Source organism: Cytobacillus oceanisediminis, assembly GCF_003182355.1.
Lineage (GTDB): Bacteria > Bacillota > Bacilli > Bacillales > Cytobacillaceae > Cytobacillus > Cytobacillus oceanisediminis_A.
On the sequence record NZ_QGTW01000002.1, the window covers coordinates 57,672 to 173,014 of the forward strand.

Here is a 115,343-nt window from a genome sequence, read left to right on the forward strand (position 1 = left end):
AAGCCTTTGTAAATGATTTCTCCATTCTGTACGACTGTGATTGCCTTATTATTAACGAGCCTTCTAATGGCTGGCCATTTTAAAATACTGAATAAACTAGCAAGGTATAGTACAACCAATACGGTGGTTGTCACAACAGAACCTTTTAGTCCTAGTTCCTCGTCGGACAATGGATGGGCAATAATGTTTCCAATTACTAAAGCCATAACAAAATCAAGGAGCCTTAATTGGGAAATAGCCCGCTGTCCCAGGATTCTAGCAACGATCACTAAAAAGAAATAAGCGACGACAGCTCTTAGACCCCACTCCATGGCAGTGAGTGTTTGCTGCCCTTGAAAAAAGTCCATCTATGACACATCCTTTAATCCACAGTTCCAAATCAATTAAAGGAACCGATTTATAATAAGATATTTGCCTTGCAGCCTTTTAAGAGTTTTTTCTCAGACTAATACAATTATTCAAAAGAATAATCCATAAAAATTACATATAGCGCTTATTGATGGAAAAACTAAGTAAAAAGGAGGCTTACAAAAAATGAAAAAGTTCTTTTTGATGTTTTTCCTATCCCTTTCCTTCTTAACGTTAACGGGCTGTGGAAATGATGAACAGCCTGAAGAAGGCGAACAAGTTGAAGATGTTGAAGAAGAGGATGAAATTGGTGATGGCGAGATAGATGATGAGTAAGGGCATTTAAAGGTCAGAGTGCTTTCTCACTAAAAAAGGAGTGCAGATTAAAGGCACTCCTTTTTTGTTTGGGATATTAATGCCGAATTATATACATTAGTTAAATAACCTAAGGAAGGTACACTAAAAGGATGAAAAGAGCTGCGTGAAAAGGCTTGCTCTTTTGATTCATGGTTTTTCTTTATTCGGGAAACATAATGGCATCTTATTCAAATTGTAAAATAGGGAGTTGGCAGCATTGAAAAAGGTAACAAGTGTATTTTGGATTTCGCTCGTTATTGCGAGTATCTTTGTTATTTGGGGCATGGTTGCACCTGTTCAGTTAGGTGAAGTTATGAATGGAACTAAAGCCTACTTTCTGGATTCGTTTGGCTGGTTTTATCAGTTATCAGCTACCTTTTTTCTTATATTTGCCTTGTTTTTGATTTTTAGCAAGTATGGAAAAATCAAATTAGGTGCAAATGATGATAAGCCCGATTTTAGACGCAGTACTTGGTTTGCCATGCTATTTAGTGCTGGAATGGGCATAGGTTTGTTGTTTTTTGGAGTATCTGAACCAATTTCCCACTTTACGAGCCCGCCAATAGGCGAAGGAGGTACCCCAGAGGCTGCAAGAGTTGCTTTAAGGTATACTTATTTGCATTGGGGTTTTCATGCATGGGCGATTTATTCTGTTATAGCGCTTGTTCTTGCTTATTATAAATTTAGAAAGAAACAGCCGGGATTAATGAGTATTACACTTACACCACTTTTAGGAGATCGGGCTAAAGGAATCATTGGCATCATTGTCGATAGTGTAGCCGTATTTGCAACGATTTTTGGGGTAGCCGCCTCCCTTGGACTGGGAGCAGCCCAAATTAACGGCGGCCTTAATTATGTGGCAGGAGTGCCCAACAATTTTACTGTGCAGCTTGTGATTATAGCAATCGTAACGGTCTTATTTATCCTATCAGCAAGTACAGGCCTTCAAAGAGGGATAAAATATTTAAGTAATGCCAATCTGGTACTGGCTGTTATTCTGCTTTTTACCTTCTTAATCTTAGCGCCAACAGGGTTTGTGCTTGATCTTTTTACAACTACACTGGGGAGCTACGTGCAAAATTTGCCGAGCATGGGATTAAGGCTGGCTCCTTTTAATGAAGAGCAAGCAACTTGGATACAGGATTGGACCATTTTTTATTGGGCATGGTGGATTGCATGGGCTCCGTTTGTCGGGACTTTTATAGCCCGTGTATCCAAGGGAAGAACCGTAAGAGAGTTCATGATTGCCGTTCTCGTCATTCCTACGATTGTGTGTGCTTTTTGGTTTAGCGTGTTTGGAGGGACGGCCATTTATTTTGAGTTTTTTGAAGGTGCAAATATCGCTGGCCAAAGCCTTGAGACAGCATTATTTTTTGTATATGACCGTTTGGCATTCTCAGGGGCTCTTGTTATCGTAACATTATTGCTTATAACTACTTTCTTTGTAACCTCTGCTGATTCTGCAACCTTCGTATTGGGGATGCAAACAACCAATGGCGACCTTAATCCCCCTAACTTTGTAAAAATCGTCTGGGGATTGTTTTTATCTGCCTCAGCAGTTGTATTGATGCTCTCAGGAGGGCTGAGTGCCATGCAGACAGCCATTATTGTCAGTGCATTCCCACTGACGTTTGTATTAATCGCCATGTCATTTGCCATTTTAAAAGAGTTTAGAAAGGAAGTTCCTGCAAAAAGCGCGGCAAAGAAAAAAGCCAAAAAGGTGAAATCGGGGGATGAACCTGATCCGGGCCTCGTCTAATAAATTAATTGCCTAATTAAATAATAATTTTTTAAAAAACCATGACTATAGTCATGGTTTTTTTCGTTCTATATTAAAAATTTCAGGATAAAAGCATCATTTTCAAAATAATCGGAAAATTATCAAGGAACACTGCCCTCCCTAACAGAAATGTATATTGTATTTATTTAGCAATATTAGCAATAAGGAGGGGTTTTTTATTGAAATTTCTTAAGGGCTTTAAAAAGTTAACCTGGATCTCGCTGGCTCTTATCATGATATTTAGTGCTGCTATGCCGATTGAAGCGAGGGTAATCAATGACGATCGGGCAACATCAGTCAATCAAGAAGACACCAACTATGCATTTATACAATTTGGTGATTCACCGATCGCTTCCTATGATGGATCGATCAGCGGCTATGAATCGACAAAACCCTTAAAAGGACAAAAGGTAAATCTCAATACCCCAGCAGCAAATAAGTATGGCAAAAGACTTCAAGCACAACGTGAGAATTATATAAAATGGCTGGCAAAACAGTTTCCGCAAGTTGAAGTGTTAACAGAATATGCCGTGACGTTTAATGGTCTTGGATTAAAACTTAATGGAGTTTCCCTTAAGGAAGTAAGCCGTGGACCAGGCGTTTTAAAAACAGGCTATAGTGGAACCTATCAAAAAGCAATGAGTGAAAGTACCTCCTTAATCAATGCTGAACCAGTGTGGAACGCCCTTGGGGGCCAGGCTGGTGCCGGCGAAGGAATGAAAGTGGGGGTAATTGATTCTGGAATTGACCATGCTCACCCTTTCCTGCAGCCAAATGAAGGTATGGAGATGCCAGCTGGTTATCCTAAAGGAGATAACGAATTTGCAAGTGAGAAAGTAATTGTAGCAAAGGTATTCCATCAGGAGCCTTGGCAGACTCCAGAAGCGGTTGACAGCCATGGAACACATGTTGCTGGCACTATTGCCGGGAAAGCCGGCACAGAGCCAGAACTAGGCGATAAAACCCTTAGCGGAGTAGCACCTGGTGCATACTTAGGAAATTATAATGTTTTCCCAGGCAATGTGGAAAACGCAAAGAGTTTATTTATCGCAAAAGCCGTAGAAGAGGCTGTTAAAGATGGCATGGATGTGCTAAACCTAAGTTTGGGCGGTACGCCTCATAAAGGTGCTGATCTCCTTGACATGACTGTTAACGCAGCAGTTGATGCTGGAGTTGTTGTGGCCATTTCTGCAGGTAACGAAGGACCAGGAAACTATACAGTAGGATCCCCGGGTACAGCAGATAAGGTAATCACTGTGGCCGCTACAACAAATAGCCGTTCGTTTGCGATGTTCCTAGAATCTGCCGCCCTATCAGGAGGCAAAACAGTAGCGACTACAGGCACGGATGGAGGAAAAGTTACAAAAGAGTTTTCTGGTGAATTCTCACTTTGGGCCGATCATGCCGGAGGAGATAAGCTTGCTTGTTCTCCAATAAACGGAAAACCTCTTGAAGGAAAGCTTGCCCTTATTCAGAGGGGCAGCTGCACATTTGCAGAAAAGATTAACAATGCTGCAGCAGCAGGAGCTGTTGGGGCCATTATTTATCAGTTGGATGGTGTGGAAGAACCCATTCCAATGTCATCTGATGGAGCATTAATACCAGCGGTTATGATTGGAAATAGTGCAGGTAATGAGCTAATTGATAGTCCTGAAAACAATAGTGTAACGATCACCTATCCATTAACAGAGGTAGAGGCAGACCCTAACTTACTGGCAAACTTCAGTTCATGGGGCCCAACACCAAATTATCAATTAAAGCCTGATATAGCAGCACCAGGGGTAAATATTTACTCTTCGGTTGTCGGCGGCGGCTATGAGCTTTATCAGGGTACGTCAATGGCCAGTCCTCATGTGGCCGGTGCGGCAGCTATTCTATTGGCTAACAGCAAGAAGATAGGATTAGGATGGGGCCCAGCGGAAGTTAAGGCTGCCTTAATGGGTACAGCAAATGACTTGGAGGGCAGTGTGATTCCGAATATAGATGTATCAGATCCACTAAAAGCGGGCTCTGGCCTTATCGACCTTGGACAAGCGATGGATCCGGCTGCCATGGCATTTCCATCTTCATTGAGTTTTGGGCTTGTGCGTCCTGCAGGGGAGCAAACCTATCATTTGGCCTTTGCTTTGGTTAATTCTACTGACCAAGAGCAGACATATACCATCAATAGTGATGAAAACTTAAGTATAAATACGAGTAAAGTAACTCTTAAGCCAAAGGAAAGCAAAGAAGTTACGGTAACGGTTCGAAACCGCGGCAGCCAGGGATCAGGACAGCACGGAAATCCTGAATTTATGAGCGGATATATCAATGTAACCTCAACTGAAGGTGATATCCGTATTCCATACCTATATGTTATTGATTATAACCGCTAGAAAAAAAGGGATTGCCATTGGCAGTCCCTTTTTGTATCTCTATCCAAAGACTCCTTCATAAATCCTCTGAAAATCTATCCGAAGTTTCTCTATCGGGACAAATCGGGCCTCTCTTAAAGCCTCTCTTCCATCCAGGTATAAAACAATTACAGGTACTGTGAAAGCCATAAGAAAACCGGCTATTTCCGTTACCTTGCCCGCATTAACGAGGCCAGCTTCTATGCGGGGATATTCTCTTAATACTTCCTCAACCTGAGGAAGCAAACCATGGCAGACACTTCAGCTGTCAGTTAACACATAAATAAAGCTCAGTTCATGGTTCAGAATGAATTGCTGCACTTCTTCCATGGATGTCAGCTCTTTCATGGGACTCCTCCCTTTTTCAGTAAAGACTTTTTTCTATTATACAATAGGATTTCCTTAAATCTTTCTAGAATATCTTATTGGGTTATTCTAATGCATTTAAAGGCTACAATAGGGTTCAGATAATCAGAATAGGAGTGATTGGATGGCAAATCTATGGGAAGAGAAATTTGGGGCTGAGGGTTATTTGTATGGCGAAGAGCCAAATGAGTTTATAAGAGAACAGGCGTACCGGCTTGAGGGAAGAAAAAAAATTATTGCTTTTGCAGAGGGGGAAGGACGCAATGCTGTTTTTCTTGCCAGGAAAGGCCATGAAGTAACAGCCTGGGATTATACGCAAAACGGATTAAAGAAGACTGAAAAATTGGCTGAGCGCCATAACGTCAGAGTAGAAACAGGCCAGAAGGATTTAATCCATGATCCTGTGCCTTCCGAGGAGTATGATGCATCCATAATGGTTTTTGGTCACTTTTTTAAAAAGGATCAAAAAACGGTATTTGATAAGCTGCTTTCAGTAGTAAAGCCCGGAGGCATCGTAATGGTGGAGGTTTACTCAGAGGATCAGCTTCGGTATCAAACAGGCGGCCCTAAAAGGGTTGATATGGTATATGATCCTGCAGACCTGCTGGAATGGATTCGGGGCTATAGGGTGCTTCATTTCTTTTATGGGGAACAAGAGAGAGTGGAAGGCACAGGACATACTGGTACTGGCCATGTTGTACAGATAATATTGCAAAAAGCAAAAATCTAGATTAAAAGGGAGGCTGAATGGCCTCCCTTTTGCTTTTTAGGAGATAACAGTGTGGCTGTTGCTGGCTTTTGCGGAGTATATTCGATATAAGACAAATGCAATAGCTGAAAGCAGGATCCCTGAGATGTAAGGAAAACCAATGCTGATGCTAAATAGCAGACCGCCGAGCGGAGGACCGATAATTCTGCCCAGAGAATCAAACGATGATAATAGTCCTGTCGTACTGCCGTGCCCGGTTTGCGAGGTTTTTGTCAGCAGTGAGGAAACGCTTGGACGGATAAAACCGTTCCCTACACCAAATACGGTTAAATAAATGGCAGCTGTTGCAAAGCTATCAATCAATAATATAAGAGCAAATCCGAGAGCAGACACAGCAATGCCTATCTGAATAACAGAGCCTTCTCCGTATTTTTTCGTCAACCTTCCTACTAATCCGCCCTGTACAAGGGCACCTGCAAATCCCATAATCATAAAGATATAGCCAAGCTCAACAGTACCCAGACCTGCCTTTTCAGCAGCAAAATAAGCAAACGTAGCTTCAAGGCCTGCCAAGGACAAAGAGACAAACAGCTGCAGGGTAAATAGAATGCTAACAGGTCCGTTCAATGCTTTTAGCAATCCCGGCCGTTTAGCAGACCGATTGCTGCGCTGTTCCGGTGAAAGAGATTCTTTCAGAACGAACATGACGAGAAAGAATGTAAGCAAGGAAGAGACTCCCGCCAGGTAAAAAGGTACATTCAGACTTTCCCGGGAAAAGACGCCGCCAATTGCAGGCCCAAAGATAAACCCTAAACCGACAGCGGCACCGATAATCCCCATTCCTTTCCCGCGGTCTTCTTCAGAAGTTATATCTGCTACATAAGCCATAACAGTCGGCATATTTGCAGATGATAAAAAGCCTCCAATGATCCGCGCGGCAAACAGCATCCAAAGTTCGGTGGATAAAGCCATAAGGAAAAAGGACAAGCCAAGTCCGAAAATCCCAATCATGATGATTGGTTTTCGGCCGATTTTGTCGGAAATTCGTCCCCACATCGGGGCAAAGAGGAGCTGCATTAAGGAATATACGGCCATTAGCAGGCCTAATTCCATAGGCGTGGCACCTAGTTCCTCAGCATAAAAGGGAATAACAGGAATAATAATTCCAAACCCTACCATAACGAGAAACATAACTGCGAATAAAAGAGGCAGTGCTTTTTTTGAATTCAAAGTATTCACTCCAGTAAATATCAAATTCCATCTAAGTAATATGATTATATCAAAAACAACTCCATACTTTCACCTTAGGAAGCATGCAGTAAATAAGATCTATTTATCCATAAAGTATTCCAAATATATTGAAATGTAAAAATAATATAAATTATGATGGGCTTGGATGTTACTCATCAAAATGAGGGGGGATTTTAGTGGAAAAGAAATTAGAAAAGAAGGTGCTGATCGCGAGTTTGATTGGAAGTTCCATTGAATGGTTTGATTACTTTTTATATGGAACGGTTGCTGCACTTGTTTTTAATCAAATGTTTTTTCAAAGTGATGATCCGGCGGTCGGTTTGATGCTGGCGTACGCTTCCTTCGCCCTAGCTTTTTTCATCCGTCCGCTTGGCGGCGTTATTTTCAGCCATATCGGAGACCGGATCGGCAGAAAGAAAACACTTGTCTTGACATTGTCACTTATGGGAGGAGCTACAGTCCTGATGGGCTTTCTGCCCACCTATGACAATATTGGAGCAGCTGCTCCGATTCTCCTTATTGTATTGCGCTTGATACAGGGAATTGGGCTTGGCGGAGAATGGGGAGGCGCGCTTCTGCTCGCTGTTGAATATGCCCCAAAGGAAAGAAGGGGATTCTTCGGAAGTATTCCACAAATGGGTGTAACCATTGGTATGCTGCTTGGAACCCTTGCATTATCCATTATGACTCTGCTGCCTGAAGAGGCATTCCTGTCATGGGGCTGGCGTGTGCCATTCATTTTAAGTGCCCTGCTTGTCATCTTTGGCTTATGGATCCGCAAAGGCATTGATGAAACACCATCCTTCAAAAAGGCACAGGAAAAAGGTGAGATTGCCAAGATTCCTTTCGTTGAAACGATGCGCAGCCATTGGAAGGAAGTATTGATTGCAGTAGGCGCGAAAGTAGTAGAAACAGCGCCGTTCTATATTTTCGGAACCTTTATCGTTTCATATGCTACCACACAGCTTGGATTCTCTCGTACGGTTACGTTAAATGCGGTAACCATTGCAACGATTGTTACTACCATTTTGATTCCGATTATGGGAAAATTATCGGATAAAATCGGCCGCAAGAAGCTATATGTGGGAGGTACAGTACTCATGATGCTCTATGCATTCCCTTACTTCTGGCTTCTGCATCAAAACTCAGCTCTATTGCTTATTTTGGCGACAGTACTCGGCCTAGGCATCATTTGGGCTCCGATTACAGCCGTCCTTGGCACGATGTTTTCAGAGATTTTTAAATCAAATGTCCGTTATACCGGCATCACGCTTGGCTATCAAATCGGGGCTGCTTTAGCAGGAGGAACTGCTCCGCTGGTTGCAACAGCCTTGCTGAATGCCTATGACAATTCCTATGTACCTGTAGCCCTGTATATCATGCTTGCAGCAGCCATCTCCTTGATTGCAATCGCATCAGTACGTGATCGAAGAAATCAGGACTTAGATTCTGAAACAGGCGGAAATACCTCTTTACATACAGGTTTGGGACAAAATCATACTGATCAAAAAGCTTAAAAAAGGTAAAGAAGAAAGGTAGATTATATGCTTGTTTTATCTGAAAAACAAATCCAGTCGATTTATTCGATGGAATCAGCTATTAAGGACATGGAGCAGGCTTTATCTCACTACATGGAGGGAAAAATCCAGAACCCTCATCGGACGGTTTTGGATTTCCCGGATAAAAAGGCCTCTGCACTTTATATGCCGAGCGCTATGGCGCCTATCGGAAAAACGGCTGTAAAGGTGGTCACCATTTTTCCTGGCAATCCAGCTTTAGGGAAGAAAACAACACAGGGAGTTATTTTATTAAGTGATACGGGTAATGGTGAGCATTTAGCATGCATTAATGCATCTTATTTAACAAGGATACGGACAGGAGCAGCAAGCGGAATTGCCACTAAGCATCTAGCGAAAAAGTCGGCAGGGTCAGTAGCAGTTATTGGCTGCGGGGCGATGGCAGAATTGCAGCTTCAAGCCGTATTGGAGGTCCGTAAAATAGACGAAATAATGCTTTATAACCGGACTGTTTCCAAAGCACATGACTTTGCTGAAAAAATTAAGGGGTTTAAAGGCAAAGTAGATATTTTTGAAAATGCAGATGAAGCAGTTTCCATAGCCGATATTGTTATTTGCAGCACTCGTTCTGAAAAACCGGTTTTCTCAGGCCAGACTCTCCAGCCTGGTACACATATTAACGGAGTAGGCTCTTATCGCCCCCATATGCAGGAAGTAGATGCAGAAACGCTCTTGAGAAGCTCTAAAATAGTGGCAGATACGATTGAGGGCGTAAAGGATGAAGCGGGTGATTTTATCATTCCTGCCAATGAAGGAAAATGGAGCTTTTCAGAGCTTCACGGTGAACTGGGGGAACTGGCAGCTGGGAAGATTGCAGGCAGAGAAAATGACGAAGAGATAACCTTTTTCAAATCAGTTGGAATCGCCTATTTTGACCTCGCAGTGGCTGCAGCCGTGTATGAAAAAGCAATCCGTGAAGGAGTTGGGACGAAGGTAGAATTATAAAAGGATGAATAGTGCCGGGAGCTTTGGAAAATCTATATCTATATTCCGAATAAAGGAGAGATATGGAATGGCAAAGCAGCCGAATAAAGTTACAGAAGAACAACAGGTAGTAGCCGCTCAAAACCAGGCTGAACAATTTAAAAAGGCTATGGATACTGAGTTTGCCCTGGAGGAAAACGTACAGGATGCTGCAGCAAAAAGCCAGCAATACCAGGTCAAAAACCAGCAGCCGACATATGAACCGAATAAGCCTTTTTGAGGAACTGTATGATGGGTTTTTAAGCCCATCATGCAGTTTTTTTATCGCCATAAGTAGTGCTTATAAAGGTCTGAATCTTCAAAATTAGGTATTATTTACCAAATTTAAATTGGTAAAAATGGTATAAATGACTGTTATTTAGCTAAAATTCACTATGTTATGTTAATTCTAACAAATTAAGTGAGAGGAGCTAGATTAGTGAAAAAGAAGAAGCTATTATCTATTCTATCAACGGGAGCTCTTGCGCTATCGTTATTATCGCCGCTGGCATCAAACGCTTCTACAGCGGAAGCAGCTACAGTTCCGAAATGGGACGCAGAAAGATACGGAGACCGTGTTGACATCGATGGCAAGCTAAACGCGCAGTCCGAGGACTCGTCATTTTTGAAGCAGGCTGAGAAGAAAATAGAGGAACAGGCTGCACAGATTAATTTTGACGAAGTTAATAAAGAGGAAAGTAAAACTGCTGATAGCACTTTTACATATAACGGTGGAACTAAGTACTTTTTAGACAGGGAGCTAGCTTTTAAGCAGTTTACTCTACGCAGTGTTGGTGAAAATGTAGAAATCTGGGTGGCAAATGATCTTTCTTTCCCTGATGATCGCCCAGCCCATGTTGTGACACAGGAGCAGGTTGATAAGCTAAGAGATGAGTTTGACCGTAATATTTATCCTAAGGCTACTTCTTTCTATGGAACACCTGACACCCACGATGGATCAAAATCCCCACTTGCGGGAAGAAATGTTCCTAAAGGTTATTACGAGGGAAGCGACAAAGTTATTATGCTAGTGGACAATATCAAAGATGATGGATATTACGATCCATCTTACCCATTCTTTGTCGCCGGCTTCTTCTGGCAAACTCTAGAAAACTATATGGATAGAAACATTATTACAATCGATACCAACAGCTGGGAAACTCGCTTGGAATCTACTTTCTTTGGAACTACTATTCATGAACTGCAGCATTTAATCCATGCTGACAATGATGGTGCTGAAGAAACTTGGATTAACGAAGGTATGTCCACTTTCTCTGAGTATCTTGGAGGATATGGCCATGATGCAGGCTCGATTAACTTCTATTTAGATCATCCGGAAAATTCATTAGTAAACTGGGATGATCACAGAACGGCAGAGACTGGCCCTGAAACCATTGCCGATTATGGACAAGTTTATCTATTTACTTTGTATATGAACGATAAGTTTGGCCAGGAATTTATCCGTGATTTAGCATTGAATGAAACGCAAGGCATCGATAGCGTTAATCAGGTCTTAAAGGCACATGGCTCAACCATGGACTTCACTCAGTTATATCAGAACTTTATTACAGCTCTAACGTTAGATTCAAATAAAATAGGCGAAGGAATTTACGATTTTAATAGCATTAACCTTCGCGGCCTTTTAGTTGATAAAGAAGGTACAAAGCGTGGTATGACAGTTAACTTTGAAAAGGCTTTAGAATTTGAAAAAGATGGCGTTCCTGCTTGGGGCGGAGATTTCAAGGAACTGGATTTCCAGGATAAAATTAATGGAATCTCATTTGATGGAGTAGACTTCCTGCCTATTCCGTGGGAATCCGCAGCTGATCCGTTGAATTCTGGCAACCAGGTTCTATGGGGCAATAAAGGAGACGAAGCAGATAATGCATTAATCTTTGAAGCAGATCTTTCTGGTGTTGAAACTGCCACATTGAAATTTGATAACTTTATAGATATCGAAGAGCAATGGGATTTTGGTGTAGTTCAAGTGTCAACTGATGGAGGAAACACATGGAAGAGTCTTTCCAATGAAAATACTCGCAGTGATGTAGTTGAAGAAGGTTATCCGAAAATTAAAGAAAATGTACCAGGGTTCACTGGACATTATGAGGAATGGCAGGAAGAAACTTTTGATTTAAGCGAGTATGCGGGCCAGAAGGTACTAGTATCTTTCCGCTATTTGACAGACTGGGGATACAATGACTCTGGCTGGTTCATTGACAATATTGAAATTCCGGAAATCGGCTATAGCCATGACGGATCTTCTACTGAAGGATTCAAGTCAATGAATGAAATTTTAGGCAAGTATGTAAACTACACAGTTACTTTTGTTAATGAAAGAGAAGTTGGAAATAAAAAAGGAAAGCAAAATACCTATAAGGTTGTAACTGTTGATCCTTTTAATGTTACAGAAGAAAATGCATTGCAATTGAGGCAGCTTTTCCAAGACGGAAAGAACTATATGATTACTTCATATGCAGCACCTGCAGATAATAAAAATGCTGTGGATTTTACTTATGAAGTTGAACTGAAGGAAGATAAGAAAAAATAAATACTTTGGACCCATCACATAGCGATGGGTCTTTCTTTTGAACTAGTATAGATAGAAAGTATGAGGGTTCTTTGAGTCTTCCTGATAACTCCTGTAAAATAGGTGCATAATTAATATCTATAAAAGGAGTTACTATGAAAAAATATGTGGTTATAGGTGCAGGAATCCTTGGGGCGTCCGCAGGCTATCACTTGGCAAAAGAAGGTGCAAAGGTTACGGTCATTGACCGCAAAGACCCAGGTCAGGCGACGGATGCAGCAGCCGGTATAATATGCCCTTGGCTCTCCCAGCGGCGGAATAAGGCTTGGTATGCACTAGCCAAAGGAGGAGCGGCATATTATCAGTCGCTTATTAAAGAGCTTGAGAAGGATGGCGAGACGGATACAGGTTATCAGAAAGTAGGAGCAGTAAGCCTTCATACAGATCCTGTTAAACTTGAAAAAATGGAAGAAAGAGCGATTAAAAGGCGTGAGGATGCCCCTGAGGTTGGAGATATTGTGGAGATGTCCCCAGAGCAGACTTCTGAACTGTTTCCCCCTTTAGCAAAAGAATATGCTTCTGTTCATGTTAGCGGTGCGGCCCGCGTTAACGGACGGGAATTAAGGGATGCACTTCTGAGAGCGGCTGAAAAACACGGAGCTGATCTAGTGCAGGGCTCTGCTGAGCTTGTTTGTAATGGAGATGCAGCCACTGGGGTTAAGGCTGATGAAAAGTATTATGAGGCAGATAGAGTGATTGTAGCAGCTGGAGCATGGGCTGGTGAGCTTTTTAAACCATTGGGAATCCATTTGGATGTGAAGCCACAAAAAGCGCAAATAGTCCATCTGCAGCTTGAAGGTGAGAATACAGGCAAATGGCCAGTTGTCATGCCTCCAAACAATCAGTATATTTTAGCTTTTGACGGCGGCCGGGTGGTCGTGGGTGCTACCCATGAAGATGAAATGGGATATGATTTAAGGGTAACTGCAGGCGGTTTGCAAGAAATTTTCGATAAGGCTTTGTCAATTGCACCTGGTCTGGCTGATGGAACGTTTGCTGAAGCACGTGTAGGATTCCGCCCTTATACACCTGGTTTCTTGCCTATTATAGGGGAAGTTCCTGGCTTTAAAGGCCTTTACCTATCAAATGGACTTGGCGCTTCAGGATTGACCGCAGGGCCGTTTCTCGGCGCCCAGCTGGCAAAGCTTGCTCTCGGGGAAGAAGTGGATATTGATTTAGAGCTCTATGATCCTGCCGGAGTAATAGAGAAAATGTGACTTTTAAAGGTGTCTGTCCAGCGAACAGGCACCTTATTTTTATTTTCTACATGTGAAATGGAGATTTGTCCTAAGAATATTGACTGCGGGTTAATAAATCACTTGTTTTCGGGTATACACTAATGAAATCAATTAATAATAGTTACTTTCATTAGGAGGATAAATCATGCGATGGAAAGGAAGAAGAGCGAGTTCTAATGTAGAAGATCGAAGAGGCATGGGCGGCGGGGGGAAAACGCTCGTTGGCGGCGGCCTTGGAGGGATCATTATATTATTGATATTTACCTTTCTTGGAGGCAATCCAGGAGAGCTTTTAGGCAATATGGCAGGAATGGACTCAGGTACATCAGTTCCATACGAGGAGACAGAGCAGGAAAAAGAGCTTGCACAGTTTGTCTCCGTCGTTCTTGCTGATACAGAAGAAGTTTGGTCTCAAATTTTTGAAGAACAAGGATTAGTTTATAAAGAGCCAACCCTTGTATTGTATTCGGGGAGTGTCCAGTCTGCTTGCGGGGCAGCATCCTCAGCTGTAGGCCCCTTTTATTGCCCGGGTGATCAAAAGCTTTATATTGATTTAAGCTTTTATGAGGAACTGCATAGGAAATTCCAAGCTCCAGGGGACTTTGCGATGGCTTATGTAATTGCCCATGAGGTGGGCCACCATGTACAAACCCTTTTAGGAACAACTGAAGAAATTATGCCTCTTCGCCAGCGCATGAGCGAAGAGAAGTTTAATCAATATCTAGTTCGTTTTGAATTGCAGGCTGATTATTATTCCGGTGTATGGGCTCACCATGCCCAGGGAATGGGTTATCTTGAAGAGGGCGACCTGGAAGAAGCATTGAATGCTGCAACCGCTGTCGGAGATGACACCCTTCAAAAAAGAGCACAAGGTCATGTAGTTCCTGAAAGCTTTACCCATGGTACTTCAGAACAAAGGAAATCATGGTTTTATAAGGGATTCCAAAATGGAACGATTAAAGGCGGAAACACTTTTGAGAACAGTAATCTAAACAGAAGCTGGTGATATAAGCCGGGAAAGGAGCGGAATACCTTGTGAACCAACAAGTACAAACATTTATGCTAAAAGATGATGGACGAATACCAAATAACCCGACATTGCCTGTCATCGTTTATAAAGGTGCGTTCAAGGATCATCCGGATGATATTGAACCCACATTTAACCGCTATAATTGGACCGGGAGCTGGACTGGCGGAGTGTATGATTATCATCATTATCACACTAATACACATGAGGTTTTAGGCGTAAAAGCAGGAAATGCAACGGTTCTTATTGGAGGCGATGAGGGAGAGCGTTTTGAACTGCATATGGGCGATGTGATTGTGCTTCCGGCAGGGACAGGCCATAAGAAGCTAGAAAGCAGTGCTGATTTCGTAGTTGTGGGTGCCTATCCGGATGGAAGAGGCCCGAATATGAAGGAAAAAGACCATGCAGAACGTGAACAGGCTTTGGCAGAAATTGAGAGTGTTTCGGTCCCTGATAAGGATCCTGTTTATGGTGACGAGGGGCCTTTGCTGGAGAAGTGGAAAACGTAAAGTGAATTGTCCGATTCCTTTTTAAATATTTGGCTCTGTTAAATTTGCCTGTTGATTTCCGCTTCAGGTACTCAGCTAAACGTGGGCGGTCCGACGTTCCTCGGTGCATTCGCACCTGTGGGGTCTCCCGTTGACACGCTTCTCCCGCAGGACATTGAATAAGCTTCCTCCGAATAAACAACGCACGAAGGAAATGTGTCAGCATTTCCGAGGATTTCGCACCTTCCACTCCACTCAACAGGGTGCTAAAATCAACAAAAAAGCCAGAAGAGCAACACCTCTTCTGGCTTTTGCATTTCTACCTATTAACGTACACCCTTCATATATCCCTGAATCTTTGGACTCAATAGGAATAAGATGATAGACAGTACGATTGCAGATGCACCGATTACACCGAAATAGGTCATTTCAGTTTCCGGGGTATAGAATTTAACGATTTGTGCATTGATAGCCTGTGCCGCAGCATTTGACAGGAACCAGAGGCTCATAGTTTGTGCTGAGAAGGCTGCAGGCGCTAATTTTGTTGTTGCTGAAAGTCCTACAGGTGATAACAATAGTTCACCAAGTACGACGATGAAGTAGCTGAGCACTAGCCATAATGGGTTTACCAGAGAATCGGTTCCGCCCATGTAAGCAGGTACCAGGATCACGATGAATGATAGACCGGCAAATAATAGTCCCAATGAGAACTTTTGTGGAACTGAAGGCTGGCGTTCGCCCATCTTCACCCACATCCATGCAAACACTGGCGCTAAGAAAATGATAAATAATGGGTTAAGCGATTGGAACCATGCTGGTGATATATGAATTCCCATGAAGTCCAGCTGTGTACGCTTATCAGCATAGTTAGCCAAGATTGTTGAACCTTGTTCCTGAATCGCCCAGAACATAACAGATGCGATAAACAGCGGAATGTACGCAATGATTCGTGAACGTTCCACATCCGTTGTCTTAGGGCTGCGATACATAACGGTAAAGTATGCAATTGGGATTGTGATCCCTAAAATACCAACAAGCGCGATAAAAGTATCTACTGTTAAAAGTCCTGTAGGAATACCAATTGCAACTAAAATCGCAATAATTAAGGCTCCCAATCCAATACGTGTGTAAACTTTTTTCTTTTCATCACCTGTTAATGGGTTGGCAACAAATGTTCCAGCCAATCCTAGGTTCTTCTTCTTTGTAAAGATAAATACCAGTAATCCAAAGAACATACCTACTGCAGCAATACCGAAACCTAAGTGAAAATTATACTTCATTCCAACTGTTCCGACAATTAAAGGTGCAAGAAATCCGCCAAGGTTAATACCCATGTAGAAAATACTGAAGCCGGCATCACGGCGCGTGTCTTGCGGACTGTAAATTTCCCCGACAACGCTGGATACGTTAGGCTTTAGAAGTCCCGTACCAAGGACGATGAGCACCATGGATACAAAGAACATTGCAAGGCTTCCAGGAATAGCAAGAGCGATATGACCAAGCATGATTAAAACTCCGCCGTAGAAAACAGCCTTTGAAGTTCCGAAGATTCTATCTGCCAGCCAGCCTCCAATAATCCCGGACATATAAACTAATGATCCGTAGATAGACATGATGGCAAGTGCAGTTGTTTCATCAAGGCCTAATCCGCCTTTTGAAACCTCATAATACATATAAAATACAAGGATTGCTCTCATTCCATAGTAAGAGAAACGTTCCCAAAACTCAGTGAAGAAAAGTGTGAACAAGCCCTTAGGATGGCCAAAGAAGCCTTTTTGAGGCACACTTTCAACAATTTTCTGCCTATTATTATCTGTCATGTATAATCCTCCTTTAGCTATTCTATAATATCTTTCATAGTTTCAAATTGTCAAAAAAAGTTTTATGTAGCCATGGTTATTATTGACTTTAATAATAAATAATTGAATTATCCTGTAAATTTATCTAGAATTTTATTTTTTCAGAATAATTATTGTTTTCATGCTTTTTAAAAACAAGCTTATTATTCCCATAAAAAAAGCCACCCAAACCGGCGGCATTTTTTCATATTCTATTAAACCTCAGCAAGTACTGTATTTTTATTACTAAATGGCTTATCATGAGCGTTACTGCTTGATAGCCTGTTTTTGCCCAAATCCTTTGATTGCAGCAGCAACTGGTCTGCATAAACATATGCTTTTTCGATTGAAAGCTGCTCATTTATTTTATAGAAAAACAGTCCAAATGACGCAGTATAGGATAGTGAAATGTTTTCTTCCTTAAATTCGGCTTCAAAAGTGCTGTCTTCAATTCCCTTGCGAATTTTTTCCGCCAATAAAACGCTCTCCTGGTAGTTGCGATTTCTGAGAAAAATCGTGAACTCTTCTCCGCCGCTGCGAAATAAGCAATCTTCTTTTGAAAGATAGCTTTTTAGCGTATTGGCAAAATGCCTGATCGCCTGGTCGCCAACAGCATGGTTGTAACTATCGTTTATTCTTTTGAACTTATCTATATCCGCCACTATAATGCCGATATATTCATCCTTCCTGTTCAGCTCAGTCATTTTTTTATCCATATAGGCCCGGTTGTATACACCTGTTAAAAAGTCTGTATAGGCCATCTGTTCAAATTTATCCCGTTCTATCTTATTTTGCAGCATTTGAGATTTTGAAAGAAATGAACGGCTTACAAGATAATTCAGGACAAATAAACTAATAAGCATTTCCCATTTGCCTTCTTGAAGGAATAGCAGCAAAAGACCATTGGTGAAGGCTATTTTCCCCATATCCAGGACACTTCTTGTTTTAATAAAATCTATTGCTTCCCTTTTGGTTTTAATATCTCCCATTAAAGAGAAAATGGTGATTAAGAAAGCATCTGAAAGCAGGGATGTGACGGTTATAAGGATAAGCATAATTATCCAAAAACCAAACGGTACTGGCTGCAAGAGGGGATAGAGAAAATTAAACAGATAAAAAGCAATCGAGTTACTGAGCACGAAGGAACCGATATTGTAAAAGGTATGGACAAATTCATCCGGATCAGCTGTTTTCGTACGCTTTTTATTGAAATAAACGGTAAATCGATAGATACCTTCAAAAATAAATAAACCTAAAGGCCCGGTAAATATCCCGATCGATAGGCTGTAATTGATGCCATAATCCATACTGGTGCTGCCGTTTTTACTGATAATGCGTAAATGATGGTACAAGCTTGAAAAGAACCAATAAATAAACAGCGCTTTTAAATATGCAGGACTCTCGACAATGATCCCCTTTGAGGAAAAAGCAATGGCCATAGCAATAAAAAATAGCGATAACATGAAGATTCTTGAGCCATGCATAGAGCTGTTCTCCCTTCCATTGTATGTATATCTCTATTTTAAAGGAATTTTTTTCTATAAAATAGTTTAATCTAAAATATTTTCATAATTTTATAACATTTAATTTCTTTTTACAGATATTCCGTAAGCCTCCCATCAGTAACTGAGCACAGCATCAGGACTGTACGTGATTTTCGGGGAAAGTTACAGCGCAAGCAGTCTCTGCCCCTTTAACAAGCTCTTGTCCATCTGCCACTTTGAACATTCATCTGACATCCACATAAGAGAATCCCAATATTGACAGCCATCTTGACTAAATGTAGTGGATTCGGCCATTGATGAAAATCTTGAATTTTATTTATCCTGATAAACAGGTTCCAATTCAATGGATCTTGAGTGAAGCTTAAATAACCGATTTATTTATGCATTTTTAAATTCTACTTTTCAAGGGATGTCTGGTTAATAGTCAACCAGACGTCCTTTTCCTTTCTTTAATTTAGTCCTTGAAAGCAAAGAAAAAAATATATGGACAAAGAGGAAGCTTTAATAGGATAAAAGCGCACTTTTATTTGCTGAAAACAAAAGTGTATGCAAGTATACAATAAAGTTTACAAATGTGTACAAAAACGTAAACAAGTATTCAATCTTGTATTCTTATTGATGTAGAGGCATGTGTACTCATATGTATACATGCATACATATGAGTATATAGGCTTGCCAAATGAATATCTTCTGGTGATATACCTAAGCCTTTAAAGGTGACGCGAGAATTGTCTCCCTGCCTTTTTTCGATATTATGTTCAGCGCATATACTATGCTGATTTATGACAGGAGGCTATATGGACAAAAGACATTGGTATTGATCCCTTGCTTTCATATCCTTTAAAACTAAATCATATTATTCTCCTACTATTAAATGAAGAGCATAATATATTGAAGGCAATGAGTAAAAAGAAGATAAAGAAGCGATCGAACGAGCAACGCAGCGTATGCTATGAGGAGTGACGAAACTGACGCCAGATCGCCGCTCATCATTTACTGGAAGTGTTTATTTAACCCCCCTTCCCCTCTTTTTATATTTAAAAAAATGCTTTTATAGGTAAAATTGTTTTTTGGCTTCATTAATGAGAAAGGGACGGTTTGACTGTGTCCAGTTTCAAATCTTACGCTTCCGACTGTGATTCAAATAACCCAGCTTAGCGAAATCATTTTATCCTGGTAGGGGAGACTTATGCCGGGGGTTCCGTTCGTAAATCAAGCAGCATATGTCCAATGGATAAAAAAACCTCATGTTCAGCGAAAAGGTATTAAGTACCTGGGTTTGATACAGAGGACAGTAATGTTGGGGTTTCGTCATTTTACGCCCTGCTCGGTTTTGCCGTTGGAAAGAGCGAACATAAATATGGAATAGACATTTGAAAATAGATGATAACTTTAGATTAGTGTATTCGGCTAAGCTGGAAGAGGAAAAATCAGCTTTAAAGTACTCAATCCAGGAATTTAATCATCCACTTAAAAAAATGGAAAATAAAATTTGCCCTAAAATAATAAGGGGGGGATTGGTTTTGTTAAATTTTCCATCCTTTGCACTCCGCTAATTGGAAAAATAGTTAATATTTATTAGCTTCATATAGGAAGTGAGTTAGGATAAAAAAGAACAAATTATGAATGTACACAAAAATGCAAACAAGTATACAAAATGACTGCAAATGTGCGCAATAATGTAAACATGTATACAAAAGAGTGTGCATACTGAAATATTAAGATGTGTGCAGTCGTGTATACATGTAGTCGAAAAGTGTAAACAAAGATGATCAAGTTTACACTTTGTTTACGTCTTTACGCTTTCATTACTTTTTATCTCCTCTCATTGTAAAATCTAGTAATCTCGATTACTCTTAAATAAACACCTCTATTTAAGAGAATGAAAGGATTGAAGTGAATTGAGTAATTCAAGAATTGCAGCAGTTGATGTAGGGAACGATTCTATTAAAGCGATATTTGGAAAAATGGATGCAGAATTAAACATCCCAAATGTAATTGCAAGAGATGTTGAAGATAGACCGGTTATTGGAATTGAAGAGCTGGACAGCAAGGATCCGCTTGAAGGTATACATATTAGAGTCCACTCCCCTGCCCTGAAAGAAAATAATGCGATTTATCGTGTTGGCCACTTGGCGACAAAGAGTGACAATGCCACTGAGCTTGATCCTGGAAGCAGCAAGTCTGAAGAAGATCAGACATTAGTAATGCTTTTTGCCACATTGGCATTGGATGCTGTTCAGAGGGATGGTTCAACAGGTTTTAAGAAATCAGGAAATGTCATTGATTCAAACTATACGCTTGGGACAGGCCTTCCCCTTCGTGAAGTAAAAGAAGGAAAGGATGCCGGTTATCGTTCAAAATTACTGGGATCAGTCCATCAGGTTGAGTTCCTTGTTACACCTAAATATCAAGGTTTAAAGGTCAACATCAAATTTGATGAAGTCAAAGTTTATCCTGAAGGTTTTGCAGCTTACATTAATCTTGTAATGGACAATAACTTAAACATTATTAATAAGGATTTAATTGATAAGCGCATTCTTATTCAGGATATTGGCGGGTTATCAACCGATATTGCTGTGATTAAAAACCGCAATGTCGATGATGACAAAGCTCAAGGATTTAACCTGGGGGTTTCAGAAGCGCTTGAATCAATCCGCGAAGAAATCAGATCGAAGCATGGCGTTGAGCTGGACAGCCGCAGAGATGTAGTTGAAATCATTACGAAAAAGAATGACCGCAACCACATCATGGTAAAAGGAAGCCGGACAAGCGTCCATGATATAACTGACCGCATCCTTCTTGACCTGGCTAAGAAGCAGTATCGCCTGCTCCGCAATGTGTGGCAAAAGAACTCGCAAACAGAAATCTGCTACTTTGTAGGCGGCGGTTCTATTGTTTTAAAAGATTATCTGAAGACTTTAAATAACAATCTTGACGGATATAATATTGATTTCTTCGAGGATGAAAAAGAAAGCATCTGGATGATGTCAAATGCTTATTATAAGCTAATCTCGGATTTTACAAGAAGAACGAATAAAGAAAAGGCAGACCAGGACAAAAAACCTGTTAAAGCCAACTAGGGTGATACTTCATGAAAAAAGCTTCCTCTTCTGAAATAAAGAGAGGGCAATCGATATCCTTTCGTGTCCCTTCTGATACACCTGATCATATCTTGAAGCATTTGCAAAAGCTGAAGGAAACCGAAAGACGGAATTTTTCAAGCAAAATTGCAGAGTATGTAATGCAGGGAGTCAGCAGTTCCCAAAACAAGGATCGGGAAACCATTACCATTCCCCTTCCTAAGGGATTAAGCAAGATTCAAAGGGATTGGCTAAAGCATGAGCATTCAGAAGCATTGCTGGGCAGCATTCTTTATCAGTTAATTACGGATCCTGTTCGTGCTACGTCTTTGCTTGCCTCTCTGAACAGCAGGTCTTCTGATCTGGATGAGGCATTGTATCTGCAAGAGGAACCTTTGCCTAAGCTTGAACAATATGATTCAGCGGCGGCTGCCTTAGAAGAAACCCATTCTGAACCCGTGGCGGATATTGAAGATGATTTGCTTGATTTTGATTGGGAAAAAGCAAGAAAAGAACAGCAAGAACAAGCAGAAGATGAACCTGAAGAGGAAAGCGAAGAAGATTTGGATACACTTCTTGGCGGCTTTCTTGCACATATGAATAAATAAAGGGAAAGGGGAGTTTCGGATTTTAACCGAAACTCCCCTTTTTTGTATTTAGATGGGATTTTTCCGGGTAAATTACAGGTACAGCCTATTTTGGCACAGAAAAGGAGGAACAGAGTTGGTTTATGATTGTCTAATTGTAGGCGGCGGAATTGCTGGCCTACAGGCTGCTATTCAGCTTGGCAGGTATAAGCATAGCGTTTTGGTTCTTGATTCCAATGATGGACGCTCTACCATATGCAGGAGCTACCATAATATTTTAGGTTATCCTGATGGTGTAAGCGGCCAGGAATTGCGGGAAATAGGGAAAAGGCATGCGGAAAGCCTTGGGGTGGAGTTTGCTTTCGAGAGAGTTGAGCAGGCTCAAAAGACAAGCGAAGGTTTTGAAGTTACATCCGATAACGGGAATAAATACAGCGGCATCCGGATATTGCTCGCAACAGGGGTCATGGATCGCATCCCTCCATTCCCTGAATTAATGCCGTGCCTGGGTATTTCAGTGTATGTATGCCCTGATTGTGACGGATATGAGGTGAAGGACAAACGCACAATAATACTCGGCTCAGGGAACGCGGGGGCTAGTATGGCTTTAACTTTGTCCTATTGGACGAATGATCTTGTTTATATTAACCATGAAAAAGCTGCGGTAAATCAAAAGCTCATGGAGAAAATGAAGGAAAAAAACATTGAATATATTGAAAGTGCCATTCAAAAGGTACTTGCAGAAGATGACAAATTTAATGGAGTATTGCTGGAAAGAGGAAAAGAAGTAACAGGCGATAGAGGGTTTATTGCTTTTGGAGGAAACGAGGTAAAATCCGGCCTAGCCAAACAGCTGGGAGTCGAACGCCTAGAAAATAAGCATATTGTAACAGATGCCCGATCAAAGATGACTAATGTAAAAAACGTTTGGGCAGCAGGCGACGTCGCAGCACACTCTGAGCAAGTCACAATCGCAATGGGAGAAGGCTCCCAGGCAGCCATTTGGATTCATAAATCGCTTTTGCAGGAAAAAAAGTAGATTTAAAAGGGTTTCACACTCATTATAAAAGGGTAATTAACTTGGTTTATTTTTTTGCCTTTTTCTCATATAATAGCCTATAAGCTATTGGGGGCTGTTCAAAAGTCGGGAAAATCTACTTGTACCCACTATTTGAACACTCATAGAGAAAGGTGTATGAATTGAAAAAAGAGGGATTGGATCTAGTTGTTCAGGAGTTGCTGGAGAGATCAGGGAGCCTTGTGAATATTAAGCTGGAAGGTCATTTTCCGGGAAATCGTTTAGCAGGCGGAAAGTACAGCATGGGATCGCATACAATTACACTATATATTGAAGAGATTAAAAACCAATGTTATCAGCTGTTTTCTTCAGGTGAACAGTTTTGGGATTATTTCGCTGTTGTTTTTGCACATGAACTTGGCCATGCGGAGGACAAAGAGCTCGAAGAATTAGCAGAACGGCTCGATTTTTGCGGGACTGAACAGGAGCGTTGTCAAATTGCCCTGAAAATAGAAGAAAATGCATGGGGTTTTGCTGAAAAAATCCTTCCGGAAATGGATAGGGCTTTTATGCAGAAGATTATTTACCACTCATTAAAGCCATATTGGGACCAGCTTCAATTGGAGCCAGCCTGAATTCCTGAAAGCCGCAGTAAAGAAAACTGCGGCTTTATTGTGTTTAAATAGCACCATTTCTCCAGAAATTAACCCAATTTTGTCACGAAAAGGGTATTGATAAAATCAATTGTAAGCGTTACACTTACTGTAGTAGTATGCAAATGCTGACAGCAAGCAGCTTTTTTTTATACCGCCCAATGCAAACGTTTGCGCACTGAATGAGAAATTATTTATAAATTGAGGGTGTTAATATGAAGAAGATTTGGTGGAAGGAAGCCGTTGGGTATCAAATTTATCCACGCAGTTTCCAGGATTCAAATGGAGATGGGATTGGCGATCTTCAGGGAATCATTCAAAGACTTGATTATATTAAAGGTTTAGGTATAGATGTCATTTGGATTTGCCCGATGTACAAATCTCCAAATGATGATAATGGCTACGATATTTCAGATTACCAGGATATTATGAAAGACTTCGGCACGATGGAGGATTTCAACCAGCTGCTTGACGAAGTCCATAAGCGTGATATGAAGCTGATTTTGGACCTTGTCTTAAACCATACAAGTGACGAACATCCTTGGTTCATAGAATCGCGCTCTTCCAAAGACAATCCAAAGAGGGATTGGTATATTTGGAGAGACGGCAAGAATGGCCAAGAGCCAAACAACTGGGAAAGTATTTTTGGCGGATCCGCATGGGCATATGATGAGAAAACGGATCAATATTTCCTGCATGTTTTCTCTACTAGACAGCCTGATTTGAACTGGGAGAAAAAAGAAGTCCGCGAATCGCTATATGATACGGTTAATTGGTGGCTTGATAAGGGAATCGATGGATTCCGAATCGATGCCATCAGCCATATAAAAAAGCGTCCGGGCTTCCCTGACATGCCGAATCCGAAAAAGAAAAAGTATGTTTCATCCTTCGATATGCATATGAACCAGGAAGGGATTCATGAATTCTTAAAGGAATTTAAAGACCGCACATATGCTAACTATGATGTTATGACAGTAGGCGAAGCGAACGGTGTTACTGTGGATGAAGCAGACCTTTGGGTTGGTGAAGATAAAGGCAAAATGGATATGATATTCCAATTCGAACACCTGGGCCTGTGGGATGCGGAAACCAATCCGGAGCTCGATATTGTAGAACTTAAAAAAGTTCTTACCCGCTGGCAAAAAGGGCTTGAGGGGGATGGCTGGAACGCTTTATTCATCGAGAACCACGATAAGCCGCGTGTTGTCTCGACATGGGGAAATGATAATGAATATTGGCACCAAAGTGCAACTTCAATGGGTGCGATGTATTTCCTTATGCAGGGAACACCGTTTATTTATCAGGGACAGGAAATCGGCATGACAAATGTTCAATTCCCTTTCATTGATGATTATGACGATGTGGCAGTCAAAAATCTGTACCGCATCAAAAAAGAAGAAGGCATCCCCCACCAGGCAATCATGGAGGTCATTTGGGCATCATCTCGTGACAACAGCCGTACCCCAATGCAGTGGTCCACAAAAGAGAACGCAGGGTTTACAACTGGTCAGCCGTGGATAAAAGTAAATCCGAATTATACGAATATTAATGTGGAAGTACAATCTCAGGACGAAGATTCCATCCTTTCTTTTTATAAGAAAATGATTCGCCTGAAAAAAGAAAATGAAGTTTTCACATACGGGCAATATGATTTATTGCTAGAAGAAGATAAGCAGATTTATGCCTATACCCGCACTTCTGAGGATGATCAGGTAGTAGTTATTACAAACCTTTCATCCAAGGCAGCAGACTTTGAATCAGAATTTAAGCTTTCATATGACCAGCTTTTATTGAATAACTACACTATTGAAAAGCATGAAGATGTTGATTCTTTCACACTTAAGCCCTATGAAGCGCGCGTATATCGTATAAAATAGTAATAAAAACAGGACTCTCATGTGAGTATCCTGTTTTTTTTGAGTGGATAAAGGAGTCTTTTGATGAACATCGTAAAAATAGGTAATGGAGGCGCAGGTATGGCTAAGGGTAAAACGAATGCGATGCGTATTCTGGATGCGCAGAAGGTAGATTATGAATTAATCACCTACGACAGTCAGGATGGAAAGATAGACGGGGTTTCGGTTGCGGAGAAGATTGGAAAAGATCCTAAGGCGGTCTATAAAACGCTAGTCGCTCAAGGCCACAGCAAGCAGGTATATGTGTTTATCATTCCGGTGGAAGATGAACTGGATCTAAAAAAGGCCGCAAAGGCTGCAGGAGAAAAAAGGGTGGAGATGATTCCGGTTAAGGATATCCAGAAGCTTACCGGCTACATTCGCGGAGGCTGTTCTCCAGTCGGAATGAAAAAGCAATATCCTTCTTACGTTGATATTAAGGCTTCCGACCTTGAGGAGATCGTTGTCAGCGGCGGAAAGATTGGCATGCAAATGGAGCTGAAAATAGGTGATTTACAGCAAATTATAGGGGCAAAGCTAGAGGATCTTGTGAAAAGTGAATAAATAATCCTTTAAAGGGGGCTAATCGTTGTGATTTAGCGCTCTTTTTTTATTGGCCGTGTTAAAGCTTAATGATGATTTTGGCATCTTGCTGATTGGAGCGTAAGGCACGAGACTCAAGCGGGAGGAGCGTGTCAAAGGGAGGCCCCACAGGCGCGATAGGCACGGAGGAGCGTCAGACCGCCGGACCGCCGGCGGAAAGCGAACCTGGACCGGAAAACAATAGGCAAGTTTACCAGAGCCTTTTTATTAAAAATCGAGTTTATCATGAACTTTGCCTCTTACATCGTTAACTTAATAAATATATCATCAATCTTTTTTATTTTTCGTCAACTATTCCTAAATATCATCAACTAATAAAACTATAGAAACCAACAGCTTTTTTTTCATAGGCATTCACCCATCTATCTTTCTTTGCATACTGTAAGGTGAAAATGCATTTCGAAAGGAAGTGTAAGAGTGGCTGGGAAGAAATTAAATTACTTTGCCGGCGGAAACACTGCCCGCGGATTCCACAGTTTGTTTGATTCTAACCTGCAAGGGCTTGACCGTCTCTTTATTTTAAAAGGCGGGCCTGGGACAGGAAAATCCTCTCTGATGAAAGCGATCGGAGCGGAACTATCTGAAAAAGGCTATGATCTTGAATATATTCACTGCTCTTCTGACAATCATTCAATCGACGGAGTTATCATTCCAGCATTAAAAGCAGGCATTGTAGATGGAACAGCTCCACATGTCATTGAACCTCAAGCACCTGGTGCAGTTGATGAATATATCAATCTGGGAGAAGCCTGGGATTCGAAGGCATTGGCTGGGAAAAAAGAAGAAATTACTTCATTGGCAAGCCAGATTAGCAGCTCATTCGCAGCCGCCTATGAAACATTTGCTGAAGCGTTGAAAATCCATGACGAATGGGAAAAAATTTATATCGAAAATATGAATTTCCAAAAGGCAGATGAACTGACGAAAAAGCTCATTCAGACCTTCTATGCAAATATGAAATTGAATAAAACTCCATCTGTTAAGCACCGATATTTAGGGGCCGCCACTCCAACAGGCGCGGTAGACTTCGTGCCAAATCTTACAGAAGATATTCGGAAAAGGTACTTTATTAAGGGGCGTCCGGGTTCAGGCAAGTCAACTATGCTGAAAAAGCTGGCTGCAGAGGCCGAAAACCGAGGATTTGATATTGAAATCTATCACTGCGGCTTTGACCCTCACAGCCTCGATATGATCATAGTGCGGGAGCTTGGTTTGGCTATTTTCGATAGCACCGCACCGCATGAATATTTTCCGAGCCGAGATGGTGATGAAATCATAGATATGTATGATATCACCATCAATTCAGGCACAGATGAAATTTATGCTGAACAGATTAAAGACATCAGCACCCGTTATAAAAATAAAATGAGTGAAGCGATATCTTATTTGGCAAGGGCAAAAAGTCTTCATGATGAATTAGAAGAGATATATGTAGATGCTATGGATTTTGAGGCAGTAGAAAGGATTAAAGAGAGTATTCGCTCAGAACTGCTGCTGATTTCCGAAAAGGTGTAGCACACGTAAATCACGATTTTGGGCAATAGGCATACATTACACCGAAGGAAATGGAAAGGAGCTTTAGAATAGATGGATTATATAAATTACCCTTTTTACCCATATATGCCTGATTATACTCTCGATGGCAGAACGTTTCCAGGAGGATCAAGCGGCGGATTTGGAATTCCAGGATTTCCGGGCGGAGGATCAGGCGGCGGATTCGGAATTCCAGGATTTCCGGGGGGAGGCCCAGGCGGGGGATTCGGACCGCCGGGACCACCGCCTGGCGGTGGGGGGCAGCAGCAAGATGGGGCTCCACCAGGGCCACCTCCAAGTTATACCCCGCAGATGCAGCAGGCAGGCACATTTGCGGTTGATCCGGGAGGCATAAGACGCTGTTTATATCGCTATACCTATATCTGGCTTGAAAATGGCAACAGCTTCTGGTTTTACCCGACATTTGTAGGCCGAACCTCTGTAGCAGGATGGCGTTGGAGAAGATTCCGCTGGACTTATTACGGGACGGATTTAAGAAGAATTAGCTCATTCCAATGCTTTTAATGAATAGGCTTTGATAAAGCTCATTGTTGATTTTGGCACCCTGTTGATTGTAGCGGAAGGTGCTAATCCCGCGAAAATGCATCCGCATTTTCTTCGTGCGGTGTTTATTCGAGGATGCTTATTCAATGTCCTGCGGGAGTGCGGATCAAAGGGAGACCCCGCAGGCGCAGAGCGCCTGGAGCGGAAATACAAAGGCAAGAGTTTAACAGAGCCAAAGAATAAGTCATGTTTAAATCAAAAAGGGTATCCAATGCCGGGACACCCTTTTTACAATTAAAAAATAATATGTGCAGCCAGAACAATTACCGGCAGCGTAATGATTGTTCTTTCTAAAAAGATAATAATCAAATCTTTAAGTGAAACCGGAATTTTAGATCCAAGAAGCAGTCCGCCCACTTCTGACATGTAGATTAGCTGTGTAACCGATACAGCAGCTACGACAAAGCGAGTTAATTCACTCTCTATACTAGCGCCAATAACAGATGGCAGGAACATATCCGCAAATCCGACAATCATGGTTTCAGAAGCTGCAGCTGCCTCCGGAACCTGCATGAGCTGCAGGAGCGGAATAAAAGGCATGCCTAGATACTTAAATACTGGTGTGTACTCAGCGATGATAAGTGCAAGTGTGCCAAGTGCCATGACAATCGGCGCCACACCCATCCACATATCAAGAATGTTTTTGGCACCTTGTTCAAAGAAATGCTTTACACTCTGATTGCCTTTTGCTTTTTCAACGGCCTGGGAGAATCCCCAGCTGACTGGAGTGTGTCCTTTTGGAATCGTTTCATCAAGTCCGCCTTCCTGGCCGTTATAATACGTATCAGGTTTTCTGGATAATGGCGGGATCCTTGGGCTAATAATCGCCGCAACGAATCCGGCTGCCGTAATGGTTAAATAAAAAGGCACGAATAAATGGCCTAAATTAACCTGTGAGATTACTACAAGGCTGAAGGTGATGGACACCACTGAGAAGGTTGTGCCAATGATAGCTGCTTCCCTTTTAGTGTAAAAGCCTTCCTCGTATTGTTTGCTTGTTAAAAGTACACCAATCGTTCCATCTCCGAGCCAGGAAGCGACACAGTCAATCGAAGATCTTCCTGGAAGCCTGAAGACAGGGCGCATGATTTTTGTTAATAATGATCCGAAAAATTCAAGAAGGCCGAAATTTAATAGCAACGGCAGAAAAAGTCCTGCAAACAAAAAGACCGAGAATAGAATTGGCAGCAGATCATTTAGCAGCAAGCCACCGGTATATTCAGACCAAACTTGCTCAGGCCCAATTTGGAACAGGGTCATTACAGCAAAAATGCTCCCCAGTATTCTTGCCGCAAACCATATAGCCGGAACATCAAACAAGTTTTTAAAGAACGTGCTTTTTTCAATGAAAGCCGGCTTTAAAAACTTTGCAATGATTGTACCAAGAAGGGTCAGAACGATGATAAAAGTCATAATTTCAGGGAGATAAGCAGCAAGCCAATCCTGGACCCAGCCTGAAAAAATGGCGATTGGGATCGTAATTTCCCCGTTATATTTTAGCGGAACCATAAAAAAGCTGATTCCGATAAGTGATGGAATAACAAATCTTAATATTTCTGAAGATGTGTACTTCTTTCTGGATGCATTAATCAATACAATTCACCTTTTCAACTTAATATTTATAAACCAAAAGTAATTTTAATTCATAACCTCTAAAAAGCCAACTCCTTTCTCTTAAATTCCACCGTTTCCCTCCTTTTTAAACACAAAATAGATTATTTTAACAAGCATATTTTCATCTCCCATATTATGTTAAAATATAAAATAATCAAAATAATCAAAAATCAGGTGGGTGAATGTTTAGGTTTCGTTTATATTGGACATTCACGAAGAAGGCTTTTCTTCGTTCGGCCGTTTACCGGTTCGATGTCTGGTCGAGGCTTGGCTCCAATCTTATTTTTCTGCTTATGTGGGGGTCCATTTGGACTGCTTTATATGCAGGAAGAGAAGAAGCGGGCGGTGTCAGCTTTGAGGCGATGCTGACATATATTGTGGTCAGTCAATTTTTAACGGGAGTAAATGGCGCTTTATTTGCCGTTTCAAGGAATCTATTACATACCAAACGCCATTTTTATAGGTGAAATTTCCGGAAGCACCATTCTGCTGTCCTTAGGGATTCAATTATTTTGGGTGGGAGTTTGTTACTTGCTATTAAGGCTGGTCTGGAACAGGGCATCACATAAAGTTGTTGTTCAGGGAGGATAGAGAGTGAGTGTTCTAAAATATTTCGAATTATACTTTAAACTCATCTCCGCTGGCATAAGGGCACAGATGCAGTACCGTTTTGCCTTTGTTATGAGGATTGTCGGGCTGATTACCTCATATACAGGAACTGCGGTAACGATGTGGATCATGCTCTACCAGTTTCAGAAATTGGGTTCATGGACTTTTTATGAAATGCTGTTTTTATTTGCAGTTGCCATTTTATCTTGGGGATTCTGCATTATTTTATTTTTCCACTTTAGAGGCCTGGACACATACATCCTGAATGGCAAGTTTGACCGCTTTCTTGTCAGGCCAATCAATCCGTTTTTTCATTTCATGGCGATGAAATTTGATGTTGCCTCCTTTGGCCAATTTATTTTCAGTATTGGTATTTTTATTTGGGTTGGCTTTGAGCTGCAGCTGGATTGGACACTTGGCAAAAGTTTATTTCTTTTGTTTTCAGTTATAGGAGGCGTCCTCATACAGGGCGGGCTGCTGGTGATGATTTCAGCCCTTGCATTTTGGACGACCAAATCAGAGCAGTTTTACTGGGTGGCTATGTATCCGGCCAGAAATTTAACCAATTATCCTTTGGTTATTTATCCGAAGGCCGTACAATGGTTCACTGCCTTTGTGGTTCCCTTCGGATTTGTTAACTATTTTCCTGCTGCCGTTTTACTGGAAAAAGAAACGCCATTTTTCCCTGACAATATAGGTTATTTTTCGCCGCTTGTCGGAATCATCTTTTTTGCCGCAGCCTATTATATTTGGATGCTGGGATTGAAGCGGTATAAGAGTACAGGTTCGTAACATAGATTAGGAGGGCTATAATGCCGATTATAGAGGTTGAACATCTGATGAAGGACTTCATGGTTGCCAAGAGGGAAACAGGCCTTCTGGGAGCTATGAAGAGCCTTGTGAAACGCGAGCATATTAAGAAGGAAGCAGTGAAGGATGTCAGCTTTTCCATTGAAGAAGGCGAAATGGTAGGCTATATAGGGCCGAATGGGGCTGGCAAATCAACCACGATCAAAATGCTGACGGGTATTCTCGTTCCAAGCTCAGGAAGTGTTAAGGTAAACGGCATTGTCCCTTATGAAAACAGACAGGAAAATGCCAAGAATATCGGAGTTGTTTTTGGCCAGAGGACACAGCTTTGGTGGGATTTGCCTACAATTGAATCGTTTGAGCTGCTCAAGGAAATCTATCAGGTTTCGAATAAACGCTACAAAGAAAATATGGATACATTTACTGAAATATTGGGGCTGGATGAATTTCTGAATACACCTGTCCGCCAGCTTTCGCTTGGGCAAAGAATGAGGGCTGATATTGCTGCCTCTCTTTTGCATGATCCGCCGATTCTTTTCCTTGATGAGCCGACCATCGGACTGGATGTTGTAGCCAAAGAGAAAATGAGGACGTTTATTAAAGAGATTAATAATGAGCGTAAAATCACGGTTATTTTAACAACTCATGACATGGAAGACATTGAAAAACTGTGTGAACGCATGATCCTCATCGACCATGGGCAAAAGGTATATGATGGCGAAATGGCAGTCGTGAAAGAAAAGTTCGGAAAAAACAGGACACTCATTGTAGATTTGGAGGAATCTTCCCACCGCTTGAAGCTTACAGGCGGCGAGGTTTTCAAGGAGGAAGCCAGCCGATTCTGGATTCGGTTTAACCGGGATGCGGTTTCTGCATCCGAATTAATTGCCCAGATTACGAAGACTCATAATATCAAGGATCTGACAGTGGAGGAGCCTGAAATTGAATCCATTATTAGCCGCATCTATCAGGAAGGCTATCAGGAACTGCCCGAAACCGTGAAAGTGTAAACGCAAACCTCTATGAAAAATGGGCACATGAAAGGTGTCGCTATTTTCTGAAAAATTGTATAATACATAGAGGTGATCAAATTGATTCTTTATCTTCTTGGCTTTTGTGCTGTGCTGTTGGGAGTTGGTATGTGTGTTGACTGGTGGCATAAAAGACATGGAATTGACGATTTTGACCCTGAGGAAAATGCGAAGCGTGTTTCGGAATCTGAGAGGGCTTATATGGAGTCGCATATGCATAACATGAAAAATGATCATCATAATGGAATGCTTTAATTTGGGCATGATGGCCGCCTGGCTGTCATGCTTTTTTGTATCTTAAGCAGGTTTATTTAGGCTGCCGTGAATAAATTTCAACAACGAAATTTATGATATAGCAACCAAACTTGACCAAATATCAACGAAAATATGATATATCAACGAACCGCAAAAAAAAGAGGATAGCCGGTGCGCCATCCTCTTGCATTTTTAGAAAAACAGCAATCCCAGTGAAATGACGGTACCGCTCACAAGCAGAGTCAGTACGCAGTATCCCATGATATCTTTTGCTTTTAAGCCGGCAATCGCAAGAGCAGGCAGAGCCCAGAAAGGCTGGATTAAGTTCGTCCAGGCGTCTCCCCATGCAACAGCCATTGCAGTTTTAGGGATAGATACGTCCATGGCCTTTGCCGCTTCCAGCATAACTGGGGCTTGAACGGCCCACTGTCCTCCACCAGAAGGAACGAAAAAGTTTACTAATCCGGCACTTAGGAACGCAAAGAAATGGAACGTGAATTCATTGGAAATTGAAACAAAGCCCTCTGACATAACTGCTGCTAATCCAGAAGTTGTCATCATGCCCATGATCCCAGCGTAAAACGGGAACTGGACAATGATGCCGCTTGCTCCTTTAACAGCATTAACAACCGCTTCCAGGAACTGCTTAGGTGTTCCGTGGAAAAGGATGCCAAGAAACAGGAACAGGAAATTAACAATATCAAGATTGAGCTTAAATCCATTTGCAGCAAAATAGGAAAACAGGAAAACGAGTCCAAAGAGTCCGATCAGCAAGGAGATAATGCGGCTGTTTTCTAATCGTTCTGCTGGTGTCAAAGCCCCTTTTTCGAGAGTGGCAGCCTGAACATCATCCTGAAGAAGTACAGGATCCACAACGATTGTCTCCTCTTTTGAAGGCATCATAAAGCGATTAACAAAAGGCAAAATCAAGAAGAGCGCCAAAACAATTAAAAGGTTGAATCCGGCAAAAATGGTTTGGTCAGTTGCAATCACACCAATCATTTCTTCAGAAAAGTGGCCCGGTGTAGCAATTGTCAATGGAATGGAACCAGAAATTCCTCCATGCCAAACAATAAATCCTGAGTAAGCGCTTGCAATTAAAAGCCGGTAATCCACATTCTTAACTTTTTTAGCAAGTTCCTTGGCGAATAAAGCACCGATGACAAGACCGAAGCCCCAGTTAATTAGGCTGGCAATCATGGAAACAACCGTAACAATGATAATAGCCTGGCCAGGTGACTTTGCAGTTGAGGCAAGAGCGCCTAATCCCTTTTTAAAAATTTGGCTGCTGGCCAATACATGCCCTGTTACCAGGACAAGCACCATTTGCATGGAGAAGACTAAAAGTCCCCAAAAACCATTGCCCCAATGCTGGACCATCTGATAAGGCCCGTTGTCAGTGAAAATCAGCCCTAATCCAAAAACGGCGAAAGTTAAGATAATAACAAATAAAAATGGATCTGGCAGATACCGCTGCATAATGCGGTTAAAGAATGATACCAGTACTTTCATGATGTAACCCCCTTTAAAAAATTGATCCCAAACTTATTATATTTTCTGTAAAATTCCCTATATTCCTTCTTTTCTGAAATAACATTTGTATTAAAAGCGTTTCCATTACAATTGGGAGAGCCACATTAAAAGGTATGGACGGTAACATAAAGGTAGCAACACTTGCTGATCGGCGGATTTAAAAAAATACGTCTTCATTCATTGGAATTGGATGAATAGGGTTTAACTCTTTAGAATTTAATAAGAAGAGGAAAAGATGTCCAAAAACGGAGAAAGAGACAATTCCTTAAAGTACCTTACCGTTAACATGATGACATAAACCTATTTCGGTTTAAAAAGGAGTGCTTATATGGATATCACTTTGTTAATAAAGCTTTTTGAGGAAAATCGATGCGAAGAGAAAGCAATTCCCATGCAAAATTACATGAAAAACAAGTTTCCTTACCTAGGAATTAAAACGCCTGAAAGAAGAATTTTATTAAAAAAATTCTTTAATGAAACCGGGCTGTTAAAACAAGAGTTCAAGCCGGATTTCGTTGAAGCATTGTGGGAGATGGAAGAAAGAGAATATCAAAATGCAGCTCTTGACTATATTGGGAAATTCACTAAGAAATTAGAGAAGCGTCATTTTGGTTTAATTGAAAAGCTGATTGTATCAAAGTCCTGGTGGGATACAGTCGACATGCTTGCTTCGCATGCGGTTGGGGCAATTGCGGAAAAGCATCCTGAAGTGATAAAGGAAAGAATTGACGGATGGGCTTCCGGCAATAATATGTGGCTTCGCCGGACCGCGATTTTATTTCAGTTAAAGTATAAAGACCATACAGATGAAGAGTTATTATACCGCTATATTCTCCAAAATAATGAAAGCAGGGAGTTCTTCATCCAAAAAGCGATTGGATGGGCTCTCAGGGAGTATTCCAAAACAAACCATGCTTCAGTAAAATTGTTTATCGATTCCAATCTCCTGGCTAAATTAAGTGTCAGGGAAGGTAGCAAATATTTAAATGAAAATGAAGAACATGTTAGAATGGCAAAATAAGTTTTTCTGTAAAAAATACTACTACAGCCAGAAGGTGAGATAACATGATCAAATGCATTGCCAGTGATATGGATGGAACTCTTTTAACAGCAACACAGAAAATAACGGATGAGAATATTGAAGCAATCAAAGCAGCACAAAAAAAAGGAGTAGAGGTTGTAATCGCAACCGGGCGCTCGTATTTCGAAGCAAGCTTTGTTTTGGAGGAAGCTGGGATCTCCTGCCCGATTATTTGCGCAAATGGTGCAGAGGTAAGGGCTGCGGATGGAAAAGTGGTTTCTTCTAATCCGCTCGATAAGGACTTGGCTAAAAAAGCTGCTTATATCCTTATACAGAACAATGTTTACTTCGAGGTGTATACAAACCAAGGTACATATACAGTCGATGAAGATAGAGGCGTTTCAATCATTGTGGATATCTTTTTAAGCGGAAACCCTGAAGCGGACATTGACGAGGTCACAAAAGCCGCAGAGGAACGGTTTAAAAAGGGGCTGGTGCATAAAGTGAACAGCTATGATGAACTGTTCAACCATGAAGAGCATCAAATTTATAAGCTGCTGGCCTTCTCGTTTGAACCAGATTTTCTCGCTTCCGCAAAGGAGGACTTGCTTCAGCTGGAAGGCATGGCAGTGAGTTCATCAGGGGATGAAAACCTTGAGCTGACAAGTGTGAATGCACAAAAGGGGATTGCTCTTGAAGCTTTTGTAAAAGAAAAAGGAATTTCACTTCTAGAAACGATGGCGATTGGCGACAATTATAATGATTTGTCCATGTTTAAACGGGCTGGAAGATCAGTCGCAATGGGAAATGCCGATGAAATCATTAAAGCGCAATGTGATGCAGTTACATCAACAAACGAAGACAGCGGAGTAGCCAAAGCGATTTGGGAAGTACTAGAGTGAAATTTCAAGGAGGTTGAGAGCTGGATGAAAAGGGTGTTAGGTGTATGGCTTTTGGCTTTTGTATTTCTTTCCGGATGCACAAATGCAGGGGAGAATGAGGTTAAGGAAAAGGTTGAAGAGCAGGAAGCCAGCCTTCCTGCAAATGAAGAACCGGAAATTCTCGCTGATGAGCTGGAAATTCCCTGGTCCATTGCAAAAACAGGAGAAACCTTTTATATGTCGGAAAGACAGGGAAGCATTGTAAAAGTGGACGAAAGCAAAAAAGAACGCCAAAAGGTACAATTGGAAAAAAAGCTGTCTACAGCAGCGGAAGCAGGTTTTCTGGGCTTTGTGCTGGCCCCTGACTTTTCCAAATCGAATGAAGCCTTTGCCTATTACACCTACGAAAACAGCACCGGACAGTTTAACCGCATTGTCATCCTCCGGCTTCAGGGTGGAATATGGAAAGAGGAAAAGATCTTGCTGGATAAAATTCCGAGCGGCCAGTTCCACCATGGCGGCCGCCTTGAAATCGGCCCTGACGGCAAGCTTTATGCAACAACAGGCGATGCTGCTGCTAACCCCGAAATTGCGCAGGATGTGAATTCTTTGGGAGGCAAAATCTTAAGAATGAATCTGGACGGCACCATACCGGAGGATAATCCTTTTCCCGATTCATATATCTATAGCTATGGCCACCGCAATCCTCAAGGGCTTGCTTGGGCAGCTGACGGGACTTTGTATGAAAGTGAGCACGGCCCCTCAGCCAATGATGAAATCAATAAAATAATAGCCGGAAACAATTACGGCTGGCCTGTCATAAAAGGGACTGAAAAGAAAGAAGGCATGGAATCGCCCATCTTTACTTCAGGAGATGATGAAACCTGGGCTCCTTCCGGGATGGCCTACCATGATGGCAAGCTCTATACCGCTGCATTAAGAGGCAGTGCAGTTCTGGAGTTTGACCTGGAAGCTAAAAAAGTTGGAAAGCTTGTTTCGAATTTAGGGCGGATCAGGGATGTCTTTATTGAAGGAAATGATCTTTATTTTATTAGCAACAACACAGATGGCCGCGGAAATCCGCTTGAAAAGGATGACAAGCTTTATAGAATTTCTTTAACTGATATATAAAAAGCCTGGCAGCTGCCAGGCTTTTGTTTCTATTCTTTTACAGAAAGTCCATGCATGATGAATTGAATGGTTAATTCAATCTCTTCTTCATCGTTCCACTCCGCTTCAGGCAAAATTAAATACCTGGTGATCAAAAAACCGAATATGGATGTAAAGGTCATACGAACGGCGCTATATGCGGGGATATCGATAATTTGGCCCTTTTTCTGGTAGAACTCCACCAGGTTAACAAAGCGTTCGAACACCTTGCCGGCAATATGTTCTTTATATTGTTCCTTAAGCTCGGGATGGAACGGAATTTCCTGGATCAGGATTTTCAAAAGGGGCATATTGTTTTTTAAGAAAGCAATTCGATTTTCCATTATGGCCCTTAAAAAGTCTTCATAACGTTCATATTTATGATCGATTACTTTATATAAATCCTTTATGACAAATGGGGCGATTAATTTTGCCATCATGGGTGAAACAATGCCCATCAGCAAATCCTTTTTTGTTTTATAGTGACGAAAAATCGTTCCTTCTGCCACTCCTGCTTTCTTGGCAATTTCACTAGTTGAAGTAGCTGCATAGCCTTTCTCGGAAAACGATTCAATCGCTGCTATAATAATTTTCTTCTGCTTATCCGTGAGTCCCTCTTCTTCCTGGAATAACTCTTCAATAACCGAATCCTGCTCTGACATAGTAAACTCCTTTATCCGTACTAATCTATAGATTTATTATAAAGGATTAAAAATATAAAAAGAAATTTACAGGCTTTATATTTTTCGGTACCTTCTTAAAGCAGCAATATTTAGAATCATAAATAGCAGAGAGAAGCCCAGCAATACCAGTAAATCTTTATAAATCATCTCCCAGCCAAAGCCCCTTACCATTACATTCCTTAATGCTTCGGCAGCATAATATAAAGGGGTTAAAGGTCCAACCCAGCTGAGCCATTTCGAAATCGTTTCGAGGTTAAATAAACCGGAAAAAAAGACCTGGGGCACAACAACCAGCGGAATAAATTGAATCATTTGCAGCTCGTTATTGGCAAAGGAGGATAGGAGTATCCCCAGGGTTAGTGCTGATAAGGAAAGAAGCAAAGTAATGAGCAGGACATAGCCAAAAGCTCCCTCCATCAGCATTCCAAGAACGTATATGGCGTACCAGGCAATAATCGTAGCCTGGATCATGGTGAAAACGCCAAAACCGATGGTATATCCTGCAACGATTTCCCATTTTCTTAACGGGCTTGTTAAAAGCCGTTCAAGTGTCCCAGTGGTTCTTTCGCGCAAAAAGGAAACACCGGCAATAAGGAAAACGAAGAAAAAGACGAAAAATCCAAGAAGGACTGGGCCGAAATAATCAAACTGCCCCATGTCGCTTGAGCCGAACAGGTAATCAATGTTCATCTCCTGATGATTGCCGTTTTGCTGCAAGGGTTTTAGCGCATTTTGTACCCAACGCAGCACAGACCCGTTTACACTGGGATCGCTCCCTTCAAGAACCAGTGATGGAGCCATCTTATCAAATAACAAATACCCATCCAGCTCCTGATTCGATAAATCACTTTCAGCCCGATTAGCAGATTCGTAATGTTTAACAGCAGCATCTTCCAAGTTTAATTGAGTCTCAATTGCTTCAGGTATATCGACGAGTCCAATATTAGGCCTATATTCATCTCCATTAAATACAAAATGAAGCATGGTCAGGACAAGCATAGGGGCGAAAATCAAAAGAGCCATGGTACGTTTATCTCTTACAATCTGGCGGAGTATTCTAATAACCAGCGCTGTAATTCTCATTTTAAGCACCTCCATATGCCAGGAAGGCATCTTCAATATTGGCCGCTCTTGTTTGCTGCTTTAATTCCTCGGGAGATCCCACTGCAATAAGCCTTCCATCCCTGATCATCCCCAGCCTGTCGCACTTTTCTGCTTCATCCATCACATGAGTAGTAACGATAATAGTTGTTCCGTTCTCTTTGAGGCCTTTAAATGCGGCCCAAATGCCTTTTCTCAGGACAGGGTCAATGCCAACAGTAGGTTCGTCAAGAATAAGCAATCCCGGCTTATGCAGAAGAGATATAGCAAGGGAAAGGCGTCGCTTCATTCCCCCGGAATAGTTAAAAACCAGCTTATCGATGTGTTCGGTTAAAGAAACAATTTCCATAACATCCTTCATCCGCTGCTGTTTTTCCTTTCCTTTTAGTCCATAAAGAGAAGCAAAAAAATCAAGATTTTCTTTTGCTGTTAATTCCCCGTAAAGGGCATCGGACTGGGCCATATAGCCAATCCTATTCATCAAATCTAAACGGGGCATCTTTTCATTGAAAATATAGTTTTCCCCTTGTGCGGGAGTCTCCAATCCGGCCAGCTGCTTCACAAGTGTCGTCTTTCCTGCTCCAGAGGGACCGAGGAAGCCGAATATTTCCCCCGGAAAGATTTCTAAGTTTATGCCTTTAAGTACCTGCTGTTTTCCATAGTTTTTTGATACATTTTGAATGGAAACGATCGGGTTTTGATTATGCATATCTTCACCTCTTTTATTTAAGTGAGTAATCACTCACTTAAATCATATAATAAATGGCTGTTTTCGTAAAGTGAGTAATCACTCATTATTTGATAATTGTTTCGACAAAAAACCTCCCATCTAAAGATGGAAGGTCTATAAGTTGTTTAAAGGGGAGAGCTGTAAACTTCTTTAAAAAAATTCAATCTTAAGTGAATTAACCTGTGAGACGAGCAGCTCTTCATACTGCTTTTGGGCAAGATAATAGATTTCTTGCTCATTGACACCAGGATTTTCTTTTTTTACTTTTTCAATTAAGTCCTGCTGAATTTTTTGGGAGAGAACAATTAACTCGTATTGTTTCTCCTGTTTCTCCCAAAACCTTTGATCGCCGTACTCCTGTAACATTTTTTTTGCTATATCGAATTGATTGTATTGCTCCTTTACTTTCTCAAGTTCGCTGGATACTTCTTCTTTTGTTGCTTTATGGCCTTTTTCTATAGAGAGATATGCCATGGAACGCAGCCTAATAATTTGTGTTAATAACTGATTGCGGTCCTCATTCATTTTCTCCTGGGCATCCCAATAGCCCATTGCTTCATCCAGTGCATTGCCTTTATAGGTTTGTTCATCCTGAGATCTGCTTATCGCGATATGCAGTTTATTAATAAAAAGGTAAAATTCCATGTCTTTTTCAGTTATCCAATCACCGTTAATAAGTGCAACGCCCTCTGGCTCTTTCACTTCATATTCGAGGACTTCCTCTGTTACTTTGCTGCCCTTTTCGGCAGTAATGAAGATTTCCCAATCACCTGCCATTGGCAATTCAATATTTCCGGAATAAATTCCATCCTTTTCTTCCTGAAGGGTTGTCTGGTATTGCCCGTGATCCATATTTTTCATGGAAAAACCGGCTGTTACCTTTAAATCAGTTAAAGGTTTATTATTCTCTGAAATTGCTACCTTGAATAAAGTGGCTTTATCTTTTTGCATAAAGAAAGGTTCACTTACTTCAATATCAATGTTCGGGCTGGAACTGCACCCGGATAATATCAGAATAAGCAGCAAAAGACTTCTAATAAAAAACTGATTCATAACGCATTATCTCCCAACCTTTGAGTTTCCAGAAATTCATCAACAGTAAATTTTTCAATTTTACAATCTTCTAAGTAGGCAACGTGTGTGCATAGTTGTCTGATCTCATCCAGATGATGGGAAGATAAAAGAATGGTCTTTCCCTTAAGAGAATTTAAAATTTGAAGAATTTCTTTTCTCCCCATTGGATCAATGCCGCTTGTTGGTTCATCAAGTATTAAAATGCCTGAATCCTGATAAAGTGTTATTGCCAATCCCAACCGCTGAAGCATTCCTTTTGAATAATTCTTAATGGCAAGGTGGCGGTCTTCCCAAAGAGAGACAGACTCCAATATTTCTCTGATACGCACCATATCCACTGTCTTTGAGGAAGCCAGGGCAAAAAAGGTCATATTTTCAAGCCCTGATAGGGGCGGATAAAGCATGAATTTTTCAGGCAAGAAAGCAATATCTGAATTTCTCTTGGAAAACTTTAATCCATTAATTTTTACGGTCCCTTTTTTAACAGGAATAATCCCGAGCAGGCTGTTAATAAGAGTTGACTTTCCCGCTCCGTTTCGACCGACCAGAGCACAGATTTCATTTGTTTCAATAGTAAGATTCACATGATCTAAAACAATTTTTTTTCCGTAAAATTGAGTTAATTCCTTTATTTCAATCAATCTGAGTCCTCCTTACGGTGAAAAGTCACGGCTAATAAAAATGAGAAGAGGAGAAGCAAAACTGCATTTCCGCTTAAAAAAAACCCAGGTTTCACCCACATAAATGATTTAAGCAATTTGGACATATGTCCGAATGAGTAAACCTCCAGACCTGTCTCAAGAAAAATTCGGGAAGCATGTAAAGGATTGAAAAAATAGGCGATTGAAAAAAGTTTTACATTTTCATATGTGATATAAGGCAATAGGGTAAGCATAAGAAAATCGTGTAAGAAGAAAAAGTAAAACCATGTTAAAATTGCATACCCTACAATCTGCATACGCGACCGCGAGAGACTTCCGATTAAAATTCCAAACTGGTTAAAAACGAGCATCAAGGTTAAAAGGGAGATTAAAAATACTGCATAATGCTTGCCATCCAGTTGAAAATAAAATTTTATAGGAAGAATATAAATCAGAAACCATATGAAAAGGGGGCCAGCCAAAACGACCTGAATTGCAAGGGACTTTTTAAGCAAAAAGCTGGAATAACATTCGTTTCTTGTTAAAAGCATCACTAAGGTTTTCTGTTCTTTTTCCTGGAAGATCGAGAAGGCTCCAAGAAATAAACACAGAATAGGGATGAAATAGATCATTGAATCAAATAAGTTTAACAGTAAAATATAAAATCCTTGATCAAAAGAAAGAATAGTGGACTTGTATAAAATAATGGCCGAGACCAGTATCACGATGCCGAAGGATAACCATAGTCCTTTTCCTCTTATGTTTTCCTTCCATTCTTTCCAAATGTAATGCATAGCCATTGTCTCCCTTTTAATAAGATCGTTAAGGAGGCAGCTGCCCCAATTAGCAACCAAACCAATGGGATGCTGTCTCCGCCTCGTCGAACTAGCGGATAAGTGTCTTCAAACATGGTTTTATTCTTCTTAAGAAGAGCATAAGTCTTTTCATAAACGGCTATAGCCGGGCTTTTCAAAAATAAATAGGTTAACTCATGATCTTCTATGAGCTGGTGGAATGATGACTGGTAACGAATTGGCTTATCACCTATGCCATTTCCGTTCAAATCGAGGCTGGGTAAAGTCCTGCCCCAATCATTTCCCACGCCGTTCTCACTCCAGCTGTTTTGTCCCTGTCCACCTAAACTGACTGCAGGAATCGTATTTTCGTGAATTTGGTTAGCTGAAAATACCTGATCATTTGAGCTGGCCCAAAGTTCAATACCGATTTGGTTTTTAATAATCCGGTTTTTTCGGATAGAGCTTGAAGTTGATTGATCAATATAAAGGCCCCGCTGATTTAAAAAGAAAGTATTATTCTCTATTTCAATTTTGTTGGCAGACAAGAGCAAAATTCCAAAGGAACGGTGCCCATAATTAAAAATAAATTGATTGTTTGAAAGAGATAGTCCATTGGAGTGCATGACAGCTGCTCCGCCTGTGTTAAAGAAGAAGATATTGTTTTTAAAGCGGTTATGGTCAGAATACATATAATGTAAACCATATCTGGTATGGCTTATCTCATTATCTGAAATGGTATTGTCATTGGCATAATCAAAAAACATGCCGTCTCTTGTACCGGTTATCTTATTATTTTTCAATAAGTTGCTGTTGGCATAATAAACATGAAGACCGTTTCCCTGGTTGGCAATTTCTCCTTTACCCAGACCGGTAATCTCCGAGTTTTGAACAACGTTTCCGTGTGCCTGGCTTAAATAGATTCCATGGAAGGACCTGCTGATTTTAATGTGATCCAGGAGGTTGCCGTCGGAATAGATCTTTACTGCCGCATATTCCTCGGAGGAATTCCGGTCCATGCTGCTGTTCATAACTGTGAGGTTTCTAATAACTACTCCTGGAGCGCGAATAGATACGACATTACTCGTACCGTCACCCTTAATGACTGTTTTATTGCTCCCTATAATCTCTATTTTTTTATTAATAGTGATATTTCCCTCATACGTTTGGTCTTCCAGTTTTATAATTGCTCCATCTTCAGCTGAATCAATAAGATCTTGCAGGCTCCCAGAAGCGGATCCATATTTAGGAAAACTGAGGGAGGTAAAGAAGATTAAGAAAACAAGGAGACAGAGTTTTTTCATCTTCTCCGTTCCTTCCACAACGGAATTATCAGAAGAATAAAGGCTGCTGCTGCCATATAAAATCCGCTTCCCAAGTAGCTATGGGTAATAAAATTAGCTAAGGTGTTCTCACCAATGATCGGCGGAATGAAGGGCTCGACTGTAATGGGAGCAGTAGGGCTCAAGTTTGTTCCAAAATCCTTTAACCACCTGTGCAGATCCCATACACCGAGAATTCCCCCTATTATAAAAAAGCAAATGAGCAAAAAGAGTATTGCTTTCCTTTTGAGGAGACCTGCTATGAGTGTGAGAATGGCTAACCCTCCAATTAGAAAGGGCAGGTATCTTAATTCAGGGAAATTAGTTTCACTGAAATTTTTCATTCCAATATAATGATTCAAGCCATTGACTATATCAATTTCTCCCTCAAGCTTATTCGGATAGACAATGATATTTAAGCCCTCCGGATACTGGGGAGCAAAAAATTCCATGCCCCACCAGGGGAAAAATAAAGAAGCTGCAATCAATGCGGAGGCTATGAATAGCAGGATGGAAGAAGTGGTGGAGAAATATTTACGATCCACAGGTATCTCGCCTTTCTTAAAAGGGGAAGGGCATCAACGGAAATTGACACCCTTTCACCTTTTATTTTTTTGGTTTCACAAGAAAGTAGCCTGTCATTTCCTGGTGTAATGCTGAACAGAAATTCGTACAATAGATCGGGAAAGTGCCTGCTTTATCAGCCGTAAATTCAATTGTGTTGGTCTGTCCCGGCTGAACCTCAATGTTTAAGTCATAGCCGTTAATGGCAAACCCATGGGTAATATCCTGATCGAAGTCGATGTTTGTTAAGTGAATAACAACTTTGTCGCCTTCATTTACCTCAATTTGATCAGGCCGCTCGGCTTTTGCATCAAAGATGAATTTGGAGCGCATGGCTATGCCGTAAACGTGAACTTCATTTCCTTTTCGGACAATTCTCGTTTGATCCTGGCTATATACAGCATCTGGATTGTTTTCATCTTTTGGATAAACAGAAATCGTTTTAATCTTATCTGCCTTAATCATTTGAGCATAGTGAGGCTCAGGGTTAACAGGTGATGATTGGATTACTTCCATTTTCTTGCCGGCTAGATCAATCAGCTGCATAGATTCCGGATGGGAAGGGCCGACAGACAAGTAACTGTCTTTGGCGATTTTGTTTAAAGCAATAAGATATTTTCCATCAGGATCGACAGTATCACCTTCAGCTGCCACAGAGTGCCCAGGAGAATATTGTACAGGTACTCGATCCAATGTTTCGCCGGTATTAGGATCCCATTTTACAATTTCAGAGGAAATGAACATTGTTGTATAGGCCATTCCTTTTTCGTCAAATTGTGTATGAAGAGGCCCAAGAGCATTTTCAGGATTTACCTCTTTCTCCATTACAGACTCATATTTTAAGACTGGAATTCCATTACGCTCCCCCGCAAAATCTTCTTTTTTTATTGCTTCGAACGCTTTCTCAAAAGAAAATACAGTCATAGCAGGTGCCAGTTTTCCGGATGCAATAAATCGTTTACCATCCGGTGTTACATCTACACCATGTGGCGATTTTGCGACAGGAACGAGGTAAATGCCGCCTTTATGTTTTTCTGGGAAAATCATTTTTTGTCCTGTCACTTCATCATATTGTCCATCCTTGATCATTTTCTCTAGCCCTTTCCAGTTGAATAATACGATGTAATCCCTGTCAGCTTGTGAAGCATTGATTTCAAGATTAGTAGTGGCTTCTTCGGTGTTGTATGTCGTCATTACTGCCCAGTCTGCGGACACCTTTTTACCTGCATCTGACAAATCATATGACCATGGCGGGAGGGCTACTTGATAAGCGATGTTTAACTTTTCCTTTTTATCATCAAATGTAACAGCAGACATAACCCCGCGGTATTTTTCACTGTATTCGTCAAGCGATGCATACTCTCTTCCAATCGGGACAGCGAATCGGGTTGGAAGAAACATATATTCTGTGTTAGAGGTAACAAATGCAGCACAGTGCGGACCGCTTGTATTAGGAACATTAATAATGTCTTTAACTGTAAATGTTTCTAAATTCATCACCGCTGCCCGACTGTTCCCAACATCAGTGGCAAACATATATTTTCCGTCATAGTCGCCGTCTTTTTCAGAAAATGCAGGATGATGAAGATCTCCCCAGGTATAGTCACCCAGCATCTCTTTCGAATGTGTATCCCAGCCATAGCCGGTTGCAGAATCCTTGGAAAAAACCGGTACAGTACGAATGTGACGCATTGAGGGGACTCCGTAAATAAACATTTGTCCGGAATGTCCGCCTGATGCAAATAAATAGTATTCATCTTTTTCTCCAAATGGGACATAAACCTTTTCAGCGTTGCTTTTATTAGTGTCGTTTGATGCTTCGCTTCGCTGTGCAGGCGATAAATCAGCAAAAAAGACAGTTGCTGCCAAAAAGCCGGCAAGCAGGCCGGAAGCAGCTGGAACCCATTTTTTCACAAGCATGGCACCACCTTAATAGTTATTTAGATTCTGAAGCCTGTTTAAGCAAATCTGCAATTTGGGTAATATCTTCCTCAGTAAGTGGATTTCCGTCAATAACACCTGACATGACTGCCGTGGTCGGTTCTTTCAGAAATTCTTTTAGAGGCTTGCTGTGCTTACTTTCGACATTATTAAAAGCTTTTGATAAGTCCGGACCTGTTGCACCGCCTTGGAGATTTAAACCTTCCACAGAATGACATCCCAGGCAGCCTTTTGCCTGAAGAATATTTTCCTCGGCAATAACGGTAGTTACCGTATTTGAGTCGGAGGATGTTTCTCCAGTTTTTTGACTGGTTTCCCCAGTGCTGGATGCTTCATGATCCTGTACAGCAGTCTCTTTACCTGGATCGTCTTCACCGCCCAGAACATCAAAGACCAAGTATCCAAGACCAAGCCCGAGGATGGCGCTGATAATGAAATGAATAAAAGGTTTTTTCACTTTGTTCCCTCCTTGAGAGTTTTCTATATCATCCTAACTTCAGCTTACGTATCTTTGTGTGATGTTTTTCACAGATTTTTAAGGTTAATGTGAAGGATTTGTGAAAGTGTTTTGAGCGCTTTGTGAGTAAATGTGAGTTATATCACTTTCCATATAAGAGGCCTTCGCTACAATAATTCTAAGGAATAACAAAGTGGAAGCGGGGGATGAGGATGGGAAACGAAATGAGAGATAATACCGGAGCGTTGTACCAGCAGCCGCTAATCGAAGAGTTTTTAGGAAAAATTGAAATCTTCAAGGATCTTCCAAGTGAGTCCATCCAGCTGATAGATAAACGGATCATTAAAAGAGCGTATACAAAAGGCGATAAAATTATGTCTGAATACGAGGTAGCCAAAGGAGTTTATTTTGTCCATTCAGGCATTGTGAAGCTGACCAAGCAGGATGAGCAGGGAAATGAAATCATTGTCTGCATTAAAAAAAAGGGCGAAATTTTTGCGGAAGCCAATCTATTTAATCAGACAGGCCAAACCTATCCGGCAACGGGTACGATGGTACAGGATGGAGAAATCTATTTTTTAAACACGGATGACCTTGAACAAGAGCTGATGTACTCTCCCGAGATGGCTGTCCAGATTATCCGTTACATGAGTGAGTCACTAAGGGATATGACATCCATTTTGAGAGACATTGCTCTGCTTGATGTTTATACGAAAACCATCAAGACACTGGAGAGGCTTGCTGAAAAATTCGGAGCTAATCGTTGCAATCGGATGCATATTGAGCTTCCAATCACAGTCCAGGAATTTTCCACTTTAGTAGGAACCTCCCGTGAAAGTGTAAGCCGTGTCTTTTCAAGGCTGAGAAAAGAGGGGATCATTGAAATAACCGGCAGGAAAATTGTCATCGTGGATTGGTGCAGGTTTTGCTCCCATTTTCATGGGAAGTTATAAGCTGTTTTGGATCCTTTTTAATTACTGTTTTCGTAAAGGTTGTTGCTTTTTGACAGCAAACATAGTTTAGCAAACTGATTTGATTGTAGCGAAGGGTACTTCCCTCTCTTCCCGCGGAAAGCAAGTGCCCCGTGCTGAAATCAACGGGCAGAATTGATAGCAAAACAACAATCTATGAGAAAAGCCTTTGTAATAGCCATTAGCGAATAGGGCGTTAGTCAGTCCAGAGTTTTTGTTATATAATGAATTCATAGACTTTATCGCAGTCTAACGGGCAGTAAAACTCCCACTTCAAAGATTCAGAGGAATCGAAGGAGGATAAGTGGGATTCAAACTGCCCGTAAAGGCCCGATGAGTTCAACTAACAATCAGCGGGGGATAAAAACATCCCCCCGCTGATTGGAGTTTCACTCTATGATTCTGAGGTGCAAAGCATGGCTGATTTTCGTTCCAGTGAGATCATCAATAAACCTGTACATGAGGTATTTAATTATATGGTTACGATGGAAAATGCCCCTGAACTCATGCCATATGTCGTGAAAGTGGAAAAACAGACCGAAGGCGAGATTGGAAGAGGGACAAAATTTATTGAAACCCGTATGGTCAGAGGGAAAAATATTAAAGCCGATGTTGAAATCATTGACTTTGAAAAGGATAAAACCTATACAACACGCAGCAATGCCAATGGATTAATTACGGAATATAAATATGCTTTTTATGAAATAGAAGAAGGAACGCAGGTAGAGATGGAAGCAAACGTCAAAACAAGCGGCCTTGTAGCAAAATTAACAAAACGTTTTATTGTGAACATTGTTAAACAGGAAGATGGAAGCCAGCTTCAGTATTTGAAGGAAATGCTGGAGAAGTAGTGCAGGGAGCCTTCCTGTGAGAAGGCTCCCTGTTTTTTACTTCTGCTTCTTTTCGTCCTGGACAAGAATGACGGTACCGCCGTCATTTCTGCCTGGCAATTTGACTTTAATTTGGTTGTTTTTGTCTACATTGTATTTCTTGCCGCTATATTGGTCAATGACCTTGCTTCCGGCAGAAAATGGGACATTAATAGTTGCTTTTTTCTGTTCCAGCTTAGTGTTTAACCCGACAACAGCGTGTGTGCCGCTGTAGGAGCGGTTAAAAAACAGGTATCCGTCAGCATCGCTGCCTGCTAGCTTTTCACGTGTCCCTTTTGAAAAGACATCAGAGTAATTTTTCCGGATGTTAAGAAGCTTCCGGTAATGCTCGTGCATGTCATTTCCAATTAAGGACCAGTCAAAGTCATAGCGGTTTTCATTGAATTCACCTTTATCCATATCGCCTGCATGCTTGCCTGAAAGGCCAATTTCTTCACCATAATAGATAACTGGCTGGCCCTTTGCCGTAATTTGGAGGGCAGAGGCAATTTTCATTTTACCCCAATCTTTGCCGGCACTTGTGATCAAAAAGCCATCTTCATCATGGCTGCTTAAAAATTGTCCAAGGGTAGCGGTATTTGTAAGCTTGCCATTTCTGGCTTGTAATTTTTCCTCCGCTGCATCGATATGGCCATTAATGAAATCAGCCGCCGTATGCTTAAAGTCAAAATCCAGGATGGAATCCATTTCGCCGCTGTCCAGAAAGCCGCCATGTTCGTCTGCATAGCCTCCATAGTATTCCCCGATCATTTTAAAGTCGGGCTTGATTTCAGTTAGTGCATTTTTAAATGCTTTCCAGGTTGTGTGTTCTACATGCTTAACGGTATCAACGCGGAAGTAGTCGATCGTGTCTCCGCGGTTTGTTTTTGCTTTTTCAAGCCAGGCCGTCTGCCATTCAATAATTTGTCTGCGGACTGCTTCTTCCTCAGTCTTCAGGTCTGGCAAACCAGCAAGTTCGCCCCGGATCGTATCGGTTCCACCATCCCGGATCATACCGGCAAAGCGCTCACGGTCAGCGTCAGTAGGGAAGTTAGGAATCCCTAGTCCAATGGATGGGTCATTTTCCTTCAGTCCGTATCCTGTATGATTAAGAACCACGTCCACCATCACTTTTATACCGCGGTCATGGGCTTTTTCCAACAGCTCCTGGAATGTCTGGATATCTCCAAGATGTTCATCCAATGTTGAGAAATCCTTTGCCCAGTAGCCATGGTAGCCGTACTGGTTTCCATCCTTGTCATAGCGGAGATCCCAATTGATGTTATCTACGATTGGTGTAATCCAGATGGTGTTGATGCCTAAATCTTCAAGGTAATCGAGTTTTTCAATAACACCTCGGAAATCTCCTCCATGGTAAGTTTCAAGGTGGGAAGTGTCGTATTTTGCACCATTTGGATCATCATTGGAAGCATCTCCGTTGTTGAAGCGGTCTGTCAGCATAAAATAAATACGGGCCTCATCCCAATCAAAGTCATCTTTTTTGCCGTTAAAGGTACGGGTTGCTACTTCAATGGATGCTTCTCCTTCGTGCAGGTTTCCATATTCATCTACCACTGTGATCGGCAATTGCTTTTGGCCAGCCGTAACGGATTGGTCAATGGAAATGGTTTGTGCACTTAAAGCCGGATCAATGCTGACTTTGCTGCTTCCGCCGATTGCAGACAGGTCTGCATAAACCTCTTTTATGGCTACTTCCGAATCGGAAAGAATCGTCTCAACTGATAAAACAGCATTTTCATTGTATGTTGCTTTCCACGGCTTAACTTCAGCTATGATTTCAGCTGATGGATTTTTGTAGGTGATAGATGATTTGCCATCAACGCTATTAAAGGGATCTGCAGCCTCGGAGGTTTCTCCATTTTTTGTAACAAGGAAGGAGTACTCGTATGTTCCTTCTTCCAATTGATCAATCGTTGTGAAGAAGCGTTCCTCCATAGGGGAGTACGTCATTTCATAAAGTTGTCCATCTAATTTTGCTTGCACTTTTTCAATAGAATCCATGTCGCCCTGTTTGAATAGCTCTGGATCTCTATAATAGAGGGTGAGGCTTCCATTATTTAAAACAGGTCCGGTGATGGGAGGGACTTGATAGAATTCACCCTGGCCGCTAGTAACAACAACCTTGGTGTAGCTATCGTTTCCCGTTTTAATATAGCGGTCGGCGCCATATGGATCCTTTTGATTCCAGCCTGTGCCTTTGCGAATTACAAAGCCCATTTGCTCGGTTTGCTGGCCAATTTCAATCAAAGCAACAGCCCCTTTGTCAGTGACTTCAGTAAAATCAGCTTGTCCGTCATTTACACCAGTCTGCCAGGTCCAAATGTTCCAGCCTTCATAATCATGATCGTTTCTCACATAAGTAAACTCGATAAAACGGCGATTATCTTCTGTGCTGCTATTGTCAAAATCCTCTTTTGAGTAATAAACGGTTTCATCACCCTGTTCCAGCCATACTTCTACTTCGTTTTGGCCTTCAGGCATAGTGATGGTTCTAGTAACATCCTGTGTATCCCAGCTGCCAGGGCGGGGGATAACATTAATTTCATTTGAAGTAAATGTTAAAACTGCTTGCGCAAACCCTTCTGTTTGGCTAGTAAAAGGATAAGCACCGCCATCTTTCCCAGTTTCCCAAGCCCATAAATCCCAGTTCAATTGCTCTCCGTCGTTACGGTGGTAGTTAATAGTATAGGTATTCATCTGAGCAGCGATTTGAAATTTGTGCTCAAGTGTATATCCATTGTATTCGCCAATAACGGTTACGCTTCCTGCTGCGGCAATATCAGAAATTATCAGCTGGTTATCTGTCAGCGTAATGCCTTCTGTTTCCTCTACTAAACTCCAGGCAGGCTGCACATCCTCGGTGGTGCCATCGCCATTTAGTAGGTTTGCAGAAAGATTGACTGTGCTGCCCTTTTCGATATCAACAGGCATCTCCGTCGTTAGCCCGCTTACAACCAATAGGCTATTGCCATTAGCAGTTCGGCTGTTTGCTGGATCGGTAATCCAATTGCTATCATCCAGAATAAATTTATACTCATAGACTCCAGGAGATAGATTGATAGTCTTTGACCAAATATTATTTTCTCCTTTGGTCATCTCTATAGCTTTATTTTTCCAGTCGGTAAAGCTTCCTGCGATACGGACCTGCTGAGCTTCACCCTGGTAGGAAAAAGCAGCACTATTTCCGTCTACAACAGGGCTTTGGATCGTATTAGCAGAAGATAATTGCGGATTCATTCCTGTAAATAAGCTGAAAATCAAACTTAGCAGCATAATCCAGATGCCGGCTTTTCTTGCTTGTTTCATGAATTTCCCTCCTTATTAGATTGGATTGCGAGTATTGGGAAGTGCAATCGTTTGCACAAAAAGATGAAATGAAAACGCTTGCACCACTCTTAAGGAGATTTTATCACCATTGCGTGAAAAGCTCATGGGTGAAAAGTAGGATAGGGTTAGAAAAAAAAGTGGAAAAAAGCCGCCCTGACATCAGAGGCGGCCTTGTTTATATATTAGAATTTGTAGGTCCAGAAACGTTCTTTATAGATTCTTGCCATCACTTCGGGATCCTGGTTTTTAAGGCTTTCTTCCATATTTGCCGCCATGAGCTGGGTCTGGGAAGTATGTGCCTTGATGGCAGCAATTTTCCGGTCTGCCACAGCACTGACGTCGTTTACAACATCAGCCTGGCCAATTTCTTCTTCACAGTTATTGGAGAATGCCACACAGTGAACTTTTGGACGCTTGTCTGCAAGCAGTTCCTTGACTGCTCTGATAACAGCAGCACCTGTTGCATCATGGTCGGGATGCACGGCATATCCCGGATAAAACGTGATGATAAGGGAAGGGCTGACTTCGCCTATTATGGCTCCGAGCCTGTTTGCCAGCAATTCCTCGTCTTCAAATTCTACGGTTTTATCACGATAGCCAAGCATTCTTAAATCCTGAATGCCCAGCACATTCGCTGCAGCCTCCAGCTCTTTTCTGCGAATCTTCGGCAATGTTTCCCTGTTGGCGAAAGGGGGATTTCCCATATTGCGTCCCATTTCTCCCAGTGTCAGGCAGGCATAGGTAACAGGCGTCCCGTTTTCAATATGTAAGGAGATGGTTCCTGAAACCCCAAATGCTTCATCATCCGGATGAGGGAAGAAAACGAGTACATGTCTTTCCTTTTCCATTTCGGTATGCTCCTTTCAATTTGTTTAATTGTTCTCTATGTCTAGCAGAAGCGTCTAAAAGCCATAGTCGTCCCTTGGAAAGGTGCTTCCGCTTTTCTATTCAAATGGCGTTTCACTGATCTGCAGCGCAACCGCAAGTTTGCCGCTGAAATCGTGGCCAGCTAAAAGGAGCCTTTCTTTTTCATCCACTTCAAAATGCGTGATGCCTTCAGCATAGACCCAGCCAAAATTCATTTTCAATCCAACTCTAAAAGGTCCGTTTCCAGTGATTTTGCCATGTTCATAGATCAAGTTGGCATTGCGGATATACGCTCCCGAGGAAAAGAAGCTTTCATCAAAGTGGGAAGCATACGCCCCATTCGTTGTTTCCAAATGAATATATACCTCTTTATTGGCTAAGCGGTCGATTGCTTTTTGTACCGTCTTTTTAACTGCCGGTTCCATTATCCATAATCCCCCTTCCAATTTATCTCTTCATGTATAAGTTATGTGGTTTACTATCTTTTCAGCCTGAAAATGGCAGATTGTATTTTTATCTTACTAAAAAAAGAGACGAAAAGCGAAAAAGTGAGCTTAAAGGGAGGGGGGATATTATGAAAATGCAGCTAGCGAGAGGAGAATGCTAAGGAATAGAGAGTTTTTATATCGGGAAGATGATATAACCGCGAAAAAATCGATATAACCGCCAAATTCTCATATATCCGCGAACCACTATTGCCGCCGAATTATTTCAACCATTTTCCCACAAAAAAAACAGAGCCTCAGGGACTCTGTTACAAATTATTATTCTTGTTCGGATTCGAGGCGGCCTCTACCGTATTTACGGTATGCACCAGGCATAGTAGGGCCGACATATTCGTTTAATTGGAAACCATGATTGATGGCTGCTGTGATGAAATCCTTGGCTGTTTGGACAGCTTCTTTTACAGGTTTGCCTTTTGCAAGTTCAGCTGTGATGGCTGAAGAATATGTGCAGCCTGCGCCATGTGTATAGGTAGTTTCAACGCGCTCGCTTTCGTATAGAGTGAACTCTTGTCCATCATATAGAAGATCAGCGGCTTTTTCGTGTTTTAGTTTGCTGCCGCCTTTGATAAGTACATACTTGGCGCCAAGCTCATGGATTTTAATTGCTGCTTCCTTCATGTCCTCAACAGTTCGGATCGGACCTGTTTTGGCAAGCTGCCAGGCTTCAAATAGGTTAGGCGTTACAACAGTGGCAAGCGGAACAAGCAGATCTCTTAATGCTTCATTCAATTCAGGGTGGATAGGTTCGTCTTCGCCCTTGCAAACCATTACCGGGTCAATGACTACGCGATCCAAATTATTTTCTTTGATTGTTTTTGCTGCAATTTTAATAACTTCTTCTGAACCAAGCATGCCAGTTTTCATGGCATCAATTCCGACTGATAAAATCGTTTCAAGCTGTGTTTCCAATGTTTCATTGGCAATTGGGAACACATTATGGCTCCAGTTGTTTTTAGGGTCCATTGTCACGATCGTTGTCAATGCTGTCATTCCATAAACGCCAAGCTCCTGGAATGTTTTAAGGTCAGCCTGGATGCCAGCACCGCCGCTTGTATCAGAACCTGCAATTGTTAAAACTTTTTTCATGGTCATGTGCAAAATTCCTCCTTGAAGTTCTGCTGGATATGTTTTTCTAATTATAACAATAATTGCAAAAGGTAAAAACTAAAAGGGCTGCAGAGGTTATTTCACAGGGAGAGAGAGTTGGGTTGTGAAGATCGTATGGGGGAGGGTTCCCTCGTTGTTTTATAGAAAGAGAAAAATTTATCCGCATTTAAAGCAGGTCTATCCGCAAATAAAGATTTTCAACTGGCAGAATGCCTTTTTAAATAGTTTGGAAATGAGTGCAATGAGAGTACTTTGTCTTAAAAACAGAGAAACCGGCTCCTATTCACCCAGAGCCGGTTTCTCCGCAGACAATCTGCAAAGGCAAATGTTAGTTTTTTCAGGAGACGGTAAATTTATACCCGATTCCTCTGACTGTCAGTTCTTCCAGGCCGAATGGCTTGCCCGCCTAATCGTCAGCTCCCAGCTTTAGTCCCTCTGGTCCGGTCTTGTTTTCCGATTGGCTGATAAAAGCCGGCGGACCTTTATGGAAGAAACATAACGGAATAGATGGTAAAATAAAACGATAAGGATAGAATGGTTAAGTAGGGAGCCAGGGGCTTCATAACGGTAAAGTCAGGTGAGGACGATGAGTATAACGGGTATTATCTTAGCGGGAGGGCATTCAAGCCGGATGGGTGAGAACAAAGCCCTTTTACAAATAGGCGGCAAAACGGTAATTGAACGCATAGCAAACCAATTGGCTTCTATGTCATCTGAAATGATTATCGTGGCCAACAACCAGGAAGAGTACCAATTCCTTGGGATTCCCATGGTCAGTGACCAATGGAAAGAAAAGGGACCGCTTGCAGGAATACATGCAGGCTTGACCGCATCCAATACGCTAAAGAACCTGATTGTTGCCTGTGATATGCCATTTATATCCGCGGAGCTTGGAAAAATTCTTCTCAAAAAACTGGATACCCATCAGGCAGCGGTGCCTGAAATCGAAGGCCGTCTTCATCCCCTTTATGCAGCTTACCGAAAGGATACGAAGGAAGCAGCAGAGCAAGCTTTGAGGGACAACAGGCTGAGGATCCGCGGATTTTTGCATGATATTAATGCTTCAATTATGAAGGGTGAAGAACTTAAGAGGATGGGATTTTTATATGAACAAGCCCATTTCTTTAATATGAATCGCCCGGATGAGTACCAAATGGCACTAAAAATGGCAGCTGAAAAGGGCAAACACCCTAAATAAAATATTTCCAAAAAATTGATGGCAGTCATTTCATTTCCGGCAGGGTATATGTCAAAATGGAAAAAAAGCCGATTTAAGATCAATTAGGCCAAAAGAGGCTTTCCTATAGAATAATGAGGTGATCCAATGAATTTTGAGATTTCAAAAGAGCCGATTGATATCCAAAGTGTTATAGATAAAGTTGTGCAGCGGGAGGCGGGGGCAATTACAACCTTTATAGGAACCGTCCGAGAGCTTACACATGGCAAAAAAACGCTTTACTTAATTTATGAGGCGTATGAAGCGATGGCGGTCAAAAAGCTTGAGCAAATCGGAAAAGAAATTAAAGAACGCTGGGATGGGGCAGAAGTGGCTATCACACACCGTACAGGCAAGCTGGACATTACGGATGTCGCGGTTGTAATAGCAGTATCTACTCCCCATCGTGCGGATGCCTATGAAGCAAACCGATATGCTATTGAGAGAATCAAAGAGATTGTGCCGATTTGGAAAAAGGAACATTGGGAAGACGGAGAAGAGTGGATTGGAAATCAGCTTGAAACAGTAGCATATCCAGAAGGGAAACCGGAGGCGAAGGATTTAAATGAATAAAATTATGTTTTTTGCCCATTTACGGGATCATGTTGGCGAAGAGTCAGTGACCAAGGATGCAAGCGGCAAAACGATTGCAGAACTGAAGCAATTGCTGTCGGAAGAGTACGGGTTGAAACTGGACACGGTCATGGCAGCAGTGAATGAAGAATTTGCTTCAGATGATGAAGTGATCCAGGACGGAGATACGGTCGCATTTATACCTCCTGTAAGCGGAGGGTGATATTCCCATTAAAATAAATCAGAAAAGCAAATCAGATAATTGTCTAGCTTCAGGCGCCATCAGCTCAAGGTCATAAGCCAATCCCTTTCAGAAGGAAAGATCACCTTCTTACAGGGCCTGTCTTATGCTGGAAGCCCGCGGGACAGGAAAGGCTTCGTCAGCATAATCATCGCACGGCCAAAAGTGATAACTTTTGGGAGCTGCAGGTCAGGCAGACGTTGCCACACAGGACGCGGCGACTTTAGTCTGCGGGCGCCTTACGCTTTTCTAAGGAGGTGCAGCCATGTCTGAAAGGTATTCACGACAGACTTTGTTTCCGCCTATCGGAAACAAGGGGCAGGAAAGAATCCGCTCCAAACATGTGCTGATTGTTGGAGCTGGTGCTCTGGGATCGGGAAATGCTGAAACGATGACAAGGGCAGGAATTGGCACGCTGACGATCATTGACCGGGATTATGTAGAAGCGAGCAATCTGCAGCGTCAGCAGCTTTATACAGAAAGTGATGTAGCTGAAAAGCTTCCAAAAGCTGCCGCGGCGGAAAAACGCTTAAAGCGGATTAACTCGGATGTGGAAATACGCTCGGTGATCGGGGATGCCACTCCTGAAAAGCTGGAAGAGCTTGTTGAGGGAGTGGATCTCATTCTGGATTCCACCGATAATTTTGAAACCAGGATGGCAATTAATGATATCTCGCAAAAATACGAGATCCCCTGGATATATGGAGCCTGTGTAGGCAGCTTTGGCATGAGCCTGACGATTATTCCAGGAAGGACTCCTTGCCTGAATTGCCTTTTGAAGAAAATACCGATTCAAGGGATGACCTGCGATACGGGCGGGATCATTGCCCCGGCTGTGCAAATGGTCATTGCCCATCAAGTTGCAGAGACACTGAAAATTTTAGCAGAGGATTGGGATGCAGTCCGAACCGAGATGGTGAGTTTTGACTTGTGGCGGAACCAGTATACGAGCATGAAGGTGTCGAAGGCGAAGGATGAAGGCTGTCTATCATGCGGGAAAGAAAGAACCTATCCCTATTTGCAGACGGAAAACATGATGAAGTCTACCGTTCTTTGCGGAAGGGATACGGTACAAATCCGTCCGCCCAAAGAGCTGGAAATTCAGTTAAGTGAACTGGTAAAGCAGCTAAAATCACTTGGATACCAGGTAAAAGGCAATCCCTATTTGCTGTCAGTTGATATGGAGGAACAGCGCCTCGTCATTTTTAAAGACGGGCGGGCCCTTATTCATGGAACAAAGGATTTAACACAGGCAAAATCGATTTATCAGCGATTAATGGGATAAATAACAAAAAAACGAGCCCGTAACCATGAAAATGGCCCGGGCTCGTTTTTTTAAAACTAAGAGAGGTTCTATCTTTATTATTTTACTTCGTCTGTGCCTACAATTACTAATTTGCCTTCATCCAGTACCTTTTCGTACTGTTCCGCTTCTGTTTTTGTTAAGCCGACAGATTCAAACTTGGAACGAAGCTCATCTCCGCGCTTTTTGAATACGTTGCCGACAGAATCGAAAAAACCTTGCTCCTTTATACCAACATCACCTGTATCAGTAGCATCTGAAAGGTGCTCAGAACGATCCTTGTCATGTGCAAAGATGAAAATGTTATCTTTATTAAATCCTTGACTTTCCAGCATTCCGATTGTGTCGGTTGCTTGTACACCATTTTCTACGACTTCGATTTTATACATAAATAACATCCTCCTCATAAGATTTATCCTGTATATATGAAGGGCATTTTATGCTGCCCGTTATATTTAATATTTATCCGCTCTGCTATAGTTTAAACATGGATAAAAGAATGATAGATTAGCTAATGTTAACGAATGACCAATTATGCGGGTGTTAATGGGGTATATAAAAAAAGCTTGGCACAGCTTTTAAGTAAACGTAATCTGACATTAACTAAAAGCTGTAAAAATACCGTTTGGCCAGTAATTCCAATAGTTGGGCCGGTATTTTGCTAAAATCGGCCGGTAAATGTTCGATTTTGGCCGGTATTTTAAATAAAGTGGCCGGTATTCGTTAATTTCGCCAGCAGCTCCGGGTCTGGAAATCTGCAAAATGGGATGTGGCAGATAAAACTTTGCTCTTTGGCCGTTAAATCATTCATTTTGGCCGATAAATTCATGAATTTAGCCGTTACGGGAAGGGGATCTTTATGACAAAAAACATCTTAAATAATGACTGGCAGGAGGTTCTTGGTGAAGAGTTTCAGAAGCCTTATTATAGGCAGCTTAGGGAGTTTTTAAAGAATGAATATGAGAATTATACCGTTTACCCCAAGCAGGAGGATGTATTTAATGCTCTCCAATATACACCTTACAGGGATGTGAAGACGGTTATTCTGGGGCAGGATCCCTATCATGGGCCTGGCCAGGCACACGGTTTAAGCTTCTCTGTGAAACCTGATGTGAAAATTCCGCCGTCCCTAAAAAATATTTTTAAAGAGATGCAGGATGATTTGGACTGCGATATTCCTAACAATGGCTATCTAGTAAAATGGGCGAAAGAAGGTGTTCTTCTATTAAATACGGTCCTGACAGTCCGAAAAGGACAGGCTCATTCACATAAGGGGAAAGGGTGGGAGCTGTTTACCGATAGGGTCATCCAAAAGCTGAACGAGAGGAAAAAGCCTGTAATCTTTATATTATGGGGAAAACCTGCACAGGAAAAGGGAAAGCTCATTGATGATTCAAAGCATTTTATCTTGACCTCTCCACATCCAAGCCCGTTTTCCGCTCGTAAAGGATTCTTTGGCAGCAGGCCATTCTCAAAAGCAAATGAACTTTTAAGGAAACAGGGAGAGGAGCCAATCGATTGGAAGATTTCTGATCTATGATTTGATTCGCCATGTTTCACGTGAAACATACATTTATTTTGAGAGAATAAAAGAAAGTGCTCGAAATATGCTTCTGCATTACGCTTGCTTTACAAAAGAGGGTTAAAACGGGGAAAAGGGATTGAGAAACTAGATGAGTTCACAGCGGATAGACTGTTTCAAATGCAAATATTTTTATGTCACATGGGATCGTACTCATCCAAAAGGATGCAAGGCTTTCCAATTCAAGACGTGCCTGATGCCCTCCATGGAAGTTTTTCAGGCATCTGGTCATCCCTGTTTGCGTTTCGAAAAGAAAAACTGATAAACTTTAAATTGGCCCAGGATTTAGAAGGAAGGCCAATATAGCTATAATGGCAATCGGAAAAGCAGATTTGCCGCTTTTCGCAGAAAGAGGTGAAGTGTTTGAACATCTCTGTTCAAAAACTTTTGGGTAAGATGGAAAAAGAATTGCTTGAAGCAAAAAACAGCTCGTCAGAAGCCCGTATCAGGGAAAGGGTACAGGCGATTAAGTCTTTATGCGAGCTCCTTTTGGAAGAATCAGAAACAGGAAGCACTGCTGTTGCTGCTTCTGTCAGCCATACATACAGCACGCCGGCTGCACAGCCTGCAAATTTGCAGCCAAAGAAAATGAAAATGGATGATGAGGCAAACGGCGATTCATTGTTTGATTTTTAAAATGGGATAAGAGGTGTAGGGGAACATGAAGTTATTTATTATCATCGGAGCCATTAATGCTTTTTTATCAGTTGCTTTAGGAGCATTTGGAGCCCATGGACTTGAGGGCAGAGTTGAGCCAAAGTATTTGGAAACATGGAAAACAGGTGTAACCTACCAAATGTTCCATGCAACCGGCTTGCTGATTATTGGTGTCCTGCTTGGCAAACTGCCGGCCACTGCCTTGCTATCGTGGTCAGGGTGGCTGATGCTAATTGGCATTATACTTTTTTCCGGAAGTTTATATGTATTAACGCTGACAAAAATCAGCGTGCTGGGAGCGATTACCCCGCTAGGCGGCGTAGCCTTTTTAGCGGCGTGGGTGCTGTTGATTATTGCTGCAGTTAAATATCTTTAAGAAAAAGGAGCTTTGACATTGGGGTCAAAGCTCCTTTTTCTATTATCTTGGCGAGTATTGGGTCAATCCAGCTCCGCCTCCGAAAGGATATTCATATTCGATTTCTTCTTCAAATGTTACATAATCCAGATAGATCATTGGAATGAGGAAGCGCATGCCGGTTTGCGGATCACTAAGGATCAAATGGTCGCGCCCTGCTGCTTCGATGATGCCTTTAAATATCTTTGCATTCCATTCTGTGTTGTTTTCAAAGGTTGCATACACGGTAGCAAGCTTTCCTCTGTTCAAACGAAGAATGTTTTCAATGTAGGATTGTTCAAGCGGCAGCATGCCAGGAACCTGCGTGCCTGGTGCAGCGCCTGCGCTAACGCCTGCAACTGTCCCTCCTGGCGGCATTCCCGCCATTCCAGGCATTCCAGGCATTCCAGGCATTCCTGCCATTCCCGGCTGTGCCTGATAGTTCTGTGCCTTTTGAGCAGCCCCGGTGTAAGGCTGCTGTTGACCATAATAAGGGTATTGACCATAATTAGATTGACTCAATTTTTTCCCTCCTAATAATTAAAATCAGCCATCTTAAATTAAGTACTGATGAAATAGCCATGCCATTTTTTCAAGTAGACTGTAGGGCAGTCCTGCGGAGTGGGTTTATAAAAGCAATGGGCCTTGAACCGTCCGGAGTTCGCTTGGTTAAACCATTGGGCCGGGCAGCTCGCTTGGGACCGGAAGAGCCATAATGCATCTTGCAGGGTGTGGCTCTGTCCGTTTATGACTTTGCGGCCATATCAAGCTCACTTTGCCGCGCACCTTGATAGAGGTCACCTTTTTTTGTGGCCACAAACCCGCCTGGACTCTGAAAGGCCACCCTTCTGATTGAGCGGATATCTTTGAAGTCTAAACAATCCCCCCGGACACGGCTACCCCCACATTCCCGACCATCAGCATGCCAAGCTTTCCATCTTCTTCAGCTTCAGCGCGCATGAGCCGGGCCAGAAGCTTAACATCTTCCTCGGTGTAAGGGATAACTCCAATCTCTTCACCCCTCCTTTATGCTGAGCCTTGATGCTGCGGGAAAGAGAAATGCATATGAAGTTATAATAGAAACTCACTATTTCATTAGTATGTATGGGCATGTTTTTTTATGACTGGGAAAAGAAAAAACCCCCAGCCGGAGCTGGGGGTTTTGAGAACCTATATTAGTTTACATGCAGGAACTTTCCTACTTTATCTTCTTCAAGGATGTTTCCTACAAAGAAAGCACCGAATTCGCCGTAGCGGGCACTTACTTCATCAAAGCGCATTTCATATATGAGCTTTTTGAATTGAAGAACATCATCAGAGAATAGGGTAACGCCCCATTCATAATCATCAAAGCCGACTGAACCAGTGATGATCTGTTTTACCTTTCCGGCATACTGTCGGCCGATCATCCCATGGCTTCGCATCATGTTGCGGCGTTCCTCCATCGGAAGCATGTACCAGTTGTCATTGCCCTGGCGGCGCTTGTCCATTGGATAGAAGCATACATGCTTGGCTTTTGGCAGTTCAGGATAAAGGCGTGCCAAAATTTGAGGGTTTTGATAAGGATCTTCACCTGCAGGCAAGTAATTGCTCAATTCAACAACAGAGACATAAGAATGAGCTGGAATTGTAAATTCAGCTAATTTTGTTTTGTTGAATTCGTTTTCAATTTCATTCAGTTCTTCCATTGTAGGCCTTAAGATCATCATCATAAAATCAGCTTTTTGGCCAACAATTGTATAAAGGGCATGGCTGCCGTTTTTCTCGCTTTGTGTAGTATTCCATTTGTCCACTAGGGCCATAAATTCATGGATGGCCGCTTGGCGCTCATCGCTTGAAAGCATTTTCCAAGTAGTCCAATCAACTGTACGGAAGTCATGTAAACAATACCAGCCGTCGAGCGTTACTGCTGCTTCACTCATTACGATCACTCCTAATATGTACTAAAAATTCTCATCACTACTATAACATAGTTTCTCCATTTAACATGTGTATAAAACTTGAAATGTTTGAATTAAGCAAAATGGGGCGCCGCTTTAAGCACTGCGTTTACAATAAGGCCATTATGGTTATCTTAAAACAGATATAAATAAAAAATGATTCCGCATCTGCAGATTACTTATTATTGGAAATTTACCGAAAACAAAAACATTTTGTCTGAAAACGCTAACAATGACTGAACTCCTTGAAATTCTGGGCATGAAGAGTATTCTAAGGGAGTATATAGGGTAAGTTCTATTAAATGAACGGAAATCAGATGCCTTGGGAGGAATTTACATGAGTGATTTATTCTCAGTTTTAAAAGAAAAAGTATCAGGACAAAATTTAAGAATCGTTTTTCCGGAAGGGCAGGATGAGCGTATTTTAGCGGCAGCAGGAAGATTGGCTGCTGAAAAAGTCATCACACCGATCCTTGTTGGAAATATTGCAGAAATCGAAGCAAAAGCAAAGGATATGGACATTTCCCTTGAATCCGCTGAAATTTACGATCCAAACAACTTTCTTATGATGGATGAACTTGTTGCGGCATTTGTGGAAAGACGTAAAGGCAAAGCAACAGAAGAAGATGCACGCAGAATTCTTCTTGATGAAAATTACTTCGGCACAATGCTTGTTTATGCCAACAAAGCAGACGGTCTTGTGAGCGGTGCGGCGCATTCTACGGCAGACACTGTGCGTCCAGCCCTTCAAATAATTAAAACCAAGGAAGGCGTTCGCAAAACTTCCGGTGTGTTTATCATGGTTCGCGAGGATGAAAAATATGTTTTCGCAGATTGTGCGATTAATATTTCACCTGACAGCCGGGACCTGGCTGAAATCGCAATTGAAAGTGCAAAGACTGCAAGAATGTTTGATATCGAACCGCGCGTAGCCATGCTGAGCTTTTCAACAAAAGGCTCTGCCAAGTCCCCGGAAACAGAAAAAGTTTCCGGTGCACTTGAAGAGGCAAAGCTTCGTGATCCGTTATTGATCATTGATGGAGAATTCCAATTTGATGCGGCATTTGTTCCATCTGTAGCAGAGAAAAAAGCTCCGGATTCACCGATCCAGGGGGATGCAAATGTATTTATCTTCCCTAGCCTCGAAGCTGGAAATATCGGATACAAAATTGCCCAGCGTCTGGGAAACTTTGAAGCCGTGGGACCAATCCTGCAAGGCTTGAACCGTCCGGTAAACGACCTTTCCCGCGGATGTAACGAGGAAGACGTCTATAAGCTTGCACTTATCACTGCAGCTCAGGCTCTAAATCAATAAAGCTTATACTTAAAAGCCGGTCCCTTGTGACTGGCTTTTTTGCTATAATAAATCTGTTGTGGGCCATTGGCCGATAAATTGGGTAAATTGGCCGTTAAAGATGGACTTCTGGCTGGTAAGAATGAAGCCGGTCATGATATAGATAATTATGAGCCGATTAACGTATTATTGACTAGGAATATCGGCAAAAGGGGATCAAAGTTGATGAATTTGGCACAGGATTTGCTGCAGCAGGCGGAGTGGAGGGTTATTGACCAATCTGCACTGGCTATCCATTTAAATGCCCTGCATTCATTCGGGATGGATGATACACTTTGTGCTTCTGTCGGCTCTGGATCGGCGCCGCCGACTGCAAGGACATGGGTCCACCATCATACGATTGTGCTGGGAATCCAGGATACCAGGCTCCCTTATCTAAATGAGGGAATTGACTTTTTAAAAAGCCAGGGATATCAGGTTATCGTCCGAAATTCTGGCGGGCTGGCTGTAGTCCTGGACGAAGGTGTCCTGAATATATCGCTGATTTTTCCGGAAACCGAAAAAGGAATAGATATTAACCGCGGTTATGACGCGATGTGGATGCTCATAAAAGAGATGTTTTCTGATTTTAATAAAGAAATAGAAGCGAAGGAGATTGTTGGCTCCTACTGCCCTGGAAGCTATGATTTAAGTATCGGTGGACAGAAGTTTGCCGGCATCTCGCAAAGGCGCCTCCGAAATGGGGTAGCCGTGCAAATTTACCTTGGCGTGAATGGCAGCGGCAGTGAGCGGGCGGATTTGATCGGCAAATTCTACTCTCTTTCCAGAAAGGGAGAACAGACAAAATTTCAGTATCCTGAAATCCAGCCGGCTGTCATGGCATCACTATCCGAATTACTGGGTGCAGAGCTGACCGTCCAGGATGTGATGCTGCGCTTTTTGCAGGCTTTAAAAAATAAAGCAGGCCGACTTTATGCAGGCCAGCTGACAGAGGATGAAGCGAGTTTATTTGAATCTTATTATCACCGGGTCACAGAACGGAATGAGAAGGTACTGGGTGAATAGATAAAGAAAAGCCGTTAACCAGTGTGGTTACGGCTTTTCTTAATGGGGCGTTGCTGCCATTTTCTCCTTCTCCCGTTGCCGGAAGTGTTATATCTATTAGGAGCAGGAGCAGCTATTACTCAGCTACTCTCTCCAAATTGCCGTTGCGGTCCATTTTAAACTTGGAGGCCGGTCTGTCTTCTTCGTCAAACAGAACAAAATTACGCGCTCTGTTCATGATTTTCATAAGTGTCTCGTAATCTTCCTGAATCGTTACCGTATTTTCCTCGAGCTCGCTGATTTTGCTTTCCAGCTCTGCGTTTCGGCTTCTGAGATCAGCATTTTCGCGCTTCAATCTTTCATTCTCATTTTTTAGTATATCAAGCTGAATGCCTGAGTGATTTAATGTTTGCAAGTATGAAATGACGCTATCCAAATCCAATTGGGCAGGTGCTGTATAAGCTGGTTCCGAATAAGTGGATGTATAAGATGAAACGGCTTCTGTTCTTTCAGCTGTTTCATTTTCTGTCCGCTCTTCATAGAAATCTGCCGGTGATGGAGGGGCTGCTTTATTGGATGCAACGGGTGCTGCTTCAACTTCCTGCATTGTAGGCACTGGCGGAGAGTATAAGAGTTTCTTCTTGCCTCCCTGATCTTTGCCTAGCATTCTTTGTCTTTGCTTTCGCTGTTTTTTTGCAAGCTGCAGCGCTTTTTCATAGCGGTGTCTTACCACTGCGTTCCAACGGAATCCACAGGCTGCAGAGGTACGGTTGAGCTTATCTCCAACCTCTTCAAAAGCATTTAATTGTGTGCTTCCTTCCCTGACATGCCTTAAAACTGTTTCAGCTAGCAATAAATCATTTTCGTCTGTCCATGCGTCCTGACGTACTTTCATTCATCCTCAACTCCCTATTTTTTAAGCATTTTTGTTGTTGCCTTAGTTAAAGGATGGACAAACTTGGCAGATTTTATACAAAGGTAATTAAAAGGATAGTAGATTTTTTTTAAAATTTTATTTTTCGCTAGATACGTATGGCAGCTGTATGAAGATTAGTAAGATACACCACCCAAGTTAATGATTACAGCTTGCAATGGAGCCAGATAAGATTTAAAATAGCCTGTAGCAGTTAGGCGGGGCATTTAAAATTCAGTTCTTAATTTGAATAGGAATGCTGTGCATCGGACATCCTTTAACAAGGAATTTTCCTACTCATTTAAAATAAAAAGTTAGACCGCAGAAAGGGTTGTAAATAGAATGGCAAACGAATTTCGTGTTTGCGACGATTGTCAGGCAGTAAACCTAAAAACACTAATTCCACGATTGAAAGAAATAGATCCCGACGCTAAAATTGATATCGGCTGCCAGTCCTATTGCGGACCAGGCCGAAAAAAGACATTTGCTTTCGTCAATAACCGTCCTCTGGCTGCATTATCGGAAGAGGAATTGATGGAGAAAATTAATAAGAAGCTTAAAAAGTAAAATCGCCTTTTGACTTCTGTCCTGAGGTGATTTTTATTTTTGCCTAAGTTTATTTTGGGCTCACATTTGGTAAAGAGACATAATGGGCAGTTGGTTATTATTTTTAGAAAAGTCGAAAAATATTTTTTGGACAGATGATTGCTGTATTCCGGTTCTTGTCGAATGGCCATGAAAATCTGGGAATTTTGTGGTGAATTGGCATAGCAATCGGGATATAATAGTAACATGTTATAAAAGCAGAGAGCGCAACATAAAGGAACTCAGACTATAGGCGCCACGTCCTGTGGCAACGTCTGCATAACCCGTATCTTGCGGGCCTCAAGCTTAAGGCAAGCGCTGGCAGAAGTCGTCTTTTGCCTTAAGAAGCGGTTGAACGAAATGTGGAGGCGACTGTTCAGGGACGACAAGCATAAGACAATTCCTGTAAGAAGGTGTTATTTCCTTCTGAAAGGAAGTGGCTTATGGCCTCGAGTCCCTAGGAGCCGAAACTAGACAAGTTTAAGACCTCGAGCCGATGGCGCTCGGAGCTGGACAGAGATAAGCGGAGGTAAAAGATGGCATATTCGGCGGAAAAGTTAAGCGAGGAAAAGGTATTTAAGGATCCTGTCCACCGTTACATACACGTCAAGGACAGAGTGATCTGGGATTTAATAGGGACAAAAGAGTTTCAGCGCCTTAGAAGAATTAAGCAGCTTGGAACAACCTACTTAACCTTCCATGGTGCTGAACATAGCCGTTTTAACCACTCGCTCGGAGTTTACGAGATTGTACGGCGGATAGCCGATGATGTGTTTATCGGCAGGCCGGAATGGAATGAAGAAGAACGCCTCCTCTCATTATGCGCGGCACTTCTCCACGATTTGGGGCACGGCCCGTTTTCACATTCCTTCGAAAAAGTGTTCGACCTCGACCATGAGCATTTCACAAGAGCGATCATTCTAGGGTGTACCGAGGTTAATAAGGTGCTTACAAAGGTAAGTGCCGATTTTCCTGAAAAGGTAGCAGAGGTAATTGCAAAAACCTCCAAAAATAAGCTGGTAGTCAGCTTGATTTCCAGCCAGATCGATGCTGATCGAATGGATTATCTGCAAAGAGATGCCTATTTTACCGGTGTCAGCTACGGCCATTTTGATATGGAGCGGATCTTGCGTGTCATGAGGCCCAGGGAAGACCAGGTAGTGATTAAGCAGAGCGGAATGCATGCAGTGGAAGATTACATTATGAGCCGGTATCAAATGTATTGGCAGGTATATTTTCACCCGGTTACCCGCAGTGCGGAGGTTATATTGACGAAAATTCTGCATCGGGCCAAGGACTTGCATAAACAGAACTATACGTTTAAATATGATCCCATCCATTTTTATTCATTATTCAGCGGGGAAATCACGCTGGAGGATTATATTAAACTGGATGAAGCTATTATTCTTTATTATTTCCAGATGTGGCAGGAGGAAGAGGATTACATCCTGAAAGACCTCTGCTGCCGCTTTATGGACCGGAACTTATATAAATATGTGGAATTTGACCCTGCAAAAGAGTATAAAAAACTGGCGGAGCTGTCCGGTTTATTTAAAAAAGCAGGCATTGACCCGGAGTATTACCTGGTTGTCGATTCCTCATCTGATTTGCCGTATGATTTTTACCGGCCGGGTGAAGAAGAAGAACGATTGCCTATTCATTTGCTGATGAAAAACGGGGATATTCGCGAGCTTTCTCGTGAATCGGAAATAGTGGATGCCATCTCGGGCAAACGCAGAACAGATCATAAGCTGTATTTTCCAGCTGACTTTATTTCAGACGACAGTAAAAAGCCGAACATTAAAAAACAAATTAGAATGCTGCTGGAAATCGACTAAGACTACATAAAGTCCATTGGATTTTCTATAGAAACGGGAAAAAACGGAGTAGGAGATGAAGAGCTTTGTTAAAGGATCACGCCAAATTAATGCATGCCATTGCAGTCTCCGAAGAAATAGTGGGACGGAAAAAGCTGCAGAAAATGATTTATATCGCCAAAAACATTGCATTTCCTTTTCAGGAAAGATTCCAATTTCACTTTTATGGCCCTTATTCCGAAGAGCTTACTTTAAGGGTCGAAGAGCTTTGCAATATGGGATTCTTAAACGAAGTGAAAGAGAAAAAAGGCGGCTACTACCAGTATCGGTATACACTCACAGAAACAGGCAAGGAATTTTTGACTGTAAATGAAGTGGAGATGCCAAGCCTGCAGGATTGCCTCATGGACATGAACGGCCAAAATGCAAGATTTCTTGAGCTTGTCTCAACTGTCCTTTATTTTAATGACCTTCCAAAAGAGGAAGTAAAGGAAAAGATTTTTACGCTAAAAAGCAAACAGCGCTACACGGACGAAGAAGTGGAGCAGGCTTATAAATATATTGAAAGCTTAAGAGAAAAAGCCGGGCAGAATTAAATTGCCTGGCTTTTCTTTTGTGGAAATCTAAAGGATACTTTTCATTGAAAAAACTGAGGTTCTATTCGTCGCTTAAACGCTTGCCGCCGATTGCATAGTGATTCTTGGACATTTCTTCGATAAATACAACGATTTTATCTTTGGAAGCACCAGTAGTTTCGTTTACTGCATCTGTTACTTTTTCCACAAGAGCCTTTTTTTGTTCCTCGGAACGCCCTTCCAGCATTTTGACTGTTACGTATGGCATATTGTGTTTCCTCCTCTTATTTTACTGATTGTAGTTTTCCATATTTTCTTGCAATGTGCAAGCCTGATTGTACGTTCTTTCCCTTTGAAGCTGTGTTCATGTATACTTTTAGGTAATAAGAAATAGCAGGGGCTTTTCGTACATATTATGTATTAGATATTGACGAAAAATGAAAAAAATATATAAAAGTGCCTGGCAGAAGAGTCAAGAATTATGCCGGCAGGAGAGGGAGTTTTGGCTTTTGGAACAATTTTTAGCGTTTTCTCTCAGGGAGATCCCCTATGTTGCTGTAACGTTGATGGTTGCTTTTACGGTCCATGAATTTGCCCATGCTTATGTGGCCTATAAATTTGGCGATCCGACGGCAAAGAAACAAGGAAGATTAACATTGAATCCCATGCAGCATTTGGACCCAATCGGGACCATATTGATTTTTATTGCCGGTTTCGGCTGGGCCAGGCCCGTTCCGGTCAATCGATTCTTTTTTAAGAAACCCAAGCTTGCAGGCATATCTGTCTCGATTGCAGGCCCGCTGTCCAATCTGGTGATGGCTATTCTCGGCTTTTTTATTTGGTACTTGCTGGCCGGGACAGGGTTAGCGGCGTCATTCCCGCCATTTATTGCGGACTTTTTGAATATTTTTATCCAGTTGAATTTAGTGTTGTTTGTATTTAATCTTTTGCCGTTCCCGCCTCTTGATGGTTACAGAATTATAGAGGATCTGGCGCCGGCCCATATTCGCCCGAAGATGACCCAATTTGAAGCGTACGGCTCTGTCATTTTCCTCATTTTAGTGATTACGCCGCTGGACCAATACACTATACAGCCGATTTTTAACACCGTCCTGCCGGTGCTTGCGAGCGGCCTAAATGATTTTTTCTACGAACTATTTATGACATAATTAGTAAAAACTTAATAGATGAGATTAATCTTGCTTAGGAGGACATGAACATGGAAGAAAAAAAGAAAAAGAAAGTTGATTTTAATATTATAAAAAGTGACCCTACTGACGGGCATGGAGGCTTTGGCGTCGGTACCCTCAGCCTTGATAATGTGACACCAGTGATTATTGATGTAGATGCAGGAGAGGCTTCCATTGAAGTTGGCGCGATGCATGCCAGAAGCCCGGTTGAAAAGGGAATTAAATTCCTTCCAAATAAGGATGACGTGCCTAACGGAAAGCCATATTGGCTCATTTGGGTAACGATTGACCGCAAAGAAGGCGGTCCCTATTATGCAGGCGTGACGGCATGCGAAATGACGGTTGACAGAGAAATCCGCAGAGGATATAAATCGCTGCCAGAGCATGTTAACCGCATGGATAAATCCATTAAAAGACAGATTATCGTTGAACATATGGATGAAAAATCAAAAGGAGTGCTGGTTGAATTTTTAAAGAACCATGACGCTGGCATGTGGGAAAGATCTGCGGAGCAACTAAAATCAGATTTACAAGCAAATTAGAAAAAAAGCTTAAATTTGTGACGAAATTGTGACATTTTATTGACGTGGTTTTCTAACTACTTGTACAATTCCCATAAAAAAAGTAAACTATTTAACAGTGTGAAGGCACAATATAGCACTAGGACACGAAAAACCCCGGGATTCGGACCCCGGGGTTTTTCATTTTTTTATAGATTGCAGGAATTTAAGGCTGGAAATCAGAATGCATAATGACTGAACACAATGGAAAAGTTCTCGGGGGCATTAATAGGATTGGATAATGCCGGAACTGGGGGTAAAAGTCGAGTGAGTGGAAGTAATCGAGGTGGATAGTGCCGTAGCTCGGAGGAAAAGTGGTGTGAGTGGAACTAATCGAGGTGAATAGTCCTGGAACTCGGAGGAAAAAGTGGTGTGAGTGGAACTAATTGAGGTGAATAGAGCCGGAACTTGGGGGAAAAGTGGAAGAAGAGGCACTAATAAGGGTGAATAGTGCCTGAACTCAGAGGACAGGCCGGGGAAGGGGGCGAAAAGGAGTAAATCATGCCCGAACTCATGAGGAAAAACAGAGAAAGGGAACGAAAAGGGACTAATCGTGCCCGAACTCAGCGGGAAAGCCAGAGAAAGGGAAAAAAGGAGCCAATTGTTCTCAAACTCAATAGGAAGATTGATGGGAAATCAAAAATGCCCGATCCCATTTCTAAGATCGGGCACCCAGCCGATTTTCAAATCACGAAGCCCACTTGAATAATTTTTTATACCAAGGTGTCTTCGGCTTCTTCTCAGACTGCTCTGTTTTCTTCTCTTCTTCATGGTTTAAATGTTCTGTACAGTATTCGGTCGGTTCTGTGCCTTCAGCGAAATAGGTTAGGCGTTTGACCGGGCAGTTGTCTGCAGCAATTTTCCCGTTTGCAGGATCAACATAGACGCCAACTGTGCCCTTTGGTGCTTTAAATGCTTTTGAGGGCTTTTCTTTATGGGCTTCCTCCATAAACCGGATCCATAAATTTTTAGCATAAGTTTTTTCAACTGTATTAGTGATCACTTGGCCTTTGTCGTAGCCCGTCCATACAGCCGTCACTAGCTGAGGAGTGAAGCCGGCCATCCAGCTGTCTGTTTCGGTTGATCCAGACTTTCCAGCGTATGTGCGTGTCATATCGTTAATTACCGTGCTTCCTGTTACGCGGGCATACCCATTTAGCTTCGGATCAAAAATTCCGGTCATCATATGGGTCATCACAAAGGCGAGATCCGGACGCAGAACCTTCATTTGGAAGGGCTCCTGCTGATAGATTACTTCGCCTTTATGGTTTTCAACGCGCTTAATCATGACAGGAGATACCTTTTTTCCGCCATTGGCAAACATGCTATACGCATTTGCCAGCTCGATGACTCTCACACCGGAAGTGCCAAGCGCAAGTGAAGGAACCTTCGCCATTTTCGACGTAATGCCAAACTTCTTGGCTGTATTAACAAGAGTTTCCTCTCCTAAAAACAAGTGTGTCTTTACGGCATAGACATTGTCTGATAAGGCAAGCGCCTGCGCCATCGTGATATCATCATCCGCATATTTGCTGTTAAAGTTATGCGGTGTGTAATCGGGTGTGCCATCTTCAAAGCGGAATGTAGTCTGTTCACTTCTAATTGGAGTTGAAGGGGTAAAACCCTGCTCCAGGGCCGCATAATACAATAGCGGCTTTATCGTCGATCCAGGCTGCCTGACAGCCTGGACTGCCCTGTTAAATGGGCTTTCCTCATAATCCCGTCCTCCGACCATTGCTTTAACATAGCCGTTTTTCGGATTCATGGCCACAATGCCGACTTGAATCTCCGAGTCTTTAGAAATAAGCTTACCAACTGCTTCCTCCGCGATTTCTTGTTCCTTCAGATCCAGAGTGGTGTACACCTTTAATCCTCCCAATTCAATCGTCCTGTCATCCAGCTTTAGCTGCGTTTTTAAAGCGTTCCGGACAGCGTCCTGGAAATAGGGTGCCGTTTTTGTTTTCGGATGAAGATGCTCACCAACAAGCTCGAGCTCTTCTGCAATAGCTTGATTAGCTTCTTTTTGGCTGATCATCCCGTTTTTAACCATCGTTTGCAGAATAACCTTTTGCCGCAAGTTTGCTTTTTCAGCTGATGCAAATGGCGAGTAGATGCCAGGGCCCTTGGGGATTCCGGATAGTATAGCTGCCTCAGCCAGGGTCAGGTCAATTGCGTCTTTTCCGAAGTAAAAGTGGCTTGCTGCCTGTGCACCATAAGCACCGTTTCCGTAATAAATCGTATTTAAATAGCCTTCGAGGATTTCCTTCTTAGTGTAGTTCATCTCAAGGCGAATGGTGTAGAAGGCCTCCAGGATCTTCCGCTTCCAAGTTTTTTCATGTTCAAGAAAAAGGTTCCGGGCATATTGCTGGCTGATGGTACTTGCCCCCTGTACCTTTGCCATCGCTTTGATATCAGCCAGAGCTGCTCCGGCGATTCTTTTATAATCAAACCCATTGTGGTCGAAAAAATTCTTGTCCTCAATCGAAACAGTCGCATCGATTAAATGGGGGCTTATATCTTTAAGAGGTGCCCAATAGCGCTTTTGACCGTTATGGCTTTCCCCCATTACCGTTCCATCATCTGCAAAAAATAAAGTGGATTGCGGAACGGCGAGCGGAGGCGGACCCAATATCTTTGCATAAATCAGGATGCCACCAATCATAACGACTGTGAGAGCCATGCCTATTAAGCTAATAATGAGTATAGCGCGTAAATATTTCATCGTTTTTCGAAAACGCTGATCCGTTATAATCTCCAAAGAAGTCACCCCCAAATTCTTTCTGATTTTTAAATAAAACAAAGCAATTATAAGTACATATCATCAGTATTGAAAAAACAGGGGAGTTTTAAACATCTTTCTCTAGCAATTACGAAATTTTTCTTGCAATTTTGCTAGATTCAACTATACTTTTTCTGTGTTTGTAATTTGCATGTTAGGGAAGTATAAAAGATGATCATGCTTTTTGCTGCTCATATAAGAGATATTTCATTTTTTTATGGAAGGAATGATTAAAAAATGGGACTTTGGTTTACAGAGAAACAAACTGAGAATTTTGGCATTACAATGAAGGTGAAGCGTACTTTACATACAGAACAGACAGATTTCCAAAAGCTTGATATGGTTGAAACAGAAGAGTGGGGCAATATGCTTCTTCTTGATGATATGGTTATGACTTCTATCAAGGATGAGTTTGTATATCACGAAATGGTGGCGCATATTCCTCTATTTACTCATCCAAACCCTGAAAATGTTCTTGTCGTTGGCGGCGGTGACGGCGGTGTTATACGCGAAGTGCTTAAGCACCCAAGTGTGAAGAAAGCAACTCTTGTTGATATTGATGGAAAGGTAATCGAGTACTCTAAGAAGTATCTTCCTGAGATTGCAGGCAAACTGGATGACCCTCGCGTTGATGTACAGGTAGGCGATGGTTTTATGCACATTGCTGAAAGCGAAAATGAATATGACGTGATCATGGTTGATTCTACTGAGCCTGTTGGCCCGGCAGTAAACCTATTCACAAAAGGCTTCTACGCAGGAATCTCTAAAGCGCTTAAAGAAGACGGTATTTTTGTAGCGCAGTCCGACAATCCTTGGTTCAAAGCGGACTTAATCCGCAATGTTCAGCGCGATGTAAAAGAAATTTTCCCAATCACCCGTCTGTATACTGCGAATATTCCTACATATCCAAGCGGAATGTGGGCATTCACAATCGGATCAAAAAAATATGATCCGCTAGAAGTAAGCGAAGAGCGATTCCATGACATTGAAACAAAATACTATACAAAAGAATTGCATAAAGCGGCATTTGTATTGCCAAAGTTCGTGCAGGATCTAGTGAAGTAATTTAATTTCAGGCTGCCTTTTTAAAAGCAGCCTGCCATTACATAGGAAGTGAGGGATGACGTTGGTAAGATTCGACGAAGCCTACTCCGGCAACGTATTTATTAAAAGCCATCCGAGTTATGAAGAAAGTGAAGCGGTCATTTATGGAATGCCGATGGACTGGACAGTCAGCTACCGTCCGGGTTCACGTTTTGGTCCTGCCCGCATTCGTGAAGTGTCTATCGGGCTTGAAGAATACAGCCCTTACCTTGACCGCGAGCTAGAAGAGGTAAAATACTATGATGCTGGAGATATTCCGCTGCCTTTCGGAAATCCGCAAAAAAGCATCGATATGATTGAGGAGTTTATCGATCAGCTGCTGGCTGAAGATAAGTTTCCGCTTGGCATGGGCGGAGAGCATTTGGTTTCCTGGCCTGTCATTAAGGCGATGTACAAAAAGTATCCGGATTTAGCGATTATCCATATGGATGCCCATACGGATCTGCGCGAACATTATGAAGGGGAGCCATTATCCCACTCTACGCCAATCCGTAAGGCAGTGGATCTGATCGGGCCAGGCAATGTCTATTCCTTTGGAATCCGTTCCGGAATGAAAGAGGAATTCCAATGGGCGAAGGAAGTGGGCATGCACATTTCAAAATTTGAAGTGCATAAGCCGCTGAAAGATATCCTTCCTAAGCTTGCAGGCCGTCCTGTTTACGTAACAATTGACATTGATGTTTTAGACCCTGCACATGCGCCTGGAACAGGTACAGTGGACGCAGGAGGTATCACATCAAGAGAATTGCTCGCTTCTATCCATGAAATTGCGCACTCAGATGTAAAAGTTGTGGGAGCTGATCTTGTTGAAGTTGCGCCAATCTATGATCCATCAGAACAAACAGCCAATACAGCGAGCAAGATGATTCGTGAAATGATTCTTGGGTGGGTAAAGAAATAATGGAGAAACGGAGGCCTCGTGTCTCCGTTTTTTGTGTACTTGAAACTTTTTCCTCCGACCTCCGTATGTAAGGAAAAGGGGGCTTAACTATGTATGAACATAAATTTGTTAAAGTAGAACTATCCACATTTAAGTTAGCGCCAACAAAGGATTATCATGAGATTGTCATGGAACATGAAAGAGAAGGTTGGGAGCTCGTACAAATTTTTGCTCCAGGAATTAGGGGCTATGGCACTCCAGCCTTTTATGAGCTTATTTTTAAACGGAAAGTTGATTAAGAGGGAGGTTGAATATAAATGATGGATGCTGGAGCATTTTTTCCGCTCTTTGCTATGATCCCTTTTTTGTTTTATATCGCTGTCCTGGTCTTCGGCATTTGGTTTGCGGTGAGCCTGATTAAAACACAGAAGGAAAAAAATCAAATACTTAGGGAAATTTCCCGCCAGCTTGAACAAAGCAAAAAGGACGAAACATAATGTTTCATCCTTTTTTATTCGACAAAATTCGGGTGGTACCTGCGACAAACATCACTTGCCAGTCATGTTTGTCGCATTTGCAAGGAAGCGTATCAGTGAAGTGAATGGTACTCATCTTGCACTTTCCCTGTAGAGTATTTATACTTATATAGTTATAGACAAGATGAAGATGAAAAGGATGTGTTGCCGTTGTCCAGTCGCTCAGCGGAACAAATGCCTGTGAAGATTAAAGTGAAGACGGATATTCGCAGCGGAGGCAGCAAAGATACTTTTGAATTGACTGCTTTTGGCCGATACTATATAAAAGATGCTTCCCGGTTCCTTCAGTATGATGAAGAAATGGAAGAGGGAACGGTGAAAACAATTATAAAGATGTCCGATACAGATGGGCTGATTTTACGAAGCGGCGCCGTGAAGATGAGGCTCCCTTTTAAGATGAATAAAAAGCTCCGGGGCAGCTACCAGACGCCTTATGGAGTGTTTGAGATGGGCACTATGACCAAAAGGATGGTTCATCAATATGATGACGAAACCGGTGAAGGCTCGATCGATATTTTATACGATTTAAAAATGCAAGGATCCCAGGCAGGTACATACCATTTGGCGATAACGTTTGAGGAGGAGAACAATGAACATAGTTGAGCAGGTTCAAAGCAAATTAAAGCAGGAAATTAAGGATGCTGTCGTGAAAGCCGGTTTGGCCGCGGAAGAACAAATTCCTGATGTTATTCTTGAAATCCCGAAGGAGAAGGCGCATGGCGATTATTCTACCAATATGGCGATGCAATTGGCACGCGTGGCCAAAAAGGCGCCGAGAATGATTGCGGAAGATCTTATCGCTAATTTTGACAGCACAAAAGCGTCCATTGAAAAAATTGAAATTGCCGGCCCTGGCTTTATCAATTTTTACATGAATAACTCTTATTTGACTGATCTCATCCCGGCTGTTCTTCAAGCAGGGGATAAGTACGGCGAAACAACTGTAGGCAATAACCAAAAAATCCAGGTAGAGTTCGTTTCAGCAAATCCTACTGGTGATCTGCACCTGGGACATGCCCGCGGTGCGGCAGTCGGGGACTCCCTATGCAATATTTTAGATAAAGCAGGCTATGATGTATCACGTGAATATTATATAAACGATGCAGGAAATCAGATAAACAATCTGGCCCTGTCTGTTGAAGCACGTTACTTCCAGGCTCTTGGCATGGAAAAAGAAATGCCTGCTGACGGCTACCATGGTGAAGATATTATCGGCATCGGCAAAAAGCTTGCTGGAGAGTTCGGCGACAAGTATGTAAATGCAGATGAAAAAGAACGCTTTGACTTTTTCCGTGACTATGGCCTGAAATATGAGATGGCGAAGCTTAAGCAAGACCTTGAAGACTTCCGTGTGAGGTTTGATGTATGGTACTCTGAAACATCTCTTTACCATAACGGCAAAATCGACACTGCCCTTCAGGCGTTAAAGGATAACGGCCATATTTATGAAGAGGACGGCGCAACATGGTTCCGCTCCACTACCTTCGGCGATGATAAAGACCGCGTTCTGATCAAAAATGATGGCTCTTATACGTATCTGACACCGGATATTGCTTACCATAAAGACAAGCTTGAAAGAGGCTTTGAAAAGCTAATCAACATTTGGGGTGCTGACCACCACGGCTATATTCCGCGTATGAAAGCAGCGATTCAGGCACTGGGCTATGACCGTGAAGCACTTGAAGTGGAAATCATCCAGCTTGTTCATTTGTATAAAAACGGCGAAAAAATGAAAATGAGCAAACGTACAGGTAAAGCCGTAACGATGCGCGATCTAGTGGAAGAGGTAGGACTGGATGCTACACGCTATTTCTTCGCAATGAGAAGCGCGGATACACATCTTGATTTCGACCTTGACCTGGCTGTATCCCAATCCAATGAAAATCCTGTTTATTATGCGCAGTACGCACACGCTCGTATTTCCAGCATCCTGCGCCAGGGCGAAGAGCAGGGCATCTCTGCAGACAATAATGCAGACTTCTCTCTTATCCAAGCGGAAAAGGAAATGGATGTTCTTAAGAAGATCGGCGAATTCCCGCAGGCTGTTGCTGAAGCAGCTCAAAAGCGCATGCCGCACAGAATTACAAACTATATTTTTGAACTTGCTTCCACTTTCCATAGCTTCTATAACGCGGAAAAAGTATTGGACGCTGAAAATCCGGAAAGAACAAAAGCCCGTCTGGCACTGATTAAAGCGGTACAAACAACATTGAAAAACGCACTGGCATTGATTGGAGTATCTGCTCCTGAGAAAATGTAATAACTAATACAAAGCTGGCACACACAGTGCTGGCTTTTTTCATGTTTTTGCCGAAAAAGGGGAAGCTATAAGCATATGTTTAGGTTTATAGTTTGGCTGGTAAAACATAGTAAGCAAGGTTAAGGAGGATATTATGAAAATCGTTCTTTTATCAATACTTACAGGATTTTTGGTTGGATTTATATTTGCTTTTATGAAGCTGCCGATCCCTGCACCTCCCGCTCTTCCGGGTATTATGGGAATTGTCGGCATTTATCTCGGCTTTAAAGCGTATGAAGTAATTCTGCCATGGCTTCGGAATATAGTGGGATGATGGGGCCATCCCTTTTGGTGGGCGATTGTAAACTTAGCAAATAAACCATGGATTTTAGCAAAGAAACGAACAAAGTTAGCTAACAAATCGCAAATTTAGCAAATAAGTTTAAAAAAACAGCAAATAATTCCAGGGGATTAGCGGATAAAAACAAAAATCAGGCCAAACTGAATTTAAAATGAACCACTTTATCGTGATAGAAGCCTATACAAGTTGGGCACAGAGCAAAAACAATGGGCAAATCATGTTAGATTTGCCCACTTTATCTTAATTAACCATTCAAATTAATCCCAATGAACTTCATTTCTGTCATTTCATCAATGGCATATTTTACGCCTTCACGGCCGATTCCGCTTTCTTTTAAACCGCCGTAAGGGTAGTTGTCCTGCCTGTAGCTTGAAGCTTCATTGATCCAAACGCCGCCCATTTCCAAGCTGTCAGCTACACGGATAGCACGATTAATATCCTTCGTGAACAAACCGGCTTGCAAACCATATACGGAGTCATTGGTACGCTGGATGGCTTCCTCTTCCGTTTCAAATGGCATTACAGAAACAAGGGGAGCGAATGCCTCATCTGCCACAACCTTCATATCATGTTTCACATTGGTTAAGATGGTCGGTGGCACAACGGTTCCATCTTGTTCCCCGCCGGTTTCAACCTTTGCACCCTGATCCCTGGCTTCGTCGATCCAGGCTTTTGTCTTGGAAGCTGCACCTTTATCAATCATCGGTCCTATATCGGTGCTTTCCTCACACGGGTCGCCAATCTTAAGCCTGTTGGTAGCTTCAATAAATTTTTCAAGAAACTGCTCGTAAATGCTTTGATGGACATAGATTCTTTGAGCAGAAACACAGACCTGGCCCGAATAGCCAAATGCTGCCATCACAAGTTTGTCTACCGCGTTATCAAGATCGGCATCTTCGAAGATTAGATTAGGCGAATTTGAACCAAGCTCCATGGTTACTTTTTTTAGCCCGGCAGTGTCCCGAATCATTTTCCCAACCGCAAGGCTGCCGGTAAAAGTAATCTTGGGGACCAGTTTATGGGTGGTTAGGTGGGAACCCACTGTTTCCCCCGTGCCAAGGACGAGATTTAACACGCCATCGGGAAGCCCGGCTTCTTTAAAGAGTTTTACAAGCATAAAGGCGGAGACAGGCGTTTTTTCAGCAGGTTTGAAAATAACTGTATTGCCGGCGGCTATAGCAGGTGCAATTTTGTGAAGAGATAAATTTAAAGGAAAGTTAAAAGGAGTGATAGCACCTACTGGGCCGATTGGCGTGCGCTTAACCATTCCCATTCTGTTTTCTCCGCGTAAGGCAGCATCCATAGGAAGGACTTCACCATTTATATTCTTGGAAAGCTCTGATGCAAAACGGAGAATCTGAATAGACCTTTTAACTTCTGCCCGGCTGTGCCTGATCGGTTTTCCTGCCTCCTGCATAATGATCGCAGCAAAATCCTCAGCTTTTTCCTCCAGTATGTCGGCAGCTTTCCGTAATATTTCAGCCCTTTCAAAGGCGGGCATTTTTTTCATGGTTGTTTCAAAGGTTTTTACACTATTGTTTATGGCTTCTTCCATATCGCTTTTATCAGCAAGGGCAATTTTAGCTACGATCTCCTGATTATAGGGATTACGGACTTCGAGCGTTTCACGGTGGGTTTCGCTTCTCTCTTTTCCATTGATAATCGAGCCTATTATCATCATCTATTCCTCCTTTGCTAGCAGAGAATTTTACCCAATTTTTCTGTGAGTTTCATATTTTCGCTGTAGTCTACCGGACAATCAATCAAGACTGGCTTATTCATCTCAACTGCTTTTTTCAGAGAGGGCTTTAATTCACCTGTTTTTTGTATCTCAATTGCCTCAAACCCATATGAATGAGCAAGCTGGATAAAATCTGGATTTCCGAATTTAATATGGGATGACCGGTTAAACTCATTTAACTGCTTCCATTCAATTAAACCGTAGCCTTCGTCTCTCCATAATAGAATAATGATTGGAAGATTTAGCCTTTTGGCTGTCTCAAGCTCTGCACTGGACATTTGAAAGGCACCGTCACCGCATACGGCGACCACCTTTTTGTCGGGGTGGACCATTTTGGCGGCAATGGCCCCCGGAACAGCTACGCCCATGGAAGCTAGGCCATTTGAAATGAGGCATGTATTCGGTTCGTAGGTATGATACATTCTGGCCATCCACATTTTGTGTGCCCCAACATCCGATATCACGATGTCTTCATCATTTAATACGGCTCGCAAATCAGAAATGATTTTTTGCGGCTTAACAGGGAAGCCTGAGTCATTTTCAAACGTCTCCAATTCGTTGAGTGCTTTGTGCCTGACATTTGCAACCCATTTGTTGTCTCGGCTTGAAGGGGAGAGGGCTTCTTGCAATGGTTGTAAATTTTCATTTAGATCACCTAGTACATGATGCTTAACAGGATAGCTTGCATCCGTTTCGGCTTCGATCGCATCAATATTCAAAATGGGTGTTCGGCCGCCCGGATTCCAATTTTCCGGTGGATATTCTGCCATATCAAAACCTATTGCAATAATTAAATCTGATTCCCGGAATCCGCAAGTAATGTAATCATTGCTGCTTAAACCGGCGGTAAGCAAACTTAACTCATTTCTCCAGGATATTGCTCCTTTACCCATAAAGGAATGGACAACGGGAATCCTGGTTTTTTCCACAAGTGCACGCAAGCTGTCGGAAGCTTGTCCTCTTTCAACTCCCATACCAGCCAATATAAGCGGGTGTTCTGCTTTTTCTATCAAATTTGCGGCTTCCTGGATCACTCGTTCACTGGCTTCCGGCAAAGAATGAATCATCACTTCAAGTGGGGATGAATTCACTTCCATGGCTGCAACATCTTCAGGAAGATCAATATGAGTAGCTCCAGGCTTCTCTTTCGTGGCTACCCGAAAAGCTTTCCTGACAACCTCCGGAATGATATCTGTTGTTTTAACCTGGGCATTCCATTTTGTCACTGGTTCAAAAACGGAAACCAGGTCATAGTATTGATGGGAAATTTTGTGCTGCCTGTTCAAGCCTGCTTGTCCGGTTATGGCAATGAGAGGGGAGTGGTCCATATTTGCATTAGCAACCCCTGTCAGCAGATTTGTTGCCCCCGGTCCCAGAGTAGATAAGCAGACTCCAGGTTTTCCTGTCAGCCGGCCATAGGTTCCTGCCATAAACGCTGCATTTGTTTCATGCCTGGTCACAATAAATTCAATGCTTGAATCGAGAAGGGCATCCATAATATCCAGATTTTCCTCGCCAGGAACACCGAAAATATATTCAACACCCTCGTTTTCAAGACACTTAATAAGCAGCTGTGCTGCGTTCATTCTTAACACCTCCTGGGTATATTTGATAAAAATTATTGCTTATTTGACTATTCCACATATATGTCTGTATAAACAGAATGGCCAGCAGACTGTTTGATGGACAAGATCAGCATTTTCCAATTGGACGAGCATATGATGAAAAAAGACATATATTCGGAAAGGAAATCAGGTATCCTATGATTCCAGTAAAAGCCAATTTTGCAGCTTCCCTATATGCCACGATTTCGATTTGTTTTTGGGGGATTTCTTTTGTTTCAACAAAAGCAGTCATCGATAAATTGGATCCGTTCACGCTGCTTATGCTTCGCTTTGCGATTGGTGCAGCATTTTTATTCTTTTTACTCCTTTTAAAAAGGTATCCCTTAAAGCTTCCCGTTAAATATATTCCGCATTTGATTGTGCTCGGTGTGTTGGGGGTATTTATTCATCAAATGATCCAGGCGACTGCTCTTCTTACGATTGACGCTTCCTCAGCAGGGTGGATGATTTCATTTTCGCCTGTGTTCACAGTATTGCTTTCAATGTTTTTTTTGCATGAGAAGCTGACACTTGTAAGGTCAATCGGTATAATGATTGCTATTTCAGGGGTCTTGATGGTGACCGGAGCGAGAAGCGGCCAGACATTGGGGTTTGCCATAAATATTGGTTATGTCCTAATGATTCTAAGTACGCTGAATTGGGCGGTCTACTCAGTACTGTTAAAAAGGCTGCATATTGAACTTCCATCTCTTGTTGTTACATTTTATATGAGTTTGCTGGGATGCAGCTTAACCACCCCTTTTCTGGTAAGAGATAGGGGATGGGAGAGTTTTCATCTTTTAACTGCTGTCGAATGGAGCCATATAATATTTCTAGGTGTATTTGTATCAGGGATTGCTTATTGGTATTGGGCAAAGGCGCACGAAGTATTGGAAGCGTCAAAGGTTTCGATGTTTATGTATATGGAACCGCTGTTCACCCTGATTGCGGCCATTCTTCTGCTGCATGAGAAAGTTTTTTTCATAAGCATACTGGGTGGAGTCATAATTATTATAGGAGTTCTGATGGTCAATGGTCAGATAGGGACGATTATTCAATATTTTTTATGGAGAAGACGATAAGCCAAGGGGGAATCATTTATGGCTTTGCATGACCGGTTTAAAGGCTGTTTGGATGAATTGAATTCGCCTTCTGCAGAAGAGCTTGAAAAGGCGTTAAAATCATTGGATATTAAGCTGGAAGAGATGCTTCCTTATCTGCAATCTGCAGATGGAAAGCCCTACTATCGCAAGCTTCTCTATCAAAATGATGAAGTGGAACTACTTGTAATGAACTGGTCGGATTTAGAATGTGCCCCTCACGATCATGGGAATTCATGCGGATGGATACAGGTTTTGAATGGGGCTTCTGAAAATACAGTTTTTGAAGTGAAAGAAAATCATATTCCACAGGAGCTGTTTGCTGAGATAAAGGGGAAGGGTTCCTTCTTTTTTGCGCCTAAAAAGGGCGTTCACAAAATGAAGAGAGCAGGCATGGATTATCTTGTAACCCTGCATCTTTATTCACCGCCGATTACAGGGATGAAGGTATATGATCTAAAAAAATGCGCTGCTTGTATCGTATCAGATGACTGTGGGGCATGGTGGCCAGAAGATATGAGGAAAAAGGTAAAAGAAATCCAGTTAAAATAAAGGACTTATTAAAGCTCATTATTGATATTGGCACTCTGTAGGAACAGAAAGGCACAAGACTCCTCGAAAATGCTCATTTCCTTCGTGCGGTGTTTATTCGTGGATGCAATTCATTGTCGTCCAGCGGGAGAAGCGAGTCCCGCAGCCTTAGTGCTTGAGGAGCGTCGGACCGCCCGCTGTTCGCTGAGTTTCTTGAGTGGAAATCAACAGGCAAGTTTAACAAAAAAGGTCCTCTTTGGCGGAGGAACTCCCTCGCTATTTCCACTCAATCTCCGCACCGCCGAGCCTTTTTACACCGCGTATGCTGCTAATATCCTCAGTCAGCTTTAGAGCTGCTTTGTCCTTTGCTTTTGCTTCAATCATAAAGTCGATGTCCCGGTCAAAGGTTCTCAGCAAATTGAGAAGCGGCCTGATAAAATCAAGATCTACGTAGTCAGCGTGGGACCGGAAAGCTTTTTCAGATTTAGGAGATGAAATATGAATCTTCGGCTTCAAGCCGGTTTTTTCCCATGTATGGAAAATTTCCGGGAGGAGCTCTTCCAACGGCCGGTTCCCGAGATTGGCCATATGATGATGATAGTCGAACATAAGAGGAATATTTTCTTGCTGGCAGGCCAACAGAGTTTCATCCGTATTATAGGTTTTATCATCGTTCTCCAACGTCATTGTTTCTTTAATAGGAGATGGCAGCATCTTTAGATTTTTATGAAAACGATCAATTGTCGCCTGCTTGTCTCCATAAGCACCGCCGATATGGATATTGATAATGCTCTCTTTGTCCACGCCCATGGCTTCAAACATCCGGTAATGGTATTCCATATCCTTGACAGCGTTTTTTGTCACTTCCTCCCTTGGTGATGTAAACAAGGTGAACTGGTTGGGGTGAAAGCTGACCCGCAGTTTATGATTTTTGATAAGTTCGCCAATCTCCAGCCACTTTTCCTTAAATGGTTCGACAAAATCCCATAATACTTCAGGATGGGTGGCTAGTGGGACGATGGAGCTGGAAAGTCTGTACAAATGAATTTCATGTGCAATATTGTAATGCAGCATCCTTAACGTGTTATGCAGATTTTGAGCTGTGACTGCTTTGAGTTTTTCCAGCCTTTCTTCGGCAGGCATTTGCTGATAGCGGGTAAAGGTTAAAGTTCTGGCAGGAGAAGCTTCCCACAAACTGATAGCGTGGGAAACATATCCTAAGCGAATCTTCATATTGCAGCACCTTCTTTTCCCCGGATTCCCTTAAAGGAAACTGGCCACCGTTCGGGCAAGCATCTCCTTAAATGTCCGAAAAGGATCCGGACGGTTTAATTCTTTTAACGTTAATCTTTTCGCATTTTGAATGTCCTTATCTAAAACTGCTTGGACCTTTTGGATAAATTTTTTGTCATAAATAAAGCAATTGATTTCATAGTTTAAAAACAGGCTTCGTTTATCAAAATTGGCTGTTCCGACATCACTGGTTTCATCATCAATGATAATGGCTTTAGCATGGTAAAAGCCGTTCAAATATTCATATACATAGGCACCTTGCTTTAGCAGCTTTCTTAAATAAAGGTAAGAGGCTTCTTTTACAAGGACATGATCTGTAATGCAGGGAACAAGAATTTTTACAGTGATGCCTCGTTCCAATGCATGGCTTAAGTCCTGTAAGAGCCTTTTGCTCGGAATAAAATAAGGCGTGCCAATTGTAATAGACTTCTTTGCATTTCGGATTATAGAGGAAAAGGTTTCTTCCAAAAAGGCGCCTTTATAAGCAGCCAGCTGATGTTTATATTTGCCCGTATGAAGTTCAGGAAAATAGATGCTGTTTGCCAGCAGGTCGGTCTTTGTTGCTTTGTACCAATCTACAAGAAACTCTCTTTGCAGATCGTGAACACCTTCGCCTTGGAATTTTAAATGGTAATCACGCCATGGTGTCAGCTTCGGGTCTTTATTAATGTATTCTTTCCCGATATTAAAACCGCCGCTATACCCGACCTTTCCGTCAATAACGGTAATTTTCCGGTGGTTTCTAGCTTGAATCGAATAGAAAAGGAAAGGCGGCTTTGGAACATGTGCAAAGGAAAACTTTATTCCGCTGCTTTTGAGATCTTTAACCGTTTTTCTTTTAACAGAAAAGCTGCCGGCCCAGTCGAGAAGGAGCCGGACCTCGACCCCTTCCTGTGCTTTACCCTTTAGAATGGATAAAAACTCCTGGCTGATTTTATCTTCCTTGACAATATAAAATAAAATATGGATATGCTTTTTGGCTTTCCTAATTTCGGAAAATAGGTCTTTGAATAAGGCAGGCCCGTCAGTAAACATCTCCATATCGCTCTGGCGGATGGGACAGCTTGTACGCTCCAGTTTTTTTAAATGATTTTTCCGGCCCAATGTAAAGTCGATATACATCCATAAAAAGAGCACGAGTAAAATGACCATGATGATATTCCAGACTGTCAATGCCATCTTCCTCTCGACAAGATTTCCTGTTAGTATTTCCAGCAGCGCCATTTCTATAATGAAATCTTCCGTTTATGCAGGATTTTTTCGAATGTGAAAAGAAGTTATCTACATGTGGATAACAAAATTATTAAACTTTTCGAACAAGTTTAATGAAAAAGTGGTTGACTGAATGCTCATTCATAATATAATGGGAGTAAGAGATAAATTCAGAAAATTTTATTGTATTTAAAATTTTCTAAGGAGAATGAATTGGAATAATTTACGAAAGGAGCACTATGCCCTATGAACGGTTTATTATGGATTAACTTAATTGCATTCCTTCTTGTAACCGCTTACGCCGTCAGCCTGTTTGTCTATGTTGTCAAGACACGGATTGAATATATCAAGCTTGGCAAAAAGGTCGAATTTGACGGCAAAGTAAAAGAGCGCCTTGAAAAAATCTGGGTGAATGTGTTTGGACAGAAGAAGCTTTTAAAGGATAAGAAAAGCGGAATCATGCATGTCATGTTTTTCTACGGATTTCTTCTTGTTCAATTCGGTGCCATTGATTTTATTATCAAGGGAATTAAGCCTGGTGCACATTTACCGCTGGGACCTTTATATCCTGGCTTCACGTTTTTTCAGGAAATTGTGACCCTGATGATCCTTGTTGCAGTGATCTGGGCTTTTTACCGGCGTTATGTTGAAAAGCTTGTTCGCTTAAAGAGAGGATTTAAAGCAGGTCTTGTACTTATTTTTATCGGAGGGTTAATGCTCTCTGTTCTCCTTGGAAATGGGATGAGCATGATCTGGCATGGCCATGAAGGAACATTGTCCGAGCCTGTTGCGTCCCTCATTGCAGGAGCATTCTCATGGATGGGAGAAACCGGGGCGATCGTTGTATTCTATATCGCATGGTGGATTCATTTGCTGTTCCTATTAGCATTCCTTGTGTATGTGCCGCAATCCAAGCACGCTCACTTAATCGCCGGACCGGCCAACGTTTACTTCAACCGCATGGATAATCCGGGAAAATTAAAAGCAATCGATTTTGAAGATGAATCACAAGAAAGCTTTGGTGTCGGCAAGATTGAAGACTTTACACAGCACCAAATGATTGATTTCTATGCATGTGTGGAATGCGGGCGCTGTACCAATATGTGTCCGGCTACTGGCACTGGTAAAATGCTTTCGCCTATGGATTTGATTATCAAATTGCGTGACCATTTAACAAACCACGGTGCTGCTGTTACATCCAAGCAGCCTTGGGTACCAACTTTTGCTTTTTCAAATACGAAAGGCAATCAGATTGCTCTTGCAGCTGCAGGCCAAGGTGCTGAAGAAGCGGCAGCTGGTCTTGCATACAGCCCAAGCCTGATTGGAGAAGTCATCACAGAAGAAGAAATCTGGGCATGTACGACTTGCCGCAACTGTGAAGATCAATGTCCTGTTATGAATGAGCATGTTGATAAGATTATCGATCTGCGCCGTTACCTTGTTTTAACAGAGGGGAAAATGGATGCTGATGCACAGCGTGCGATGACGAATATTGAACGCCAGGGCAATCCTTGGGGACTAAACCGCAAGGAGCGCGAAGATTGGAGAGAGGCACGCGAGGATGTTCATGTGCCGACAGTGAAGGAAATGAAGAAAGCAGGAGAAGAGTTCGAATACTTATTCTGGGTTGGGTCAATGGGATCTTACGATAACCGCAGCCAAAAGATTGCTCTATCCTTTGCCAAGCTATTGAATGAGGCAGGGGTCAAGTTCGCTATCCTTGGAAACAAGGAAAAGAACTCAGGCGATACGCCAAGACGTCTAGGTAACGAGTTCTTATTCCAGGAGCTTGCGACTAAGAATATTGAAGAATTTGAGAAAAATGAAGTGAAGAAAATCGTAACAATCGACCCGCATGCCTACAACATTTTCAAAAACGAGTATCCGGATTTCGGATTGGAGGCAGAGGTATATCACCATACTGAGGTTCTAGCCAAACTTTTAGAAGAAGGCAAGCTGAAGCCGCAATATGCAGTGAACGAAACGATTACATTCCATGACTCTTGCTACCTTGGACGATACAACGAGGTTTACGATCCTCCGCGTGAAATTCTTAAGTCTATTCCTGGCGTTAAGCTTGTGGAAATGGAAAGAAACCGTGAAACTGGCATGTGCTGTGGAGCGGGCGGCGGCTTGATGTGGATGGAAGAAGAAACAGGACACCGCATTAACGTATCACGCACAGAGCAGGCGATGGCGGTTAACCCGTCCGTGATCAGCTCGGGATGTCCTTACTGCTTAACTATGCTATCTGATGGAACAAAAGCAAAAGAAGTGGAAGAACAGGTTCACACGTACGATGTAGCTGAAATTCTAGAAAAGTCCATTGTGGGCGAAAGTCAGAATTTAGCTTCCTAAAAATATGGTAGTTATAAAATTCATTTTGGCACGGTGTTGATTGGAGCGGAAGACGCTAATCCCGCGAAAATGCATTCGCATTTTCTTCGTGCGGTGTTAATTCAAGGCTGTTTATTCAATGTCCTGCGGGAATGAGAGTCAAAGGGAGACCCCGCAGGCGCGTCATGCGCCGAGAAGGCTCCCTGACTGCCCGCGGTTCGCTGAGCGTTTGGAGCGGAGATCAACAGACGAGTTAACAAAGCCAGCAATAAAGTAACTTAAGTGGAAATTGAAGCACTGAAACAAAATGATTTAAAGCATTTTAAGTCACTTTCGAGCATAAATGTATGTGACAGGAGAATGATTTTTGCCGCAGGTTAACTGGCAGTAAGTCCACAATAGATAGACAGTTGCTGAATATTAGGTGGACAGCTGCCAGTAAAAGCCCGGCGACGGACAGGACGTCCCAGCCGGGCGATACCACAGGATAAGGAACACTTCGTCAGCGACTCATCGCATGACCGAAAGCGGTAGCTTTTGGAAGGATGTGGTCCCCTGAGCGTGGTAAGTTTGAACTTACCATGAGCGGGAACCCGCTTATGGAAGTTAAACTTTATGAATTTTGTGTAAAGTGTTTCAATTTTTGCTATTTTTCTAGTAAAATAGAATAAAGCGCTTACAATTTATAAATCTGGATGGAGATCGATTATCTCCTATTTGTATGTTTTCTTTTCGAGCGAGCGTTCAGTCAACCTTAGTACCTCACCTACATTTAACTTCAACAAGACCAACTGCAGAGACTCAAAAATTTTTTTCCAAATAATTTTTCGAACATTTTAAATTAATAGTACAAAGGAGCGATTCTTTATGGGGAAAACCGTAATTCTTAGCGGAGTAAGAACACCTTTTGGAAAATTTGCCGGAGGTCTCAGCAGTTTTTCTGCTTCGGATCTTGGTGGATTTGCAGTAAAAGAAGCATTGAATCGTGCCGGTGTAAATCCTGAAGAAGTGGACGAAGTGATTCTCGGAAGTGTTCTCCAGGGCGGACAGGGCCAAATTCCTTCGCGCCAGGCTGCAATAAAAGCAGGCTTGCCATGGGAAGTAAAAACCGAAACGATCAATAAGGTTTGTGCTTCCGGGATGCGCAGTGTGACGTTGGGTGACCAGATTATCCGCGCAGGGGACGAGGAAGTGATTGTGGCAGGCGGTATGGAGTCTATGAGCAATGCTCCTTACATATTGCCGAAAGCACGCTGGGGCTTGCGTATGGGCGATTCAACGGTTAAGGATTTAATGGTTCATGATGGATTAAGCTGCAGCTTCACAGGCGTCCATATGGGAACTTACGGTAATTCAACAGCAAAAGAATTTGAAATCAGCCGTGAAGAGCAGGACAACTGGGCATTAAGAAGCCATGAACGTGCGATTGCTGCGATTGAATCTGGCAAATTGGCAGAGGAAATTGTACCTGTGCAAGTTCCGCAGCGAAAAGGTGAACCTGTTGTTGTTTCTCAGGATGAATCGCCTCGTAAAGATACTTCTTTAGAAAAGCTGGGTAAGCTTCGATCCGTGTTCAATTCGGACGGAACGATTACTGCCGGAAATGCACCTGGCGTTAACGATGGCGCAGCAGCATTGGTGCTGATGAGCGAAGAGCGTGCAGAACGTGAAGGCAAAAGGCCAGAAGCCTATATCCTTGGCCATACAGCTATTGCGGTTGAAGCAAAGGACTTTCCGCAGACTCCGGGACTTGTTATAAATGAGCTTTTGAAAAAGACAGGAAAATCTCTTGAAGAAGTTGATTTGTTTGAAATTAACGAAGCGTTTGCAGCAGTTGCTTTAACGAGCGGAAAAATTGCTAATCTGGATGAAGAAAAAGTCAACGTGAACGGTGGAGCAGTCGCACTGGGACATCCAATCGGCGCAAGCGGAGCGAGAATTATTTTAACATTAATGCATGAATTAAAACGACGGGGCGGCGGAATCGGCATTGCAGCCATCTGCAGCGGCGGCGGCCAGGGCGATGCAGTCATGATCGAGGTGCCGAAGAAGTAATTTGGGAGATAGATGGACATCTAATTTGCCCAATAGGGGATTTTAACGGCGGAAAATGGTGATCTAACGACAAAATTCGAGGTCTTATCGGCCCAAAAAGTCGATGTAACGTCGAAATTCGAACTTTTATAGGCAAAAAACAGCTGTTTATCATCGGCCAAACTAAAGATGAGACCACCTTAACTAGCAGTTTAATAGAATGAATTTAAGTTTTAGGCAATTACCGGCCAAAGTACGGCTTTTACCGGCCGAATTCATACATTTACCGGCCAAAAATGGTGATTTACCGGCCGAATCAGTAGAAATACCGGCCAAAGCTCAAGAACGGAGGATATGAACATGAACGTAAAAAGCATTATGGTAATCGGGGCAGGACAAATGGGATCTGGAATTGCACAGGTTTGTGCACAGGCGGGATACAGCGTGCTGCTGAACGACCTGAAGGCAGAGTTTGTAGAACGCGGACTGGGCGTAATGAAAAAGAATCTTTCCCGCCAGGTGGAGAAAGAGCGCATGACAGCGGAGGAAATGGAAACTGTGCTCGGAAATGTAACCGCTTCAAAGGATTTGCAGGATGCAAAAAATGTTGACCTTATCATCGAAGCGGCCGTTGAAAACATGGAGATTAAAACAAAGATTTTCAGCCAGCTGGATGAAATTGCACCAGAACATGCGATTCTGGCAAGCAATACATCATCACTTCCAATTACAGAAATCGCAGCTGCTACAAACCGTCCGGAAAAAGTGATCGGCATGCACTTTATGAATCCAGTGCCTGTGATGAAGCTGGTTGAAATCATCCGCGGGCTGGCAACAACGGATGAAGTGTACCAAACAATCGAAGATCTTACGAAAACGCTTAAAAAGGTACCTGTTGAAGTAAATGACTTCCCAGGATTCGTTTCCAACCGGGTATTGATGCCGATGATTAATGAAGCGGTTTATACCCTTTATGAAGGGGTTGCATCGAAAGAAGCGATTGATGAAGTGATGAAGCTTGGCATGAACCATCCGATGGGGCCGCTGACATTAGCAGATTTCATTGGCTTGGATACTTGTCTGTATATTATGGAAACACTCCACGAAGGCTTTGGCGATGATAAATACCGTCCATGCCCATTATTAAGAAAGTATGTTAAAGCAGGCTGGATCGGCAAGAAAACAGGCAGAGGCTTCTACGTTTACGAATAAAGCAAGGGCTTTAAGGCCCTTGGGACAGTTTATCAATCATAGGGGCTTGGCTACTAAAAGCCAAGCAGCATCGGGGGGAATACAAATGAACCTGAGATTTACAGAAGAGCAGGAAATGATGAGAAAAATGGTGCGCGATTTTGCCCAGACGGAGATTGCACCTTTTGTTGAAAAAATGGAGCAGGGCGAGTTTCCGAGAGAGGTTCTGCGTAAAATGGGCGATCTCGGCTTGATGGGGATTCCAATTCCGGAAAAGTACGGCGGATCGGAAATGGATTTTACATCTTATATCATTGCCATCCATGAGCTGTCCCGAGTAAGTGCGACGGTAGGCGTTATTTTATCGGTCCATACATCTGTAGGGACTAATCCGATATTATATTTTGGAACAGAGGAGCAAAAGCAGAAATATATACCAAAGCTTGCTTCAGGCGAGTTTCTTGGCGCTTTTTGCCTCACAGAACCGAGCGCAGGCTCAGATGCGGGAAGTTTAAAATCACGTGCAGTAAAAGACGGAGACCATTACGTTATTAATGGGTCGAAGGTATTCATCACCAATGGCGGCGAGGCAGATGTGTATATCGTATTTGCTTCGACCAATCCGGAGCTGGGCAGCAAAGGAGTTTCCGCGTTTATCGTAGAGAAGGATACGCCGGGCCTTGTATTCGGAAAAGATGAGCACAAAATGGGCTTGCACGGATCCAGGACCCTGCAGCTGACTTTTGAAGATATGCGTATTCCGGCTGAAAACCTTCTTGGCAATGAAGGAGAGGGCTTTAAGATTGCTATGGCAAACCTGGATGCAGGGCGGATCGGGATTGCTGCACAGGCACTTGGAATTGCTGAGGCAGCATTTGAAGCAGCAGCCGATTATGCAAAGGAGCGCGTACAATTCGGAAAGCCGATTGCTGCTCAGCAGGGAGTAGGATTTAAGCTAGCGGACATGGCGACAAACGTTGAAGCTGCAAAGCTCTTAATCTATCGTGCTGCTGAGCTTCGCCGGCGCGGAATCAAGTGCGGGCTGGAAGCATCCATGGCAAAGCTTTTTGCTTCAAGAACAGCAGTGGAAGTTACGACAGAAGCGATCCAGGTTTTTGGCGGATACGGCTATACAGAGGAATATCCGGTTGAACGCTACTTCCGTGATGCAAAAATAACCGAAATTTACGAAGGAACAAGTGAAATTCAGCGGATTGTCATCAGTAAGCAGCTTTAATAGAGCCAAACGTCCGCTATCATAGCGGACGATCGGCGAGGAAATCATTTTATCAGCGAAAATTTCAATATATCAACGAAAACGAGCCTTTTATCAACGAGTTTTCCAAAATATCAACGAAATTCAAGTTATATCAACGAATCCACACAAAGCGAGGGACTGACAATGAATTTTCAATTGAGTGAAGAGCATGAAATGATAAGAAAAATGGTTCGCGACTTTGCCAGGAATGAAGTAGCTCCGACAGCGGCAGAGCGTGATGAGGAAGAGCGATTTGACCGTGAAATCTTCAATAAAATGGCGGAGCTTGGCTTAACAGGTATTCCTTGGCCTGAAGAGTATGGCGGAATCGGCAGCGATTACCTTGCATACTGCATTGCAGTTGAAGAGCTTTCAAGAGTGTGTGCTTCAACGGGGGTAACCCTTTCTGCACATACTTCCCTGGCAGGCTGGCCGATCTTCAAGTTTGGCAGCGAAGAGCAGAAGCAAAAGTATTTAAAGCCAATGGCACAGGGTGAAAAAATCGGTGCATACGGGCTGACTGAGCCTGGCAGCGGTTCCGATGCAGGCGGTATGAGAACGACTGCGCGTCTGGAAGGCGACCATTACGTATTGAACGGCAGCAAAATTTTCATCACAAACGGCGGAGTTGCAGATATTTATGTGGTATTCGCATTAACTGATCCAGCCGAAAAACATAGAGGAACAACAGCATTTATCGTAGAAGCCGGATTTGATGGCTTTTCTGTCGGCAAGAAGGAAAAGAAATTGGGCATTCGCTCATCGCCGACCACAGAAATTATTTTTGAAGATTGCAAGGTTCCTGTTGAGAACGTACTGGGTGAAGTTGGAGAAGGCTTCAAAATCGCGATGATGACACTGGATGGCGGACGGAATGGTATCGCAGCACAGGCTGTCGGAATTGCACAGGGTGCATTGGATGCTTCTATCGACTATGCAAAAGAGCGAGTACAGTTTGGCAAGCCGATTGCTGCCCAGCAGGGGATCGGATTCAAGCTAGCAGACATGGCGACAAGCATTGAAGCTTCAAGATTATTAACTTATCAGGCAGCATGGCTGGAATCAGAAGGCCTTCCATACGGAAAAGAATCCGCAATGTCTAAGCTTCTAGCCGGCGACACGGCAATGAAGGTAACAACGGATGCCGTTCAAATCTTTGGCGGATATGGCTATACAAAGGATTATCCCGTTGAACGCTTTATGCGTGACGCAAAAATTACGCAGATTTACGAAGGAACGCAGGAAATCCAGCGTCTCGTAATCTCGCGTATGGTAACAAAATAATAGGGTCTCACAGTAATTATTTCAAAGGCTATTTTCGTAAAGTTTGTTGATTTTAGGCGACTAACTAAGTTTATCCACTGAGTTGATTGGAGCGGAGGGCACTTGATCCTCGAAAATGCTGCCGCATTTTCTTCGTGCGGTGTTATTCAAGGATGTTTATTCAATGTCCTGCGGGAAGTGAGGGAATGTGAGACCCCACAGGCAAAGCCGAGGAGGCTCGCATCGCTCCCCGCGGAAAGCAAGTGCCTGCAGCGGAAATCAACGGGCAGAATTCGTAAGCTAAAACAACATTCTATGAGGAAATCCTCTTCAAAATAAACAGGTATTCAGGGGATGATTCGCGGGAGGCGGTAGGTAAAAATGAAAAAACGGGAAGTGCAGGCTTCTGTTAAAGATGAGCGCCTTGTTAAAAAGAGGCGCGATCAGATGATTAAAGGTGCCGTCACCCTTTTTATCCAAAAAGGGTTCCATCGTACAACAACTAGAGAGATCGCAAAGGCATCTGGTTTTAGTATCGGAACTCTTTATGAGTATATCCGGACGAAGGAAGACGTGTTATACCTGGTTTGTGACAGCATCTATGACCAGGTTGCAGAGCGGCTGCAAAAGGGTCTTGATACAAAACAGGGTACGCTTGAAAGCCTTGAGCAGGGGATTGCCGATTATTTCAAGGTAGTCGATGAAATGCAGGATGAAGTACTCGTCATGTACCAGGAAGTAAAATCCTTAACAAAGGACGCGCTTCCGTATGTTCTGAAAAAAGAAATTGAAATGGTCGGCATGTTTGAGCATGTGATCACGCTTTGTGTGGAAAACGGTGAACTGGATCTGCCCGAGGAGAAAGTTAAAATGATTGCCCATAACATTTTTGTCCAGGGGCAAATGTGGGCGTTCCGGCGCTGGACATTGCAAAAAATGTATACGATTGATGAATATATCAAACTGCAGACTGATTTGCTTTTCCAGGGAATAAAAAGTCCAAGCAAGGTTTCGGAAAACGCTTAACAAGTATAAATTTTATGCGTACAGGCATCAGTCATCCTGTTGCCTGCGCTTTCGGACAAGGGGGAGAAGTATGAGTAATCCAGAAGTATATAAGCCGAAAAACCATATCCGCTTTGTGACGGCGTCAAGTCTTTTTGATGGCCATGATGCTTCCATTAACATTATGCGAAGAATCATTCAGGCAAGCGGTGCGGAGGTTATCCATCTTGGACATAACCGCTCGGTAGAAGAAGTCGTGAACGCGGCAATTCAGGAAGATGTACAGGGAATCGCGATTTCCTCTTATCAGGGAGGACATGTTGAATATTTTAAGTATATGTATGATTTGCTGAAGGAAAGAGGCGCTTCCCACATCCGGATTTATGGCGGCGGCGGCGGAGTGATCATCCCGAAGGAAATCAAGGAATTGCATGATTACGGAATCGCAAGAATCTTTTCTCCAGAAGATGGCCGAAAGTCCGGCCTGCAGGGCATGATCAACCAGATGATTAAAGAATGTGATTTTCCGACTTTCACAGCAGAGTCATCCGAGCAAATTGAAAAGCTTCAGGAGGGGGAAACTAATGCAATTGCCAAGCTGATTACCCTTGCTGAGCATCAGGTTACGGAGAGCAAAGAAGCAGCCGCATCTCTGGAAACCGTTATGGAGAAAGTCAAGTCGCTTGAAAAACAGGTGCCGGTTGTTGGGATTACAGGTACAGGCGGTGCTGGTAAAAGCTCTTTAACAGATGAGCTGATCCGCCGTTTTATCAACGAAATCCCGGAAAAGAAGGTCGCTATACTTTCCGTTGACCCGACTAAGCAAAAAACGGGCGGTGCGCTTCTTGGTGACCGCATACGTATGAACGCAATCTTTAATCCGCGCGTTTATATGAGAAGCCTTGCAACAAGGAATTCACGCAGTGAGCTTTCACTTGCGATTCAGGATGCGATTTCGGTTGTAAAGGCAGCCGGCTTTGACTTGATTATTGTGGAAACGAGCGGAATCGGGCAAGGGGATGCGGGCATTACCGAAATTTGCGATGTCTCTATGTATGTGATGACAAGTGAATTCGGCGCGCCTTCCCAGCTTGAAAAAATAGACATGATTGATTATGCAGACTTAATCGTTATCAATAAATTTGAGCGCAAAGGGTCTGAAGATGCCATGCGCCAGGTGCAAAAGCAATATCAGCGCAGCCGGATGCTTTTTGAAAAGGAATTGGAAGAAATGCCGGTATACGGTACGATTGCAAGCCAGTTCAATGATCCGGGAACAAATGCGGTGTTCGCTGCACTGGTTGAAACAATTAACAAAAATGCGGGCACAGATTGGGAGACAAGTTTTTCAAAAGAAGCGAAAGTTGAAAAACAAAATGTCATTATTCCAAATGAGCAGCGCTATTATTTGCGTGAGGTTTCAGACACAGTCCGGGGCTATCATAAGAAAGCCGAAGAGCAGGCCGATCTTGCCCGCAAATTATTCCAGCTGGAGGGCGCCCTTCTTGCGGTAAAGGAACAGGAAGGCAACGATGAGGTTATCGCTTCTCTTGAGGCAATCAAAGCAGCAGCGGAAGATAGACTGACAGCAGAAACGAAGAGTATTCTTAAAGGCTGGGATAGTCTGAAGGAAAAATATTCAGGCGAGCAATTTGTGACAAAAATCCGTGATAAGGAAATCGTAACGGTTTTAAAAACAAAGAGCTTATCAGGCCTTTCTATTCCAAAGGTGGCACTTCCTAAGTACAAGGATTATGGAGAAATCATCCGCTGGGTGTACAGAGAAAATGTCCCGGGTTCATTCCCGTATACAGCAGGCGTTTTTCCATTCAAACGCGAGGGAGAAGACCCGAAAAGGCAGTTTGCCGGTGAAGGAACACCAGAACGGACAAATCGCCGCTTCCACTATCTTTCAAAAGATGATTCTGCTAAGCGTTTAAGCACTGCATTTGATTCGGTGACCCTTTACGGAGAAGACCCGGATTACCGCCCGGACATTTACGGAAAAGTTGGGGAGAGCGGTGTCAGTGTTTGTACGCTTGATGATATGAAAAAACTGTATGCCGGATTTGATCTATGCCATCCATCTACATCAGTATCCATGACGATTAATGGACCGGCTCCGATCATATTGGCCATGTTTATGAATACAGCGATTGAGCAGCAGATTGAAGCAAAAGAGCAGGAGCTTGGCCGAGTGCTCACTCCGGAAGAGTTTACTGAAGTAAGGGCGAAAACACTGCAGACAGTGAGGGGAACGGTTCAGGCTGATATTTTAAAAGAAGACCAGGGCCAAAATACATGTATCTTCTCCACAGAGTTTGCGCTTCGAATGATGGGAGATATCCAGCAGTACTTTATTGACCACAAAGTCCGGAATTATTACTCTGTATCGATCTCCGGCTACCATATCGCTGAAGCGGGTGCCAATCCGATTTCACAGCTCGCGTTTACATTGGCAAATGGCTTCACATATGTAGAGTACTATTTGAGCAGAGGCATGAACATCAATGATTTCGCGCCAAACCTTTCATTCTTCTTCTCAAACGGACTTGACCCTGAGTATACGGTGCTTGGCCGCGTGGCTCGCCGCATCTGGGCAACTGTAATGAGAGATAAGTATGGAGCCAATGAACGAAGCCAGAAGCTGAAGTACCATATCCAGACTTCCGGACGCTCGCTCCATGCACAAGAGATCGACTTTAATGATATCCGTACAACTCTGCAGGCATTGATGGCCCTGCAGGATAATTGCAACTCGCTTCATACAAATGCCTATGATGAAGCCATCACCACACCGACAGAGGAATCTGTTCGCCGTGCGATGGCCATCCAGATGATCATTACAAAAGAGCATGGCTTATCAAAGAATGAAAATCCGCTTCAGGGCGCGTTCATTGTAGATGAGCTAACCGATCTTGTAGAAGAGCAGGTATTAAAAGAATTCGAACGCATTAATGACCGCGGTGGCGTGCTTGGTGCCATGGAAACTCAATATCAGCGCGGCAAGATCCAGGATGAGTCCATGTACTATGAAATGAAAAAGCATACAGGCGAGCTTCCAATCATCGGCGTTAACACATACTTGAATCCGAACCCTCCTTCAGAGGAAGAAATGGACAATATGGAGCTTGCAAGAGCAACGAAGGAAGAAAAAGAAACCCAGATCCGCAATCTGCGCAGCTTCCAGGAGCGCAATAAAGATAAAGCAGAAGAGGCTTTGAACCGTTTGAAGAAAACAGCTGTCAGCGGCGGCAACATTTTCGCTGAATTAATGGAATCCGTCAAAGTGGCAAGCCTTGGACAAATCACACGTGCTCTATATGAAGTTGGCGGGCAATATCGCCGGAATATGTAAAAGGATTTATAAGGGCTTGCAGCCTCTCGCTGCAGGCCCTTGTTTTTCCAGAGTTATAGGTCCTATTTTTTACACTGAATTAACACAAGATACATCCATATCCTATATAATGAAATCATTATACATAGCGGTGCACTTCGGGGATGCTGAGGATGTGAAAATATGAAGAGAATATTTCTATATGCAGCTTTAGTGGGGGCTATTGCGGGCGTTTACTTCCTATATGAAAGACAGCTAGGAGCCATTGCATTCTTTTTATTATCGTTTTATTTCACTTGGCTGGCTTATAAACAAATGGATCAGCCATTGAAAAGCAGGAAAAGGAAAAGGGCAGATTAAATTTTTCTTTTTATTAGGGCTCTGTTAAAGCTTATTGTTGTTTTTTAGCACCCTGTTGATTGGAGCGGAAGGCACGAGCTCCTCGAAAATGCATTCGCATTTTCTTACGGCGAGGTGTTTATTCGAGGATGCTTATTCAACGTCCTGCGGGAGTGCGGATCAAAGGGAGACCCCGCAGGAGCAAAGCGACGAGGAGCGTCGGACCGCCCGCGGAAAGGGAGTGCCTCGTGCTGAAATCAACAGGCAAATTTAACAGATCCTATTATAAAGGTTAAGATAAAACACATTGCTGATTTTGGAGCCCTGTTGACTGGAGGGGGAGGCGCGAGACTCCCCGAAAATGCATCCACATTTCCTTCGTACGGCAATTATTTAAGAATGCTCATCCAATGTCCAGCGGGAAGAGACTCCCTGACCGTCCGCTGTTCGCTGAGTTTCTTGAGCGGAAATCAACAGTCCTCTTTAACAAAGCTTTTTGTTAAAGAGGACTGCAAAATAAAATCGCAGAAAAAATGGGTGAACAGCAGATATAACTGGCATAAACCGTAAAAATTTGTTTATAATGAAGAATATGCCTTCTTGGAGGCTGTCCAAAGCTCTTTAAGGGGCGGGGCCTGAAGATTTGAAGCAATGCCGTTCAGATTATTGCGGAGCTTCTCTTAAAGTGATTGATAGGTTATTACGCTGTTCTATAGCGTTACATAGGGAAAGGAAGTGCTGATATTGAGTTTGGAACAAATCTCAAAAGAAGAATTACAAGATATGTCATTAATTGAAGTGGCTTATGAACTTTTAAAAAGCAAAAAAGAACCAATGGCTTTTAATGACATTATGGGTGAAGTGGCTAAACTTCTGGACCTTTCAGAAGAACAAGTTAAATCTAAAATTGCACAGTTCTACACTGATTTAAATATAGATGGCCATTTTATCGGATTGGGTGACAACCGCTGGGGCCTTCGTTCCTGGTATCCGGTAGACCAGTATGAAGAAGAAGTCGTTACTGTTATCAAGCCTAAGAAGAAAAAGGCGAAGAAGAAGGTTGATGATGATCTTGACCTTGAAGATTACGATGAGCTGGATGAAGAGGATATCGATTACGATGATATCGACGGATTTGATGATGACGACCTGACAGAAGATGACGAGGATGACGATCTTCTTGATGACGATGATGATATTGACGAAGACTTCGAGGATGACGAGGAAATCATTGATAAAGATGAAGAATTCGATCTTGACGATGATGATGAAGAGCTTGAAGAAGATGAACTTGAAATTGAGGATGATGAAGAAGATTTATAATCTTGACTTTTCGTTTCAGGGCTTGTAGAATCATTTTTGGGCTCCTTAAAAAAGGAACGATTCGTTAGACGCTAATAGCGCTCCCTTACTTTATAAGTAAGCGGAGCGCTTTTTATTTTTTGGCTATGTTATAGCTGATTATTGATTTTGGCACAGTGTTGATTGGAGCGTAAGGCGCTAATCCCGCGAAAATTCATTCGCATTTCCTTCCTGCGGTGTTAATTCAAGGATGCTCATTCAAAGGTCCTGCGGGAAAAGCGTGTTAAAGGGAGACCGCAGGCGCGTCATTCGCCGGGAGGCTCCCGGAGTGCCCGCGGTTCGCTGAGCGCCTGGAGCGGAAATCAATATACAAGTTTAACTGAGCTTATCTTAATATGGGAGAGGCGAACAACAGTCTCTGCCTGGGGTGAATAGGATAAAAATGCGTTTCCTCCCCTTTGCTGAATGGTGCAGCTGCGAGTTGACAAAATCCGGCAGCTGGAAGATAGAATTTTTATAATGAAGTCTTTAAACCAAGACGAATATGCACAAACTGATATTGAGGGGGAATTTTACATGACAAAGTATATTTTTGTAACAGGCGGAGTTGTTTCGTCATTAGGAAAAGGGATCACAGCAGCATCACTTGGTCGCCTTTTGAAAAACAGAGGTTTAACGGTTACGATTCAAAAATTTGATCCATACATAAATGTGGATCCGGGAACAATGAGCCCGTACCAGCATGGTGAGGTTTTCGTAACGGGTGACGGTGCAGAGACTGATTTGGACTTGGGGCACTATGAGCGCTTTGTTGATATTAACCTGACAAAGTACAGCAGTGTTACAACGGGTAAAATCTACTCAACGGTGCTTCGAAAAGAACGCCGTGGAGATTATAACGGAGGAACTGTACAGGTTATTCCGCATATTACCAATGAAATAAAGGACAAGGTTTTCCGCGCAGGGCATGAAACCAATGCGGATGTTGTCATTACAGAAATCGGCGGAACGGTTGGGGATATCGAATCACTTCCTTTCCTTGAAGCGATTCGCCAGATCAAGAGCGATATCGGCCGTGACAATGTAATGTACATTCACTGTACATTGGTTCCTTATATCAAAGCAGCAGGAGAAATGAAAACAAAGCCGACTCAGCATAGCGTAAAAGAACTAAGAAGCCTTGGCATCCAGCCAAACGTCATTGTTCTTCGTACGGAAATGCCGATTTCCCAGGACATGAAAGATAAAATTGCTCTATTCTGTGATATCGATAAAGAAGCGGTTATTGAAGCAACAGATGCAGAAACTTTATATTCTGTGCCGCTATCTCTTCAAGAGCAGCATCTTGACCAGATTGTCTGCAAGCATTTGAAGCTGGAGTGCGGAGATGCGGATATGACAGAGTGGAAGCAGCTTGTTGATAAGGTTCTAAACCTGTCCAAGAAAACAAAAATTGCCCTTGTCGGTAAATATGTTGAATTGCAGGATGCTTATATTTCTGTAGTAGAAGCATTAAAGCATGCAGGTTATGCTTATGATTCTGATATTGAAATTAAATGGATCAATTCTGAAGAAGTGAATAAAGATAATGTAACAGAATTGCTGAACGATGCTGATGGAATCCTTGTTCCAGGCGGGTTCGGGGACCGCGGAATTGAAGGTAAAATTCTTGCGATCCAATTTGCCCGTGAAAATAAAAAGCCATTCCTGGGCATTTGCCTAGGCATGCAGCTGGCTTCCATTGAATTTGCAAGAAACGTATTGGGCCATAAAGATGCACACTCTGCAGAAATAGACCCTAACACAGAGCACCCAATCATCGACCTTCTGCCTGAGCAAAAAGACATCGAAGATTTAGGCGGCACATTGAGACTTGGCGTACAAGCTTGTAAATTGGAAGAAGACACGAAAGCATTTGAAGCTTACCAGGATGAAGTGGTTTATGAGCGCCATCGCCATCGCTATGAGTTTAACAACCACTACCGCCAGGACATGGAAAAAGCCGGATTTGTCTTTTCTGGTACAAGCCCGGACGGCCGCTTGGTGGAAATCATCGAAGTGAAGGATCACCCTTGGTTCGTTGCATCCCAGTTCCATCCGGAATTTATTTCAAGGCCAACACGCCCGCAGCCTCTATTCCGTGAATTTATTGGGGCATCACTGAAATTTAGCGAGAAATTATAAGATATGAAAAATCCCTCCAGGTCCGGAGGGATTTTTTAGTAGGCGGATAAGTACACGGGATGCTTATCGCGGTTTTTTTCACTTTGAACGGATCAATATTTAAATGGAATAGGAGTTTCAGCCATTCTTCTCCGAACATCGACAAAAGTATTATTCGTATTCAGCCAAAATCTCTTCAATCGTAAATTTGATCCCGTAATACACAAATAAAGCAGCCATGGAGGCAGGGTAGCCGAAGCGGTTTCCTTCTTCGTCAGGAAGGAGCCCTTTCGTTAACTTTAAATCGATATGAACATCGGCCAAATTGGCGAGGTTGTCAATGCTATCAGCTTTTTCCGTGCTCACTGCCACAAATGGGATATCCTTATCGGCCAGTGTTTTTGCTAATTCAATAGCCTCTTCATCATCGGAATTCCTTGAAAAAATAATAAATCTGTCTGTTTCCGAAATTTCGTCATCCATTTTCCAAATAGCCGCATCCCTGAGCGGTTCCTGGCTTTGGGTAGCTTCATAACCAATTCCGCTCATTTCCTTTGTGCCATAAATATATATTTTTCCGTCGCCTGCAGCAGCTTGGGCCAGAAGGCGCGCGCTGTCTTCGATGGCAAATTCCTCTTTTTCCTGCAGTCTTTTAAACAATCCTGAAAGCTGGGTAGAAAACATTTTTAACAAAGTAGTTCACTCCTTCGGTCACTGCTCCTGAGGTTCTATTATAGTGAATCGAGAGGGAAAGGTAAAATATTCACAGTGAAATTGTAAAAAATAGCAGGAATTATGCTGTTTTATAGAGAAATTACTTGTAGGAGAATGTACAGTTAAGTGACCTGCAGTCATACTTGGGTAAGTATTTAATCAAAGTGCTTTTAAAACGACAGGAAGAGGTGGCTTGATGAAAGGGAAAATTTTAATCGTAGATGATCAGTTCGGAATCCGTATTTTACTTAATGAGGTATTACAAAAAGAAGGGTACGACACATACCAGGCTGCCAATGGAGTCCAGGCTCTCGACATTGTTTCCAAGCATTCGCCTGACCTTGTTCTTCTGGATATGAAAATTCCAGGAATGGACGGGATTGAAATTTTAAAAAGGATGAGAGTGGTTGATAAGGATATCCGGGTTATCATCATGACTGCGTATGGTGAGCTGGATATGATTCAGGAAGCCAAAGATCTTGGCGCTCTTACCCACTTTGCAAAACCATTTGATATCGATGATATTCGGGCAGCGGTTAAGAAGTATTTGCCGGTTCCCAATTCGAATTAAAGCGTAAAAAAACCGTTTTTACCCTGAAATTCCATCGTTATGAAAATGATAGCGTTTGCTTTATGACAATTAAGAAAAACACTCTAGATTAATGGCATTTCTAAATCCTTTTTGGTATGATAACAAATGAATTCCATAGGATCGCTTTCGTTTATCAGGGAGTTTAAAGGGTACATATTCGGTAGTGTTAAGGGGAAAACTTTAACAGTATTTGCCCTGAAAAACAAGACGATCATCAATAAGGAGGAAGAAAAATGCCTTTAGTTTCTATGACTGAAATGCTGAACAAAGGAAAATCAGAAGGCTATGCAGTAGGTCAATTTAACTTAAACAACCTTGAGTTTACTCAGGCTATCCTGCAAGCTGCAGAAGAGGAAAAATCACCTGTAATCCTTGGTGTTTCCGAAGGTGCGGCTCGTTACATGGGCGGCTTCAAAACGGTTGTTAAAATGGTTGAAGGACTGCTGGAAGATTACAAAATTACAGTGCCAGTGGCTATCCATTTAGACCACGGTTCAAGTTTTGATAAATGTAAAGAAGCCATCGATGCAGGGTTCACTTCTGTTATGATCGACGCTTCCCATGACCCGTTTGAAGAAAACGTAGCAACTACTAGCAAAGTGGTTGAATATGCACATTCAAAAGGTGTTTCAGTAGAAGCTGAGTTAGGCACTGTCGGCGGACAGGAAGACGATGTTGTTGCTGACGGCGTTATTTATGCAGATGCTAAAGAATGTGAAGAGCTAGTGAAGCGCACAGGCATCGACTGCCTTGCTCCAGCACTGGGTTCTGTTCATGGACCTTACAAAGGCGAACCTAACTTAGGTTTCGTTGAAATGGAAGAAATCGGAAGCCTTACTGGTGTTCCTTTAGTTCTCCATGGCGGAACAGGTATCCCAACAAAAGATATTCAAAAAGCAGTTTCATTAGGAACAGCTAAAATCAATGTAAATACAGAGAACCAAATTGCTTCTGCAAAGCGTGTGCGTGAAGTATTGGCAGCAGATACAGAAATGTATGATCCGCGCAAATACTTAGGACCTGCACGTGAAGCGATTAAAGAAACAGTAATCGGCAAAATGCGTGAGTTTGGTTCTTCAGGTAAAGCGTAAAAAGAGCTAAACAAGTAATAAGAGAAACCGCCTTCTAGTTTACAGAGGCGGTTTCCCTTCATTTTACTTCTTTAAATACATAGATTTTGCGGTGTTAATTATCAAAATATTAAACAAGGTGGGATTATTGTGAAGTTTTTTATCGATACGGCAAATATGGAAGAAATTAAAGAAGCTTTTTCGCTTGGTGTAGTAGCTGGTGTAACAACAAATCCATCATTGGTTGCGAAAGAAAAAAATGTATCATTTCCTGACCGCCTTCGCGAAATTACCGAATTGGTCCCAGGATCAGTAAGCGCAGAAGTAATCGCCCTCGATGCAGAAGGAATGATTAGAGAAGGGAAAGAGCTTGCCGCAATTGCACCAAACATTACCATTAAAGTTCCAATGACCCCGGATGGATTAAAGGCCGTTAGCGCTTTTTCAAAAGAAGGCATTAAAACAAATGTTACATTAATCTTCAGTGCGAACCAGGCGCTGCTTGCGGCAAGAGCTGGTGCAACTTATGTTTCACCATTCCTAGGGCGCTTGGATGATATTGGACACAACGGTCTGGATTTAATTTCAACAATTGCAGAAATCTTTGCTATTCATGATATCGAAACGGAAATCATTGCAGCATCCATCAGACATCCTCAGCACGTAACCGATGCAGCTTTAAGAGGTGCACATATTGCGACTGTTCCGTATAAAGTAATTCAGCAATTATTCAATCATCCGCTGACAGATAAGGGAATTGAAGCTTTCTTAGCGGACTGGAATTCCAGAGGATAATTGTTTCTTCGGTAAAATAACTCTAGGTACCTGGCTTTGTATCCGCTGCAGGAAATAGGGCGGAACAAAGCCAGCCCCATAACTTGAACCTCTGCTTTTAGTACTTCTTTCTTAATTTTAACTTTTTTCGTTATCGATACATGAGATTGGATTTTTCGTGTAAACTATAAGATAAAGATAATGTCGGAATCTGTAAAAAACGGATGGAAAATTGTTCCTAATACATCTAACAATGTTGTAAAACGGCAGATACATGATAATATGAAAGTGCATATTTTCCCAAAGATATTTTCTGACATTCAATAGGACAAGCCTATTTCGGTTTCTTATAGAAGCTAGGGCTATTTTCTGGCGTAATTGGTTAGAAAAGTAGTGTATAGCTTTTGCTGTAAGGGCTCTCATAACTAGAAAGGCTGGCTTTGCAAGTCAGACAGATGTCTAGTTTCAGTGTCTAGCCCATCGGGGTCATAAGCCAAATCACTCCAGAAATCAGGACAAGGAACGCTTCGGCAGCGATACATCGCCCGGCCAAAGCGAGCTTTGGGAGGTTTCCTGGGTGATTCGTCTCATGCCTGTCGGGCTTGCACAGGATGTGCTGACTTCAACGTTCGCCACAGGACGTGGCGGCCTTTAGTTGAAGTTCATCATCATAGGCACTTCAGCTTTTTTAAGTTGAGACAACTCAGCAGTGCACGATAAACAACGGCTTAGAAGGGAGTTTCAAATGGAAAAGCTTATGATTGCAGGCGGATATCCTTTAAAAGGGACAGTCCGGATTAGCGGAGCCAAGAACAGTGCGGTGGCATTGATCCCGGCTACCATTTTAGCGGAGTCGCCTGTTACGATTGAAGGTTTGCCGGATATTTCGGATGTTCAAATTTTAAAAGATCTGCTTGAAGAAATAGGGGGAACGGTTGAGTTTACAGACAATGATATGACTGTTGATCCCTCTTCCATGATTTCCATGCCTTTGCCGAACGGAAAAGTAAAAAAATTGCGTGCTTCCTATTACTTGATGGGAGCCATGCTTGGCCGCTTTAAAAAAGCTGTGATTGGATTGCCTGGAGGCTGCCATCTTGGGCCAAGGCCGATTGATCAGCATATTAAGGGGTTTGAAGCGCTTGGCGCACGTGTGACTAACGAGCAGGGAGCCATTTATTTGCGTGCCGATGAACTGCGCGGGGCGCGTATTTATCTGGATGTTGTCAGCGTTGGGGCAACTATTAATATTATGCTTGCCGCAGTCCGGGCAAAAGGCAGAACAATTATTGAAAATGCCGCAAAAGAACCGGAAATTATCGACGTTGCTACATTGCTGACCAATATGGGTGCGAAAATTAAGGGAGCCGGTACAGATGTCATCCGTATTGACGGAGTCGACAACCTGCATGGCTGCCAGCATACGATCATCCCTGACCGGATTGAAGCAGGAACATATATGATTGTTGGCGCTGCAGCGGGCGAGGGTGTGCTGATTGACAATGTCATTCCGCATCACCTTGAATCACTGATTGCAAAGCTTCGTGAAATGGGCGTTCAGATAGAAACGAAGGACGACCAGGTTTTTGTCGGTCCGGCTGAAAAAATGAAAACTGTCGATATTAAAACACTGGTGTATCCTGGTTTCCCTACTGACCTCCAGCAGCCGCTGACCTCGCTGCTTACAAGGGCTGAAGGAACGGGCATGGTCACCGATACCATTTATAGTGCCCGTTTTAAGCATATTGATGAGCTGCGCAGAATGAATGCCAATATTAAGGTGGAAGGCCGTTCCGCAATTATTAACGGTCCAGTCCAGCTTCAGGGCGCCAAAGTAAAGGCAAGTGATTTGAGAGCAGGCGCTGCGCTTGTAATCGCAGGCTTAATGGCTGAGGGAGTCACGGAAGTAACGGGCCTTGAGCATATTGATAGAGGCTACAGCCACTTGGTTGAAAAATTGAATGGGCTGGGTGCCACAATTTGGCGCGAAGAAATGAGTAAAGAAGAACTGGAACAAATGAAAAACGCTTAGTGTCGTTTAAAAATCAACAGGCAAGTTTAACAGTGCTTAAGATAAAGAGAACTTTACACCAATAAAATAAGGCGGGTGATGCGGCGCTGGCTATAAACCGGCCCGCCATACACCCATGCAATTCTGCCTTAGAATCTGGGGAGGAAAGATCGATGGAAAGAAGTTTGTCAATGGAGCTTGTCCGTGTAACAGAAGGTGCCGCTTTAGCATCAGCACGCTGGATGGGACGCGGTTTAAAGGATGAAGCGGATGATGCAGCTACTTCTGCGATGAGAGATGTGTTTGATACTGTGCCGATGAAGGGAACAGTAGTTATCGGAGAAGGTGAAATGGATGAGGCGCCAATGCTTTACATTGGGGAAAAGCTTGGAACAGGCTATGGACCTCGCGTCGATGTAGCAGTCGATCCATTGGAAGGTACGAATATCGTAGCATCTGGCGGCTGGAATGCATTGGCTGTAATTGCTGTTGCTGACCATGGAAACCTGCTGCATGCTCCGGATATGTACATGGATAAAATTGCTGTCGGTCCTGAAGCCGTTGGACAAATTGATATTAACGCTTCTGTTTTGGATAATTTGAAAGCGGTCGCAAGAGCAAAAAATAAAGATATCAATGATGTAGTGGCCACCGTTCTTAATCGTGAGCGCCACGAGCATATTATCAGCCAGCTGCGCGATGCAGGGGCAAGAATCAAACTAATCAATGACGGTGACGTTGCTGGAGCGATTAACACAGCTTTCGATGAAACCGGTGTAGACATCCTATTCGGTTCAGGCGGTGCTCCGGAAGGCGTTCTTGCAGCGGTTGCCCTTAAGTCCCTTGGCGGGGAAATCCAGGGTAAACTTCTTCCTCAGAATGACGCAGAGGTAGAACGTTGCCTGAAGATGGGTCTTGATATTAACAAAGTTCTTCTAATGGAGGACTTGGTAAGAGGCGATGACGCCATATTTGCCGCAACAGGTGTAACAGACGGTGAACTTCTTAAAGGCGTACAGTTTAAAGGCTCATACGGTTCAACCCATTCGGTTGTTATGCGTGCCAAATCAGGGACTGTCCGCTTTATTGAAGGACGCCATAGCTTAAAGAAAAAGCCTAACCTGGTTATTAAATAAAGTAAGCAATAGACAGATTGAAAATGAGAGCTGGCCATGGGTGCCAGCCTGCTCATTTTCATTTCCTTCCTGCCATATTTTCCAGTAAAAAAATAGTTATTGATTAATTTTCAGATTTAGGGGTAAAATAGAGATTGTTTTTTACTGAAGAGGAAACCTCCTTATTTCAACTGAAAACGGGCTCCTAACCGGTCTATTCCTCGAAACTTTTTATCACTCAGCAGAAATAAAAATATAAATAAATTCTTCAACCGCTTCAAGAACCTCAAAAGCGTCTTTCCCATTCCTTTCATATAAAGTCCAATATTCGTACAGCTGCATATGAAGGAAATGATTGAAAATTACAAAAGTGTGGTGTAAAAATGGGTTTAAACATTTCAAGTTTAGAAAATATGAAGCTAAAAGAGCTTTATGAACTTGCCCGTGAATATAAAGTTTCTTATTACAGCAAGTTATCGAAAAAAGAATTAATTTTTGCCATCCTGAAAGCAAGGGCAGAGCAGGAGGGCTACTTTTTCATGGAAGGTGTCCTGGAAATTATCCAATCAGAGGGCTTTGGCTTCCTACGTCCGATTAACTATTCGCCAAGCTCTGAGGACATTTATATTTCCGCTTCGCAGATTCGCCGCTTTGATTTAAGAAACGGAGATAAAGTATCAGGGAAGGTCCGCCCTCCAAAGGAAAATGAACGCTATTTCGGCCTGCTTCAAGTAGAAGCTGTTAATGGCGATGATCCGGAATCAGCGAAAGAGCGTGTCCATTTCCCAGGATTGACACCTTTATATCCAAACCGCCATATGAAGCTGGAAACAGGTACAAGACAGGTTTCCACAAGAATTATGGACTTGCTTGCGCCCGTTGGTTTTGGGCAGCGTGGTCTAATCGTAGCACCTCCTAAAGCGGGAAAAACCATGCTTTTAAAAGAAATTGCCAATAGCATTACAACCAACCATCCGGAAGCAGAATTAATTGTTCTATTGATTGACGAGCGCCCGGAAGAGGTAACAGACATTGAGCGTTCTGTGGCTGGGGATGTTGTCAGCTCAACGTTTGACGAAGTGCCAGAGAATCATATTAAAGTGGCCGAGCTTGTTCTTGAACGCGCCATGCGTTTAGTTGAGCATAAACGCGATGTTGTCATTTTGATGGATAGCATTACAAGGCTGGCAAGAGCTTATAATCTTGTCATTCCTCCAAGCGGAAGAACATTATCAGGCGGGATTGACCCTGCTGCGTTCCACCGTCCGAAGCGATTCTTTGGTGCGGCCCGCAATATCGAAGAAGGCGGAAGCTTAACCATCCTTGCGACTGCGCTTGTTGATACAGGTTCACGTATGGACGATGTTATTTACGAAGAGTTTAAGGGTACTGGAAATATGGAACTTCACCTTGACCGCTCACTGGCTGAAAGAAGAATCTTCCCAGCCATCGATATTCGCCGTTCCGGAACACGGAAAGAAGAATTGCTTATTCAGAAAGATCACCTTGATAAGCTATGGGCGATTCGCAAGTCAATGTCCGATTCACCTGACTTTGCTGAAAAACTGCTCCGCAGACTAAAACAGACAAAATCAAACGAAGAGTTTTTTGCTAATCTGGCAGAAGAAATGAAGGCCAAGCGCTCTCACTAACAGTTGAAAGCTTTTAGGAGCTTTTTTGGGTGCTGTTTATGTTAATTTTATGTTCTGCAGCAAAATCAATTTTCTCTACTAAGTTGATTGGAGCGGAGGGCACTTGATCCTCGAAAATGCATCCGCATTTTCTTCGTGCGGTGCTAATTCAAGGAAGCATATTCAATGTCCTGCGGGAGGAGAGGGAGCGGGAGACCCCACAGGCGAAGCCGAGGAGGCTCCCGTTCCTCCCCGCGGAAAGCAAGCGCCCGCAGCGGAAATCAACGGGCAGCATTAATAAACAAAACAACCATTCAGGAGAAGTGAGTTGCTTTTTGGAAAATCCAGGATGCATCATTCGCTTATTGCAAAATATACTTGGACTTGTTATAATAATGACAGTGTGTTTTTGAAGTTTACGGCAATCGATGGTTGCCCGTAATATATAACTCTGTTTCGAATGATTCAGGGCGGAAGGAGATGAAAAGAATGAAATCAGGAATTCATCCTAACTATAAAAAAGCAATGGTGAAATGTGCTTGCGGTAATGAGTTCGAAACCGGTTCTGTTCAAGAAGAGATCCGTGTTGAGACTTGCTCTGAGTGCCACCCATTCTATACTGGACGTCAAAAATTCGCTGAAGCTGGCGGACGTGTTGACCGTTTCAACAAGAAATACGGCATTAAGTCAGAACAAAAATAATAAACAACAAAAACAGGCAAGTTAACTTTCTTGCCTGTTTTTTATTGCTAATGAAGGCCGGACGCCGGTCTTTATTTCGGATATGAAGAACTGTTTTGCCGGGGCCATTTTACCCAAGGCTATGAAAAAAGTGCACGAGTATAAGGTAAATTAACAGCTCGACCCTTTCTTCATAAAATAATAAAAAGAACAAAAAATAGAAAAGTGTAATTTTGAAGTCTGACGGGTGTCTAGCTTCAGGCGCTTTACGCTTTTCGATTATATTAGTTAGAACGAGGAAGGAGAGGCCGTTCATGTACGTTATGAATCATCACGGATGGGTGGAAGTCATTTGCGGAAGCATGTTTTCAGGCAAATCAGAAGAGCTGATTCGCCGTGTACGAAGAGCTCAGTTTGCCAAACAGCAGATTGCTGTATTCAAGCCGCAAATTGATAACCGGTACAGTGATGAGGCTGTCGTTTCACACAATGGAACTTCTATCATAGCCAGACCCCTAAACCAGTCTACCGATATTTTTAAATATATTAATCCTGAAATTGATTTGATTGCCATTGATGAAGTGCAGTTTTTCGACAACGACATTGTGAAGGTCATCCAGCACCTGGCTAATAGCGGACACCGTGTGATCGCTGCCGGATTGGATCAGGATTTCCGCGGAGAGCCATTTGGTCAAATGCCTGCGATCATGGCGGTGGCTGAATTGGTAACAAAGCTCCAGGCTGTATGTGCCGTTTGCGGATCGCCTGCAAGCCGTACACAGCGTCTGATCAATGGAAAGCCGGCTTCATACGATGATCCAGTTATCCTGGTTGGCGCATCAGAAGCGTACGAACCGCGCTGCCGCCATCATCATGAAGTTCCCAAATCGCCCAATATCATAGAAAATCCTGAGACAACCGAGTCCTTATCATAATTTTTATACTTAACGATCTCTCTGCCCTGACAATGTTCCGGGCAGTTTTTTTTATGGAGGGAAAAAAGGGATTGGCTTCATATAGTCTTATGAGCCGAAAAAAATGTACGGAGGGCCAAACCTGAAATCGTCCTCATAAAAGTTCCATGATGCGATAATTAGTGGACCGGAAACCAATAAACTTCTTCATTATTAATTCAAAACGAAAAGGTTTTTATAAAAAATCAGGCCATTTTTGCCTTAATTTGGCCCGCACATTCCTCCTTATAGCGGACATCCTATAAAAAGGAGGTGTTAGTTATGAAAAAACTTAGTGTTTTCATTCTGATGCTCGCATTTATGGCTGGCTGTGCCCAAAATCAGGGGACAGAGAATGCTTATAACCAAGAGAGCAGGGATGGCACTTCATTTATAAACAACGATCTGGATCGTACAGAGGACAATGATACATTGGACCGGACATTTAGCGGCGATCAGAACCCTAATTTTATTAACTTTGATGGCAAAAGACTGGACAACCAGGATGATATCAACCATGCGCGCAAGGTGATTGCCGCTAATGAAGGCTACCGCCCTGGTGCGGTTTGGGTAAACGGGGAAGATATGTGGGTAACGGCTTATCGCAAGGGCATGATGACCAATCAGGAAAAAAGCGATGCCGAAGCGCAATTGCATAAAATGCTTTTAAAAGCTCTTCCCCGTTATCATATTGAAGTAAATGTCCAGGAAGACCGCACGTAAAATGCCCTGCTCTACAGGGCATTTTTTTTACGCAGCTTTTCTTTTTAAAATAACTTTGTTAGATGTTACATAACTATGAAGCACCATGCCGGCGATGACGAGTGCCATGCCTGTCATGGAAACGGCTGAAGGAAGCGGGCTGGATAGCAGAGCTACCTCCCCGGCGACTGCAAAAAGAACCTCCAGAGATTGGGTTGCTTCCACTGCACCTAATTTTTGCATATTGCCTCGAACAAGATCTGTGGCAGCAAAAAACAATACTGTCGCAAAAACACCGGAAAATAGGGCGACCAAGCCGGATTGAATTACCTGGCCTGAGCTTGGCAGTCCAGCAGATGCAAGGCCTGCTATGGAAAGAATTAGCCAAAAGGGCAGACTGGCAATGGTCATGCCAAGTACCCGCTGGTAGGCATCGAGCCGATTTTCGCAGACGTCCATCATTTTGCGGTTGCCCAATGGATAGGCGAAAGATGCTAAAATTAATGGAAGTACAACTAACAGGGTTTCGCGCCAGGAGATGGAGGAGGCGTGCTCCCATTGCATGACCGCAACTCCGAGCAGGATAACCAAGCTCATCATTAAGCCGCGAAAGGGAATCTTGCCTCGTACCCGAACTATTCCATTTCCCGATTGATAGGCAACGTAAAATAGAGGTGCCAGGAGTGAACCAGAAATAATCGTAATCTGCCAGGTACCGGCAATCAGCCATCCAGGTCCGTAGGCTGAGGCGAAGCATAATGGAGCATAGAATAGGCCAAAGCCCACAAAGCTCCATAATAGCCACTGTCCGGGCGCTTTTTTCATTGCAGAGAAAAGCGGGCGCAAGTTCCCTCTAAAAGCCACAATTGCAACCAGCAGGGGAACCATGAAAAAATAGCGGAGCGACGCGCTCCAAAGCCAGCTGCCGCCATCCATTTCCATTGCCCGGTTCAATACGAAAGTAAACGCAAAAAAGAATGCGGAGCAAACCCCTAATATAATTGCCTTCAAGTCAGATCACCTCATTTTCCTTTACTTGTTAAAAGCTCTCCGAGACTCAGCCAGTTTTCCTCAACAAGCCTGGATGCCATATCCGCATTTCTTTGCATGCTAACTTCAATAATTTTTTTATGCTGTTCAACAGATTTAAGCCCATTTAAAGACCCGAATTGGGCTATTTCGAGACGATGAATCTTGGGGATGATCCTTTTCAAAGCCGAGATAATCTCCGGATTGTTTGCTGCCTGAAGATATATATGGTGGAATGCTTCATCAGCTTTGATGGCACCAATAATGTCCTCCTGTTTCAAAGCAGATTCCAGTTCTTCATTGGCTGATTCCAACAGGTCAAAATCCCCTTCAGCTAATTGTGGAACTGCGAGCCTGACGCCTAATGCGTGCAAAGCAGCTGCAACTGTAAAAGCGTGGCTGGCCTCCTCTTCATTTAATGGTGTGACACGGGTGGAGGAGCCCGGAATCGACTCAACAAGCCCTTCATCCTCCAGACGCTTTAAAGCCTCCCTGACCGGAGTCCGGCTGATCCCGAAATCTTCGGCAAGTTCCTTGTCATGAAGGCGCATTCCCGGTTCGAAATCAAGCTGGACAATACTTTTCTTTAAGGTTTCGTAAACTTCATCTCTTAGGGACAAACGTTTAATTGGAGTAATATTTTTATTTTTCATAAAACCAATATATCGGATATCGCGAAATCAGGCAATGACTTTCCAGAAAATTTCTTTCTCCAGCAGGACTGCATCCTTATTCGTGATTGGTTTTGACTGCAACTATCACCTATACTATAATTAGAATGTTATGGAGTTATGAATGTAAATTTATTTTTAAAATATATTCCGCTGGCTAAAGTCCGGCGGCTAATGGATAAAATGAGGTGAATGGCTGTGTTTGATCGTCTTCAATCTGTAGAGGACCGTTATGAAAGGCTAAATGAACTTTTGAGCGATCCGGAAATTGTCAATGATCCAAAAAAGCTGCGTGAATATTCAAAGGAACAATCTGATATTCAGGAAACTGTTGAAACATATCGCGAATATAAAGAAGTGAAAGAACAATACCAGGATGCGCGTGCCATGCTGGAAGAAAAGCTTGATGCGGAAATGCGCGAAATGGTAAAAGAAGAGTTGGATGAGCTTGAGGAAAGAAAAGAGGACCTGGAAGCGCGCCTGAAAATCCTTCTTATTCCTAAAGACCCAAATGACGATAAGAACGTTATTATGGAAATCCGCGGAGCGGCCGGTGGTGATGAGGCAGCATTATTCGCGGGCGACTTATATCGTATGTACAGCCGTTATGCCGAGGCGCAGGGCTGGAAGATCGACGTGATTGAAGTCAGCTCCACAGGTGTCGGCGGATATAAGGAAATCATTTTCATGATCAACGGGAATGGCGCATATTCAAAACTAAAGTTTGAAAACGGTGCACACCGTGTTCAGCGTGTTCCGGAAACAGAATCCGGCGGGCGCATCCACACTTCTACTGCAACTGTTGCCGTTCTTCCGGAAGCAGAAGAAGTCGAAATCGATATTCATGAAAAGGATATCCGTGTAGATACTTTCGCATCAAGCGGACCGGGCGGACAGAGTGTTAACACCACCATGTCAGCTGTGCGTTTAACTCATCTGCCGACGGGTACGGTTGTATCCTGCCAGGACGAAAAATCACAGATCAAGAATAAGGAAAAAGCGATGAAGGTCCTTCGTGCACGTGTGTATGATAAATTCCAGCAGGAAGCACAGGCGGAATACGATCAGCAGCGTAAATCTGCTGTTGGAACAGGTGACCGTTCAGAACGTATCCGTACGTACAACTTCCCGCAAAACCGCGTAACCGACCACCGCATTGGCTTAACGATCCAAAAGCTTGATCAAATTCTTCAAGGCAAGCTTGATGAAGTGATTGACGCGCTAATCGTTGAAGAGCAATCTGCGAAACTGGACAGTGCATCTAATGAGTAATCAAACAATGAAAGTATATGAAGCCCTCAACTGGGCTTCTTCTTTTTTAAAAACGGCGAATCGCGATGAAAATGCCGGCGAGTTATTATTGCAGCACTTTATGCAAATGAGCAAAGCAAGCTTTTTGGCAAACTTGCGGGAAGATTTGCAGCCCGAGATCCTGAATGCTTTTCAGGAGGCTGTGCATGCGCACGCTGCAGGCCAGCCTGTGCAATATATAATCGGCTCTGAAGAGTTTTATGGGCGGACCTTCCTGGTCAACGAGAATGTGCTTATTCCAAGGCCGGAAACGGAAGAGCTGGTGTATCATGCCCTGCAAAGAATCCCGAAGCTGTTTGGAGATGCTGATGGACTCCAATTGGCGGATATCGGCACAGGCAGCGGAGCGATT

107 protein-coding genes and 1 pseudogene (2 of these 108 cut by a window edge) are annotated in these 115,343 nt (G+C 42.7%); 74 read left to right on the forward strand and 34 right to left on the reverse strand.

Annotated elements, in window-relative coordinates:
• Window positions 1–347: the start of a DUF421 domain-containing protein gene (locus tag DFO73_RS04580; protein ID WP_110063609.1), read on the reverse strand. The gene continues 358 nt to the left of window position 1, outside the view; 347 of the gene's 705 nt are visible here — the first part of the coding sequence; its start codon is at window positions 345–347; its stop codon lies beyond the left edge, outside the window.
• A 187-nt stretch (window positions 348–534) separates the two neighbouring features.
• Here DFO73_RS04580 and DFO73_RS28465 point away from each other — a divergent pair, with 187 nt between their 5' ends.
• The 4 genes from DFO73_RS28465 (at window position 535) to DFO73_RS04600 (ending at window position 5,974) form a co-directional block, all read left to right on the forward strand.
• On the forward strand, window positions 535–684 hold the full coding sequence (locus DFO73_RS28465; protein WP_181395921.1) for a hypothetical protein: 150 nt from the start codon (window positions 535–537) through the stop codon (window positions 682–684).
• 238 nt (window positions 685–922) lie between these two features.
• Window positions 923–2,464 (forward strand): glycine betaine uptake BCCT transporter, encoded by a 1,542-nt coding sequence (locus DFO73_RS04585; protein ID WP_110063610.1) that lies wholly within the window; start codon window positions 923–925, stop codon window positions 2,462–2,464.
• A gap of 200 nt (window positions 2,465–2,664) precedes the next feature.
• Window positions 2,665–4,860 carry a S8 family serine peptidase gene (locus DFO73_RS29590; RefSeq protein ID WP_110063611.1) on the forward strand — a complete coding sequence of 732 codons (2,196 nt, stop codon included), beginning with the start codon at window positions 2,665–2,667 and terminating at the stop codon, window positions 4,858–4,860.
• Window positions 4,861–5,368: 508 nt separating this feature from the next.
• Window positions 5,369–5,974, forward strand: a complete 606-nt coding sequence (locus tag DFO73_RS04600; protein WP_110063613.1) for a class I SAM-dependent methyltransferase — start codon at window positions 5,369–5,371, stop codon at window positions 5,972–5,974.
• A 36-nt stretch (window positions 5,975–6,010) separates the two neighbouring features.
• Here DFO73_RS04600 and DFO73_RS04605 read toward each other — a convergent pair whose 3' ends face one another.
• A complete protein-coding gene (locus DFO73_RS04605) occupies window positions 6,011–7,183 on the reverse strand; it encodes an MFS transporter (RefSeq protein ID WP_110063614.1) in 1,173 nt (390 codons plus the stop codon).
• 197 nt (window positions 7,184–7,380) lie between these two features.
• Here DFO73_RS04605 and DFO73_RS04610 point away from each other — a divergent pair, with 197 nt between their 5' ends.
• The 7 genes from DFO73_RS04610 (at window position 7,381) to DFO73_RS04640 (ending at window position 15,108) form a co-directional block, all read left to right on the forward strand.
• Window positions 7,381–8,721, forward strand: a complete 1,341-nt coding sequence (locus DFO73_RS04610; RefSeq protein WP_110063615.1) for an MFS transporter — start codon at window positions 7,381–7,383, stop codon at window positions 8,719–8,721.
• Between the two features lie 27 nt (window positions 8,722–8,748).
• Window positions 8,749–9,726 carry an ornithine cyclodeaminase family protein gene (locus DFO73_RS04615; protein WP_110063616.1) on the forward strand — a complete coding sequence of 326 codons (978 nt, stop codon included), beginning with the start codon at window positions 8,749–8,751 and terminating at the stop codon, window positions 9,724–9,726.
• Window positions 9,727–9,793: 67 nt separating this feature from the next.
• Window positions 9,794–9,985 carry a hypothetical protein gene (locus DFO73_RS04620; RefSeq protein ID WP_110063617.1) on the forward strand — a complete coding sequence of 64 codons (192 nt, stop codon included), beginning with the start codon at window positions 9,794–9,796 and terminating at the stop codon, window positions 9,983–9,985.
• Window positions 9,986–10,183: 198 nt separating this feature from the next.
• Window positions 10,184–12,295: an immune inhibitor A domain-containing protein gene (locus DFO73_RS04625; protein WP_110063618.1), complete on the forward strand. Its 2,112-nt coding sequence runs from the start codon at window positions 10,184–10,186 to the stop codon at window positions 12,293–12,295.
• A gap of 134 nt (window positions 12,296–12,429) precedes the next feature.
• On the forward strand, window positions 12,430–13,551 hold the full coding sequence (locus DFO73_RS04630; RefSeq protein WP_110063619.1) for an NAD(P)/FAD-dependent oxidoreductase: 1,122 nt from the start codon (window positions 12,430–12,432) through the stop codon (window positions 13,549–13,551).
• Window positions 13,552–13,717: 166 nt separating this feature from the next.
• Window positions 13,718–14,578 carry a KPN_02809 family neutral zinc metallopeptidase gene (ypfJ, locus tag DFO73_RS04635; RefSeq protein ID WP_110063620.1) on the forward strand — a complete coding sequence of 287 codons (861 nt, stop codon included), beginning with the start codon at window positions 13,718–13,720 and terminating at the stop codon, window positions 14,576–14,578.
• Window positions 14,579–14,607: 29 nt separating this feature from the next.
• The gene (locus tag DFO73_RS04640) at window positions 14,608–15,108 is read left to right on the forward strand and encodes a cupin domain-containing protein (protein ID WP_110063621.1); all 501 of its coding nucleotides are present in this window, start codon (window positions 14,608–14,610) and stop codon (window positions 15,106–15,108) included.
• A gap of 305 nt (window positions 15,109–15,413) precedes the next feature.
• Here DFO73_RS04640 and DFO73_RS04645 read toward each other — a convergent pair whose 3' ends face one another.
• Together DFO73_RS04645 and DFO73_RS04650 are read right to left on the reverse strand one after the other, a co-directional pair.
• On the reverse strand, window positions 15,414–16,907 hold the full coding sequence (locus DFO73_RS04645; RefSeq protein WP_110063622.1) for a peptide MFS transporter: 1,494 nt from the start codon (window positions 16,905–16,907) through the stop codon (window positions 15,414–15,416).
• Between the two features lie 233 nt (window positions 16,908–17,140).
• A complete protein-coding gene (locus DFO73_RS04650; protein ID WP_110063623.1) occupies window positions 17,141–18,409 on the reverse strand; it encodes a GGDEF domain-containing protein in 1,269 nt (422 codons plus the stop codon).
• Window positions 18,410–20,331: 1,922 nt separating this feature from the next.
• Between DFO73_RS04650 and DFO73_RS04665 the strand changes: the two genes are divergently transcribed.
• The 8 genes from DFO73_RS04665 to DFO73_RS04700 all read left to right on the forward strand — a co-directional run bounded on the left by DFO73_RS04665 (window position 20,332) and on the right by DFO73_RS04700 (window position 28,327).
• On the forward strand, window positions 20,332–21,513 hold the full coding sequence (locus DFO73_RS04665) for a ParM/StbA family protein (RefSeq protein ID WP_110063626.1): 1,182 nt from the start codon (window positions 20,332–20,334) through the stop codon (window positions 21,511–21,513).
• A gap of 11 nt (window positions 21,514–21,524) precedes the next feature.
• Window positions 21,525–22,121: a hypothetical protein gene (locus DFO73_RS04670; RefSeq protein WP_110063627.1), complete on the forward strand. Its 597-nt coding sequence runs from the start codon at window positions 21,525–21,527 to the stop codon at window positions 22,119–22,121.
• Window positions 22,122–22,236: 115 nt separating this feature from the next.
• Entirely contained in the window at window positions 22,237–23,139 is a 903-nt protein-coding gene (locus DFO73_RS04675; RefSeq protein WP_110063628.1) for an NAD(P)/FAD-dependent oxidoreductase, read from the forward strand.
• Window positions 23,140–23,291: 152 nt separating this feature from the next.
• Complete coding sequence (locus tag DFO73_RS04680) at window positions 23,292–23,753, forward strand: hypothetical protein (RefSeq protein ID WP_309043009.1); 462 nt, start codon at window positions 23,292–23,294, stop codon at window positions 23,751–23,753.
• Window positions 23,754–23,986: 233 nt separating this feature from the next.
• Window positions 23,987–25,648, forward strand: coding sequence for a glycoside hydrolase family 13 protein (locus DFO73_RS04685; RefSeq protein ID WP_110063630.1), 1,662 nt, complete (start codon window positions 23,987–23,989; stop codon window positions 25,646–25,648).
• A gap of 99 nt (window positions 25,649–25,747) precedes the next feature.
• Entirely contained in the window at window positions 25,748–26,230 is a 483-nt protein-coding gene (gene ybaK, locus DFO73_RS04690; RefSeq protein ID WP_110064001.1) for a Cys-tRNA(Pro) deacylase, read from the forward strand.
• A 456-nt stretch (window positions 26,231–26,686) separates the two neighbouring features.
• Window positions 26,687–27,784: a PRK06851 family protein gene (locus DFO73_RS04695; protein ID WP_110063631.1), complete on the forward strand. Its 1,098-nt coding sequence runs from the start codon at window positions 26,687–26,689 to the stop codon at window positions 27,782–27,784.
• Window positions 27,785–27,856: 72 nt separating this feature from the next.
• Window positions 27,857–28,327: a hypothetical protein gene (locus DFO73_RS04700; protein ID WP_110063632.1), complete on the forward strand. Its 471-nt coding sequence runs from the start codon at window positions 27,857–27,859 to the stop codon at window positions 28,325–28,327.
• A gap of 273 nt (window positions 28,328–28,600) precedes the next feature.
• On the opposite strand, the gene DFO73_RS04710 is transcribed toward DFO73_RS04700, so the two are convergent.
• A complete protein-coding gene (locus DFO73_RS04710; RefSeq protein ID WP_375137305.1) occupies window positions 28,601–29,956 on the reverse strand; it encodes a YjiH family protein in 1,356 nt (451 codons plus the stop codon).
• 206 nt (window positions 29,957–30,162) lie between these two features.
• On the opposite strand from DFO73_RS04710, the gene DFO73_RS04715 reads away from it, so the two are divergent.
• The 5 genes from DFO73_RS04715 to DFO73_RS04730 all read left to right on the forward strand — a co-directional run bounded on the left by DFO73_RS04715 (window position 30,163) and on the right by DFO73_RS04730 (window position 32,685).
• Entirely contained in the window at window positions 30,163–30,447 is a 285-nt protein-coding gene (locus DFO73_RS04715; protein ID WP_258309289.1) for a hypothetical protein, read from the forward strand.
• Window positions 30,386–30,571, forward strand: a complete 186-nt coding sequence (locus DFO73_RS29175; RefSeq protein WP_258309247.1) for an ABC-2 family transporter protein — start codon at window positions 30,386–30,388, stop codon at window positions 30,569–30,571. The genes DFO73_RS04715 and DFO73_RS29175 overlap by 62 nt, the downstream gene beginning before the upstream one ends.
• Before the next feature lie 3 nt (window positions 30,572–30,574).
• On the forward strand, window positions 30,575–31,381 hold the full coding sequence (locus tag DFO73_RS04720; RefSeq protein WP_110063635.1) for an ABC transporter permease: 807 nt from the start codon (window positions 30,575–30,577) through the stop codon (window positions 31,379–31,381).
• A 20-nt stretch (window positions 31,382–31,401) separates the two neighbouring features.
• The gene (locus tag DFO73_RS04725; protein WP_110063636.1) at window positions 31,402–32,409 is read left to right on the forward strand and encodes an ABC transporter ATP-binding protein; all 1,008 of its coding nucleotides are present in this window, start codon (window positions 31,402–31,404) and stop codon (window positions 32,407–32,409) included.
• Window positions 32,410–32,490: 81 nt separating this feature from the next.
• Complete coding sequence (locus DFO73_RS04730) at window positions 32,491–32,685, forward strand: hypothetical protein (RefSeq protein WP_110063637.1); 195 nt, start codon at window positions 32,491–32,493, stop codon at window positions 32,683–32,685.
• A 192-nt stretch (window positions 32,686–32,877) separates the two neighbouring features.
• Here the strand turns inward: DFO73_RS04730 and DFO73_RS04735 are convergent, their stop codons facing one another.
• Window positions 32,878–34,197 (reverse strand): short-chain fatty acid transporter, encoded by a 1,320-nt coding sequence (locus DFO73_RS04735; RefSeq protein WP_110063638.1) that lies wholly within the window; start codon window positions 34,195–34,197, stop codon window positions 32,878–32,880.
• Between the two features lie 349 nt (window positions 34,198–34,546).
• On the opposite strand from DFO73_RS04735, the gene DFO73_RS04740 reads away from it, so the two are divergent.
• Genes DFO73_RS04740 through DFO73_RS04750 form a run of 3 tightly spaced genes read left to right on the forward strand, consistent with a single transcriptional unit; the run spans window position 34,547 to window position 37,251 of the window.
• Window positions 34,547–35,239 carry a DNA alkylation repair protein gene (locus DFO73_RS04740; RefSeq protein WP_110063639.1) on the forward strand — a complete coding sequence of 231 codons (693 nt, stop codon included), beginning with the start codon at window positions 34,547–34,549 and terminating at the stop codon, window positions 35,237–35,239.
• A gap of 44 nt (window positions 35,240–35,283) precedes the next feature.
• The gene (locus DFO73_RS04745; protein WP_110063640.1) at window positions 35,284–36,141 is read left to right on the forward strand and encodes an HAD family hydrolase; all 858 of its coding nucleotides are present in this window, start codon (window positions 35,284–35,286) and stop codon (window positions 36,139–36,141) included.
• A 24-nt stretch (window positions 36,142–36,165) separates the two neighbouring features.
• Window positions 36,166–37,251 carry a PQQ-dependent sugar dehydrogenase gene (locus tag DFO73_RS04750; protein ID WP_110063641.1) on the forward strand — a complete coding sequence of 362 codons (1,086 nt, stop codon included), beginning with the start codon at window positions 36,166–36,168 and terminating at the stop codon, window positions 37,249–37,251.
• A 29-nt stretch (window positions 37,252–37,280) separates the two neighbouring features.
• Here DFO73_RS04750 and DFO73_RS04755 read toward each other — a convergent pair whose 3' ends face one another.
• The 10 genes from DFO73_RS04755 to DFO73_RS04800 form a co-directional block, all read right to left on the reverse strand.
• Window positions 37,281–37,931 carry a TetR/AcrR family transcriptional regulator gene (locus tag DFO73_RS04755; RefSeq protein ID WP_110063642.1) on the reverse strand — a complete coding sequence of 217 codons (651 nt, stop codon included), beginning with the start codon at window positions 37,929–37,931 and terminating at the stop codon, window positions 37,281–37,283.
• 75 nt (window positions 37,932–38,006) lie between these two features.
• Window positions 38,007–39,035, reverse strand: a complete 1,029-nt coding sequence (locus DFO73_RS04760) for an ABC transporter permease (RefSeq protein ID WP_110063643.1) — start codon at window positions 39,033–39,035, stop codon at window positions 38,007–38,009.
• A 1-nt stretch (window position 39,036) separates the two neighbouring features.
• Window positions 39,037–39,762, reverse strand: coding sequence for an ABC transporter ATP-binding protein (locus DFO73_RS04765; protein WP_110063644.1), 726 nt, complete (start codon window positions 39,760–39,762; stop codon window positions 39,037–39,039).
• Between the two features lie 171 nt (window positions 39,763–39,933).
• Window positions 39,934–40,836, reverse strand: a complete 903-nt coding sequence (locus tag DFO73_RS04770; protein WP_110063645.1) for a FixH family protein — start codon at window positions 40,834–40,836, stop codon at window positions 39,934–39,936.
• Window positions 40,833–41,498, reverse strand: coding sequence for an ABC transporter ATP-binding protein (locus DFO73_RS04775; protein WP_110063646.1), 666 nt, complete (start codon window positions 41,496–41,498; stop codon window positions 40,833–40,835). The genes DFO73_RS04770 and DFO73_RS04775 overlap by 4 nt, the downstream gene beginning before the upstream one ends.
• Window positions 41,495–42,298, reverse strand: a complete 804-nt coding sequence (locus tag DFO73_RS29760) for an ABC transporter permease (RefSeq protein WP_110063647.1) — start codon at window positions 42,296–42,298, stop codon at window positions 41,495–41,497. The genes DFO73_RS04775 and DFO73_RS29760 overlap by 4 nt, the downstream gene beginning before the upstream one ends.
• Window positions 42,256–43,596, reverse strand: coding sequence for a nitrous oxide reductase family maturation protein NosD (gene nosD / locus DFO73_RS04785; RefSeq protein ID WP_110063648.1), 1,341 nt, complete (start codon window positions 43,594–43,596; stop codon window positions 42,256–42,258). Before nosD ends, DFO73_RS29760 begins: the two co-directional genes overlap by 43 nt.
• A complete protein-coding gene (locus tag DFO73_RS04790; RefSeq protein ID WP_110063649.1) occupies window positions 43,593–44,159 on the reverse strand; it encodes a hypothetical protein in 567 nt (188 codons plus the stop codon). Before DFO73_RS04790 ends, nosD begins: the two co-directional genes overlap by 4 nt.
• 61 nt (window positions 44,160–44,220) lie before the next feature.
• Window positions 44,221–46,098, reverse strand: a complete 1,878-nt coding sequence (gene nosZ / locus DFO73_RS04795; RefSeq protein WP_110063650.1) for a Sec-dependent nitrous-oxide reductase — start codon at window positions 46,096–46,098, stop codon at window positions 44,221–44,223.
• Window positions 46,099–46,114: 16 nt separating this feature from the next.
• Window positions 46,115–46,576: a c-type cytochrome gene (locus tag DFO73_RS04800; RefSeq protein WP_110063651.1), complete on the reverse strand. Its 462-nt coding sequence runs from the start codon at window positions 46,574–46,576 to the stop codon at window positions 46,115–46,117.
• A gap of 212 nt (window positions 46,577–46,788) precedes the next feature.
• On the opposite strand from DFO73_RS04800, the gene DFO73_RS04805 reads away from it, so the two are divergent.
• Together DFO73_RS04805 and DFO73_RS04810 are read left to right on the forward strand one after the other, a co-directional pair.
• Window positions 46,789–47,529, forward strand: a complete 741-nt coding sequence (locus DFO73_RS04805; RefSeq protein WP_110063652.1) for a Crp/Fnr family transcriptional regulator — start codon at window positions 46,789–46,791, stop codon at window positions 47,527–47,529.
• Window positions 47,530–47,963: 434 nt separating this feature from the next.
• Window positions 47,964–48,398 (forward strand): SRPBCC family protein, encoded by a 435-nt coding sequence (locus DFO73_RS04810; RefSeq protein ID WP_110063653.1) that lies wholly within the window; start codon window positions 47,964–47,966, stop codon window positions 48,396–48,398.
• 36 nt (window positions 48,399–48,434) lie between these two features.
• On the opposite strand, the gene DFO73_RS04815 is transcribed toward DFO73_RS04810, so the two are convergent.
• The 4 genes from DFO73_RS04815 to pdxK all read right to left on the reverse strand — a co-directional run bounded on the left by DFO73_RS04815 (window position 48,435) and on the right by pdxK (window position 54,229).
• Window positions 48,435–51,743 carry an alpha-amylase family glycosyl hydrolase gene (locus DFO73_RS04815; RefSeq protein ID WP_110063654.1) on the reverse strand — a complete coding sequence of 1,103 codons (3,309 nt, stop codon included), beginning with the start codon at window positions 51,741–51,743 and terminating at the stop codon, window positions 48,435–48,437.
• Between the two features lie 203 nt (window positions 51,744–51,946).
• Window positions 51,947–52,612: a bacillithiol biosynthesis deacetylase BshB2 gene (bshB2, locus tag DFO73_RS04820; protein WP_110063655.1), complete on the reverse strand. Its 666-nt coding sequence runs from the start codon at window positions 52,610–52,612 to the stop codon at window positions 51,947–51,949.
• A gap of 96 nt (window positions 52,613–52,708) precedes the next feature.
• Window positions 52,709–53,056: a YojF family protein gene (locus DFO73_RS04825; protein ID WP_110063656.1), complete on the reverse strand. Its 348-nt coding sequence runs from the start codon at window positions 53,054–53,056 to the stop codon at window positions 52,709–52,711.
• Between the two features lie 339 nt (window positions 53,057–53,395).
• Window positions 53,396–54,229 (reverse strand): pyridoxine/pyridoxal/pyridoxamine kinase, encoded by an 834-nt coding sequence (gene pdxK / locus DFO73_RS04830; protein WP_110063657.1) that lies wholly within the window; start codon window positions 54,227–54,229, stop codon window positions 53,396–53,398.
• Between the two features lie 148 nt (window positions 54,230–54,377).
• On the opposite strand from pdxK, the gene DFO73_RS04835 reads away from it, so the two are divergent.
• From DFO73_RS04835 to DFO73_RS04855, 5 genes are all read left to right on the forward strand, one after another.
• Window positions 54,378–54,674 (forward strand): hypothetical protein, encoded by a 297-nt coding sequence (locus DFO73_RS04835; RefSeq protein WP_110063658.1) that lies wholly within the window; start codon window positions 54,378–54,380, stop codon window positions 54,672–54,674.
• A 156-nt stretch (window positions 54,675–54,830) separates the two neighbouring features.
• Window positions 54,831–55,442: a molybdenum cofactor guanylyltransferase gene (mobA, locus tag DFO73_RS04840; protein WP_110063659.1), complete on the forward strand. Its 612-nt coding sequence runs from the start codon at window positions 54,831–54,833 to the stop codon at window positions 55,440–55,442.
• A 126-nt stretch (window positions 55,443–55,568) separates the two neighbouring features.
• On the forward strand, window positions 55,569–56,033 hold the full coding sequence (locus DFO73_RS04845; RefSeq protein ID WP_110063660.1) for a molybdenum cofactor biosynthesis protein MoaE: 465 nt from the start codon (window positions 55,569–55,571) through the stop codon (window positions 56,031–56,033).
• Window positions 56,026–56,256 (forward strand): molybdopterin converting factor subunit 1, encoded by a 231-nt coding sequence (moaD, locus tag DFO73_RS04850; protein WP_110063661.1) that lies wholly within the window; start codon window positions 56,026–56,028, stop codon window positions 56,254–56,256. Before DFO73_RS04845 ends, moaD begins: the two co-directional genes overlap by 8 nt.
• A 283-nt stretch (window positions 56,257–56,539) precedes the next feature.
• Window positions 56,540–57,559, forward strand: coding sequence for a thiazole biosynthesis adenylyltransferase ThiF (locus DFO73_RS04855; RefSeq protein ID WP_110063662.1), 1,020 nt, complete (start codon window positions 56,540–56,542; stop codon window positions 57,557–57,559).
• A gap of 77 nt (window positions 57,560–57,636) precedes the next feature.
• Here the strand turns inward: DFO73_RS04855 and DFO73_RS04860 are convergent, their stop codons facing one another.
• Window positions 57,637–57,966: a general stress protein gene (locus DFO73_RS04860; protein ID WP_110063663.1), complete on the reverse strand. Its 330-nt coding sequence runs from the start codon at window positions 57,964–57,966 to the stop codon at window positions 57,637–57,639.
• A 470-nt stretch (window positions 57,967–58,436) separates the two neighbouring features.
• On the opposite strand from DFO73_RS04860, the gene DFO73_RS04865 reads away from it, so the two are divergent.
• The 3 genes from DFO73_RS04865 to DFO73_RS04880 all read left to right on the forward strand — a co-directional run bounded on the left by DFO73_RS04865 (window position 58,437) and on the right by DFO73_RS04880 (window position 60,192).
• A complete protein-coding gene (locus tag DFO73_RS04865) occupies window positions 58,437–59,117 on the forward strand; it encodes a uracil-DNA glycosylase (protein WP_110063664.1) in 681 nt (226 codons plus the stop codon).
• Window positions 59,118–59,513: 396 nt separating this feature from the next.
• Window positions 59,514–59,795 carry a YwdI family protein gene (locus DFO73_RS04875; protein ID WP_258309252.1) on the forward strand — a complete coding sequence of 94 codons (282 nt, stop codon included), beginning with the start codon at window positions 59,514–59,516 and terminating at the stop codon, window positions 59,793–59,795.
• A 25-nt stretch (window positions 59,796–59,820) separates the two neighbouring features.
• A complete protein-coding gene (locus tag DFO73_RS04880) occupies window positions 59,821–60,192 on the forward strand; it encodes a DUF423 domain-containing protein (RefSeq protein ID WP_110063667.1) in 372 nt (123 codons plus the stop codon).
• A gap of 42 nt (window positions 60,193–60,234) precedes the next feature.
• Here the strand turns inward: DFO73_RS04880 and gerQ are convergent, their stop codons facing one another.
• From gerQ to hemQ, 3 genes and pseudogenes are all read right to left on the reverse strand, one after another.
• Window positions 60,235–60,732: a spore coat protein GerQ gene (gene gerQ / locus DFO73_RS04885; protein ID WP_110063668.1), complete on the reverse strand. Its 498-nt coding sequence runs from the start codon at window positions 60,730–60,732 to the stop codon at window positions 60,235–60,237.
• A gap of 38 nt (window positions 60,733–60,770) precedes the next feature.
• Window positions 60,771–61,221, reverse strand: a pseudogene (locus DFO73_RS04890) (cell wall hydrolase).
• A gap of 164 nt (window positions 61,222–61,385) precedes the next feature.
• Complete coding sequence (gene hemQ, locus DFO73_RS04895) at window positions 61,386–62,132, reverse strand: hydrogen peroxide-dependent heme synthase (protein WP_110063669.1); 747 nt, start codon at window positions 62,130–62,132, stop codon at window positions 61,386–61,388.
• Between the two features lie 355 nt (window positions 62,133–62,487).
• Here hemQ and pta point away from each other — a divergent pair, with 355 nt between their 5' ends.
• Both pta and DFO73_RS04905 read left to right on the forward strand, forming a co-directional pair.
• Window positions 62,488–63,465: a phosphate acetyltransferase gene (pta, locus tag DFO73_RS04900; protein ID WP_110063670.1), complete on the forward strand. Its 978-nt coding sequence runs from the start codon at window positions 62,488–62,490 to the stop codon at window positions 63,463–63,465.
• A gap of 204 nt (window positions 63,466–63,669) precedes the next feature.
• Complete coding sequence (locus DFO73_RS04905) at window positions 63,670–64,509, forward strand: lipoate--protein ligase family protein (RefSeq protein ID WP_110063671.1); 840 nt, start codon at window positions 63,670–63,672, stop codon at window positions 64,507–64,509.
• Window positions 64,510–64,624: 115 nt separating this feature from the next.
• Here the strand turns inward: DFO73_RS04905 and DFO73_RS04910 are convergent, their stop codons facing one another.
• Window positions 64,625–65,383, reverse strand: a complete 759-nt coding sequence (locus DFO73_RS04910; protein WP_110063672.1) for an RsfA family transcriptional regulator — start codon at window positions 65,381–65,383, stop codon at window positions 64,625–64,627.
• A 360-nt stretch (window positions 65,384–65,743) separates the two neighbouring features.
• Here DFO73_RS04910 and DFO73_RS04915 point away from each other — a divergent pair, with 360 nt between their 5' ends.
• The 3 genes from DFO73_RS04915 to DFO73_RS04925 all read left to right on the forward strand — a co-directional run bounded on the left by DFO73_RS04915 (window position 65,744) and on the right by DFO73_RS04925 (window position 68,399).
• The gene (locus DFO73_RS04915) at window positions 65,744–65,968 is read left to right on the forward strand and encodes a DUF1450 domain-containing protein (RefSeq protein ID WP_110063673.1); all 225 of its coding nucleotides are present in this window, start codon (window positions 65,744–65,746) and stop codon (window positions 65,966–65,968) included.
• A gap of 554 nt (window positions 65,969–66,522) precedes the next feature.
• A complete protein-coding gene (locus tag DFO73_RS04920) occupies window positions 66,523–67,824 on the forward strand; it encodes an HD domain-containing protein (RefSeq protein WP_110063674.1) in 1,302 nt (433 codons plus the stop codon).
• A gap of 65 nt (window positions 67,825–67,889) precedes the next feature.
• A complete protein-coding gene (locus DFO73_RS04925) occupies window positions 67,890–68,399 on the forward strand; it encodes a YwgA family protein (protein ID WP_110063675.1) in 510 nt (169 codons plus the stop codon).
• Window positions 68,400–68,460: 61 nt separating this feature from the next.
• On the opposite strand, the gene DFO73_RS04930 is transcribed toward DFO73_RS04925, so the two are convergent.
• On the reverse strand, window positions 68,461–68,646 hold the full coding sequence (locus DFO73_RS04930) for a 2-hydroxymuconate tautomerase (protein ID WP_110063676.1): 186 nt from the start codon (window positions 68,644–68,646) through the stop codon (window positions 68,461–68,463).
• Between the two features lie 241 nt (window positions 68,647–68,887).
• Here DFO73_RS04930 and DFO73_RS04935 point away from each other — a divergent pair, with 241 nt between their 5' ends.
• Both DFO73_RS04935 and DFO73_RS04940 read left to right on the forward strand, forming a co-directional pair.
• Window positions 68,888–69,547 carry a site-2 protease family protein gene (locus tag DFO73_RS04935; protein ID WP_110063677.1) on the forward strand — a complete coding sequence of 220 codons (660 nt, stop codon included), beginning with the start codon at window positions 68,888–68,890 and terminating at the stop codon, window positions 69,545–69,547.
• A 50-nt stretch (window positions 69,548–69,597) separates the two neighbouring features.
• The gene (locus DFO73_RS04940) at window positions 69,598–70,110 is read left to right on the forward strand and encodes a YwhD family protein (RefSeq protein ID WP_110063678.1); all 513 of its coding nucleotides are present in this window, start codon (window positions 69,598–69,600) and stop codon (window positions 70,108–70,110) included.
• 706 nt (window positions 70,111–70,816) lie between these two features.
• On the opposite strand, the gene DFO73_RS04950 is transcribed toward DFO73_RS04940, so the two are convergent.
• A complete protein-coding gene (locus DFO73_RS04950; RefSeq protein ID WP_110063680.1) occupies window positions 70,817–72,886 on the reverse strand; it encodes a transglycosylase domain-containing protein in 2,070 nt (689 codons plus the stop codon).
• Window positions 72,887–73,144: 258 nt separating this feature from the next.
• Here DFO73_RS04950 and speE point away from each other — a divergent pair, with 258 nt between their 5' ends.
• From speE to DFO73_RS04985, 7 genes are all read left to right on the forward strand, one after another.
• Complete coding sequence (speE, locus tag DFO73_RS04955) at window positions 73,145–73,972, forward strand: spermidine synthase (protein WP_110063681.1); 828 nt, start codon at window positions 73,145–73,147, stop codon at window positions 73,970–73,972.
• Window positions 73,973–74,027: 55 nt separating this feature from the next.
• Window positions 74,028–74,912: an agmatinase gene (speB, locus tag DFO73_RS04960; RefSeq protein WP_110063682.1), complete on the forward strand. Its 885-nt coding sequence runs from the start codon at window positions 74,028–74,030 to the stop codon at window positions 74,910–74,912.
• Window positions 74,913–75,001: 89 nt separating this feature from the next.
• Window positions 75,002–75,190, forward strand: coding sequence for a DUF4177 domain-containing protein (locus tag DFO73_RS04965; RefSeq protein WP_110063683.1), 189 nt, complete (start codon window positions 75,002–75,004; stop codon window positions 75,188–75,190).
• Window positions 75,191–75,208: 18 nt separating this feature from the next.
• Entirely contained in the window at window positions 75,209–75,388 is a 180-nt protein-coding gene (locus DFO73_RS04970) for a hypothetical protein (RefSeq protein ID WP_110063684.1), read from the forward strand.
• A 189-nt stretch (window positions 75,389–75,577) separates the two neighbouring features.
• Window positions 75,578–76,030 (forward strand): DUF1934 domain-containing protein, encoded by a 453-nt coding sequence (locus tag DFO73_RS04975; RefSeq protein WP_181395923.1) that lies wholly within the window; start codon window positions 75,578–75,580, stop codon window positions 76,028–76,030.
• Window positions 76,017–77,687 (forward strand): arginine--tRNA ligase, encoded by a 1,671-nt coding sequence (argS, locus tag DFO73_RS04980; RefSeq protein ID WP_110063685.1) that lies wholly within the window; start codon window positions 76,017–76,019, stop codon window positions 77,685–77,687. The genes DFO73_RS04975 and argS overlap by 14 nt, the downstream gene beginning before the upstream one ends.
• A 133-nt stretch (window positions 77,688–77,820) precedes the next feature.
• The gene (locus tag DFO73_RS04985; RefSeq protein ID WP_110063686.1) at window positions 77,821–78,000 is read left to right on the forward strand and encodes a XapX domain-containing protein; all 180 of its coding nucleotides are present in this window, start codon (window positions 77,821–77,823) and stop codon (window positions 77,998–78,000) included.
• Between the two features lie 271 nt (window positions 78,001–78,271).
• Here the strand turns inward: DFO73_RS04985 and DFO73_RS04990 are convergent, their stop codons facing one another.
• A complete protein-coding gene (locus tag DFO73_RS04990; RefSeq protein WP_110063687.1) occupies window positions 78,272–79,708 on the reverse strand; it encodes an aldehyde dehydrogenase family protein in 1,437 nt (478 codons plus the stop codon).
• A 14-nt stretch (window positions 79,709–79,722) separates the two neighbouring features.
• A complete protein-coding gene (locus tag DFO73_RS04995; protein ID WP_181395924.1) occupies window positions 79,723–81,354 on the reverse strand; it encodes an acetolactate synthase large subunit in 1,632 nt (543 codons plus the stop codon).
• Between the two features lie 176 nt (window positions 81,355–81,530).
• On the opposite strand from DFO73_RS04995, the gene DFO73_RS05000 reads away from it, so the two are divergent.
• Both DFO73_RS05000 and DFO73_RS05005 read left to right on the forward strand, forming a co-directional pair.
• Window positions 81,531–82,454, forward strand: a complete 924-nt coding sequence (locus tag DFO73_RS05000) for a DMT family transporter (RefSeq protein ID WP_110064003.1) — start codon at window positions 81,531–81,533, stop codon at window positions 82,452–82,454.
• Between the two features lie 18 nt (window positions 82,455–82,472).
• Complete coding sequence (locus tag DFO73_RS05005; protein WP_110063689.1) at window positions 82,473–83,024, forward strand: cysteine dioxygenase; 552 nt, start codon at window positions 82,473–82,475, stop codon at window positions 83,022–83,024.
• A 255-nt stretch (window positions 83,025–83,279) separates the two neighbouring features.
• On the opposite strand, the gene uvsE is transcribed toward DFO73_RS05005, so the two are convergent.
• Together uvsE and cls are read right to left on the reverse strand one after the other, a co-directional pair.
• Window positions 83,280–84,236 carry a UV DNA damage repair endonuclease UvsE gene (uvsE, locus tag DFO73_RS05010; RefSeq protein ID WP_110063690.1) on the reverse strand — a complete coding sequence of 319 codons (957 nt, stop codon included), beginning with the start codon at window positions 84,234–84,236 and terminating at the stop codon, window positions 83,280–83,282.
• Window positions 84,237–84,266: 30 nt separating this feature from the next.
• The gene (gene cls / locus DFO73_RS05015) at window positions 84,267–85,475 is read right to left on the reverse strand and encodes a cardiolipin synthase (protein ID WP_375137303.1); all 1,209 of its coding nucleotides are present in this window, start codon (window positions 85,473–85,475) and stop codon (window positions 84,267–84,269) included.
• A gap of 279 nt (window positions 85,476–85,754) precedes the next feature.
• On the opposite strand from cls, the gene DFO73_RS05020 reads away from it, so the two are divergent.
• From DFO73_RS05020 to DFO73_RS05060, 10 genes are all read left to right on the forward strand, one after another.
• Window positions 85,755–87,866: a (Fe-S)-binding protein gene (locus DFO73_RS05020; RefSeq protein WP_110063691.1), complete on the forward strand. Its 2,112-nt coding sequence runs from the start codon at window positions 85,755–85,757 to the stop codon at window positions 87,864–87,866.
• An 846-nt stretch (window positions 87,867–88,712) separates the two neighbouring features.
• The gene (locus tag DFO73_RS05025) at window positions 88,713–89,900 is read left to right on the forward strand and encodes an acetyl-CoA C-acetyltransferase (protein WP_110063692.1); all 1,188 of its coding nucleotides are present in this window, start codon (window positions 88,713–88,715) and stop codon (window positions 89,898–89,900) included.
• Between the two features lie 339 nt (window positions 89,901–90,239).
• Window positions 90,240–91,091 carry a 3-hydroxybutyryl-CoA dehydrogenase gene (locus DFO73_RS05030; RefSeq protein ID WP_110063693.1) on the forward strand — a complete coding sequence of 284 codons (852 nt, stop codon included), beginning with the start codon at window positions 90,240–90,242 and terminating at the stop codon, window positions 91,089–91,091.
• Window positions 91,092–91,176: 85 nt separating this feature from the next.
• Window positions 91,177–92,307, forward strand: a complete 1,131-nt coding sequence (locus DFO73_RS05035; RefSeq protein ID WP_110063694.1) for an acyl-CoA dehydrogenase — start codon at window positions 91,177–91,179, stop codon at window positions 92,305–92,307.
• Window positions 92,308–92,472: 165 nt separating this feature from the next.
• Window positions 92,473–93,612, forward strand: a complete 1,140-nt coding sequence (locus tag DFO73_RS05040; RefSeq protein ID WP_110063695.1) for an acyl-CoA dehydrogenase — start codon at window positions 92,473–92,475, stop codon at window positions 93,610–93,612.
• 360 nt (window positions 93,613–93,972) lie between these two features.
• Window positions 93,973–94,617, forward strand: coding sequence for a TetR/AcrR family transcriptional regulator (locus tag DFO73_RS05045; RefSeq protein WP_110063696.1), 645 nt, complete (start codon window positions 93,973–93,975; stop codon window positions 94,615–94,617).
• A 70-nt stretch (window positions 94,618–94,687) separates the two neighbouring features.
• Window positions 94,688–97,954 (forward strand): fused isobutyryl-CoA mutase/GTPase IcmF, encoded by a 3,267-nt coding sequence (gene icmF / locus DFO73_RS05050; protein ID WP_110063697.1) that lies wholly within the window; start codon window positions 94,688–94,690, stop codon window positions 97,952–97,954.
• Window positions 97,955–98,116: 162 nt separating this feature from the next.
• Entirely contained in the window at window positions 98,117–98,293 is a 177-nt protein-coding gene (locus DFO73_RS28470; protein WP_181395925.1) for a hypothetical protein, read from the forward strand.
• 723 nt (window positions 98,294–99,016) lie between these two features.
• On the forward strand, window positions 99,017–99,595 hold the full coding sequence (gene rpoE, locus DFO73_RS05055) for a DNA-directed RNA polymerase subunit delta (RefSeq protein ID WP_110063698.1): 579 nt from the start codon (window positions 99,017–99,019) through the stop codon (window positions 99,593–99,595).
• Window positions 99,596–100,150: 555 nt separating this feature from the next.
• Window positions 100,151–101,758: a CTP synthase gene (locus DFO73_RS05060; RefSeq protein WP_110064005.1), complete on the forward strand. Its 1,608-nt coding sequence runs from the start codon at window positions 100,151–100,153 to the stop codon at window positions 101,756–101,758.
• Between the two features lie 150 nt (window positions 101,759–101,908).
• On the opposite strand, the gene DFO73_RS05065 is transcribed toward DFO73_RS05060, so the two are convergent.
• On the reverse strand, window positions 101,909–102,430 hold the full coding sequence (locus DFO73_RS05065) for a DUF2529 domain-containing protein (RefSeq protein WP_110063699.1): 522 nt from the start codon (window positions 102,428–102,430) through the stop codon (window positions 101,909–101,911).
• Window positions 102,431–102,644: 214 nt separating this feature from the next.
• Between DFO73_RS05065 and DFO73_RS05070 the strand changes: the two genes are divergently transcribed.
• The 9 genes from DFO73_RS05070 to DFO73_RS05115 all read left to right on the forward strand — a co-directional run bounded on the left by DFO73_RS05070 (window position 102,645) and on the right by DFO73_RS05115 (window position 112,001).
• The gene (locus DFO73_RS05070; RefSeq protein WP_181395926.1) at window positions 102,645–103,022 is read left to right on the forward strand and encodes a response regulator; all 378 of its coding nucleotides are present in this window, start codon (window positions 102,645–102,647) and stop codon (window positions 103,020–103,022) included.
• A 254-nt stretch (window positions 103,023–103,276) separates the two neighbouring features.
• Window positions 103,277–104,134, forward strand: a complete 858-nt coding sequence (locus DFO73_RS05075; RefSeq protein ID WP_110063700.1) for a class II fructose-bisphosphate aldolase — start codon at window positions 103,277–103,279, stop codon at window positions 104,132–104,134.
• Window positions 104,135–104,263: 129 nt separating this feature from the next.
• The gene (fsa, locus tag DFO73_RS05080) at window positions 104,264–104,908 is read left to right on the forward strand and encodes a fructose-6-phosphate aldolase (protein ID WP_110063701.1); all 645 of its coding nucleotides are present in this window, start codon (window positions 104,264–104,266) and stop codon (window positions 104,906–104,908) included.
• Between the two features lie 724 nt (window positions 104,909–105,632).
• A complete protein-coding gene (locus tag DFO73_RS05085) occupies window positions 105,633–106,919 on the forward strand; it encodes a UDP-N-acetylglucosamine 1-carboxyvinyltransferase (protein ID WP_110063702.1) in 1,287 nt (428 codons plus the stop codon).
• A 152-nt stretch (window positions 106,920–107,071) separates the two neighbouring features.
• Window positions 107,072–108,034, forward strand: a complete 963-nt coding sequence (gene glpX, locus DFO73_RS05090) for a class II fructose-bisphosphatase (protein WP_110063703.1) — start codon at window positions 107,072–107,074, stop codon at window positions 108,032–108,034.
• A 362-nt stretch (window positions 108,035–108,396) separates the two neighbouring features.
• Window positions 108,397–109,665, forward strand: a complete 1,269-nt coding sequence (gene rho / locus DFO73_RS05095) for a transcription termination factor Rho (RefSeq protein ID WP_110063704.1) — start codon at window positions 108,397–108,399, stop codon at window positions 109,663–109,665.
• A gap of 468 nt (window positions 109,666–110,133) precedes the next feature.
• Complete coding sequence (gene rpmE / locus DFO73_RS05105) at window positions 110,134–110,346, forward strand: 50S ribosomal protein L31 (protein WP_009332279.1); 213 nt, start codon at window positions 110,134–110,136, stop codon at window positions 110,344–110,346.
• Window positions 110,347–110,639: 293 nt separating this feature from the next.
• A complete protein-coding gene (locus DFO73_RS05110) occupies window positions 110,640–111,260 on the forward strand; it encodes a thymidine kinase (RefSeq protein ID WP_110063706.1) in 621 nt (206 codons plus the stop codon).
• 300 nt (window positions 111,261–111,560) lie between these two features.
• A complete protein-coding gene (locus DFO73_RS05115) occupies window positions 111,561–112,001 on the forward strand; it encodes a hypothetical protein (protein ID WP_110063707.1) in 441 nt (146 codons plus the stop codon).
• A 27-nt stretch (window positions 112,002–112,028) separates the two neighbouring features.
• Here DFO73_RS05115 and DFO73_RS05120 read toward each other — a convergent pair whose 3' ends face one another.
• Both DFO73_RS05120 and DFO73_RS05125 read right to left on the reverse strand, forming a co-directional pair.
• Entirely contained in the window at window positions 112,029–112,991 is a 963-nt protein-coding gene (locus DFO73_RS05120; protein ID WP_110063708.1) for a DMT family transporter, read from the reverse strand.
• A gap of 11 nt (window positions 112,992–113,002) precedes the next feature.
• The gene (locus DFO73_RS05125; RefSeq protein WP_110063709.1) at window positions 113,003–113,662 is read right to left on the reverse strand and encodes a GntR family transcriptional regulator; all 660 of its coding nucleotides are present in this window, start codon (window positions 113,660–113,662) and stop codon (window positions 113,003–113,005) included.
• Between the two features lie 216 nt (window positions 113,663–113,878).
• Here DFO73_RS05125 and prfA point away from each other — a divergent pair, with 216 nt between their 5' ends.
• Both prfA and prmC read left to right on the forward strand, forming a co-directional pair.
• A complete protein-coding gene (prfA, locus tag DFO73_RS05130; protein WP_110063710.1) occupies window positions 113,879–114,952 on the forward strand; it encodes a peptide chain release factor 1 in 1,074 nt (357 codons plus the stop codon).
• A gap of 7 nt (window positions 114,953–114,959) precedes the next feature.
• Window positions 114,960–115,343, forward strand: the 5' portion of a protein-coding gene (gene prmC / locus DFO73_RS05135; protein WP_110063711.1) for a peptide chain release factor N(5)-glutamine methyltransferase. It continues 471 nt past the right edge of the window; only the first 384 of its 855 coding nucleotides appear in the window; it begins with the start codon at window positions 114,960–114,962; its stop codon lies beyond the right edge, outside the window.

Excerpts from the sequence above, each read along its gene's own strand:
- DFO73_RS28465 (WP_181395921.1), top strand. The coding sequence starts at position 535 with ATGAAAAAGTTCTTTTTGATGTTTTTCCTATCCCTTTCCTTCTTAACG.
- DFO73_RS04600 (WP_110063613.1), top strand. The coding sequence starts at position 5,369 with ATGGCAAATCTATGGGAAGAGAAATTTGGGGCTGAGGGTTATTTGTAT.
- DFO73_RS04615 (WP_110063616.1), top strand. The coding sequence starts at position 8,749 with ATGCTTGTTTTATCTGAAAAACAAATCCAGTCGATTTATTCGATGGAA.
- DFO73_RS04620 (WP_110063617.1), top strand. The coding sequence starts at position 9,794 with ATGGCAAAGCAGCCGAATAAAGTTACAGAAGAACAACAGGTAGTAGCC.
- DFO73_RS04630 (WP_110063619.1), top strand. The coding sequence starts at position 12,430 with ATGAAAAAATATGTGGTTATAGGTGCAGGAATCCTTGGGGCGTCCGCA.
- ypfJ (WP_110063620.1), top strand. The coding sequence starts at position 13,718 with ATGCGATGGAAAGGAAGAAGAGCGAGTTCTAATGTAGAAGATCGAAGA.
- DFO73_RS04645 (WP_110063622.1), bottom strand. The coding sequence starts at position 16,907 with ATGACAGATAATAATAGGCAGAAAATTGTTGAAAGTGTGCCTCAAAAA.
- DFO73_RS04650 (WP_110063623.1), bottom strand. The coding sequence starts at position 18,409 with ATGCATGGCTCAAGAATCTTCATGTTATCGCTATTTTTTATTGCTATG.
- DFO73_RS04670 (WP_110063627.1), top strand. The coding sequence starts at position 21,525 with ATGAAAAAAGCTTCCTCTTCTGAAATAAAGAGAGGGCAATCGATATCC.
- DFO73_RS04685 (WP_110063630.1), top strand. The coding sequence starts at position 23,987 with ATGAAGAAGATTTGGTGGAAGGAAGCCGTTGGGTATCAAATTTATCCA.
- ybaK (WP_110064001.1), top strand. The coding sequence starts at position 25,748 with ATGGCTAAGGGTAAAACGAATGCGATGCGTATTCTGGATGCGCAGAAG.
- DFO73_RS04700 (WP_110063632.1), top strand. The coding sequence starts at position 27,857 with ATGGATTATATAAATTACCCTTTTTACCCATATATGCCTGATTATACT.
- DFO73_RS04715 (WP_258309289.1), top strand. The coding sequence starts at position 30,163 with ATGTTTAGGTTTCGTTTATATTGGACATTCACGAAGAAGGCTTTTCTT.
- DFO73_RS29175 (WP_258309247.1), top strand. The coding sequence starts at position 30,386 with ATGGCGCTTTATTTGCCGTTTCAAGGAATCTATTACATACCAAACGCC.
- DFO73_RS04725 (WP_110063636.1), top strand. The coding sequence starts at position 31,402 with ATGCCGATTATAGAGGTTGAACATCTGATGAAGGACTTCATGGTTGCC.
- DFO73_RS04735 (WP_110063638.1), bottom strand. The coding sequence starts at position 34,197 with ATGAAAGTACTGGTATCATTCTTTAACCGCATTATGCAGCGGTATCTG.
- DFO73_RS04740 (WP_110063639.1), top strand. The coding sequence starts at position 34,547 with ATGGATATCACTTTGTTAATAAAGCTTTTTGAGGAAAATCGATGCGAA.
- DFO73_RS04745 (WP_110063640.1), top strand. The coding sequence starts at position 35,284 with ATGATCAAATGCATTGCCAGTGATATGGATGGAACTCTTTTAACAGCA.
- DFO73_RS04750 (WP_110063641.1), top strand. The coding sequence starts at position 36,166 with ATGAAAAGGGTGTTAGGTGTATGGCTTTTGGCTTTTGTATTTCTTTCC.
- DFO73_RS04755 (WP_110063642.1), bottom strand. The coding sequence starts at position 37,931 with ATGTCAGAGCAGGATTCGGTTATTGAAGAGTTATTCCAGGAAGAAGAG.
- DFO73_RS04760 (WP_110063643.1), bottom strand. The coding sequence starts at position 39,035 with ATGAGAATTACAGCGCTGGTTATTAGAATACTCCGCCAGATTGTAAGA.
- DFO73_RS04765 (WP_110063644.1), bottom strand. The coding sequence starts at position 39,762 with ATGCATAATCAAAACCCGATCGTTTCCATTCAAAATGTATCAAAAAAC.
- DFO73_RS04770 (WP_110063645.1), bottom strand. The coding sequence starts at position 40,836 with ATGAATCAGTTTTTTATTAGAAGTCTTTTGCTGCTTATTCTGATATTA.
- DFO73_RS29760 (WP_110063647.1), bottom strand. The coding sequence starts at position 42,298 with ATGGCTATGCATTACATTTGGAAAGAATGGAAGGAAAACATAAGAGGA.
- nosD (WP_110063648.1), bottom strand. The coding sequence starts at position 43,596 with ATGAAAAAACTCTGTCTCCTTGTTTTCTTAATCTTCTTTACCTCCCTC.
- nosZ (WP_110063650.1), bottom strand. The coding sequence starts at position 46,098 with ATGCTTGTGAAAAAATGGGTTCCAGCTGCTTCCGGCCTGCTTGCCGGC.
- DFO73_RS04805 (WP_110063652.1), top strand. The coding sequence starts at position 46,789 with ATGGGAAACGAAATGAGAGATAATACCGGAGCGTTGTACCAGCAGCCG.
- DFO73_RS04810 (WP_110063653.1), top strand. The coding sequence starts at position 47,964 with ATGGCTGATTTTCGTTCCAGTGAGATCATCAATAAACCTGTACATGAG.
- DFO73_RS04815 (WP_110063654.1), bottom strand. The coding sequence starts at position 51,743 with ATGAAACAAGCAAGAAAAGCCGGCATCTGGATTATGCTGCTAAGTTTG.
- bshB2 (WP_110063655.1), bottom strand. The coding sequence starts at position 52,612 with ATGGAAAAGGAAAGACATGTACTCGTTTTCTTCCCTCATCCGGATGAT.
- DFO73_RS04825 (WP_110063656.1), bottom strand. The coding sequence starts at position 53,056 with ATGGAACCGGCAGTTAAAAAGACGGTACAAAAAGCAATCGACCGCTTA.
- pdxK (WP_110063657.1), bottom strand. The coding sequence starts at position 54,229 with ATGACCATGAAAAAAGTTTTAACAATTGCAGGTTCTGATACAAGCGGC.
- mobA (WP_110063659.1), top strand. The coding sequence starts at position 54,831 with ATGAGTATAACGGGTATTATCTTAGCGGGAGGGCATTCAAGCCGGATG.
- DFO73_RS04845 (WP_110063660.1), top strand. The coding sequence starts at position 55,569 with ATGAATTTTGAGATTTCAAAAGAGCCGATTGATATCCAAAGTGTTATA.
- moaD (WP_110063661.1), top strand. The coding sequence starts at position 56,026 with ATGAATAAAATTATGTTTTTTGCCCATTTACGGGATCATGTTGGCGAA.
- DFO73_RS04855 (WP_110063662.1), top strand. The coding sequence starts at position 56,540 with ATGTCTGAAAGGTATTCACGACAGACTTTGTTTCCGCCTATCGGAAAC.
- DFO73_RS04860 (WP_110063663.1), bottom strand. The coding sequence starts at position 57,966 with ATGTATAAAATCGAAGTCGTAGAAAATGGTGTACAAGCAACCGACACA.
- DFO73_RS04865 (WP_110063664.1), top strand. The coding sequence starts at position 58,437 with ATGACAAAAAACATCTTAAATAATGACTGGCAGGAGGTTCTTGGTGAA.
- DFO73_RS04880 (WP_110063667.1), top strand. The coding sequence starts at position 59,821 with ATGAAGTTATTTATTATCATCGGAGCCATTAATGCTTTTTTATCAGTT.
- hemQ (WP_110063669.1), bottom strand. The coding sequence starts at position 62,132 with ATGAGTGAAGCAGCAGTAACGCTCGACGGCTGGTATTGTTTACATGAC.
- pta (WP_110063670.1), top strand. The coding sequence starts at position 62,488 with ATGAGTGATTTATTCTCAGTTTTAAAAGAAAAAGTATCAGGACAAAAT.
- DFO73_RS04905 (WP_110063671.1), top strand. The coding sequence starts at position 63,670 with ATGAATTTGGCACAGGATTTGCTGCAGCAGGCGGAGTGGAGGGTTATT.
- DFO73_RS04910 (WP_110063672.1), bottom strand. The coding sequence starts at position 65,383 with ATGAAAGTACGTCAGGACGCATGGACAGACGAAAATGATTTATTGCTA.
- DFO73_RS04915 (WP_110063673.1), top strand. The coding sequence starts at position 65,744 with ATGGCAAACGAATTTCGTGTTTGCGACGATTGTCAGGCAGTAAACCTA.
- DFO73_RS04920 (WP_110063674.1), top strand. The coding sequence starts at position 66,523 with ATGGCATATTCGGCGGAAAAGTTAAGCGAGGAAAAGGTATTTAAGGAT.
- DFO73_RS04930 (WP_110063676.1), bottom strand. The coding sequence starts at position 68,646 with ATGCCATACGTAACAGTCAAAATGCTGGAAGGGCGTTCCGAGGAACAA.
- DFO73_RS04940 (WP_110063678.1), top strand. The coding sequence starts at position 69,598 with ATGGAAGAAAAAAAGAAAAAGAAAGTTGATTTTAATATTATAAAAAGT.
- speE (WP_110063681.1), top strand. The coding sequence starts at position 73,145 with ATGGGACTTTGGTTTACAGAGAAACAAACTGAGAATTTTGGCATTACA.
- speB (WP_110063682.1), top strand. The coding sequence starts at position 74,028 with ATGACGTTGGTAAGATTCGACGAAGCCTACTCCGGCAACGTATTTATT.
- DFO73_RS04965 (WP_110063683.1), top strand. The coding sequence starts at position 75,002 with ATGTATGAACATAAATTTGTTAAAGTAGAACTATCCACATTTAAGTTA.
- DFO73_RS04970 (WP_110063684.1), top strand. The coding sequence starts at position 75,209 with ATGATGGATGCTGGAGCATTTTTTCCGCTCTTTGCTATGATCCCTTTT.
- argS (WP_110063685.1), top strand. The coding sequence starts at position 76,017 with ATGAACATAGTTGAGCAGGTTCAAAGCAAATTAAAGCAGGAAATTAAG.
- DFO73_RS04985 (WP_110063686.1), top strand. The coding sequence starts at position 77,821 with ATGAAAATCGTTCTTTTATCAATACTTACAGGATTTTTGGTTGGATTT.
- DFO73_RS04990 (WP_110063687.1), bottom strand. The coding sequence starts at position 79,708 with ATGATGATAATAGGCTCGATTATCAATGGAAAAGAGAGAAGCGAAACC.
- DFO73_RS04995 (WP_181395924.1), bottom strand. The coding sequence starts at position 81,354 with ATGAACGCAGCACAGCTGCTTATTAAGTGTCTTGAAAACGAGGGTGTT.
- DFO73_RS05000 (WP_110064003.1), top strand. The coding sequence starts at position 81,531 with ATGATTCCAGTAAAAGCCAATTTTGCAGCTTCCCTATATGCCACGATT.
- DFO73_RS05005 (WP_110063689.1), top strand. The coding sequence starts at position 82,473 with ATGGCTTTGCATGACCGGTTTAAAGGCTGTTTGGATGAATTGAATTCG.
- uvsE (WP_110063690.1), bottom strand. The coding sequence starts at position 84,236 with ATGAAGATTCGCTTAGGATATGTTTCCCACGCTATCAGTTTGTGGGAA.
- cls (WP_375137303.1), bottom strand. The coding sequence starts at position 85,475 with ATGGCATTGACAGTCTGGAATATCATCATGGTCATTTTACTCGTGCTC.
- DFO73_RS05020 (WP_110063691.1), top strand. The coding sequence starts at position 85,755 with ATGAACGGTTTATTATGGATTAACTTAATTGCATTCCTTCTTGTAACC.
- DFO73_RS05025 (WP_110063692.1), top strand. The coding sequence starts at position 88,713 with ATGGGGAAAACCGTAATTCTTAGCGGAGTAAGAACACCTTTTGGAAAA.
- DFO73_RS05030 (WP_110063693.1), top strand. The coding sequence starts at position 90,240 with ATGAACGTAAAAAGCATTATGGTAATCGGGGCAGGACAAATGGGATCT.
- DFO73_RS05035 (WP_110063694.1), top strand. The coding sequence starts at position 91,177 with ATGAACCTGAGATTTACAGAAGAGCAGGAAATGATGAGAAAAATGGTG.
- DFO73_RS05040 (WP_110063695.1), top strand. The coding sequence starts at position 92,473 with ATGAATTTTCAATTGAGTGAAGAGCATGAAATGATAAGAAAAATGGTT.
- DFO73_RS05045 (WP_110063696.1), top strand. The coding sequence starts at position 93,973 with ATGAAAAAACGGGAAGTGCAGGCTTCTGTTAAAGATGAGCGCCTTGTT.
- icmF (WP_110063697.1), top strand. The coding sequence starts at position 94,688 with ATGAGTAATCCAGAAGTATATAAGCCGAAAAACCATATCCGCTTTGTG.
- DFO73_RS28470 (WP_181395925.1), top strand. The coding sequence starts at position 98,117 with ATGAAGAGAATATTTCTATATGCAGCTTTAGTGGGGGCTATTGCGGGC.
- DFO73_RS05060 (WP_110064005.1), top strand. The coding sequence starts at position 100,151 with ATGACAAAGTATATTTTTGTAACAGGCGGAGTTGTTTCGTCATTAGGA.
- DFO73_RS05075 (WP_110063700.1), top strand. The coding sequence starts at position 103,277 with ATGCCTTTAGTTTCTATGACTGAAATGCTGAACAAAGGAAAATCAGAA.
- DFO73_RS05085 (WP_110063702.1), top strand. The coding sequence starts at position 105,633 with ATGGAAAAGCTTATGATTGCAGGCGGATATCCTTTAAAAGGGACAGTC.
- glpX (WP_110063703.1), top strand. The coding sequence starts at position 107,072 with ATGGAAAGAAGTTTGTCAATGGAGCTTGTCCGTGTAACAGAAGGTGCC.
- rho (WP_110063704.1), top strand. The coding sequence starts at position 108,397 with ATGGGTTTAAACATTTCAAGTTTAGAAAATATGAAGCTAAAAGAGCTT.
- rpmE (WP_009332279.1), top strand. The coding sequence starts at position 110,134 with ATGAAATCAGGAATTCATCCTAACTATAAAAAAGCAATGGTGAAATGT.
- DFO73_RS05110 (WP_110063706.1), top strand. The coding sequence starts at position 110,640 with ATGTACGTTATGAATCATCACGGATGGGTGGAAGTCATTTGCGGAAGC.
- DFO73_RS05115 (WP_110063707.1), top strand. The coding sequence starts at position 111,561 with ATGAAAAAACTTAGTGTTTTCATTCTGATGCTCGCATTTATGGCTGGC.
- DFO73_RS05125 (WP_110063709.1), bottom strand. The coding sequence starts at position 113,662 with ATGAAAAATAAAAATATTACTCCAATTAAACGTTTGTCCCTAAGAGAT.